Annotated in this window: 118 protein-coding genes (1 of these 118 running past the window's edge); 82 read left to right on the top strand and 36 right to left on the bottom strand. The window is 40.4% G+C overall.

What is annotated here, in order from left to right; translation table 11 throughout:
• The 7 genes from mutL to IW510_RS11795 form a co-directional block, all read left to right on the top strand.
• Nucleotides 1-1530: the 3' portion of a DNA mismatch repair endonuclease MutL gene (gene mutL / locus IW510_RS11825; protein WP_202059860.1), read on the top strand. 645 nt of this gene lie to the left of the window's left edge; 1530 of the gene's 2175 nt are visible here — the last part of the coding sequence; its start codon lies beyond the left edge, outside the window; the stop codon is at nucleotides 1528-1530.
• A 21-nt stretch (nucleotides 1531-1551) separates the two neighbouring features.
• Complete coding sequence (locus IW510_RS11820; protein ID WP_202059858.1) at nucleotides 1552-2115, top strand: Maf family protein; 564 nt, start codon at nucleotides 1552-1554, stop codon at nucleotides 2113-2115.
• Between the two features lie 12 nt (nucleotides 2116-2127).
• A complete protein-coding gene (locus IW510_RS11815; protein ID WP_202059856.1) occupies nucleotides 2128-2619 on the top strand; it encodes an acyl-CoA thioesterase in 492 nt (163 codons plus the stop codon).
• A 193-nt stretch (nucleotides 2620-2812) separates the two neighbouring features.
• Nucleotides 2813-3247 carry a peptide-methionine (R)-S-oxide reductase MsrB gene (gene msrB, locus IW510_RS11810; protein ID WP_202059854.1) on the top strand — a complete coding sequence of 145 codons (435 nt, stop codon included), beginning with the start codon at nucleotides 2813-2815 and terminating at the stop codon, nucleotides 3245-3247.
• Nucleotides 3248-3420: 173 nt separating this feature from the next.
• Nucleotides 3421-3837: an SMI1/KNR4 family protein gene (locus IW510_RS11805; RefSeq protein ID WP_202059852.1), complete on the top strand. Its 417-nt coding sequence runs from the start codon at nucleotides 3421-3423 to the stop codon at nucleotides 3835-3837.
• Nucleotides 3838-3870: 33 nt separating this feature from the next.
• Nucleotides 3871-4335 (top strand): GNAT family N-acetyltransferase, encoded by a 465-nt coding sequence (locus tag IW510_RS11800; protein ID WP_202059850.1) that lies wholly within the window; start codon nucleotides 3871-3873, stop codon nucleotides 4333-4335.
• Between the two features lie 345 nt (nucleotides 4336-4680).
• Nucleotides 4681-6420 (top strand): carboxylesterase family protein, encoded by a 1740-nt coding sequence (locus tag IW510_RS11795; protein ID WP_202059848.1) that lies wholly within the window; start codon nucleotides 4681-4683, stop codon nucleotides 6418-6420.
• A gap of 95 nt (nucleotides 6421-6515) precedes the next feature.
• Here IW510_RS11795 and IW510_RS11790 read toward each other — a convergent pair whose 3' ends face one another.
• From IW510_RS11790 to IW510_RS11780, 3 genes are read right to left on the bottom strand one after another with little or no spacing between them, the layout of a single operon-like run.
• Nucleotides 6516-8072, bottom strand: a complete 1557-nt coding sequence (locus IW510_RS11790; RefSeq protein WP_202059847.1) for a response regulator transcription factor — start codon at nucleotides 8070-8072, stop codon at nucleotides 6516-6518.
• A 3-nt stretch (nucleotides 8073-8075) separates the two neighbouring features.
• On the bottom strand, nucleotides 8076-9506 hold the full coding sequence (locus IW510_RS11785; protein ID WP_202059845.1) for a sensor histidine kinase: 1431 nt from the start codon (nucleotides 9504-9506) through the stop codon (nucleotides 8076-8078).
• 15 nt (nucleotides 9507-9521) lie between these two features.
• Nucleotides 9522-10487: an ABC transporter substrate-binding protein gene (locus IW510_RS11780; protein ID WP_202059843.1), complete on the bottom strand. Its 966-nt coding sequence runs from the start codon at nucleotides 10485-10487 to the stop codon at nucleotides 9522-9524.
• Between the two features lie 399 nt (nucleotides 10488-10886).
• On the opposite strand from IW510_RS11780, the gene chvE reads away from it, so the two are divergent.
• From chvE to IW510_RS11715, 13 genes are all read left to right on the top strand, one after another.
• Nucleotides 10887-11927, top strand: coding sequence for a multiple monosaccharide ABC transporter substrate-binding protein (gene chvE / locus IW510_RS11775; protein ID WP_442896420.1), 1041 nt, complete (start codon nucleotides 10887-10889; stop codon nucleotides 11925-11927).
• Nucleotides 11928-12039: 112 nt separating this feature from the next.
• Nucleotides 12040-13572 (top strand): multiple monosaccharide ABC transporter ATP-binding protein, encoded by a 1533-nt coding sequence (gene mmsA / locus IW510_RS11770; RefSeq protein WP_202059839.1) that lies wholly within the window; start codon nucleotides 12040-12042, stop codon nucleotides 13570-13572.
• A 1-nt stretch (nucleotide 13573) separates the two neighbouring features.
• Nucleotides 13574-14776 (top strand): multiple monosaccharide ABC transporter permease, encoded by a 1203-nt coding sequence (mmsB, locus tag IW510_RS11765; protein WP_202059837.1) that lies wholly within the window; start codon nucleotides 13574-13576, stop codon nucleotides 14774-14776.
• Nucleotides 14777-14799: 23 nt separating this feature from the next.
• Nucleotides 14800-15138, top strand: a complete 339-nt coding sequence (locus tag IW510_RS11760; RefSeq protein ID WP_202059835.1) for a PTS sugar transporter subunit IIB — start codon at nucleotides 14800-14802, stop codon at nucleotides 15136-15138.
• Between the two features lie 460 nt (nucleotides 15139-15598).
• Nucleotides 15599-17281: a peptide ABC transporter substrate-binding protein gene (locus IW510_RS11755; RefSeq protein ID WP_202059833.1), complete on the top strand. Its 1683-nt coding sequence runs from the start codon at nucleotides 15599-15601 to the stop codon at nucleotides 17279-17281.
• Between the two features lie 436 nt (nucleotides 17282-17717).
• Complete coding sequence (locus IW510_RS11750; RefSeq protein ID WP_202059831.1) at nucleotides 17718-18251, top strand: CPBP family intramembrane glutamic endopeptidase; 534 nt, start codon at nucleotides 17718-17720, stop codon at nucleotides 18249-18251.
• A 306-nt stretch (nucleotides 18252-18557) separates the two neighbouring features.
• Nucleotides 18558-19163: a Holliday junction branch migration protein RuvA gene (ruvA, locus tag IW510_RS11745; RefSeq protein WP_202059829.1), complete on the top strand. Its 606-nt coding sequence runs from the start codon at nucleotides 18558-18560 to the stop codon at nucleotides 19161-19163.
• A gap of 16 nt (nucleotides 19164-19179) precedes the next feature.
• Nucleotides 19180-20193 (top strand): Holliday junction branch migration DNA helicase RuvB, encoded by a 1014-nt coding sequence (gene ruvB, locus IW510_RS11740; protein ID WP_202059827.1) that lies wholly within the window; start codon nucleotides 19180-19182, stop codon nucleotides 20191-20193.
• 208 nt (nucleotides 20194-20401) lie between these two features.
• Complete coding sequence (locus tag IW510_RS11735; RefSeq protein WP_202059825.1) at nucleotides 20402-21316, top strand: helix-turn-helix domain-containing protein; 915 nt, start codon at nucleotides 20402-20404, stop codon at nucleotides 21314-21316.
• Nucleotides 21317-21779: 463 nt separating this feature from the next.
• The gene (locus tag IW510_RS11730) at nucleotides 21780-21986 is read left to right on the top strand and encodes a hypothetical protein (RefSeq protein ID WP_202059823.1); all 207 of its coding nucleotides are present in this window, start codon (nucleotides 21780-21782) and stop codon (nucleotides 21984-21986) included.
• A gap of 361 nt (nucleotides 21987-22347) precedes the next feature.
• Nucleotides 22348-22929: a TetR/AcrR family transcriptional regulator gene (locus IW510_RS11725; RefSeq protein ID WP_202059821.1), complete on the top strand. Its 582-nt coding sequence runs from the start codon at nucleotides 22348-22350 to the stop codon at nucleotides 22927-22929.
• An 89-nt stretch (nucleotides 22930-23018) separates the two neighbouring features.
• Nucleotides 23019-24719 (top strand): oleate hydratase, encoded by a 1701-nt coding sequence (locus tag IW510_RS11720; RefSeq protein WP_236674717.1) that lies wholly within the window; start codon nucleotides 23019-23021, stop codon nucleotides 24717-24719.
• Between the two features lie 237 nt (nucleotides 24720-24956).
• The gene (locus IW510_RS11715; protein ID WP_202059819.1) at nucleotides 24957-25751 is read left to right on the top strand and encodes a MurR/RpiR family transcriptional regulator; all 795 of its coding nucleotides are present in this window, start codon (nucleotides 24957-24959) and stop codon (nucleotides 25749-25751) included.
• A 40-nt stretch (nucleotides 25752-25791) separates the two neighbouring features.
• Here IW510_RS11715 and chbG read toward each other — a convergent pair whose 3' ends face one another.
• Nucleotides 25792-26556, bottom strand: a complete 765-nt coding sequence (chbG, locus tag IW510_RS11710) for a chitin disaccharide deacetylase (RefSeq protein ID WP_202059817.1) — start codon at nucleotides 26554-26556, stop codon at nucleotides 25792-25794.
• Nucleotides 26557-26778: 222 nt separating this feature from the next.
• On the opposite strand from chbG, the gene IW510_RS11705 reads away from it, so the two are divergent.
• The 4 genes from IW510_RS11705 to IW510_RS11690 all read left to right on the top strand — a co-directional run bounded on the left by IW510_RS11705 (nucleotide 26779) and on the right by IW510_RS11690 (nucleotide 30571).
• Nucleotides 26779-28197 (top strand): PTS sugar transporter subunit IIC, encoded by a 1419-nt coding sequence (locus IW510_RS11705; protein ID WP_236674716.1) that lies wholly within the window; start codon nucleotides 26779-26781, stop codon nucleotides 28195-28197.
• Nucleotides 28198-28245: 48 nt separating this feature from the next.
• Entirely contained in the window at nucleotides 28246-29592 is a 1347-nt protein-coding gene (locus IW510_RS11700; RefSeq protein ID WP_202059815.1) for a 6-phospho-beta-glucosidase, read from the top strand.
• 161 nt (nucleotides 29593-29753) lie between these two features.
• Nucleotides 29754-30218 carry a low molecular weight protein-tyrosine-phosphatase gene (locus tag IW510_RS11695; protein WP_202059813.1) on the top strand — a complete coding sequence of 155 codons (465 nt, stop codon included), beginning with the start codon at nucleotides 29754-29756 and terminating at the stop codon, nucleotides 30216-30218.
• 131 nt (nucleotides 30219-30349) lie between these two features.
• The gene (locus tag IW510_RS11690) at nucleotides 30350-30571 is read left to right on the top strand and encodes a hypothetical protein (protein ID WP_202059811.1); all 222 of its coding nucleotides are present in this window, start codon (nucleotides 30350-30352) and stop codon (nucleotides 30569-30571) included.
• Nucleotides 30572-30637: 66 nt separating this feature from the next.
• On the opposite strand, the gene IW510_RS11685 is transcribed toward IW510_RS11690, so the two are convergent.
• Entirely contained in the window at nucleotides 30638-31381 is a 744-nt protein-coding gene (locus IW510_RS11685) for a class A sortase (RefSeq protein WP_202059809.1), read from the bottom strand.
• Nucleotides 31382-31609: 228 nt separating this feature from the next.
• Here IW510_RS11685 and IW510_RS11680 point away from each other — a divergent pair, with 228 nt between their 5' ends.
• Nucleotides 31610-32392 carry a hypothetical protein gene (locus IW510_RS11680; RefSeq protein ID WP_202059807.1) on the top strand — a complete coding sequence of 261 codons (783 nt, stop codon included), beginning with the start codon at nucleotides 31610-31612 and terminating at the stop codon, nucleotides 32390-32392.
• 23 nt (nucleotides 32393-32415) lie between these two features.
• Here IW510_RS11680 and IW510_RS11675 read toward each other — a convergent pair whose 3' ends face one another.
• Entirely contained in the window at nucleotides 32416-32805 is a 390-nt protein-coding gene (locus IW510_RS11675; RefSeq protein ID WP_202059805.1) for a DUF1622 domain-containing protein, read from the bottom strand.
• 88 nt (nucleotides 32806-32893) lie between these two features.
• Entirely contained in the window at nucleotides 32894-33277 is a 384-nt protein-coding gene (locus tag IW510_RS11670; protein WP_202059803.1) for an ACT domain-containing protein, read from the bottom strand.
• Between the two features lie 446 nt (nucleotides 33278-33723).
• Between IW510_RS11670 and thiT the strand changes: the two genes are divergently transcribed.
• On the top strand, nucleotides 33724-34332 hold the full coding sequence (gene thiT, locus IW510_RS11665; RefSeq protein WP_202059801.1) for an energy-coupled thiamine transporter ThiT: 609 nt from the start codon (nucleotides 33724-33726) through the stop codon (nucleotides 34330-34332).
• 116 nt (nucleotides 34333-34448) lie between these two features.
• Here thiT and IW510_RS11660 read toward each other — a convergent pair whose 3' ends face one another.
• A complete protein-coding gene (locus IW510_RS11660) occupies nucleotides 34449-35213 on the bottom strand; it encodes a CAMP factor family pore-forming toxin (RefSeq protein ID WP_202059799.1) in 765 nt (254 codons plus the stop codon).
• Nucleotides 35214-35731: 518 nt separating this feature from the next.
• The gene (locus tag IW510_RS11655; protein ID WP_202059797.1) at nucleotides 35732-36097 is read right to left on the bottom strand and encodes a hypothetical protein; all 366 of its coding nucleotides are present in this window, start codon (nucleotides 36095-36097) and stop codon (nucleotides 35732-35734) included.
• A gap of 232 nt (nucleotides 36098-36329) precedes the next feature.
• Here IW510_RS11655 and IW510_RS11650 point away from each other — a divergent pair, with 232 nt between their 5' ends.
• The 6 genes from IW510_RS11650 (at nucleotide 36330) to IW510_RS11625 (ending at nucleotide 42207) form a co-directional block, all read left to right on the top strand.
• Nucleotides 36330-37058, top strand: coding sequence for a C39 family peptidase (locus tag IW510_RS11650; RefSeq protein ID WP_202059979.1), 729 nt, complete (start codon nucleotides 36330-36332; stop codon nucleotides 37056-37058).
• A gap of 260 nt (nucleotides 37059-37318) precedes the next feature.
• Nucleotides 37319-37885, top strand: a complete 567-nt coding sequence (locus tag IW510_RS11645; RefSeq protein WP_202059795.1) for a DNA-3-methyladenine glycosylase I — start codon at nucleotides 37319-37321, stop codon at nucleotides 37883-37885.
• Nucleotides 37886-38220: 335 nt separating this feature from the next.
• Nucleotides 38221-39051, top strand: a complete 831-nt coding sequence (locus IW510_RS11640) for a class I SAM-dependent methyltransferase (RefSeq protein ID WP_202059793.1) — start codon at nucleotides 38221-38223, stop codon at nucleotides 39049-39051.
• 251 nt (nucleotides 39052-39302) lie between these two features.
• On the top strand, nucleotides 39303-39863 hold the full coding sequence (locus IW510_RS11635) for a helix-turn-helix transcriptional regulator (protein ID WP_202059791.1): 561 nt from the start codon (nucleotides 39303-39305) through the stop codon (nucleotides 39861-39863).
• A gap of 149 nt (nucleotides 39864-40012) precedes the next feature.
• Nucleotides 40013-40633, top strand: a complete 621-nt coding sequence (locus IW510_RS11630) for a GyrI-like domain-containing protein (RefSeq protein WP_202059790.1) — start codon at nucleotides 40013-40015, stop codon at nucleotides 40631-40633.
• Nucleotides 40634-41289: 656 nt separating this feature from the next.
• Nucleotides 41290-42207 (top strand): helix-turn-helix domain-containing protein, encoded by a 918-nt coding sequence (locus tag IW510_RS11625; protein ID WP_202059788.1) that lies wholly within the window; start codon nucleotides 41290-41292, stop codon nucleotides 42205-42207.
• A gap of 374 nt (nucleotides 42208-42581) precedes the next feature.
• Here IW510_RS11625 and IW510_RS11620 read toward each other — a convergent pair whose 3' ends face one another.
• Together IW510_RS11620 and IW510_RS11615 are read right to left on the bottom strand one after the other, a co-directional pair.
• Nucleotides 42582-43616: a sensor histidine kinase gene (locus tag IW510_RS11620; protein ID WP_202059786.1), complete on the bottom strand. Its 1035-nt coding sequence runs from the start codon at nucleotides 43614-43616 to the stop codon at nucleotides 42582-42584.
• Complete coding sequence (locus IW510_RS11615) at nucleotides 43603-44283, bottom strand: response regulator transcription factor (protein ID WP_202059784.1); 681 nt, start codon at nucleotides 44281-44283, stop codon at nucleotides 43603-43605. The genes IW510_RS11620 and IW510_RS11615 overlap by 14 nt, the downstream gene beginning before the upstream one ends.
• Before the next feature lie 319 nt (nucleotides 44284-44602).
• Between IW510_RS11615 and IW510_RS11610 the strand changes: the two genes are divergently transcribed.
• Nucleotides 44603-46948, top strand: a complete 2346-nt coding sequence (locus IW510_RS11610; RefSeq protein WP_202059782.1) for an ABC transporter ATP-binding protein/permease — start codon at nucleotides 44603-44605, stop codon at nucleotides 46946-46948.
• Between the two features lie 117 nt (nucleotides 46949-47065).
• Here the strand turns inward: IW510_RS11610 and IW510_RS11605 are convergent, their stop codons facing one another.
• The gene (locus IW510_RS11605; protein WP_202059780.1) at nucleotides 47066-48448 is read right to left on the bottom strand and encodes an MATE family efflux transporter; all 1383 of its coding nucleotides are present in this window, start codon (nucleotides 48446-48448) and stop codon (nucleotides 47066-47068) included.
• Nucleotides 48449-48859: 411 nt separating this feature from the next.
• Between IW510_RS11605 and IW510_RS11600 the strand changes: the two genes are divergently transcribed.
• On the top strand, nucleotides 48860-49216 hold the full coding sequence (locus IW510_RS11600) for a PTS glucitol/sorbitol transporter subunit IIA (RefSeq protein ID WP_202059778.1): 357 nt from the start codon (nucleotides 48860-48862) through the stop codon (nucleotides 49214-49216).
• A 74-nt stretch (nucleotides 49217-49290) separates the two neighbouring features.
• Here IW510_RS11600 and IW510_RS11595 read toward each other — a convergent pair whose 3' ends face one another.
• The gene (locus tag IW510_RS11595; RefSeq protein WP_202059776.1) at nucleotides 49291-49764 is read right to left on the bottom strand and encodes a GNAT family N-acetyltransferase; all 474 of its coding nucleotides are present in this window, start codon (nucleotides 49762-49764) and stop codon (nucleotides 49291-49293) included.
• 439 nt (nucleotides 49765-50203) lie between these two features.
• Between IW510_RS11595 and IW510_RS11590 the strand changes: the two genes are divergently transcribed.
• A complete protein-coding gene (locus tag IW510_RS11590; protein ID WP_202059774.1) occupies nucleotides 50204-50920 on the top strand; it encodes a DNA alkylation repair protein in 717 nt (238 codons plus the stop codon).
• Nucleotides 50921-50968: 48 nt separating this feature from the next.
• Here the strand turns inward: IW510_RS11590 and IW510_RS11585 are convergent, their stop codons facing one another.
• The 3 genes from IW510_RS11585 to IW510_RS11575 form a co-directional block, all read right to left on the bottom strand.
• A complete protein-coding gene (locus tag IW510_RS11585) occupies nucleotides 50969-51442 on the bottom strand; it encodes a GyrI-like domain-containing protein (RefSeq protein ID WP_202059772.1) in 474 nt (157 codons plus the stop codon).
• Between the two features lie 149 nt (nucleotides 51443-51591).
• Complete coding sequence (locus IW510_RS11580) at nucleotides 51592-52467, bottom strand: helix-turn-helix transcriptional regulator (RefSeq protein ID WP_202059770.1); 876 nt, start codon at nucleotides 52465-52467, stop codon at nucleotides 51592-51594.
• A gap of 81 nt (nucleotides 52468-52548) precedes the next feature.
• Nucleotides 52549-53133: a DUF4291 domain-containing protein gene (locus IW510_RS11575; RefSeq protein ID WP_202059768.1), complete on the bottom strand. Its 585-nt coding sequence runs from the start codon at nucleotides 53131-53133 to the stop codon at nucleotides 52549-52551.
• 158 nt (nucleotides 53134-53291) lie between these two features.
• Here IW510_RS11575 and IW510_RS11570 point away from each other — a divergent pair, with 158 nt between their 5' ends.
• The 3 genes from IW510_RS11570 (at nucleotide 53292) to IW510_RS11560 (ending at nucleotide 55420) form a co-directional block, all read left to right on the top strand.
• Nucleotides 53292-53840 carry a sigma-70 family RNA polymerase sigma factor gene (locus tag IW510_RS11570; protein ID WP_202059766.1) on the top strand — a complete coding sequence of 183 codons (549 nt, stop codon included), beginning with the start codon at nucleotides 53292-53294 and terminating at the stop codon, nucleotides 53838-53840.
• Nucleotides 53824-54699, top strand: coding sequence for a hypothetical protein (locus tag IW510_RS11565; protein ID WP_202059764.1), 876 nt, complete (start codon nucleotides 53824-53826; stop codon nucleotides 54697-54699). The genes IW510_RS11570 and IW510_RS11565 overlap by 17 nt, the downstream gene beginning before the upstream one ends.
• Before the next feature lie 85 nt (nucleotides 54700-54784).
• Complete coding sequence (locus IW510_RS11560) at nucleotides 54785-55420, top strand: hypothetical protein (protein ID WP_202059762.1); 636 nt, start codon at nucleotides 54785-54787, stop codon at nucleotides 55418-55420.
• Nucleotides 55421-55895: 475 nt separating this feature from the next.
• Here the strand turns inward: IW510_RS11560 and IW510_RS11555 are convergent, their stop codons facing one another.
• The 3 genes from IW510_RS11555 to IW510_RS11545 form a co-directional block, all read right to left on the bottom strand.
• The gene (locus IW510_RS11555) at nucleotides 55896-56732 is read right to left on the bottom strand and encodes a MerR family transcriptional regulator (RefSeq protein ID WP_202059760.1); all 837 of its coding nucleotides are present in this window, start codon (nucleotides 56730-56732) and stop codon (nucleotides 55896-55898) included.
• 87 nt (nucleotides 56733-56819) lie between these two features.
• The gene (locus tag IW510_RS11550) at nucleotides 56820-57560 is read right to left on the bottom strand and encodes an ABC transporter permease (protein ID WP_202059758.1); all 741 of its coding nucleotides are present in this window, start codon (nucleotides 57558-57560) and stop codon (nucleotides 56820-56822) included.
• Nucleotides 57553-58275 (bottom strand): ABC transporter ATP-binding protein, encoded by a 723-nt coding sequence (locus tag IW510_RS11545; protein ID WP_330932652.1) that lies wholly within the window; start codon nucleotides 58273-58275, stop codon nucleotides 57553-57555. Before IW510_RS11545 ends, IW510_RS11550 begins: the two co-directional genes overlap by 8 nt.
• A gap of 244 nt (nucleotides 58276-58519) precedes the next feature.
• Here IW510_RS11545 and IW510_RS11540 point away from each other — a divergent pair, with 244 nt between their 5' ends.
• On the top strand, nucleotides 58520-58921 hold the full coding sequence (locus tag IW510_RS11540) for a hypothetical protein (RefSeq protein ID WP_202059756.1): 402 nt from the start codon (nucleotides 58520-58522) through the stop codon (nucleotides 58919-58921).
• A gap of 53 nt (nucleotides 58922-58974) precedes the next feature.
• On the opposite strand, the gene IW510_RS11535 is transcribed toward IW510_RS11540, so the two are convergent.
• Nucleotides 58975-59733: a MurR/RpiR family transcriptional regulator gene (locus tag IW510_RS11535; protein WP_202059754.1), complete on the bottom strand. Its 759-nt coding sequence runs from the start codon at nucleotides 59731-59733 to the stop codon at nucleotides 58975-58977.
• Between the two features lie 209 nt (nucleotides 59734-59942).
• Between IW510_RS11535 and pfkB the strand changes: the two genes are divergently transcribed.
• The 6 genes from pfkB (at nucleotide 59943) to IW510_RS11505 (ending at nucleotide 65565) form a co-directional block, all read left to right on the top strand.
• On the top strand, nucleotides 59943-60878 hold the full coding sequence (gene pfkB, locus IW510_RS11530; RefSeq protein WP_202059752.1) for a 1-phosphofructokinase: 936 nt from the start codon (nucleotides 59943-59945) through the stop codon (nucleotides 60876-60878).
• 114 nt (nucleotides 60879-60992) lie between these two features.
• A complete protein-coding gene (locus IW510_RS11525) occupies nucleotides 60993-62396 on the top strand; it encodes a PTS fructose transporter subunit IIC (RefSeq protein WP_202059750.1) in 1404 nt (467 codons plus the stop codon).
• Between the two features lie 133 nt (nucleotides 62397-62529).
• On the top strand, nucleotides 62530-62985 hold the full coding sequence (locus IW510_RS11520; protein WP_202059748.1) for a PTS sugar transporter subunit IIA: 456 nt from the start codon (nucleotides 62530-62532) through the stop codon (nucleotides 62983-62985).
• Nucleotides 62986-62988: 3 nt separating this feature from the next.
• On the top strand, nucleotides 62989-63975 hold the full coding sequence (gene lacD / locus IW510_RS11515; RefSeq protein ID WP_202059746.1) for a tagatose-bisphosphate aldolase: 987 nt from the start codon (nucleotides 62989-62991) through the stop codon (nucleotides 63973-63975).
• Nucleotides 63976-64167: 192 nt separating this feature from the next.
• Nucleotides 64168-64788, top strand: a complete 621-nt coding sequence (locus tag IW510_RS11510) for a helix-turn-helix domain-containing protein (RefSeq protein ID WP_202059744.1) — start codon at nucleotides 64168-64170, stop codon at nucleotides 64786-64788.
• A 192-nt stretch (nucleotides 64789-64980) separates the two neighbouring features.
• The gene (locus IW510_RS11505) at nucleotides 64981-65565 is read left to right on the top strand and encodes an undecaprenyl-diphosphatase (RefSeq protein ID WP_202059742.1); all 585 of its coding nucleotides are present in this window, start codon (nucleotides 64981-64983) and stop codon (nucleotides 65563-65565) included.
• A gap of 223 nt (nucleotides 65566-65788) precedes the next feature.
• Here the strand turns inward: IW510_RS11505 and IW510_RS11500 are convergent, their stop codons facing one another.
• Nucleotides 65789-66181 carry a VOC family protein gene (locus IW510_RS11500; RefSeq protein ID WP_202059740.1) on the bottom strand — a complete coding sequence of 131 codons (393 nt, stop codon included), beginning with the start codon at nucleotides 66179-66181 and terminating at the stop codon, nucleotides 65789-65791.
• A 54-nt stretch (nucleotides 66182-66235) separates the two neighbouring features.
• Entirely contained in the window at nucleotides 66236-66664 is a 429-nt protein-coding gene (locus IW510_RS11495) for a MarR family winged helix-turn-helix transcriptional regulator (RefSeq protein ID WP_202059738.1), read from the bottom strand.
• Nucleotides 66665-66806: 142 nt separating this feature from the next.
• On the opposite strand from IW510_RS11495, the gene IW510_RS11490 reads away from it, so the two are divergent.
• Together IW510_RS11490 and IW510_RS11485 are read left to right on the top strand one after the other, a co-directional pair.
• Nucleotides 66807-67106 (top strand): DUF2316 family protein, encoded by a 300-nt coding sequence (locus tag IW510_RS11490; RefSeq protein WP_202059736.1) that lies wholly within the window; start codon nucleotides 66807-66809, stop codon nucleotides 67104-67106.
• Nucleotides 67107-67193: 87 nt separating this feature from the next.
• Nucleotides 67194-68066: an arginase family protein gene (locus IW510_RS11485; protein WP_202059734.1), complete on the top strand. Its 873-nt coding sequence runs from the start codon at nucleotides 67194-67196 to the stop codon at nucleotides 68064-68066.
• A 178-nt stretch (nucleotides 68067-68244) separates the two neighbouring features.
• Here the strand turns inward: IW510_RS11485 and IW510_RS11480 are convergent, their stop codons facing one another.
• Entirely contained in the window at nucleotides 68245-68733 is a 489-nt protein-coding gene (locus tag IW510_RS11480) for a prolyl-tRNA synthetase associated domain-containing protein (protein ID WP_202059732.1), read from the bottom strand.
• A 656-nt stretch (nucleotides 68734-69389) separates the two neighbouring features.
• Between IW510_RS11480 and IW510_RS11475 the strand changes: the two genes are divergently transcribed.
• Together IW510_RS11475 and IW510_RS11470 are read left to right on the top strand one after the other, a co-directional pair.
• On the top strand, nucleotides 69390-69938 hold the full coding sequence (locus tag IW510_RS11475; protein ID WP_236674715.1) for a helix-turn-helix domain-containing protein: 549 nt from the start codon (nucleotides 69390-69392) through the stop codon (nucleotides 69936-69938).
• A 208-nt stretch (nucleotides 69939-70146) separates the two neighbouring features.
• A complete protein-coding gene (locus IW510_RS11470; RefSeq protein ID WP_202059730.1) occupies nucleotides 70147-71115 on the top strand; it encodes a helix-turn-helix domain-containing protein in 969 nt (322 codons plus the stop codon).
• A gap of 82 nt (nucleotides 71116-71197) precedes the next feature.
• Here the strand turns inward: IW510_RS11470 and IW510_RS11465 are convergent, their stop codons facing one another.
• Both IW510_RS11465 and IW510_RS11460 read right to left on the bottom strand, forming a co-directional pair.
• Nucleotides 71198-72178: a helix-turn-helix domain-containing protein gene (locus tag IW510_RS11465; RefSeq protein WP_236674714.1), complete on the bottom strand. Its 981-nt coding sequence runs from the start codon at nucleotides 72176-72178 to the stop codon at nucleotides 71198-71200.
• 498 nt (nucleotides 72179-72676) lie between these two features.
• Complete coding sequence (locus IW510_RS11460; RefSeq protein WP_202059728.1) at nucleotides 72677-73111, bottom strand: flavodoxin domain-containing protein; 435 nt, start codon at nucleotides 73109-73111, stop codon at nucleotides 72677-72679.
• Nucleotides 73112-73225: 114 nt separating this feature from the next.
• Here IW510_RS11460 and IW510_RS11455 point away from each other — a divergent pair, with 114 nt between their 5' ends.
• Complete coding sequence (locus IW510_RS11455; protein WP_202059726.1) at nucleotides 73226-73693, top strand: MarR family winged helix-turn-helix transcriptional regulator; 468 nt, start codon at nucleotides 73226-73228, stop codon at nucleotides 73691-73693.
• A gap of 86 nt (nucleotides 73694-73779) precedes the next feature.
• Here the strand turns inward: IW510_RS11455 and IW510_RS11450 are convergent, their stop codons facing one another.
• Nucleotides 73780-74994, bottom strand: a complete 1215-nt coding sequence (locus IW510_RS11450) for a nucleotide disphospho-sugar-binding domain-containing protein (RefSeq protein WP_202059724.1) — start codon at nucleotides 74992-74994, stop codon at nucleotides 73780-73782.
• Nucleotides 74995-75180: 186 nt separating this feature from the next.
• Between IW510_RS11450 and IW510_RS11445 the strand changes: the two genes are divergently transcribed.
• The 5 genes from IW510_RS11445 (at nucleotide 75181) to IW510_RS11425 (ending at nucleotide 78312) form a co-directional block, all read left to right on the top strand.
• Nucleotides 75181-76032, top strand: coding sequence for a hypothetical protein (locus tag IW510_RS11445; RefSeq protein WP_202059722.1), 852 nt, complete (start codon nucleotides 75181-75183; stop codon nucleotides 76030-76032).
• 364 nt (nucleotides 76033-76396) lie between these two features.
• A complete protein-coding gene (locus IW510_RS11440; protein ID WP_236674713.1) occupies nucleotides 76397-76678 on the top strand; it encodes a hypothetical protein in 282 nt (93 codons plus the stop codon).
• A 239-nt stretch (nucleotides 76679-76917) separates the two neighbouring features.
• Complete coding sequence (locus IW510_RS11435) at nucleotides 76918-77172, top strand: hypothetical protein (protein ID WP_202059720.1); 255 nt, start codon at nucleotides 76918-76920, stop codon at nucleotides 77170-77172.
• Nucleotides 77157-77561, top strand: a complete 405-nt coding sequence (locus IW510_RS11430) for a hypothetical protein (RefSeq protein ID WP_202059718.1) — start codon at nucleotides 77157-77159, stop codon at nucleotides 77559-77561. Before IW510_RS11435 ends, IW510_RS11430 begins: the two co-directional genes overlap by 16 nt.
• Entirely contained in the window at nucleotides 77548-78312 is a 765-nt protein-coding gene (locus tag IW510_RS11425; protein WP_202059716.1) for a class I SAM-dependent methyltransferase, read from the top strand. The genes IW510_RS11430 and IW510_RS11425 overlap by 14 nt, the downstream gene beginning before the upstream one ends.
• Before the next feature lie 401 nt (nucleotides 78313-78713).
• On the opposite strand, the gene IW510_RS11420 is transcribed toward IW510_RS11425, so the two are convergent.
• The 3 genes from IW510_RS11420 to IW510_RS11410 form a co-directional block, all read right to left on the bottom strand.
• Nucleotides 78714-80036 (bottom strand): tyrosine-type recombinase/integrase, encoded by a 1323-nt coding sequence (locus IW510_RS11420; protein ID WP_202059969.1) that lies wholly within the window; start codon nucleotides 80034-80036, stop codon nucleotides 78714-78716.
• Nucleotides 80026-80250, bottom strand: coding sequence for a DUF3173 domain-containing protein (locus IW510_RS11415; protein ID WP_202059714.1), 225 nt, complete (start codon nucleotides 80248-80250; stop codon nucleotides 80026-80028). Before IW510_RS11415 ends, IW510_RS11420 begins: the two co-directional genes overlap by 11 nt.
• A 211-nt stretch (nucleotides 80251-80461) precedes the next feature.
• Nucleotides 80462-81061, bottom strand: coding sequence for a helix-turn-helix domain-containing protein (locus IW510_RS11410; RefSeq protein ID WP_202059712.1), 600 nt, complete (start codon nucleotides 81059-81061; stop codon nucleotides 80462-80464).
• An 875-nt stretch (nucleotides 81062-81936) separates the two neighbouring features.
• Between IW510_RS11410 and IW510_RS11405 the strand changes: the two genes are divergently transcribed.
• Entirely contained in the window at nucleotides 81937-82665 is a 729-nt protein-coding gene (locus IW510_RS11405) for a hypothetical protein (protein ID WP_202059710.1), read from the top strand.
• Between the two features lie 23 nt (nucleotides 82666-82688).
• Here the strand turns inward: IW510_RS11405 and IW510_RS11400 are convergent, their stop codons facing one another.
• Entirely contained in the window at nucleotides 82689-83021 is a 333-nt protein-coding gene (locus tag IW510_RS11400; protein ID WP_202059707.1) for a helix-turn-helix domain-containing protein, read from the bottom strand.
• Between the two features lie 129 nt (nucleotides 83022-83150).
• On the opposite strand from IW510_RS11400, the gene IW510_RS11395 reads away from it, so the two are divergent.
• The 4 genes from IW510_RS11395 to IW510_RS11380 all read left to right on the top strand — a co-directional run bounded on the left by IW510_RS11395 (nucleotide 83151) and on the right by IW510_RS11380 (nucleotide 85499).
• A complete protein-coding gene (locus tag IW510_RS11395) occupies nucleotides 83151-83360 on the top strand; it encodes a helix-turn-helix transcriptional regulator (protein ID WP_202059705.1) in 210 nt (69 codons plus the stop codon).
• Nucleotides 83361-83366: 6 nt separating this feature from the next.
• On the top strand, nucleotides 83367-83891 hold the full coding sequence (locus IW510_RS11390) for a hypothetical protein (RefSeq protein ID WP_202059703.1): 525 nt from the start codon (nucleotides 83367-83369) through the stop codon (nucleotides 83889-83891).
• A 313-nt stretch (nucleotides 83892-84204) separates the two neighbouring features.
• Nucleotides 84205-84723 carry a hypothetical protein gene (locus IW510_RS11385; protein ID WP_202059701.1) on the top strand — a complete coding sequence of 173 codons (519 nt, stop codon included), beginning with the start codon at nucleotides 84205-84207 and terminating at the stop codon, nucleotides 84721-84723.
• Nucleotides 84720-85499 carry a hypothetical protein gene (locus IW510_RS11380; RefSeq protein WP_236674712.1) on the top strand — a complete coding sequence of 260 codons (780 nt, stop codon included), beginning with the start codon at nucleotides 84720-84722 and terminating at the stop codon, nucleotides 85497-85499. The genes IW510_RS11385 and IW510_RS11380 overlap by 4 nt, the downstream gene beginning before the upstream one ends.
• 208 nt (nucleotides 85500-85707) lie before the next feature.
• Here IW510_RS11380 and IW510_RS11375 read toward each other — a convergent pair whose 3' ends face one another.
• The 3 genes from IW510_RS11375 to coaA form a co-directional block, all read right to left on the bottom strand.
• The gene (locus IW510_RS11375) at nucleotides 85708-87306 is read right to left on the bottom strand and encodes an SIR2 family protein (RefSeq protein WP_236674711.1); all 1599 of its coding nucleotides are present in this window, start codon (nucleotides 87304-87306) and stop codon (nucleotides 85708-85710) included.
• Nucleotides 87307-87687: 381 nt separating this feature from the next.
• Nucleotides 87688-89244, bottom strand: a complete 1557-nt coding sequence (gene guaA / locus IW510_RS11370; RefSeq protein ID WP_202059699.1) for a glutamine-hydrolyzing GMP synthase — start codon at nucleotides 89242-89244, stop codon at nucleotides 87688-87690.
• 209 nt (nucleotides 89245-89453) lie between these two features.
• Complete coding sequence (gene coaA / locus IW510_RS11365; protein ID WP_202059697.1) at nucleotides 89454-90377, bottom strand: type I pantothenate kinase; 924 nt, start codon at nucleotides 90375-90377, stop codon at nucleotides 89454-89456.
• A gap of 258 nt (nucleotides 90378-90635) precedes the next feature.
• On the opposite strand from coaA, the gene IW510_RS11360 reads away from it, so the two are divergent.
• From IW510_RS11360 to IW510_RS11320, 9 genes are all read left to right on the top strand, one after another.
• A complete protein-coding gene (locus tag IW510_RS11360; RefSeq protein WP_202059695.1) occupies nucleotides 90636-91214 on the top strand; it encodes an SGNH/GDSL hydrolase family protein in 579 nt (192 codons plus the stop codon).
• A 77-nt stretch (nucleotides 91215-91291) separates the two neighbouring features.
• Nucleotides 91292-91897, top strand: a complete 606-nt coding sequence (locus tag IW510_RS11355; protein ID WP_202059693.1) for a class I SAM-dependent methyltransferase — start codon at nucleotides 91292-91294, stop codon at nucleotides 91895-91897.
• A 310-nt stretch (nucleotides 91898-92207) separates the two neighbouring features.
• Nucleotides 92208-92513 carry a TIGR04197 family type VII secretion effector gene (locus IW510_RS11350; RefSeq protein ID WP_202059691.1) on the top strand — a complete coding sequence of 102 codons (306 nt, stop codon included), beginning with the start codon at nucleotides 92208-92210 and terminating at the stop codon, nucleotides 92511-92513.
• A complete protein-coding gene (locus IW510_RS11345) occupies nucleotides 92513-92890 on the top strand; it encodes a DUF3958 family protein (RefSeq protein ID WP_202059689.1) in 378 nt (125 codons plus the stop codon). The genes IW510_RS11350 and IW510_RS11345 overlap by 1 nt, the downstream gene beginning before the upstream one ends.
• Nucleotides 92880-93626, top strand: coding sequence for a hypothetical protein (locus tag IW510_RS11340; protein WP_202059687.1), 747 nt, complete (start codon nucleotides 92880-92882; stop codon nucleotides 93624-93626). Before IW510_RS11345 ends, IW510_RS11340 begins: the two co-directional genes overlap by 11 nt.
• A 36-nt stretch (nucleotides 93627-93662) precedes the next feature.
• Nucleotides 93663-94277: a hypothetical protein gene (locus IW510_RS11335; protein WP_202059685.1), complete on the top strand. Its 615-nt coding sequence runs from the start codon at nucleotides 93663-93665 to the stop codon at nucleotides 94275-94277.
• 15 nt (nucleotides 94278-94292) lie between these two features.
• Nucleotides 94293-94658, top strand: coding sequence for a hypothetical protein (locus IW510_RS11330; protein ID WP_202059683.1), 366 nt, complete (start codon nucleotides 94293-94295; stop codon nucleotides 94656-94658).
• Nucleotides 94659-94678: 20 nt separating this feature from the next.
• The gene (locus IW510_RS11325) at nucleotides 94679-95047 is read left to right on the top strand and encodes a hypothetical protein (protein WP_202059681.1); all 369 of its coding nucleotides are present in this window, start codon (nucleotides 94679-94681) and stop codon (nucleotides 95045-95047) included.
• Nucleotides 95048-95100: 53 nt separating this feature from the next.
• The gene (locus tag IW510_RS11320; RefSeq protein ID WP_202059679.1) at nucleotides 95101-95463 is read left to right on the top strand and encodes a hypothetical protein; all 363 of its coding nucleotides are present in this window, start codon (nucleotides 95101-95103) and stop codon (nucleotides 95461-95463) included.
• A gap of 109 nt (nucleotides 95464-95572) precedes the next feature.
• Here the strand turns inward: IW510_RS11320 and IW510_RS11315 are convergent, their stop codons facing one another.
• Nucleotides 95573-96304 carry a TraX family protein gene (locus tag IW510_RS11315; protein ID WP_202059677.1) on the bottom strand — a complete coding sequence of 244 codons (732 nt, stop codon included), beginning with the start codon at nucleotides 96302-96304 and terminating at the stop codon, nucleotides 95573-95575.
• A 658-nt stretch (nucleotides 96305-96962) separates the two neighbouring features.
• Between IW510_RS11315 and IW510_RS11310 the strand changes: the two genes are divergently transcribed.
• Nucleotides 96963-99398 (top strand): glycoside hydrolase family 3 protein, encoded by a 2436-nt coding sequence (locus tag IW510_RS11310; protein ID WP_202059675.1) that lies wholly within the window; start codon nucleotides 96963-96965, stop codon nucleotides 99396-99398.
• Between the two features lie 199 nt (nucleotides 99399-99597).
• On the opposite strand, the gene IW510_RS11305 is transcribed toward IW510_RS11310, so the two are convergent.
• The gene (locus IW510_RS11305; protein WP_236674710.1) at nucleotides 99598-100473 is read right to left on the bottom strand and encodes a PhzF family phenazine biosynthesis protein; all 876 of its coding nucleotides are present in this window, start codon (nucleotides 100471-100473) and stop codon (nucleotides 99598-99600) included.
• Nucleotides 100470-101507: an adenosine deaminase gene (gene add, locus IW510_RS11300; RefSeq protein WP_330932651.1), complete on the bottom strand. Its 1038-nt coding sequence runs from the start codon at nucleotides 101505-101507 to the stop codon at nucleotides 100470-100472. The genes IW510_RS11305 and add overlap by 4 nt, the downstream gene beginning before the upstream one ends.
• Before the next feature lie 157 nt (nucleotides 101508-101664).
• On the opposite strand from add, the gene IW510_RS11295 reads away from it, so the two are divergent.
• The 12 genes from IW510_RS11295 to IW510_RS11240 all read left to right on the top strand — a co-directional run.
• A complete protein-coding gene (locus IW510_RS11295; protein WP_202059671.1) occupies nucleotides 101665-102678 on the top strand; it encodes a LacI family DNA-binding transcriptional regulator in 1014 nt (337 codons plus the stop codon).
• 135 nt (nucleotides 102679-102813) lie between these two features.
• Nucleotides 102814-104115 (top strand): pyrimidine-nucleoside phosphorylase, encoded by a 1302-nt coding sequence (locus IW510_RS11290; protein WP_202059669.1) that lies wholly within the window; start codon nucleotides 102814-102816, stop codon nucleotides 104113-104115.
• Nucleotides 104116-104323: 208 nt separating this feature from the next.
• Nucleotides 104324-104986: a deoxyribose-phosphate aldolase gene (gene deoC / locus IW510_RS11285; RefSeq protein ID WP_086349867.1), complete on the top strand. Its 663-nt coding sequence runs from the start codon at nucleotides 104324-104326 to the stop codon at nucleotides 104984-104986.
• A gap of 97 nt (nucleotides 104987-105083) precedes the next feature.
• The gene (locus IW510_RS11280; protein ID WP_202059667.1) at nucleotides 105084-105479 is read left to right on the top strand and encodes a cytidine deaminase; all 396 of its coding nucleotides are present in this window, start codon (nucleotides 105084-105086) and stop codon (nucleotides 105477-105479) included.
• Nucleotides 105480-105885: 406 nt separating this feature from the next.
• Nucleotides 105886-106992 carry a BMP family lipoprotein gene (locus IW510_RS11275; RefSeq protein WP_202059665.1) on the top strand — a complete coding sequence of 369 codons (1107 nt, stop codon included), beginning with the start codon at nucleotides 105886-105888 and terminating at the stop codon, nucleotides 106990-106992.
• Nucleotides 106993-107601: 609 nt separating this feature from the next.
• Nucleotides 107602-109170 (top strand): ABC transporter ATP-binding protein, encoded by a 1569-nt coding sequence (locus IW510_RS11270; protein ID WP_202059663.1) that lies wholly within the window; start codon nucleotides 107602-107604, stop codon nucleotides 109168-109170.
• Nucleotides 109163-110299, top strand: coding sequence for an ABC transporter permease (locus tag IW510_RS11265; protein ID WP_236674709.1), 1137 nt, complete (start codon nucleotides 109163-109165; stop codon nucleotides 110297-110299). The genes IW510_RS11270 and IW510_RS11265 overlap by 8 nt, the downstream gene beginning before the upstream one ends.
• Nucleotides 110299-111261, top strand: coding sequence for an ABC transporter permease (locus IW510_RS11260; RefSeq protein ID WP_202059659.1), 963 nt, complete (start codon nucleotides 110299-110301; stop codon nucleotides 111259-111261). The genes IW510_RS11265 and IW510_RS11260 overlap by 1 nt, the downstream gene beginning before the upstream one ends.
• A 681-nt stretch (nucleotides 111262-111942) precedes the next feature.
• Nucleotides 111943-113109: a phosphopentomutase gene (deoB, locus tag IW510_RS11255; RefSeq protein WP_202059657.1), complete on the top strand. Its 1167-nt coding sequence runs from the start codon at nucleotides 111943-111945 to the stop codon at nucleotides 113107-113109.
• Nucleotides 113110-113119: 10 nt separating this feature from the next.
• Nucleotides 113120-113938, top strand: a complete 819-nt coding sequence (locus tag IW510_RS11250; protein ID WP_202059655.1) for a purine-nucleoside phosphorylase — start codon at nucleotides 113120-113122, stop codon at nucleotides 113936-113938.
• Nucleotides 113939-113973: 35 nt separating this feature from the next.
• A complete protein-coding gene (deoD, locus tag IW510_RS11245; RefSeq protein ID WP_202059653.1) occupies nucleotides 113974-114681 on the top strand; it encodes a purine-nucleoside phosphorylase in 708 nt (235 codons plus the stop codon).
• 377 nt (nucleotides 114682-115058) lie between these two features.
• Nucleotides 115059-115343 (top strand): TIGR04197 family type VII secretion effector (locus IW510_RS11240; RefSeq protein WP_202059651.1); only part of this gene is annotated, 285 nt, incomplete at its 3' end.

The following is a 115343-nucleotide window of genomic DNA, read 5'->3' as shown; positions in this document are numbered from 1 at the left end:
AGTACAGCTAAAAAAATGTTGGAAATCAAGACGAATGACCTTGATTTTGAGGTCAACGGGTATGTGTCGCTTCCGGAAGTAACACGTGCCAGCCGCAACTACTTATCAACAATTATCAACGGACGGTACATCAAGAATTTTATGTTGAACAAAGCGATTATTAATGGCTACGGCTCAAAATTGATGGTTGGTCGTTTTCCAATTGCTGTTATCGAGGTAACGATGGACCCGCTTTTGGTGGATGTCAATGTTCATCCGACCAAGCAGGAGGTACGTCTAAGTAAAGAAAAAGAATTGATGACACTGATTACACAGGCTATCGAGGCAGCTTTGAGCCAAGAACAACTGATTCCGAATGCCGCAGCAAATCTGCAGTTCAAGAAAAAAGTGGAAAAACAGCCGGCTGTTGAGCAGATGGAAATTCCATTGGCTGAGGAAACAACACATGCACCAACTGTGTCGGAAGGTGTTCGGAAGCCGGGAAGCTTGAGCTATGATTCTGAAAGTGGACGATTCTTTGTTGAAGGACAATCAGAACAGTTAATGGCTTCGCCTGAGACTTCTGCTGAACCAACCCGATTTCCTCCACAGGAGCTGGTAGAGGAAACGGTGACTGAGGAATACACAACAGCGTCGCCGTCTGGAAATGAGGCGGAGGAGCCTTCAACTGAAGGCGGAACGAATCAGGATGTACTTCATGAAGATGCATCTGAGCGCGGTGTGTCTTCTGAAGACAGACAAGAGACGCAGCAAAGGGAAGCAGAAATGCCAAGTGAGGTGGATCAATCGCCAATTGAGCAGCAGTTCTCCTCGGTTAACCCATTCTCTTCTCAGGAAGAGGAAGCACGTAATCATCCTGATTTTGATATGTCCAGTAAAGATACGGTGAAGGAATTAAATCGGACAGTAGAACGCTTGGAGCATGAGAAGAAGCCGGAGCGTTTTCCCGTATTGGAGTATTTTGGTCAGATGCATGGTACGTATCTTTTTGCGCAAAGCAAGGAAGGCTTGTACATCATCGATCAGCATGCGGCACAGGAGCGGATTAAGTACGAATATTTCCGTGAGAAAATCGGTGAGGTCTCGAATGATTTGCAGGAACTGCTGGTGCCCATCGTACTGGACTACCCAAACAGTGATGTCATCAAAATCAATGAACAGAAAGAACAACTGGAAAGTGTCGGTATCTATCTGGAGGATTTTGGTCAGAACAGTTTTATTGTCAGGGCCCATCCAACGTGGTATCCAGGTGGCGAAGAGGAAGAAATTATTCGTGGGATGATAGATATGCTGCTGGTCACAGGACAGGTCAGCGTGAAGAAATTCCGTGAAGCGACAGCAATTATGATGAGCTGCAAACGCTCCATCAAAGCCAATCATTACCTGAACGAACAGCAGGCCAGAATTCTATTGAACGATTTGGCCGAATGTGCGAATCCGTTCAATTGTCCCCATGGACGTCCGGTATTGATTCACTTTACTAATTCAGATATGGAAAAAATGTTCAAGCGAATCCAAGATCCGCATTGAGTAGCAGAAAGGTTGTCAGGAATGGGTATTGTACTAGCTTCCCAATCGCCGCGCAGGCAGGAGCTTTTAAAGCGAATTGTTCCATCATTTCAGATTCAGGTTGCAGATATTAATGAGGAAGTACAAGAAGGAATCCATCCAACAGAATATGTTCATAATATGGCAATGGAAAAAGCAGCCAGTGTTTTTGAACAGTTTTCGGAGGATCAGGTGATTGGTTGTGATACGATTGTTGTCTACGAAGGCGAAATTATCGGCAAGCCGACTTCACGGGAGCATGCCTTTCAAATTTTGAAGAAGCTGAGCGGGCAGACCCATACTGTGTATACAGCAGTCGCAGTTATGGAGGAAGGTCGGACCGTTACAACGGTTGTTCCGGCAGAGGTTGAATTCTACGAGCTGTCAGATGATGAGATTGAAGCATATTTGGATACTGATGAATACAAAGATAAGGCCGGAGCTTACGGGATTCAGGAACAAGGTGCACTTTTGGTTAAGGGAATCAAAGGAGACTACTATTCCATTATGGGGCTGCCGATTGCAACCTTAGCTCGGATGCTTAAGCATGACTATGAACAATTATAGAGGTGACAGAGAATGAAATGCTCGGAAACAAGATCTGTACAAACACATATTATTACATTCCCGTATTTAAATTTTCATGAAACATTGTTTGGCGGACAGTTGATGGCTTGGCTGGATGAAACAGCAGGTATTTCTGCTATCCGTTTATCCAGAGTACCGATTGTCACAGCTTCTGTCGATCAGCTGGATTTCCTGGCTCCTTTGAAAGCCGGTCATTCGGTCTGTATAGAAACGTTTATTTCAGGTACTGGTCACCGCTCAATGGAGGTTTTTGCTAAGGTTATTGGTGAAGATTTGGTTTCCGGCGAACGTTATCTGGCAGGGACCAGCTTTATGACCTTTGTTGTTCCTAAAGGGAATGAACTGCCAACAGTCGAACCCGTTACGGAAGAAGAGCGATTCATCTGCGGCGGTTATGAAGGACGGAAGGCAGCCAGACAGCAAAAACGTTCCGAAAGTCTGGATTTTGCCGCGCACATTGATTTAGATACCCCTTGGAAATAGCTGTTGGGTAAAAAGCAGTAAGAAGATAGAAAGAGAGTGTGGGACAGACGATAGTTGGTTCCCGCTCTTTTTGCTACGCTAAAACAGAGTAAGGGATGTTCCGAAAGCTGTCTCCTGTTTTATACAAGACGTCTCACTTTTTCTTTTAATGAGGGCGTGCTACTATAAAATAAATACAGGGGAGTGATTCGCTATGAAACCATCTGAAGATGAACTTAGGAAGAGCTTGACGGATACAGAATATGCAGTGACACAGGAAAATGCGACCGAGCGGCCTTTTAGCGGTAAGTATGATGATTTTTACAAGGATGGCATCTATGTTGATGTCGTCAGTGGAAAACCGTTGTTCAGCTCGAAGGATAAATACGATGCTGGGTGTGGCTGGCCGGCGTTTACACGACCAATTGAAAAACGAGTCGTCAAAGAAAAAGCTGACTTTTCTCATGGCATGCATCGTGTAGAGATTCGCAGTGAGGAAGCTGATTCTCATCTGGGTCACGTATTTACTGACGGACCTCAGGATGCTGGGGGACTTCGATATTGTATCAACTCAGCGGCGCTAAAATTTATTCCTGTTGAAGAGCTTGAAAAAGAAGGCTACGGGGAATATAAAAGCTTATTTGTTTAATAGAGGAAGCTGTAATTGTCATTCGATTTAGGAATGTCAATTATAGCTTTTTTGTATTTTTAGCGGGTGTTAGAGAAAGTCAGCGAATGTTTGCGCAGTGTTCACAGCGTTGTAAACTTGTTATACTATCACTAATAGAATGACGACAAAAGGATTTGGCTGGAGGGAAAACAATGGACAATGAGCTGGCACGATTTGCTGAAATGAGTATGACCAGGAAAAGGGGAGTAACCGCGGCGAATATACAGGAAACGGAGCAATTACTCACTGTAACGCTTGATGAACAGTATAAAACACTGTTTCAACTAGTTAATGCACCGGAATATGGTGAATGGTGTTTTTACCCAATTAAGGACGAACGAAATTTGAGAAAAACCATGGATGATGTGGTGAGAAATACGAAGCTGAAAAGAGCAGAAGGACTCCCGGCAGAGTTTGTTGCCATAGCAGAAAATGGGACCGGAAATTTTCTTTGTATGAAGAGCGGTGAGTCAGCAATTTATCATAGTGACCACGAGGAAGAGTGTCCGTTGAAGGTTTTTCAAGACTTAAAGGCGTTTATCCATCAGGCAGAAACTTTTGAGACATGAGAAGAACAAGGCAGCAGAATAGGAGGGTAGCTGATGATACGGAAAATTGACAATAATCACATGGAACTGACAGAGGCGTTGCAATTGGTTTGGCGTACTTTTTTAGCATTTGAGGCCTCAGAGTATTCTGTGGAGGGAATTCAAGAGTTCAAAGAATTTATCGCATTCGCCAATATCAGTGAGAAGCTGGGGAATGAAGACTTAGTCATTTGGGGCTATTATGAAAAGGAAGAGCTTGTCGGCGTGATTGCCGTTCGAGAGACGAACCATATTTCACTACTTTTTGTTGAAAAGGAGCACCACCATAAAGGGATTGCTCGAGCACTGTATGCAACAGCTGTTGATTATTGCTGCAAGCAGCATCACAATAAACGGATAACAGTCAATTCATCCACTTATGCAGTCGAGGTATATAAAAAGCTGGGATTTTCTGCTGCTGGAAATGAAGAAACAGTGAATGGTATCCGCTTCACACCGATGGAGCATTTCTTGTCATAAGGCCGTACAAGTGTAAAACGCTGAAAAATAGGAGTTAGAGCAACAGTGCTTAGTGGGAATTTTGCCAAAGGCTGGGTTTAACTAATCAACAATTTGGAAGAGCAGAAAAGGTCTTTTAGTCATTTTTTTTAGATGGGAAAGCCCTTTTCTGTATTTTTTGTATGGAAATTAAATGCAAAATAAATACATTCGTTATTGAATACGCTTTATATTTAGTATATACTATAGAAAATTGAATAATCACTTTATGGAATGTAACCATTTGGGCATAACCTAAGTACCTCTTGACATGTATTTTCAAGGGGGACTTAGGTTTTTATATTTATTATAAGGAGGAAAAGAAGTGTGAAGAAACTGAAAAAAATGAAGTGGGCAGTGGCTTTGGCAGTAACCGTAGTAATTATTAGTGGGTGTAATCAGCAACAGAAGGCTGGAACTGATTCTTCGGGATCAACCGTTGCAAGCACCCAAAAGGATACAGCCGCAGTTGTTCGGGAAACTGCTTTTGGTAAGGTAAAGGGAACCGAGGAGGAGAAAGCACTGATTTGGATGGGGGTCCCATACGGTGGAGATACATCCGGAGAGAACCGCTGGAAGGCGCCGACTGATCCGGAGCCTTGGACGGATGAACTGGATACAACAGAGGCTGGCAGTGTGGCTTTACAGGCTGGAGCTGATGGTGTCGTTGGTTCAGAGGATGCGTTGAATTTGGATATTTATCGCCCAAATAATGACAAAGAAGACTTGCCTGTTTTGGTATATGTGCATGGTGGAAATAACCAAACAGGGCATGCTCAAGAAATATCTGGCAGATCCTTTGTGGCTGCACACGATGCATTGGTTGTATCGGTCAATTATCGATTAGGCGCACTGGGCTTTAATCCGCTGCCGGCATTGAAAACCGGTAGTGAGGAAGAAAATTCAGGGAACTACACAATGCTTGATTTAGCGAAGTCTCTGGATTGGATTCGTGAGAATATCAGCAGCTTTGGCGGAGACAGTAAAAATGTGACGGTTGCCGGATTTTCGGCTGGTGGACGAGATGTGATGGCCATGTTGGTTTCTCCGATTTTTGAAGGGAAATTCGATCAGGCAGTTTCCTTCAGTGGTGGCATGACGATTACTGATGAAGAGAAGAGTCAGACAGTTTTTGCAGAAGCGATTGCACCATTGGTTGTAGAGGATGGTGTAAAAGAGACAGAGGCGGATGCCAAAAAATGGTTGTTAACAACAGATGAAGAGGTTAAAGACTATCTGTATGCGCTAGAGGGTGATCGCCTAGTCAGCTTGATGGGCAATGCCGGTATTCGGATGGGTGTATTCCCGCATTTGTATAATGATGGTACGGTACTTCCAAAAGAAGGCTTTGATACAACCAGCTATAATTCTGTTCCGTTATTAATGCTGACAGGTGAGCAGGAATTTTCTCTATTTGGGCGCTTTGATCCTTATTTTGGTGAATATGTGACAGATGGCTCGATTGATACAGACAAGGAGATTTCCAGCCAATATGATTTTGTAAATAAATATGGCGGGCAGCTGTATAGCTTGTTCAATTTAGAGGATTCTGCACAAAAAATGAACACTAATTATAAGGCTCCAATTTATGGCATGGAAATTTTATTCGGGGAAAACCCAGATGCTGTCAGTGAAGAGATGGCGAAGCTGGGCTCCTTCCATGGTGTGTTCGTTCCATTACTTGATACAGACAGTCAAAACTATGCTGGCTTGGTTACGGATTCCTATGAGTCTGATGGAGCGAAGGAACTGAGTGTGATGTTCCAGAACTATCTATTTGCCTTTATCAGCAATGGTGATCCAAATGAGTCTGAGCTGCCAAAATGGACGGAATGGAAGCCGGATGCTGAGGAAAATCTGTTATTCCTTGACGCAGATAAAGAAACAGCGACTGCGGAGATGGGGAAAAAGACGTTTGATTATGAGCAAGTATTGGACGCAATGAAGAAAGATACATCGATTACCGAGGAGCAGAAAAAGACCTTGCTGTCTAAGGTAATGAATGGGCGTTGGTTCAGCTATGAATTGGACAAGGCCAATGGCAACCTTTCTGCTTTTGATAAATAAAGAGGCGGGTTGCTCAGTTATTAAGTAAAAACAAATGAGACAGGAGAGTTGGGTTACAACTCTCCTGTCTCGTTTTCATTCATAGGTACCTGTAATCAATGTGTCTGGCGGTATTCCTTTGGTGAGATGCCTTGTTTCTTTTTAAAGAGGAAGCTAAAATAATTAGGGTCGTTATAGCCGATTTCAAAAGCGATTTCGGACAGCTTTTGATTCGTTTCTTTAAGTAGATTCTTCGCCAGACCTACTCGCTGATCGGTCAGGTACTCAATAAAGGTTTTGCTCATAGATTGAGAAAAAATCGTACTAAAGTGTGCCGGACTTAAAGAGAGCTCCTCTGCGACCATGTTCAATGAAATATCGGGGTCTGTATAATTGTTATTGATAAATGCAATGGCATGATGGATGACGCTTTGATATTTTGCCATGGACGGGTGGATATTGACCTCAATCAAGTAATGAATCATACTTCGCAGGAGCTCTTCGTAGTTTTGACTGTCAGAGGAGACACTCATCAAATCGGTCAAAGAATCCTGAGAAGGAAATGCAATAGCAGCTGTTTGCTGTTTCTTTTTAACTAAGCCATTCAGCTCAGTCAGAATAAAGAAGCGAATCATTCGTGTTCGTTCAAAGTTTCCTTGCTCCTGCATCAGTTTTTGAATAAAATCCTCAATGTTCTCCTGTGTTAGAGAAGAAATTTCTTTAGCCAAATCCATTTTAAATGGATGGGTTGGCGACAGCTCCCCCTCCTTCATATCATCTTCATAGCTGATGATTTTTTCTGTTCGAAAATAGCCGTAGGTTCCCAGCATCTCTCTGCATTTTTCAAATGAATCAGGAATTTCACTCAGACGATCAACGATGGGCCCAATTGCCACCGCTAAATCGTCCTGTGAGTTTTGCTCCAGCTCGTGAATTAGAGTATGCGCAATTTGATAGCTCTTTTCCAATACATGTTCCCTTTGGTTATCAAAAATCAGAAACTTGATGAAGCGTGATGAAACACTGGAGAATAGAAGAGTTTCATCTTCGCCAAAAAGAAAATTCAGGTATTCGCCAAAGTGAGTGTAATCGTCAAAGTCACTATTAAACTGGTTTGTGGCTAAAAGGACCGTGAACTTTTTGCCGATAATCGATCGTTGGAAGCTTTCCGCCTCTTTGATGGCCGCCGAAATGGGTAATTCGCCTTTAAATAAACCATTCAGAAAATGATTCTTTTTAACCTCGGAAAACAGGATATCGGAGCTTGCTTTAGGATCAGCGACCTGTTTCTGTTGATCCAGCAGCTTCACCACCTTGGCGATGGTATTTTCCAGCTCGCTGTTTTTGAAGGGCTTTAGCAAGTATTCATCGGCTTGTACCTGAATTGCTCCTTTGGCATATTCAAAGTCATCAAACCCGCTGATAAAAATGATTCGTGTCCAGGGCAGCAGCTTCCGTGCCTCCTTTGCAAAGGTCAGCCCATCCATGAACGGCATTTTGATATCTGTCAAAATAATATCCGGTTGTAAATCTAAGATGGAAGCTAAAGCCATCTCACCATCACCGGCTTCTCCACTAAAAGCAATGGGGTATTTTTCACTAAGCTGCAGGAGCTGTTTTCGCAGACTATCTCGAATTAAATGTTCGTCCTCCACAATAAAAACCTTGTACATCTTTTACCCCTCCTGTCGTTTTGGCACAGTTACCCGAATCGTCGTTCCTTTTCGGTAGTGACTTTCAAGACGAATTCCCGCTTGACTGCCGTAGTACAATAACAATCTTTTGTTAACGTTGTATAGGCCGTATCCGGTGCTGAAGTCAGAGTCCACACCTTTTGCCAGCTCTTCTTGAATCTCTTCCAGTTGTTCCGGCTGAATGCCAATACCATTATCGGCAACAGTAAAAATCAAGTTGCTTTCTTCTTCCTCTAAAGTAACTTGAATCAGACCGACGCGGCGGTTGAACTTCACCCCATGGTAAACGGCATTTTCCACTAATGGCTGTAGAATCATTTTCAATATCTGATAATTACGTAAGGAATCAGGCACATCAATTTGAAATTGCAACATTTCTCCATAGCGAATCTGCAAAATAACCAAATAGTCTTGAATATGCTTAATCTCCGTGTCTACGCTAATCCAGTCCTTCCCTTTACTTAAAGAAATACGGAAGAAATCAGATAATGCAAACGTCATCTCTTTTGCCTTTTCGTATTGCTCCTGCTCAATCAGTGAAACAATCGCATCTAAGCTATTATAAACGAAGTGCGGAGTAATTTGCGCTTGCAGGACACGCACCTCACTTTGAGCGAGATGGTATTGCTTCAACGCATTCTCCTCCAGCAACTGGGTTAAGTCGTCGGCCATCTTATTGAGGCTTTCTGTCAGAGAGGATAGCTCCGGTGTTTGCGGAAGTGCCAGACGGTAGCCCAAATGCCCTTTTGCCAGCTCATTTGACATGTGAATCAAATTGTTGAGGGGCTCTTGAATTCGCTCATTTAGAAAGCGGCGATTTTTGCGAACGAAGTAGATGATGCCCACAACAATCATTAGCTCGACAACACTGAGAATCATCAGAGACTGAATCATTTCCGTATTTTTTTGACTGGCTAGATTTATTTCGATACGGACAAACTCCTGTAAAATATCTGAAAGCAGCTGAGTGACAGATTCGACTTGCACCATCACTTCCTTGTTCTTTTCATAAGAATTTTCCTTTGAAAGATTGGTGAGAATGTCTTCCTGATAGCTTTCAAGAGAGTCAATAATTCGCAGAGCTACATCTAAAATACTGCGTTCTCCTTTGGTATTAATGTTCTCCTGAATATGAAAAATATCTTCCCGCAGCTCATCAACGATACTGTTTTTTGAATATTGTTTTAAAGGTATTTGTCCGGTGACAACATCCCACATCTCTTCTAAAACAGTATCATCAACCTTGGCAGCAATAGCATTTGCCTCCTGAATGTTTGCGACTGTTCGTTGGTAAATAAACAGCTGTCTGGAATAGAGAAGGATACTGATGAGCAGTGGAATAATTGCTAAAGCAAACATCAGCTTGTTTGCCTGAGAGAAAATCTGTTGGATACTGGGCGCCTTTTTCTTCATATAGCTTCTCCTCCTCTAGTAGTTTCTGGTGGGAATCGTATCCAGATTTGATTCAGAGAACACCGTTTCCGGCATATAGATTTCGTGGGAAAGCTCCTTACCGTCAAAATAGCGATTGATTGCATTGGCTACGTACCAGCCGGCATTTGGATTGCACTCGACCACGCAATTGACAACACCTGCCCGCAGCTGTCGAATCATATCCTCTTGAGCATCAATCGTGACGATAACAAGGTCCTTTCCAGGAATAATATCGGTCTCTTCAAGAGCCTCCAAGGCACCGTGAGTCATTTCATCGTTATGACTATAAAGGACATCAATCCTATTGATATCCTGCGTTTTGATGTATTCTTCCATCTGCTCCTTGCCCTTCATTCGGACATAATCACCGGAGAGTGTGTCCACAACCTTCATGCGAGGATCACGGGAAATCGTTTCTTGAAAGCCCTCGGTTCGCAAGGTCGTTGGGGAAGTCTCTGTTAATCCTGCCAGTTCCAAAATATTAATTTCTTCTTTTGGACTGTCGGAAAAATAGTTGGTCACATATAATCCGCCGCGATTTCCTTCTGCTTTGAAGCTGGGACCAATATGTGTGATGTACAGACTCTGGTCACTGACATTGATATGTCGATCGACGACAATCACAGGAATTTCCGCCTGTTTAGCCTCCTTCAATATCATTTCCCAGCCATCCTCTTGTAGAGGCGTGAAAACAATCAAGTCCACCTTGTAGGCAATAAAGGTGCGGATATCCTGAATTTGACGTTCCTGACTCATATAGCCATTACGGTACAGCACTTGGTTTTCTTTTTCCAATTCATTTTTGATAGAGTCGGTATGCCTTTTTCGCCACTTGCTTTCTGTACCTGATTGGGAAAAGCCGATGACCAGACTTTTCTCTTCTTCAACATCCTCAGCAGTAGTAGTGCAGGCACTTAAAAGTAATAACAATGGAAAAAGGAGCAGCAATATTTTTTTCATCTTCCTCACTCTTTCTATTCTATAGGTACTATTCGCGAATGGAGTAATCCTTGTTTTTCCGTTGCTTGTATGAATTGTACTTTTTTATGTATGAAATCCTTTTCAGAACTGCGGTAAAGCGTTTTCTTATCTTCATTCTACCAAATTATTACCCATTTAAGGTGCTCTACTACTGGAAACGAAAAAAAATCAAGAGAATCAAAAAAATTCCCAGAAAAAAGTATTTGTGCAATGACGAGCAAAAAGAATTCCCAGAAAAGATGAAAAACATTTAATGTAAGCGGTATCTTTAAGAGCTATACTTCTGAGTGTAAAGCAATTATAAAATCTGGAGGGATAAAGATGAAAATTGGATTTAAGAAAGCCGCAGCGTTGGGTGCATTATTATTGGTTGGAAGTATGACCTTGGCTGCCTGCGGAGGCTCTGGTTCCGGTGGAGGTAGTGGCGATAAAGGCTATGTAGGGATTGCCATGCCGACAAAATCAGCGGAGCGATGGATTGCTGATGGAAATAACATGGTTGATGAGCTGGAAAAGCTTGGCTATAAGACAGACCTTCAATATGGGGAAGACAAGGTAGAAAACCAAGTGGCTCAGATTGAAAACATGATTACGAAGGGTGTAGACACTCTGGTTATTGCTTCAATTGACGGTTCAGCATTAACCGATGTGCTGGAAAAAGCAAATAAGGAAGACATCAAGGTTATTGCCTATGACCGCTTGCTGATGAACTCAGAGTATGTAGACTATTATGCAACCTTTGATAATTTTGGCGTTGGGGTTTTGCAGGCTTCTTACATTGAAGACAAACTAGGATTGAAGGATGGAGAAGGCCCTTATAACATTGAGCTGTTTGGCGGTTCTCCAGATGACAATAATGCTCTGATTAATTTCAATGGTGTCATGTCTGTTTTCCAACCTTATTTAGACAGTGAACAATTGAAGGTTCCTTCCGGTCAAACCAGCTTCAACCAAATTGCTACGTTACGTTGGGACGGTTCGACTGCTCAGGCACGGATGGATAATCTATTGAGTGCGAATTATACAGATAAAACATTGGATGCTGTACTTTCTCCATATGATCCAATCAGCTTAGGAATCATTTCTTCTCTTAAAGGCGTAGGCTATGGTTCTGCAGATAAACCATTACCAGTAATTACCGGACAAGATGCAACAGTTGCCGGAGTGAAATCTATTATTGCCGGTGAACAGACACAAACGATTTTTAAAGACACACGTATCCTTGCGAAAAATACGATTGAAATGATTGAAGCCATCAGTAAAGACGAGGAAGTTCCTGTCAATGATACTGAGACATATGACAACGGTGTGAAGGTCGTTCCAACTTATCTGGCAAATCCAGTGTCTGTTGATAGTGATAACTATAAAGAAGAGTTAATCGATACGGACTACTACAAAGAATCAGACTTGAAAGAATAAAGGACGTGATGGGGCTTCTCCGCGTGGCGAAAAAAGCCTGAAACACGGGGAAGTCTCAGAACACTATTGCGTCATTTTATCGTAACTGAAGTCAAAAGAAAGGATGGGCAAGATGGCAGATCATATTCTGGAAATGAAGAACATCATTAAAGAATTTTCCGGTGTACGTGCCCTTGATAATGTTAATCTCAGTATCGAGCGTGGAGAAATCCATGCCTTGTGCGGAGAAAACGGCGCGGGAAAGTCAACACTGATGAATGTTCTCAGCGGCTTGTATCCGTATGGCAGTTATGAAGGTGAAATCATCTACGACGGAGAGCTGTGTAAGTTTAAAGATTTACGTGACAGTGAAAATAAAGGTATTGTTATTATTCATCAGGAGTTAGCACTAAGTCCCTATTTATCAATAAAAGAAAACATCTTTTTAGGCAATGAGCAAGCCAAACACGGCGTTATTGACTGGGATATGACAGAGAAAAAGACAGATAATTTGCTAAAAACAGTTGGTCTGAAAATTGATCCGAACACGTTGGTTTCACAAATTGGTGTCGGACATCAGCAGCTGGTTGAAATCGCTAAAGCCTTTTCTAAATCAGTCCGTTTACTAATTTTAGACGAGCCGACTGCAGCCTTGAATGAAGAGGAAAGTGCCAATCTGTTAGAGCTTATCAAAGAGTTCAAGGTACAGGGAATCACATCAATCATTATTTCCCATAAGCTGAATGAGATTGTGACGGTGGCTGATCGGATCACTATTTTGCGTGATGGACAAACAATCGAAACACTTGAAAATGAAGACATCAATGAGGAACGAATCATCAAAGGCATGGTTGGCCGTGATTTGACGAATCGTTATCCGGAACGTCATCCTAACATTGGGGATGTCTATTTTGAAGTAAAGGACTGGACTGTTCACCATCCAATCGATGGCAGCCGAACCATGAATAATAATATCAACGTATCTATTCGACGTGGCGAAATCATTGGTATAGCCGGTTTGATGGGTGCGGGACGTACGGAATTTGCCATGAGTGTTTTCGGTCATTCCTACGGCAGTAATATCAGCGGTAAAGTTTATAAAGAAGGCAAAGAGATATCGGTGAAGGATGTACCAACCGCCATTCGAAATGGTCTGGCATACGTATCAGAAGACAGAAAGGCATTAGGCTTGAACCTGTTGATGGATATTTGTGAAAATACAACGATTGCCAGCCTTGGGAAAATCAGTCGTACCGGAGTGATCGATAAGGAAAGGGAAGTACTGGCAGCTGAAGAATACCGCAAGAAAATGCGGACCAAAACCAGCTCTGTCTTTCAAAATGTCGGTAGTCTGAGCGGTGGGAACCAACAGAAGGTCGTGCTGGCAAAGTGGTTGATGACGGAGCCTGACATTCTATTTTTAGATGAACCGACAAGAGGAATTGATGTAGGAGCGAAATATGAAATCTACACAATCATTGAAGAAATGGCAGCCTCCGGAAAAAGCATTTGTATCATTTCTTCCGAGCTTCCGGAAATTCTCGGAATGTGCGACCGTATCTATACAATGAATGAGGGGCGCATAACAGGTGAAGTGATGCGCGCAGATGCCAATCAGGAAGTGTTGATGAACTTAATGACCATGGAAGAAGAGGGTGTGAGTTAACATGGAAAATACAGATAAATTAGAAAAAGAGAAAAAAGGCTTTAACTTAAAAGATAGGGCAATGGACATCTTCAGCCGTTACAGCATGGTGATTATTTTAGTGGCGCTGCTGATTGCTTTTCAGGTGATGACAGATGGTATTTTTTGGCGACCGTTAAATATTACCAATCTGGTGTTGCAGAATAGTCATATTTTGGTATTGTCGGCAGGTATGCTATTGGTTGTTTTACTGGGGCATGTGGATTTGTCAGTCGGGTCAGTTATGGCATTTGTCGGCGCAATTGCCGGTATGCTGATGGTTAATAACGGGATTAGTCCTTGGCTGGCTGTTCCACTTTGTATCGGTATCGGTGCGTTGATTGGTGCATGGCAGGGTTTTTGGGTGGCTTATGTTGGGATACCAGCGTTTATTGTTACCTTGGCAGGGCTATTGATGTTCCGCGGATTGACTCAGGTTGTGTTAGGCGGACAGTCTTTAGCGCCATTCCCTAGCGCGTTCCAAAAGATTTCAACAGGCTATTTGCCGGATATTGCCGGTGGGGAGCATCTTCATTTCCTTTCGATGATTATTGGTGTCATTATTGCCGCAGTCCTGATTCTAGGGCAATGGCGAACAAGAGAACGTCGGAAGAAAAATCTGTTTGAAGTAGAATCGATGAACGCCTTTTTCATCAAAGCAATCTTTACCGGTCTTATCGTGATCGGTGTAACATATATTTTTGCTGCATATCAAGGGTATCCGATTATTTTAATCATCCTGGGTGTTATTGTTTCTGTGTATGGATTTTTAACCAATAAAACAGTTGCCGGACGACAAATTTACGCAACTGGAGGAAATAAGAAGGCGGCAGAGCTGTCCGGTATCAAGACGAAAAAAATTACCTTCTGGGTATTCGTTAATATGGGTGCGATGGCAGCTTTAGCAGGTTTGATTCTGGCTGCTCGTCTGAATGCAGCAACACCACAGGCCGGTACATCAATGGAGCTGGATGCTATGGCGGCGGTTTACTTCGGTGGTGCATCGACTTCTGGCGGGATTGGTACAATCATGGGTGCCATTGTCGGTGGTTTAGTGATGGGTGTGCTGAATAATGGGATGTCTATCTTGGGTGTCGGTGTTGACTGGCAACAGGCAATCAAGGGTCTGATTTTACTGTTGGCTGTCGTGTTGGATATCTATAATAAGAAGAAAAAAATCTCTTAAGAGTAAGAGAAAGGATAGAAGTTATGACTAGTGAAAAGGAGCAAAAGACGATTTTACTGATTTGTACAGCTGGAATTACGACAGGTCTCTTAGTGAGAAATGTTCAGCAGGCAGCGGATGAACAGGGTGTAGACGTTCATGTGTATTCTGCACCGGCCATTGTCGCTGAACAGATTATCCAAACACAAGCTGTCGATGCGTTGCTGATTGGTCCGCAATCGAAATACGAAGTGAATCGCTTGAAGGATTTTCTGAACTATAAAGCTGTTCCATACAAGCTGATTTCAAAAGAGGACTATGAAATATTAGACGGTGAGGCGGTTTTGAAGGAAAGCCTACTTTTGCTGAAGGAAGGGCAATGAGCTAACTGCTTACTCTTTTTTAAGCAAAATATTGAACTTGTCTCTGAACGGAATAATGAGAAAAATAGTCAATTATTGCCAATTTTGACAAGAAAATTAGTGGTCAAGGAACAGAACAGCGAAGGGTATTAGAGAGTGCGGTTTGCCCTCAACCAATCTCTCTGACAAAATAAAATGGATAGAAGCTGCAGCAGTGGCTTTTATCCATTTTATTTTTTTATCCTCAAACATAATAAAAAAACAAACTGAAAACAACTTGTAACACACGTCGATAGTGCGTTTTAATAATTATTTAATCACAAGTATAAAAAATATGAACAGCTATTTTCGCTAAGAAAAACAAAACTTTTTTCTACTCTTGAGAAAAAATGATTGCACTGGTTTCCTTTTTTTAGTATTATAAGAATATTCTAAAAATTAAAAAACGGTAAGAAAAATATGATGTATTGGAGAGAGAAAGATGAAAAGGAATAGTGTGAAGAAATTTACCAGTATTGTTTTGCTGTCTACACTAACGTTAGCAGCATGCGGATCGACTGGCGGAAGCTCAGATTCAACAGATACAAGCGGTGGTTCAGGCTCAAATAATGCTTCTGGGGAGCAGTTATTTAGAGTAGTTGTTCAGCAGGAGATGCCGAGTGCTGATTTATCATTAGCGACAGATACAATCAGTTTTTCAGCATTGAACAATGTGTATGAAGGTCTATATCGTTTAGATGAAAACAGCAAGCCGCAACCAGCTGGCGCTGCAGAAATGGCAGAAGTCAGTGACGACAACTTAACGTATACGATCAAGCTGCGTGAAGATGCAAAATGGTCGAATGGTGACCCAGTCGTTGCAGATGATTATGTCTATGCATGGCAACGTACCGCAAACCCTGAAACAGCGGCAGAGTACGCGTATCTATTTGAATTAGTGAAAAATGGCGCAGCTGTCAGTGCTGGGGAAAAAGAGGTTTCTGAATTAGGGATCAAAGCGGTCAGCGATTATGAGTTGGAAGTTACTTTAGAAAAACCAACCCCTTATTTTGATTACTTACTGGCATTCCCATCCTTCTTCCCACAAAAACAATCTGTGGTAGAAGAGCACGGCAAAGAATATGCTACATCAAGTGATAACGCTATCTATAACGGACCATTCACATTAACAGAATTCGATGGACCGGGAACAGATACAAAATGGTCTTATACTAAGAACGATGAGTATTGGGATAAGGATACAGTGAAGCTGGATAAAATCAGCGTAGATGTTGTAAAAGAAGCACCAACATCATTGAACCTATTCCAAGACGGACAAGCGGATGACGTGATTCTAAACGGCGAGCTTGCACAGCAAATGGCGAATGATCCTGAGTTTGTCAGCCAAAAAGATGGTCGTACTGTTTATATGGAGTTGAACCAACGTGAGGAAGATTCTCCATACCATAATGAAAACCTGCGTAAAGCAATCTCTTATGCAATCGACAGAGATGCTTTAGTGAACAGTATCTTAGGCGATGGCTCAATCGTTTCACAAGGCTTGGTACCTTCAGAGCTGTCATTCTCGCCAGAGGATAACAAAGACTTTTCGGAAGAGAACAAGAGCGTTCTTTCTCACGATGCTGATAAAGCCAAAGAATATTGGGAAAAAGCGAAGAAAGAATTAGGCATCGAAACCTTTGATATGGATATCGTACATGATGATACAGACTCAACGAAGAAATTGACAGAGTACATCCAAGGTGCCTTGAATGACACATTAGATGGCATCAATGTAACAGTGACACCAGTACCGTTTTCTGTACGTTTGGACAGAGGGAATAGCGGAAACTTTGAAGCAATCATGGGCGGTTGGGGCGCAGACTATGCGGATCCAAGCAGCTTCCTTGATTTATTTGTAACAGGCAACTCTTACAACAGAGGTCGTTATTCTAATAAGGAATATGACAAACTTGTAGCAGATTCTAATACGACACACGCAGCTGATCCAGACGCACGTTGGGCTGATATGGTTGCTGCTGAAAAAGTATTGATGGATGACATGGGTGTAATCCCTATGTACCAAAAATCAGAAGCGCATATGCGCAGTTCAAAAGTCAAAGGTGTAGTTGCTCATGCGGCCGGTGCACAATATGACTACAAATGGACGTATATTGAAGAATAATTGAACAAATGATTTGTCTGAAGAGATAACACAACAGGCTGTCGAATGTTTCAGTTGATTAGCAGAACAGGCAAACGAGAATACCGGAGGCATCAGCGCAATAGCAGATGTTTCCGGTTCTTTGTTTTTACTACTCTAAACGAATTTAGAGTTGACAATTTAAGCATAATGTTTCCATAAAAATCTTTAACACAAGAATGATGTGGATTGACATCGCTTTTTTATACTTGGTTTCTTTGATAAAATAAAAAGGAAAGTAGTTTACCATAAACAATTAAAATGAAGCAAGAAAGGTACATGGTAAAAGAGAATGTCAGTTAAATTGAAAAATGTATGCTTGCCTATTATAGTCACAATAATCAACTTGTTCTTTTCATTTATTCTATATACATATTTGAATAACAATAATTGGCTAATTAGTAGAAATGATATAGCAATGGATAATTTGATCTGGCGATTGCTAACAGATTTTCTAGGTAACTTCTTGATTATTTTCCTATTGCTACTACCTGTAATCTTAAAAAAATGGTCGTTAGAAGAATTTGGACTAACGAAAAAAAGCTCAGTTGCTGTTATTGTTTTGAGTATAGTCTATTCTATTTTATTTATTTACAATAATGATTTCACACTTGAAGGATATTACACTTTTTTCTATTTTTTAGTATTTGTGGCATTTTCAGAAGAATTTCTCTACCGAGGTTATTTATTCAACAAGATAGACCAAGAATATGGATTTTGGATAAGTGTAATAATCAGTGGACTATTTTTTGGTATTGGGCACGCAATGTTACCTACCATTATGCAGGGAGAAAGTCTATCATTTTTTATTACTCAAGCGATGAGCAATATTCTTGGACAAGGAATATTCAGTTCTTTACTTTTTTCCTTAGCGTTCAAAAAAAGTAGCAACCTCCTAGTCCCTGTTCTAATCCATGCAATTCTTGACTATGCCGGCATAGTATTTAGTTAATTTTTCTTAGGGAGAATCAATTCTTCTTGTTTTAATATTGATAAGTCACATTGAGTTACGTTTGACGAGTTTGTATGAAGTCACAGATAAATTTCTCCTGATAGTTATGATTGGTCAATACCATTATAATAGGAGATGTGTCTGTGACTTTTTGATAGTGTATTCTAAATATAAATTCTAGATTATTAAGAAAACAGATGTTCGTACATTTGAAGCTATTGATTTGCCTTGCTTTGTGATAAACTAAAGACAATTCAGAAACGGAAAAGGCAGTTTTTTATTTAGTAAAAGCAAAGAGGAGACGACATGTACGAGTATATTATTGGAACAATTACATATATCAGCCCTTACTATATTGTTTTAGAGACAAATGGCATCGGATATCAAATATCAGTGGGGAATCCCTACCGTTACTCAGGAAAGACAGAGGAAGTCAAGGTCTATCTGCATCAGGTGATTCGTGAAGATGCCCATACATTCTACGGTTTTGGTGATTTGGAAGAAAAGCAGCTGTTCTTGAAGCTAATCAGTGTTTCCGGTATTGGTCCGAAAAGTGCTTTGGCAATCATGGCGTCAGAGGATCATGGCGGGTTGATTCATGCGATTGAAAGTGAAGACGCTGCGTATCTGACGAAGTTCCCGGGAGTCGGAAAGAAAACGGCTCAGCAAATGGTTCTTGATTTAAAAGGGAAGCTAGGCGACTTGGAGCGTTCAAAGGCAGCTGTTGAAGCGATGGCACAGGCGGTTCCTTCAAATGCCAATCATGCATTGACTGAAGCATTAGAGGCGTTGGGCGCATTAGGCTACAGCGAAAAAGAAATCAAGAAGGTCACGCCAAAATTGGAAGAGCTGGAACAAGCTCAGACGGATGAATATTTACGAACAGCCTTGAAGCTGATGATGAAACGCTAAAGGAGGGAACAGATAGATGAATCATGAAGAAGAACGCTTGCTCTCCGCAGAAGGGAATGAGCAGGAGGAAATTCTGGAGGTCTCTCTACGCCCTAGATTATTGAAGCAGTACATTGGTCAGCACAAAGTAAAGCAAGAGCTGAGTATTTATATCGAAGCTGCAAAACGAAGACAGGAGTCCTTGGATCATACCTTGCTTTATGGACCTCCCGGACTAGGGAAAACAACGATGGCAATGGTTATTGCCAATGAAATGGCTGTAAACATCCGTACTACCAGCGGTCCGGCAATTGAGCGGCCAGGTGATTTAGTGGCAATTCTAAATGAATTGGAACCGGGGGATGTCCTGTTCATCGATGAAGTACATCGTTTGCCTCGTGTAGTGGAGGAAATGCTGTATTCGGCTATGGAGGACTTTTTTGTTGATATTATGGTTGGACAAGGCACAACAGCTCACCCTGTTCATTTTCCATTGCCGCCGTTTACTTTGATTGGTGCAACGACTAGAGCAGGAATGCTTTCAGCTCCCTTAAGGGACCGCTTCGGTATCGTTTCTCATATGGAATATTACGAAGACCAGGATTTGAAGGAAATCGTTCTGCGCTCTGCGGATATCTTTCAGACAGAAATTGTTGAAGAGGGCGCCTTTGAAATTGCTCGACGTTCTCGCGGAACACCGCGGATTGCCAACCGCTTATTGAAACGGGTGAGAGATTTTGCCCAAGTTCAATCAGACGGAGTCATCAACAAGCCGGTTGCCGACCAAGCACTCACGCTATTACAGGTGGACAATCAAGGTCTTGATTACGTCGATCAAAAGCTGCTGCGCACCTTAATTGAACTCTATGGCGGTGGCCCGGTTGGCTTAAGCACCTTATCTGTCAATATTGGTGAAGAGACTGAGACCGTGGAGGATATGTACGAACCTTATCTGATCCAGAGAGGGTTTATTAAGCGAACACCTCGTGGTCGGATTGCGACAGCCCGAGCCTATGAACATTTTGACTATCCCTATTTCGATCAAGAATAAATCTATCAAATATTTTAAAAAACACATGTTTTTTAATTGAAAAATAGCGGGTTTATTATAAATCAGTTAAGTATACTTTTAAATTTGATGATGGCTACATGGCGTTTGCGTAAAAATTGATATTTTATGCATAATTTGTCGTGTAGCTGTTGATTATTGTTTGTGAATCGGGCTACAATAAAGAAAAAGGGAACAGGGGAGGATAGCTATGGACATAAAGGTTGAGCTAGGAAAGAAAATCCGCTTGCTTAGAGAAAAGAAGGGTCTGACACGAGAAGATTTTTGTGATGACGAACTAGAACTGACTGTAAGACAGTTGACAAGAATTGAAGCCGGACAATCACTCCCTACATTACCCAAGCTGACATTTATTTCTCAACGTCTGGCTGTACCAATCCATCATTTGATAGATGAAGAATATTATGAATTGCCGAAGAGATATTTGCAGTTGAAGCAAAGGCTTTATAAACTATATACATATCGAGAAGAGGACAGAATCGCAAAGAAAGAGCAGACGTTTGATGAAATCTATGAAAATTACTATGGTAGTTTACCGGAAGAGGAACAGTTATCAATAGATGTTCAACAAGCTTGTATGGATGTGCATTTAGCAGAAAATGCTGATTTTGGTGAAGGGATTCTTAGTGATTACTTTTCACAAATTTTACAGAAAAAGGAGTACTCTATCAATGATTTGCTGATTATTGAGTTATATTTTCACTGCATACACTTCAGAGGATATGATGAGAAAATTTTTCTGGTTTTATTTAATAAGGTCATTGAACAGGTAGATTATTCTGTAGATGTTGAAATGTTCCTGCTAATTAAAGTATTATTGGCAGCGGGTAGTGTTTTTATGGAGTACGATAATTACAGCAAGTTAATTGATATTGTAAAAGTTATTAATTTAATTATGCAGACAAGCCAAGATTTCCAAAAGAAGCCTGCAATAGACATTTTTGAAGCCAAGTATTGGTTATTCTCTCAAGGGGATACTGAAAAAGCTGAACAGAAATATGTAGATGGAGCGCAGTGTGCTAAGCTATTTGGTGATATTGCTTTAAGTGAGAAAATCCTTAAAGAATGGGAACTTGATTTAAAAGTATTCAATGAAAAACAATAGGATAAAAGTAAAGCAGCTGTGATCTACTAAATCACAGCTGCTTTACTTTTATAATTGAATAAATGCTATTTTTAAATAGTACATTTTTGAAAATTCTACATGACTACTTGGATTAACCATGGTTGCCTATTTGGCAAGCTGAAAAGATACGTTAAGTATCTTTTTGCTACTAACCATTTCTATCCTAACATCGTGTATAAGAAAGAGTATTCTATAGAAATGTGTTTTTCTATTTGAGCAGAGAGTAATAACTAAATAATGTTTGCGCTATTTTTGATAAAAAGTATTTCTTTTTTTACAGGACATTTATGTCCTGTTGAGAACGATAATAATTATCTATACTTAACTCAACAAATGAGAAAAGAAACAAGTGGGAGGAAGTATAGATGCGTGTTCTATTTAGTTTATTAGTTTTAATTAAACTCGGCTCTCATTGGGTCATCGGATAAAAGGAGGACGTAGGTTGGAGAAGGTAGAATATTCTATAGAAACCCAGCAGATAACCATTCAAAACCTTGTCATCCATAATGAAGAAGAAAATGAAAAATTGTTGAAGGTCGTTTTAAATGGTGAGCTGTTCAAGATCATCATGTTAAAAAAATGGGAAAAGAAAATCCTTTCCTTAAGTAGTGATATCGTTGATAAAATTGAAATATCCGAGATTGTCTGACAATCAAAGGTGATTCGATTTTTCTCATAAACAACTTATTTTGAAAGGGGAGATGGTGTTAGTTGTGGTTGGATGCCTCTTTTCTTATCGGTGAATAATTTTAAAGTGCTATTTGTCGATAATAAAAGAGTTAGGGCAATGATAGATTGTTCTTAATTGGGTCTGGTTAAATAATAGAGGGGAAGAGGGCACCTTTAGCTAGGGTGTCCTTTTTTCTGTTCTCAAATGCTAGATACAGCTTCCCAAATTACTGCTTGCTTCCAGCCTGTATCAGAATATCACTCTCATAGCGACTGTAGTATAATAGAAAAAACAAGAATGATATAATCTAATACAAATCTCTGGCAGAGGAGGAAATAGAATGGGTGGATCATCAGCAACGAAACGAACCATTGCAGATGCCTTAATCAGATTGAGCAAGGCGAAGCCGTTCGATAAAATCAGTGTGCAGGATGTTACCAAGGAAGCGGGGTTGAATCGGCAGACATTCTACTATCATTTCTCAGATAAATACGACTTGCTGCGTTGGTTCTATCAGCAGGATGCTTTCAGCTATTTGAGTGCAGAGGATGTTAAAATCGATAATTGGGAAGAACAAGCCTTGAAAATGTTGAAGGCGATTATAAAAGAAAAAGACTTTTACTATAATACGGTGGTTGCCTGCCCGGATATTTTGCAAAAGGATTTTTCAGCTGTGACAAAAAAATTATTGTTTGGTCTATTCGAGCAAATGGATGCAGAAAACGAATTACTGCCGGAGGATAAAGAGTTTTATGCCCGATTTTTATCCTATGGCTGTAGCGGGGTTCTATTGAATTGGATTCTGGAAGGCTATCAGGAAACACCGCTTACTATTGCGACACAGCTGTTTCGACTGGCAAAGGACATCGAATTTTTTTCTTATCGTATCTATCAGCAAGATGTAAATGATTCTTTTCTGTGATTGTTTTAATTTTCTAAAAGAAAAAAATTAAAGACTTTTATAACGAAATATTGTAATATATACCTATCTTATTGATGGGATGGTGTATTATGAAAAGAAGAAGCACAGCGTTAGCAATCATTGGTGCATTAGGCACGATGTATCTTGCTAAAAAGATGCGAGCGGAGCAGGCAGAGAGAGGCGCAGTGACGGAGCAGCCTTTTCAAGAAAGAAAGAATCATTCGTCGAAGGATAAGCATATTTATTTGATTGGCGGCGGAATTGGCATGCTTGCGGCAGCGGCTTACCTGATTCGTGATGCACATATTGAGGGCAAAAATATCCATGTTATTGAAGGTCGTCATATCCTTGGCGGAAGTAATGATGGTACGGGCTCGAATGAGCAAGGATTTGTTGTGCGAGGCGGACGCATGTTGAATGAAGAGACCTTTGAGAACTTATGGGAGCTTTTTGGAAGTATTCCATCACTCAGATGGCCGAACCATAGTGTGACAGAGGAAATTTTGAATTTTGACAATCTGCATCCAACGCATTCACAGGCTCGTTTGGTGACTAAAAATCAGGAAATTGTTGATACTTACACGATGGGCTTCAGTAGTGAAGACCGTTTGGCGATGTCAAAGCTTTTGACGATGCCGGAGGAAAAGCTGGATGGACTGCGAATTAACGATTGGTTCGGCCCGGCTTTCTTTGAAACAAACTTTTGGTATATGTGGCAAACTACATTTGCCTTTCAGAAATGGAGCAGTTTATTTGAGCTTCGCCGCTATATGAATCGTATGATCTTGGAGTTTTCTCGAATCAATACACTGGAGGGTGTGACAAGAACACCGCTAAACCAGTATGAAAGCTTGATATTGCCATTGAAAAATTACCTAGACGAGCATGGTGTAGACTTCACCTTGAACATGGATGTGGTGGACTTGAGCTTTAAACCAGGATCGAAGATTACGGTCACTGACTTGATTTTGAGTGATGGAACAAATGTCGCAATCGGCAAGCAGGATATAGTCATGATGACCAATGGTACAATGACAGACTGTTCAACAGAAGGAAGCTGGGGACGCCCTGCTCCGAAGACGACAGAAGAACCACGCTCGGCACGTTTATGGCGAAACATTGCGGCGAAAAAATCAGGCTTGGGGAATCCGGAACCTTTCTTTGGAAATGAGTCGGAGACGAATTGGCAGAGCTTTACTATAACTTGCAGAGGTAACAGCTTGCTAAAAAGAATGGAAGCTTTTTCGGGTAATATTCCCGGATCGGGTGCGTTGATGACCTTGAAGGACTCCAGCTGGTTAATGAGTACGGTTGTTGCTGCACAGCCGCATTTTGGGAAACAAGCTGCGAATACGACGGTTTTCTGGGGCTACGGTATCTTTACCGATAAAATCGGCGACTATGTCAATAAGACCATGCGGGAATGTACCGGTGAAGAGATTCTATATGAATGGGTTTCTCAGATGGGCTGGCAGGAAGATTGGGATGAAATCGAAAAGGATATCATCAATGTCATTCCAGTATATATGCCCTATATTGATGCCCAGTTCCAGCCGAGAAAAATGTCTGACCGTCCTAAGGTTGTGCCGGCAAATAGTACGAACTTTGCGATGATTAGTCAATTTGTCGAGATACCAAAGGACATGGTATTTACCGAAGAATATTCGATTCGGGCAGCACGGATAGCGGTGTACAAGCTGTTTGATGTTAACAAGCGTGTGATTCCGGTAACACCGTATAACCGGGACCCTAAAGTTCTGGCAAAAGCCATGCATACAATGTTCCGATAGCTGGCGGCTGAAACAGATAGCGACAAAATGACTTGCAGGTGCAACCTCTGCAGGTCATTTTTTATAAGAAAATTTTTGGGGGAGAGAGAAAAATCGTTTAAATGCGGATAGGTTCTTGACAGAGGCTGTACAGATGATAAGGTAATAGTGAGGAGAGAGCGTAAGAAAAGAATGTAGATAGATAATCAGGTCGACAGGACGGCTCGTTATACAACCACGTATTAAGGAGGATGGCAAATGTTTAACATGGTGATTATTTTATTGGCAACACTGAACAGCGAGCCTGTGGGAACGAACGACTACCGAATTTCCCGATTCATCTTAAGTAATCTTAAGGAAATGCATGGCTACAACATTTCTCAACTGGCACAAGCTTGTTTTGTCTCTAATTCCAGTGTGTCACGTTTTTGTCGGAAAATAGGCTTCCGTGATTTCACTGAGTTGAAGCATCAGTTTTTCCAATGGACAGATATTGGCAGTAAAAAGTTTGCCTATCCCGGCTGTAGAACAGAAGCGTTGAAGGATACATATATTGATGGAATCATTGAGAATCTGCTGCTTCTAAAGAAAAGCATACAGGCACAGGAACTGCATCAGCTGGCAAAGGATATCTTGTCTTTTCCTAAGGTTGCAGCGTTCGGTTCCCTGCATTCCCAAAGTGTTGTTTTGAATTTGCAGACAGACCTTTTGACTAGCGGCATTGTTATGGATACTCGGACACGATTTCAGGAGCAGCTGGAATATATTGAAGAGGCAGATAGCGAGACCTTGATTCTGCTGTTTTCAAGAGGCGGCAGTCATTTGAAGCGCTTTTTGATTCATGATCTGCAGCTAAGCAAAAACAATCGTCCAAAAATTGTTATGGTTACGGCGAATCGTGGATTTAAAACGAATAAATACATCGATCAGTTTATTTATTATGATGAAATGGAAGGATTTACCGCTTATCCTTATGCATTCGAAGCCATCAAAGGAATTTTAGCGTTAGAGGCGTACACACAAACACAAAAGAACAACGAAGAAACATCTTAAGGAGCGCTGCTCTTCTTAAGATGTTTCTTTTATTAAATAGTTAAAGCTGCTGAAAATTGATTACATTAATACCGCGTTGCTGAATCAATTGGCGTGTTCTGGAGGCTTGTAAGGTTTCAGCTTCCACTGATCGCTGAATATTGTAGCTGCTGTGTTCCATAATCCACTGATCCAAATAGGCAGGGTGGCACATCATCTCATAAGACTTTCCTTCTTCCAAGTTCAGCTCAGCAAAAAAGTTAGGCGTAATCGTTGTTCCATAAAAGCTGTTCAAAAATTGATCGGCATAGCGCAGTCCTTTGAGAAGCGGCAATGCTTGTTGAATCTGCTGCTCTGACCATTTCCTTGGATGGAAACGAATGGCCAGCTGAAACTCTCTTGCTAAGCGAAGATAAATAGGGAAAATATTGACCATCATATGGATATGATGATGTGAATCAATATGGCTGGGGGTCAAACCAATAGCAATCACCTTTTCAATTTGAGCCCGCCATTCTGTATACACCTCTTCTGGATTGACATCAATATGATTGGCTTCAAGATTATACCGATTGAATTGATTTGTACTATCAAGAAGTGTGGAAATCATATGACAATCAGAGAGCGGTGCTCCCAGATCCAGAGAAAGGTGGACGCCAATATCCAGTGTGGGATGCTTTTTTGCTAACGAACACGCGTGATTGAAGGCTGCCCCTGTACTGAGAAGCGTTGTTGAGGCAACTACGCCATTTATGAAGCAATCAATAATGCCATAATTTTGACCGTGGCTGAGACCAAAGTCATCCGCGTTGATTATTAATTTCATTTTCCTGCTCCTTTCATAATCAGTTAGTTACACTATAGGTGCTTTTACATGCAGAGAAAGGCGATTTTTATTATTTGGAAAAAATTTCCAAATCGTGGAAATTTTGATTTTGACAACGTTGGAAGCGCTATACTCTGGGTAGCGGAAAAGAAAAAAAGGACTGCAAATACTTGCCCTATATCCTGTATTTGTTCATGTCAGAAAAATGAAGGAGATGAAAATATGAGTTTCATGGATACGTTTAATCAGTTGGCCGAGAAGAGCTTGTTACCAATAGCCAATAAGCTGGCCGCACAACGTCATTTAACCGCCTTAAGAAATGGAATGGTGTCTTCGATTCCATTGTCGATTTTAGGAGGAGTGAGTCTAATCATTGCGACACCACCGTTTAATCCGGAACAAATGACACAGAAAAATATATTTACCGGATTTTTATCGGCTTGGTATGATTGGGCACAGGCAAATGCCTACGCACTAAAGCTGCCGTTTATGATGAGCATGGGTTTAATGGGGTTGTTTATTGCCTTTTCTATCGCTCACAATCTGGCGGAACAGTATGACATGCCTCCATTGGATGCTTCGATTGTTTCTACAGTAACTTTCTTATTGGTAACTTCTCCGGCGTTTTCGGGAGTACCCTTAGATAAGCTGGCTGAGAACATGGCAGCAGAGGAGTTTGGACAACTGGGAATCTTGAGTTTGCCGATGCAATATCTGGATGCCAAGGGGATATTTACCGCTATTATTGTCAGTATCGTTTGTGTTGAAATCATGCGAATTTTAAAGGAAAAAAATATTCGTTTCAAGCTGCCGGATGGTGTTCCACCAGCAATTGCTGCTTCGTTTGATGCGATTTTACCCCTGTTTCTATGTACTGGTCTTTTCTATGGGACGAGCTTAATTATTCAAAACCTGACAGGTGGCGACTTGATCCCTGCTCTGATTATGAAGCTTTTAGCACCGGCTATGACAGGGTTGGATTCATTGGCTGGGATTTGCTTGATTACATTTTTGGCACAGCTGTTCTGGTTCTTCGGGCTTCACGGCGCCAGTATCACACAGTTCGTTCGTCTACCATTTATGAGCGCCTATATCATTGCAAATGCGACGGCTTTTTCAAATGGTGAAACGCTGCAGCATTATTTTACACAGCCATTCTGGTCTTATATCATCGCCATTGGTGGCGGCGGCTCAACCATGGCTTTAGCGATTCTCATGCTGAGAGCTCGCTCTGCCCAAATGAGACAGCTAGGGAAGCTATCGATTATCCCATCTCTATTTAATATCAATGAACCATTAATTTTTGGGACGCCGCTTGTGTTAAATCCAATCATGATGCTGCCGTTCATCTTTGTACCGGTCATCAATGCCATTGCGGGTTATACCTTTATGTATTTTGGCTGGATTGGTAAAGGTGTTGTGGAAACACCTTGGACGACTCCGGCTCCGATTGGTGCAGCACTGGGAACCATGGATATCCGTGCAGGATTTTTTGTCCTAGGATTGATTGTTGTGAACTTGGCTATCTACTATCCATTCTTCAGAGTATTGGATCAACAGACAGTTAAAGCAGAAAAACAAGAAGAGCTGGCTCAAGCACAGAACATAATAACAGAATTGCCGCAGGAGCAGCAAGCGTAATTAGATTAAATTAAATAAGAAGAATTAAAATAGAAGGAGCGAGACGGAATGTCTAAAGATGCATTGAAAATTGTAACAATTGGTGGCGGCTCAAGCTATACACCTGAAATTATTGAAGGCTTTATCCAGAAAAAGCTGGATGGTTTACTTCCAATTAAAGAGATTTATTTAGTTGATATCGAAGAAGGAAAGGAAAAGCTGGAAATTGTTGGTGGGTTAGCGAAGCGAATGGTGGAGAAAGCCGGAGCGGATATTGATATACATCTGACCTTGGATCGGCGAGCTGCACTTGAGAACGCTGATTTTGTGACAACACAGTTTCGAGTAGGCTTGCTTCCGGCACGAATCCGAGATGAAAAAATTCCTTTGAAGTATGACTTAATCGGACAGGAGACGAATGGAGCAGGCGGAGCCATGAAGGCTTTGCGGACGATTCCGGTCATTCTGGATATCTGTAAGGATATGGAGGAATTATGTCCGGAGGCATGGTTGATTAATTTCACCAATCCTTCAGGAATTATCACAGAGACAGTATTGAAGCATTCCACGATTAAGGTTGTCGGTCTGTGCAACATTCCGATTGGTATCGTCAATAAAATCGCGAAGCTATACGAAACAGAGGCTGCAAATGTTTCTGTTGAGTTCTCCGGTTTGAACCATTTTGTTTTCGGGAAGAACATTTATGTAAATGGTAAAGAGGTTACGAAAGAAGTCATAGAAAAAATCAAGGACGGCACAGAGATATCTGCGAAAAATATTCCGAACTTTTCTTTCCCGGATGATATTCTTGATGCCGTGGGAATGATTCCGGCAGGGTACTTAAAGTATTATTACACAAGAGAAACAATGCTGGCTGACTGCAAACGAGCAGCGGCAGAAGAAGGAACACGGGGAGAAGTGGTTACACAGACTGAAAAGGAACTGTTTGAACTATACAAAGACCAGGAATTGGCAGTGAAGCCGAAACAGCTTGAAGAACGTGGCGGTGCACATTATAGTGAAGCAGCAGTCAATCTAATTGATTCCATTTATAATGGTGATGGGAAAATTCATTACGTGAATGTTCGAAATAATGGTACACTTCCGGAATTGCCGGATAATACGGCCATTGAATGCAACTGTGTAGTGACTTATCGCGGTGCGCTGCCAATCACTGTCGGACAGCTGGAAACTAGCGTTCGTGGTCAAATTTCGTTAATGAAGGCCTATGAAGAGCTGGTCATCGAGGCCGGTGTGACAGGCGATTATCTAGCGGCTCTGAAAGCATTAACCATCAATCCGCTGGTAAATGACAGTGATAAAGCCGGAGCGGTATTGAAGGATATGTTATGGGCAAACCAAGACTACCTACCGCAGTTTAGCCAATGGTTTGAAGAAAATCAGCCGACGGCATAAAAACTTTAGAGCTAAGTAATTAGTAATCGATAGAGAAAAAATGCGAAGCAACTAGCTGTTTCGCATTTTTTGTTCACTAAAGAGAATTGCACTAATTATTGGGTTTTACAAGTAGGGAGAGAATCTGCTATGCTGATAGAAAAAGGACAGGAGAGACAAGAATGAGAAAAATGCTTTTTGTATGTCTAGGAAATATCTGCCGCTCGCCAATGGCTGAAGCTGTGATGCGTGAGAAAATCAGTCAAGCTGGATTATCAGAGGCGTTCATCGTTGCGTCCGCTGCAACCAGTCGCTGGGAAGAAGGGAATCCACCGCATCGTGGCACACGAAATCTATTGAAGGCGCACCAAATTTCTGTTGATGGCATGTATTCTACACCAATTACAAAGCAGGATTTCTATACCTATGACTATATTATTGGGATGGATCACGCGAATGTTGGTGACTTAGAGCGAATAGCGCCGACAGATTGGACGGGAAATATTCATTTGTTTATGTCGGTTGTCGAAGGACAGGAAGATAAGGCAGTGCCTGATCCATATTATACAGGTGACTTTGACGAGACGTATGAAATGGTAAATCAAGGAACAGATGCTTGGCTTGAGGTTTTGCGAGCATCGCTCTAAAAAATCAGACTTTTTTCCTCTGGAATCTCAGACTAAAGAATGATGTGGAATAGAAAGAAACTCCTTACAATAAAAGAGTAGGTTTTCGTAGAAGAGAAAACAGAAATTGATGAGTATGGAGGGTAGAAAAAATGCAGCCATTTAGATCCATCGTGTTTGAATTGACACTTTATTACATGTTACTTTCAGTAGGATTGCCTCTGGTTTATGCAGTGACCTATCATTTGCCGGCAGCCGGAATTTTTTCGTTGGATTGGTTAGGTGCCTGTATTATCATTTACCCTATCGTGTTACTGTTTTCGGCATTACGTTATAGTTATCAGAGAGTAAGAAGAGGTCATCAAAGACAGTGATTGATAAATAAAGGGGAGCAGTAAACGGCTATTTCAGCTGTCTACTGCTCCCTTATCTGTATGTCGTTACGCTGTTCGTTGTTCCATTTGGAAGGCGTTAAGCATATCATCATTTGCGTCTTCAATCGGTGTCACGGTTTCCAGCTCTCCTTGGACAGCAATTCGAGTGATTGCCTGAATATCTCCACAGGTAATCAAAGTAATCATTTTTTTGTCTTCGACATCTTCAATCAGCTCTACACGACTAGGATCGACTTTTTCCTTATAAGTAATTTTGTACGTATAGATATTGGTCAAATCAGTGATATAGATTAATTTGCCAATCTCTACGTATTCCAATGGAGAAAATAATGAGACACCATCCAAGGTACGATGGCTGGCTAAGGCATAGTTTCGTTTCCCCATCTCCTGATCTTCCTTCATTGTTCCAGCTCCGGTTAACAAAGCTACATTGGACAGTCCTTTGAATATAGGCAGATTAATTTCTACACTGGGAATAGCAATAGCTCCAACCACAGGAAGGTCTTTATTTTCAAATTGTGCTCTTAATACGGCTTCTGTACTGATGGATTCGACAGAATCAAAATCAAAGGTGGTATCGGCCCCTAGATTTTTTGCCACGTCGTCTTTGGTAAAAGATTCAACGTTGTATGCTTTTCCGTTAAACTGGATGAGCCAGTTTCTAATTTGTGTATTGAAGATTAATGCTAAACCGACAACAAGCAATAAGAACAACAAAATGTTGATTAGCCAATTTGTCTTCTTTTTCTTTTTACGAGGCTTTGGCCGCGTATCTTTTCTTGAACTCATGCGTCACACTCCTATTTTTTTACTAGTTTATCACAAATCGCTAGGAAACTATAGATTTTTATCTGAATCTTAAACAAAAAAGGTACAGAAAAAAAACTGGAAATTGGTCTAAATATGACTGAATGATCAAATTTTGTAATTGAATTTTAAACAAAAAGAAATAAGCATTTTTGCACTAAATAATGTAAAATGGAAGAAGTAGAAATCTGTAAAAGAGGTGATCAGTAAATGTTGGATTTGATTTATGTACATGTGGATATTACAAGTAATGCTGTTTTATCCAAAGGGATTACGCATACGGACTTTGTTCAATCAGTTGTGCACAAGCCTAAAAACCTTCTTTTGCTGAATCCTTATACAGAGGATGGAGAATATGAGCGCCATAGCGGACTGAAAATTATTCGTGGGGAAGATAGCGTCAATCAGAACTTCTCCAGTATCAATCGCAGAAGAAAAAATGAAGAGATTAAATGGATGGACTTTTCAGATATGGCGATGCTAAAGGAACTGACACCATTAGAAATTTCCGAGCTGTTATATTTTGGCCATACCAAAACCAGCCTGCATTCTCCATTTTTCTATAAATTACAAAACAACTTTGTCTTTTTTGAATTTGCAGACCAAATGACAAGAGTCTATTATCGCTATATTGATGAGTTTTATCGTATATTAGCAGATAAGATTTCAGCGGTCGTTTTGGAACTGCTAAATGATAAGAAAAGCTTTTTCCGAAGAAACATTTCGATAGATAAAATGAGCGGTGAGCTGTTGAAAGAAATGAAGCCTATTTTACAGGAAGGGGTCGTTTTCAGCTTTGATAATGTGGAGGAACGCGGCAAAGAATTAAGAATCCCTATTCATATGATTGAGGACTCTTTATGGAAAACGAAGAATACGGCTTATAAAGAGGACCCGGTGATTGCCTCACTGGTTTACAACTCAGCAAAACGTACTTGGCATTTTGAAGAGACAGAAGAGCCTTTGGGTATTCAATTTCCCAAGCACGCCTAAAATAAAAAGATGAGGAGAGCCGCTTAGCGATTCTCCTCATCTTTTTTCAGTTCTCTTTCAGCATCCTCTATTTCACGATGAAGGAAGTAAGAGATAACCGTACGAATCACAACGAGTGCTGCCAGCTTTGAAATATCTTGGAAAGTCGGCTTGATGATTGACTCCATGATATCCGCTGCAATTAAGATTTCCAAACTCAACAAGATATAGCTGCCAAGAAAGTTTTTGATTAGGTTGTTGCTTCGGACGGTTACAAGTTTTTTGTCCTTGGACAAGCTTGCTTTGAAGAATTCGTAAGCAGCAAGAACAACGCCCCAAAGCAGAATAATGATTGACAGGATATTCAAGCCAAGGATTAATAGATCAAAGACCGGAATCAGTCCGTTCAATATCGTTTCAGCTAAATGGTTCATAAAAATCACTTCCTATTGTTTTCACCTTCACGATGACTGTTGCTCCTATCGTATTGGTTGATGTTGTTTATTTTTAGAGGCTTTGCCCTTATTCAAATACGTGACCAGCTTGGGTCAGTACTTGAACTGTCTTTTCTTTTTCTACAGTTTTAATTAATAGGTAATCGGTATTGTAGGTGGATAGAGCAAAAATCGAAATGCCGTTCTCGGCCAACGGATTCGCCAGCTGTGTCAATATGCCGACAAGTGAGAAGTCCAGCTCGCCAACGATTTGGATAATGAACCACCCAGCATCTACAGCAGTAGCTGTTGTTAAATCAATCGTATCTGTAGGGACAATTACAGAGCATTCTTCCTCTGTATAGGTGATGCTTTTGAATGATTTCAACTGCGAGAATTCCTTTGGCACAGCTGTTTCAGTTGGGAATTTTATCACAGAATAGTCAAGAGTATCATGGATTTTTAAGTTCATAGTAAATCTCCTTTTTCATCATTTTGAGGGACTGCAGCATAGCAAGTAAAACAGTGGTATCGTCGAACGGATAGCATGTGTTGTTCCATAATGCTTTTCTCTTGCCGATGCAGCCAGTAAGAATAGAAGGTTACATGCTTCACTTGGAAATACCAAGCAGCCTTTCTGTGTCCTCTTTTCTCAAGTCTATCACAGATAGAATTTATTTTGAACAGGAAGCAGAAGCATTTACAGTGCATTTTCTTTATGCTACACTATTCCTGTCTTTAAAAGACTTAAAAATTGAATAGAACACCATCACATAGGGGAGCTTTGCTGCTGAGAATGAGGTCACTCTAAACCCTTGAACCTGTTACGTTAATGCGTGCGTAGGAAGTTGTGATGGAGTAGATAGATATTACTCCTCCTTTGTTGAATGGTTCGTTCTAATTTAAGGAGGATTTTTTATGTCAAAAAAAATGGATTTACGTGTATGGATTGAAGGAACAATCATCGCAGCAATGGCCATGGGGCTATCGTTTATTCCGCTGGAGTCAGCGAATGCAGCCTTTGATTTGTCACTGGGCTTAATTCCTTTGGTGCTGTTTTCGTTTCGTCGAGGAGCAATTCCGGGGATTGCCGCTGGTTTCATTTGGGGCTTGCTTAGTATTGTACTAGGTTCTGCAATGAAGAACTTCATCTCAGTTCCACAAATCATTTTTGAATATCCCTTTGCCTTTGCTTTTGGAGGGTTAGGCGGATTATTCTCAGGGAAAATTCAGCAGGCGATTTCTTCTGAGCACTCTGGAAAAGCGAGTCGTTACATTATTTTCGGAAGCTTGACAGCCGCACTTTCTCGTTGGTTCTGGCATTATTGGGCAGGCGTATTCGTCTGGGGAGCCTATGCACCGGAAGGAATGAGTCCTTATTGGTATTCCTTCATTTTCAACGGCGGTAGTGCTGTTGCGAATGCCGTGATGGTCAGTGCTGTTTTGGTGCTTGTTGTGAAGATTTCACCAAAGCTGTTTTTACCGAAAGACGGGCACTATATCACCGGTCAGGCTCAAAATAAGTAGTTTATTCTATAAAACACCTGTACAGTCAATTCTTTCATTGAATGACTGTACAGGTGTTTTCTCTATTTTAATGCTCTTCTATCGGGTCTGATAATCGCAGCATAGGTGTTAAGGATTTATTTTGCTTGGCTGATGGCGAATGCAAGTGCTTCTTCTAAGCTCTTTATGGCATTGTTTACATCACCGACTGTGGTTCTGATACCCAGCTGAACCCCAACTGCTTTTGTGATTACCTTGTTCAAGTCGTTATATACAGCAAATGGTACTTTTCCAAGAACTTTTTTATCCCGTTCAAAACGTGTGTGCCAGATGGCATCGCTAAGCTTTTGTTTTACAATAGCAGTTGCTTTAGCATTTAAATCTAAATCGGGATAATTGATTACTGTAGCAATCACTTTTTGCAATGAAGCGATTTGGTTTTTGATTTCTTGTGTGCTTGCGAATGGATCCGCAACTTTTATAATTGCGTGGGCAATTTCTACACCCAACTCACGGTGCGCCTGCTCCACCTTGTTGTCCAGTTGTTCTATAGAAAAGGCAATCGCGTTACCGATTTCTACAATAAGCTCTAGACGTGCCCCAATACTGTCTAAATCATAGATAGTCACTGGATTAAAACGAGCGCTTTTCTCCGGTAAACTTACATCATGCTCGATATTGTCAAGTACTGGAAGTAATTGATCAATCACATCTTCATAAGATGTTCCTGCTACTTTATCCTTTAACTCATCCAGCTTTTCTTTCTCTTGTTGAACAGTTTCTGCATCACTTTGAGTGACTACTTGGTTCTCTTCTGCGAATACCGGCTGACTTGCTGAGTAAGCGATACCCGTTCCTAATACTACTAATGCCAATGCGTTTACTAATTTCATCTTTTTCATGTTTATACCTCCAGGTTTTGACCGAATTTAATCTTGAGTGACATACGACAAGGTGTGCATTTTTGCTTGTTAAAAATACATGGTGAAAAATTTTTTTAAAGGTATCAATACTATTAAAATAGCTTTTTTACATCTGATAGCGCTATCATTTTGTGGGATAATTGCTTTGATTCTGCGGATAACTACCTCGATATTTAGAGTGATAGGCAGTTGTTTGCAACATGTACACTAACTGTACTTCGCTTGCGACAACAGCTTCCTGAACAACGGATACTTAGGCCTAGAGCAACGGCTGCTTTAAAGCAGGAAGCAATCTACATCGTTTACTTAGTTAGTAGATGTGTTATAGAATTTTTCCTCCTTTCTTATTACATAGTAAGTATACCATTTAATTATTAATAAGTAAACGCTTTCATTTAAATGAATTTCTTCACATATACCAATTTTTATTTTGAGTGAAAAAAAAGAATCTCCGACGGCTGTAGCACGGAAATTCTCTTGTTATTTATGATAGTCGATTATTTGATATGTCGTTTGTCAGCGATGGAGAGCATGCTCATTTTTTTGATTTGCTCAACAGGGATCATTTTAATTTGTTGGGCATCATTTTGTGTTCTTAGCATGATTGTATCAACAATATTTTTGGAAACAATCCATCCGGAAACTGTCTCAAATTTTTGGTTAGGGGAAGTCCCTTTTAGCTGAAGAACAACTAACGCCTTTTGTGCAGCGGCTACCTGTAACTCCTTTAATAGCTCTTCCCTATCTTTGGATTGATTCTTTTTATCTTTACTGTCCTCTAAAAAAGACGAGAAGAAGTTGTGGGAAGATTGAGTAATAAGCTTAGAAATACTTTTCATTGTTGATTTATGACCTTTATCCATTCTTCTACCTCCAATTGTGTAAAGATAATTTATTTGAGTATTTACTACAGTTATCCCTATTTTAACTAAATATTGTTAAAATTTCAAGAAAATATGTTCCCATTTCTAAGTATATTTAGAGTTGCAATTTTTCAGCGATTGAGTAAGATTAAAAGAGAGACATTTATTGATGAAATTACAGACCATTTATTCTATAGAAGAGAGAGTGAAACTATTGGGACAAAATCAGAGGATGAACCCTAAAAAATTAATTATTGGCTTATTGGCAGCCGCTGCTTTAGTGGGCGCCTTACTAGGTAAAGTTGCACCTATGGATGCTGGTTTTTCCAGTTTGTTCAAAGAAAAAGAACCAGTGAAGCAAGAGACAAAAACAACGGAGTCTTCAACACCGCCGGAACCGGAAGTACAGCTGAGCTATGTTGATCAGATTAATCAAGATATTCAACAGGATAAGTTTGCCGGTCGTATTAAGGTACCGCTGATTCTCCAGACAGATGAGCGCTGGAAAGCGACGCCGTATGGAACCGGAGAAAACAATACCATTGAGAAAAACGGCTGTGCGATTGTGTCGCTGGCAATGATTGCTTCCTATCTTGATGGTGCTGAGGTCTTACCGCAGGCAATACTTGACTGGGCGCAGAACAATTACTTTGTTGAAGGTCAAGGAACCAACTGGACCATATTCAATGACTTTGCTGTAGCGAAGGGCTATTTATTTGAAGAGCTGACAGACATTACTACAGTTGAAAGTCAATTAAGCCAAGGACATCCGGTGATTATTTCGGTTCAGCCGGGGAAATTCACTGAAACAGGCCATATCATGGTTCTGACAGGTGTCAGTGATGGGAAATTCTGGTTGAATGATCCAAACGATTCAGAAGAAAAAGGGCATTCGAAAACACTTTATACAGCCGAAGAGCTGACCAGTGAAGCAATGAACTATTGGGCAATCTATAAATAATAGAATAGATAAACAACTGTGCTGAAACTGTTTTTCAGTGAGAACCGGATTTTTCATTTCTTAGTTTTTCGTCGTTCAGCGAATGATAAAAAATGGCAGATTGTTTATTTCATTTCAGGAAGGGCTGTAGATACAAGATACAGTTCTTCTTTCGCTTTACTATAAGGCGGCCTTTTCTGCTGAAAAAAATAAATGGCAGTGTTCGGTTTACGAACATCCGTTCCTATGGTATTCTTACTAAAAAGCATAAGGAGATTATTATGGAAAGAACGCGATGTGAGTGGGCAAACAGTAATGAACTGGACCAGATTTACCATGATGAAGAATGGGGAGTTCCGGTTCATGATGATCGTAAACTATTTGAGTTTTTGACATTGGAAAGTATGCAGGCCGGATTGAGCTGGTCAACCATCTTGAAGAAGCGAGAAACGCTGACAGAAGCATATGATCAATTTGATTATCAAGTGATTGCTGCCTATACGGATGAAAAAAAGGCAGAGCTTTTACAGAATCCGGGAGTCATTAGAAATCGTCTAAAGGTGGCAGCTGCTGTGACTAATGCCAATCGATTTATGGCTATTCAACAGGAGTTTGGCAGTTTTGATGCGTATATCTGGTCATTCGTTGACGGAAAACCGATTGTGAATCAATGGTCGACAATGGCTGAGGTTCCGGCGTCCACTGAGCTGTCAGATAAAATTAGTAAGGATTTGAAAAAGAGAGGCTTTAAGTTTCTGGGAACGACAACCGTTTATGCCTTCATGCAGGCGATGGGCTTGGTCGACGATCATTTACCGCATTGCTTTAGGCGGACTGCTCAAAAGTAGTTTTTTTTCTGATGAAAATATGGTATTCTGAAAGCCAATACAATAAGACAAGGACGGTGGGCCCTCCGAATCCTTTTGATCCTGTGGTAGTCAGCCGGATGGAAGGAATTGGAAGCGAGTAGATAAAATCAATTAGAAGAAGTACAGCAGCATTCCAAAGGGAGTGTTTATTTAGGTGTACTTCGATTGATTTTGTTTACTCTTATCACTCCGTTATTTTACGAAGCCATAGAGTAAATCACTCTATGGCTTTTTTTGTATCTCAAAATGGAAAAGCTTTATAGGAGAACGTGATTTACCGGGCTTTCCGTCCTGTCTGATAGGAGGAAGTACAAATGAACAACGAAATTAGCAAGTACCGATTACCGAAGATTTATGAGAAGGGGACAGATAATATCTGGACAGACCCGTATATTTCAAGTCGGCTTTTGGAAGCACATCTCAATCCGGAGTTTGAAGGGGCCAGTAGAAAGAAACCATTCATTGATGCATCTGCGTTGTGGATAGAACAACAGTTTCCGATGGTAAGCTTCTCGAAAGTAATTGATTACGGTTGTGGCCCCGGGCTTTACGCAGAACGTATGGCAGAGAAGGAGTATGACGTAACAGGAATAGATTTTTCAAAGCGTTCAATCAAGCAAGGAAAAGCCTCAGCAGCAAAGAAAAGTCTGCCAATCACCTATATTTGTGGAAATTATCTAACGTGGCAGCCGCAAGCGACCTATGATTTAGCATTATTAATCTATTGTGATTATGGTGCCCTTTCTAAGGAGGAGCGCAAAGCATTATTGACGAACATCTATGCCTCCTTAAATAGTGGCGGACAGCTGCTTATGGATAATTTTACAACAAAGCAATTAGAAGATTTCAAGGAAGAAACTTCTTGGCAGGTTCATGAGGAAAGTGATTTCTGGTCAGAAGGAATGCACGTCGTCTTTAATCGTTCGAAAAAGTATTTTCAGCATACTGTACTGGAGCAGGCCATTGTTCAAAAGGCCGATACGATGCAAGTGTATAATATCTGGAAATACTTCTCGACAAGGGATACTCTGACGGAGGAACTGGAAGAAGCCGGGTTTACTGTTCAAGCGTACTATCAAGATGTGGCGGGAAGAAAGTATGATGCATCCGCTGAAACAATTGCGATTGTTGCGAAAAAGGAGTAGAGAAGCTTATTTTAAAATTATAAAATAACGGGTTTCTGCTTGGGAAAGAGTAATGATTTTGCTTGTGCCCATCATAGCGTATCGTACGGGATTTTTTAGAAAAAAATGAAAGATTTTCACCGTTTAATCGAAAAGGTTGATACAATAAGGATGTCAAAAAGTTTTATCAGTGTTTTTTATCAGTTGTCAAAGAGTTTTGGTAGAATGGCACACTACTCTCAGCTATTCTAAGGGTGTCGAAAGGAGATTTTATGAAAATCAGTGAGCAATTAAAAAAACATCGAAAAATAAAACAGCTCTCTCAGGAAGGACTGGCGGAAGTCGTCCATGTATCGAGACAGACGGTGTCGAACTGGGAAACCGGAAGAAGCTATCCTGATTTGCAGAGTTTGCTGCTGCTGAGTGATTATTTTGAAGTCTCTCTCGACGAATTAGTGAGAGGAGATGTTCCAATGATGAAAAAGACAGTAGAAATCAGAAAAATGAATGTTTTAGCAGGGATCATGATTGGAGGCTTTGTTCTAATGATTGCAACATTGCCGTTGGTTCGAAGCTTTGGCTGGTTGGGAGCCATTGCACCCGCGTTAAGCTGGGCAATTGCAATGGTTGCTGCTCTGGCAGTAGAAAGAATGAAGAAAAAATACAATGTCCAAACCTACACAGAAATATTGAACTTTATGAAGGACGAGGAAATGACGCCGGCAGAAAAAGCAGCTGAAAAGAAGAAACTAAAGCAGCAACGCATCTTGTATCCAATTGGTGCAGCAGTGCTGACGGCGGTATTGGCGTATATTGTGTTGACGTTATTCTAAGAAAAAATCATCAAAATCGATTGTGATTTTGATGATTTTTTTGTCTCTGGAATTTTTCAGATAATCTGTTGACTCGTACCTTAACGTCATGGTTTATAATAGACGGGAAGAGATAGTTACTCGAGAGAAAGCATCTAGGAGGAGAACACATGAAACACGAATGGCGTAAAAAGGAAAAGGCACTCTATTTACCGAAGCAGGAGCCATCAGAATTAGTTGTACCAAAGCAAAAATTCTATACAATTTCCGGTAAGGGAAATCCGAATGATGAGACGTTCGGGGAGCATATTGCTGTATTATATGCCGTGTCCTATGGTATCCGCATGATGCCAAAAAATGGACTGACACCTGAGGGATATATGGAATATACGGTGTATCCGCTGGAAGGAATTTGGACATTGGATAAAGAGGATGTTCGTGGAGATGGCAGCTTCAGTAAAGATGATTTGATTTACAAAATTATGATTCGACAACCGGAGTTTGTGACAGAGGAACTGGCGCTGATGAATAAAGAACAGGTGAGCAAAAAGAAACCACATCCACAAAATGTAAATGTACAGTTTGAAGAGCTGGAGGACGGACAATGTGTTCAGATGCTGCATCTAGGGTCGTATGACGACGAGCCGGCCAGCTTTGAACAAATGGATCAATTCTGCAAAGAAAAAGGCCTCACTCGTCGTACTCTGGCACATAAAGAAATTTATCTAACGGATGCGAGAAAAACAGAAAAAGAAAAAATGAAAACTGTGCTGCGGTATTTTGTTGAGTAAGATTTGATATAAAAGCGTATTTGGTTATTAGACACCCGCTTGAAAAGGCGGGTGTCTTTTTGACTACAAAGAGATTATAGAATTTTTATGGCTGTGAGTTCAGTGATACGAAGGATTAGGAAGGAAATCATCAGGAGGTTGTCTAGCTTCACAGAGCAACTTCTTCGGCAATAAGATAACTTGTCTTCGATGATAAAGGACATTGCCAGTTCTACTTGTGTAGGAACTGCTAGTAGAATGGTATGCGAAGCGAGTTTGAGAGTAACTGCTCTGCTTGAAGAAGCAGTTACTCCATTAAAAGGAGCTAGCCAGTTGGAGTTAAGTTCCTATATTGCTTAGAAGTTCCCGCTCTGTTCCGCTTTTTTGTTTGTCTAGCTTCACGAGTCAGCTTCTCTCAACAATAAGCCAAAACGTATCTCATGGTAAAGAACATTGCCAGTTCTACTTGTGTAGGAACTGTTAGTAGAATGGGATGCGAAGCGAGGCTGCTAGTAACTGCGTCACTTAAAAGAGCAGTTACACCAGAAAAAGGAGCTAGCCAATTAGGTATCTGGCTTTGTCCTATTATTCGGAAGCTGGACAAGTTCGTTCAGCTTTTCTTACTATGCTATACTTATCGAATAAAAGGATGTATTTTTACTGAAAGGAAGAGCAGGATGTTGGATCGTAAAAAGATGTTGGGAAGCAAGATAAAGAAGTTGCGGGAAGAGAAAAAACTTTCAAGAGGTGAGCTGTGCGGTGGTGAGGAAGAGCTGACGGTTCGGCAATTGGCACGAATCGAAGCCGGCGAATCACTGCCAACCTTGCCAAAGATTGAGTATATCGCTGAACAACTTTCTGTGTCAGTAGCAGCGTTGGTTGATAGGAAATATGTAGAGCTGCCGAAAAGGTATTTGCAGTTGAAAAAAAGATTATGTAATTTTTTTACATATAAGGATAAGGAAAGAATTGCTCGAAAAGAGGATTTGTTCAATGAGATATATGAAAACTATTATGATGATTTGCCTGAGGAAGAACAATTGACAATAGATGTACAGCGGACGTCAACAGATGTTGCATTAACAGATAATGTAGCATTTGGTAATGGAATTCTGGGTGAATATTTCTCCCAAGTTTTAAAAAGAAAGGAATACTCTGTTAATGATTTATTGATTATTGAACTCTATTTTCTTTATATCCATTATAAAGACTACAATGAAAAAACATTTATGAGATTGTTTCAGAACTTATGTAATCAAGCGGATTATGCCGTAGATATAGAACAATTTCAATTACTTAGGACAGTGATGGTAGCGGTTGGTGTTTTTATGGAAAATAATAACTATGACAAAATTATTGACGCTGTAACAATTGCTAATGGAATCATGAAGATAAATCAGGATTTTTCAAAAAAACCGGCAATTGATATGTACGAAGGTAAGTACTGGCTTTTCTCACAGAGAAATATTGAAACAGCAAAACAAAAGTATTTAGATGGTGCACAATGTGCCAAGTTGTTTGACGACGAAATGCTAAGCGAGAAAATAATGGCTGAATGGAATCTCGATTTACAGGAGTTTCAACGCCGAGAGTAACACAAAGAACGCACGGTATCTACCTCACCCATAAGAGATACCGTGCGTTCGACCCTTTTATCTATGTGTTGCCTGTTTACTTTTCTACTCGTTTTTTTATTTAATGAATCTTTCTATTATTCAACCTTTGTCAACAACGCTTTTACTTATTCATTTACTGCTTCTTTCTTTTTTTAATCTGACTTATGCAACACCCTTTCTCACACTTCTTTGTTCTTTTGAATGGATGAGCTCATTATAGTGAATTGAAATAAGAATGTAAATGACATGGATGTCATAGGTAGTAGTAGACTGCGAAAAAAATTGCTGTTGTTTGCACAGCTGCTAAAAAAATAATGGAAGAGATATCCAATTAGATATCTCTTCCATTATTTTTATTGAGGCAGAATCACAACAAAGCTTGAACCGCTGCCCATTTTTGATTTTACTGTAATTTTACCGTTATGGAGATTGACGATGCGTTTGGCGATTGGCAGGCCGAGACCGTTACCTTGACCTTGGTGAGAGCTGTCGCCCTGATAAAACTTATTGAAGACATGTTGTCGCACCTTATCAGACATACCAATACCGTTGTCTTTGATATTCACCTTGACCTCGTTGCCAATCTTATAGCAATTGACTTCGATTGTTCCGCCTGATTCAGTATAGTGAATGGCATTGCCAAGAATGTTCAGCCAGACCTGCATGAATAAATCGGAGTCTGCTGTAATGGTAATCGGCTGGAGATTCAATTCGATAACTAAGTTCTTTGTTTCCCAGTTTTTTTGAAGTAAAATCAGTGCGTGGCGGAGCTGTTCATCTACTGAGTAGGGTTCCTTTTTTAAAGTGATTCCTTCTTGATTTTCAACCTTGGACAGCAAAAGAACATTTGAAGCCAGTGAGCTCAGACGCTCCGTTTCCTCCGCGATGATCTTAAGGTAGTGGTTGCGGTCTTCTTCCGAAATATTCGGATTTTGCAGCTGCTTAGCAAAGCCGTTGATTGATACCAACGGTGTTTTCATCTCATGGGAAAAATCATTGATGAAGCTTTGATGTACCAGCTCGACATTACTCAATTCCTTAGACATCAAGTTGAAGTTTTGAACCAAGTCCTCTAAATCATTATTCATTCCAGTTGATTGGATTTGCACGTCGAAGTTGCCGCTCGCTATTTGTCGTGTTCCCTCGACGACTTCATTAAGGGGACGCAAAATCCGTTTGCTGAAAACAGCCGCAATGACTGTTCCGACCACTGTACAGGAAAGTAGTGTGATGATTAGGCGAATCACCGGATAGCCCTTCAGCGAGTTGATGATACCAAGATGCATCAGTACTAGTAGGAAAATACCGGCAACGATGGAGGCAACAAGCAAGATGACTGCAATGATAAGGGAAAAATGAACATACATAGAGCGTCTATTTCGTCTCATTGGCGACTCCTTTGTACCCCAACCCGCGAATCGTGATGATAGAAAAATCATCGGATTCAGGAAACTTCTTTCTCAACCTCTTAATATGAACATCCACGGTTCGTTCATCGGTCAATGAATCGATACCCCAGATATCATTCAAAAGCTGTTCGCGGGTAAAGATTTTATTTTGAAAGGACAATAATTTATAAAGTAATAAAAATTCTTTTTTTGGCAGTTCTGTATAGCTCTTTCCTTGAGAAACAGAAAGGCTGTTAAGGTCAAGAGTTGTTTCGCCAATAATCAGTCGGCCTTCCAGATTGATTTGTGCTCTGCGCAGTAAAGCTTTTATTCTAAGTAGGAATTCATCAAAATCAATTGGCTTTACCAGGTAATCATCGACGCCTGTCAAAAAGCCGTTTTTCTTATCTTCCGCTGTTTCTTTGGCCGTGACCATAATAATCGGCAGTTGTAGATTATCGTTTCGAATAGTACGAACAACCTGATAACCGTCCAGCTTTGGCATCATAATATCTACAATCAACAGATCAATGGCTTGTTCCTCCAAGGTAATCAATGCCGCTTCACCGTTATCAACTTCAAGGACATGATATCCTTCTTGCTTCAGCAAGCTTGCCATGAGGGTACGGATATTTTGATCGTCTTCGGCAACAAGAACTGTAATCATAGCTTACCTCCGTTCTTTTCCAGATTTCTATCTATCCTTCATTAACATACCTCAGAAACTGAAAAATATCTATCCTTTTTGTTCAATCATGTATTGTTAAGTTTTCCTTAAGAAAGAAATGAAAACGCTTTTTATTCAAGTGGAATACATTTGTTCATATTGAGTACATATTCGAGTGATAGCCTGATTGGTGTAGAAATACCCTATGTATTTATAATTTTCCCTACTAGTGGTGTAGAGAAAGTATAGAATGGGCGGTGCTTATTAGGTGTACGAATGACTATAAGCAACCGAAGGATGAGATGGAGGAGAGTGCAGTATGCTTCAGGTAAAAAACATAAAAAAGAGCTATACAACTGGAGAGTTTACACAGGTTGCATTAGACGGAGTTAGCATCAATTTTCGTGAAAATGAATTTGTTGCGATTCTAGGTCAAAGTGGTTCAGGGAAAACAACCTTATTGAATATTATTGGCGGCTTGGATCAATACGATAGTGGCGATTTGGTTATCAACGGAAAGTCAACGAAGAATTTCAAGCAAGGGGAATGGGATGCCTACCGTAACAACAGCGTCGGCTTCATTTTTCAAAGCTACAATCTAATTACTCATTTAAGCATTTTAGATAATGTTGAGATGGGGATGACCTTAAGTGGGGTCTCTGCCGCTGAAAAGAAAACGCGTGCGTTAGAGGTACTGGAAAAGGTTGGCTTGAAGGAACATACTCATAAAAAGCCAAACCAGTTATCCGGTGGACAGATGCAGCGGGTCGCAATCGCCCGTGCATTGGCAAATGATCCGGATATTATTTTGGCAGATGAGCCAACCGGTGCGCTAGATACAGAAACTAGTACACAAATTATGGATTTGATTAAAGAAATCGCCGACGATAAGCTGGTAATCATGGTTACACATAACCCTGAGCTGGCAGGAGAGTACGCGGATCGAATTATTAATTTCCGTGACGGACATGTGGTGGACGATTCAAACCCGTATGAAGAATACGAGCAAGATCATAATTATCAATTGAAAAAAACGAGTATGAGTTTTTGGACAGCATTGAAGCTGTCTGGAAAAAATATCGCGACGAAAAAATGGCGAACAGGTTTGACAGCCTTTGCGGCGAGTATCGGGATTATTGGAATTGCCTTGATTTTGAGCTTGTCTAATGGTTTTCAAAAACAAATTGATTCTTTCCAAAACGATGCCTTATCAGAATATCCAATTACGATTTCCAAGCAGGCGATGAATATGGATGAGGAATCGCTGCAGGAAATGCAAAGTAATTCCGGTAACAGTAAGGATGAATACAAAGATACGGATAAAGTAACGCTTTATAATCCGGAAGAATCAAGTATCATGCATACGAATAAAATCTCGGAAGATTACATTGACTACTTGAATAAGATGGATAAAGACCTGGCAAGCAGTATTGGGTACACACGTGTTGTCGGTATGAATCTACTTAGAGAAACAGACGGTAAAGCAGAGCTGGTCAACTTCAGCTCAGATGCTTCGACAAGCGGTGGCGGTATGGGCGCTCTATCAAGCATGAGTAGTGCAGGGCTGTCTTCTTATCCTGTGACGACGAATGGCTCAATCGATGAGTACTTGAAAAAGAATTATGACGTGATGGCTGGAAGCTATCCTGAAAGTACCGATGACATTGTGCTTGTGTTGGATAGTAAAAACCGTGTGGATGAAAGTATCCTGAAAAACATGGGATTTGATATCACAGACAAAGACAGTATTGATTTTGATGATATTGTTGGAACTGAGTTGAAGCTGGTAGATAATGACAATTACTATGAAAAAACAGATTTCGGCAACTTTGTTCCTAAGAGCAACTATGATGACATGTATAAAAATGCGGCAAAAACATTGAAAATCAGCGGAATTATCCGTCAGAAGGAAGATACACAGGTGGCTGTATTAAGCAGCGGGATTGCCTATAGCGACAAGCTGGTGGAAGAAATCATTGATTTAGAGAAAGAATCTGAAATCGTTAAAGCGCAAAAAGATTCTGATACCAACGTGATGACAATGGAAAAATTGGATGAAACAACGAAGCAATCAACATTGGCTTATATGGGTGGCGATAGTATGCCGCAAATGGTGTTTATCTATCCAACGAATTTTGAAGCAAAAGATGAAATTGTTAAATATTTGGATAAATACAATGACGGCAAAGATAACGAAGACAAGATTGTCTACACAGACTTGGCTCAAACAATGACAGACATGACTGGCGGAATTATGGATGGAATCACGATTGTGTTAATTGCGTTTGCCTCTATCTCATTAGTAGTATCGTTAATCATGGTAGGGATTATTACCTATATTTCTGTACTGGAAAGAACCAAAGAAATTGGTGTTCTGCGTGCACTTGGTGCTCGTAAAAAGGATATCACTCGAGTGTTTAATGCTGAAACATTGATTATCGGGTTGTGCTCAGGTTTGTTGGGTATCGGTATTGCATACCTGCTGACAATTCCAACCAATATCGTATTGGAAGGAATGACAGGCTTAACCAATGTTGCACAGCTGAACCCGTTACATGCCTTACTGCTGATTACAATCAGTGTCGTATTGACATTATTAGGTGGTGCATTACCAGCTAAATGGGCAGCGAAGAAAGACCCAGTTGAAGCACTGCGTACAGAATAAGCTTGCTCCTGCTTTTTAAACAGGAAATAAGTAGGGAAAAGCAAAAAATATTCTCATTGAAAAAGCACCTCATCTCAGCTAATCTGGCTGAAGTGAGGTGCTTTTGAGTTGTTCATTTTATAGGCTGACTTTTATTGGTTTCTGTTCCGCAAGCTCTGGTGATAATCCAGCTTCCAGCTGTTTCAAACGTTTGATTGCTTTGAAATAGGAGAAGACCAGCACGACAGTTGAGCCAATCCAGGCAAGTGGAGAAGCGGCAGCAGCTCCGACGTACCCAAACAGGGCGGTTAAAAGAATTGCTGCGAAGGAACGCATTACCAGCTCCATAATACCTGCGAGCGTAGGGATTACTGTTTGTCCCAAACCTTGAAGGGTATAGCGGACAACGAGCAAAATGGCTAATACCCAATATAAGCTGCCGTTAATGTTGAAGTACAGCTGTGATAAATGAATGACCTGTGTTTCGCTGGCACTGACAAAGAGAGTGACCAACTGACGACCGAAGAAAATGACGATACCTCCGGCAAAAAAGCTGAAAATGATACTTAAACCAAGGGCACTCTTCACGCCCTCAAGAATTCTGCCATATTTTTTTGCACCATAGTTTTGAGCAGTAAAAGTGGCCATCGTGATACCGAAGGACATCATCGGCTGAATGGCAAACTGATCGATTTTTCCGGCGGCTGCCTGAGCTGCTACGGCATCAGTTCCTAGGCTGTTCAGTGCACCTTGTAAGACAATCGCACCGATGGCAATGATTGATGTCTGGAAGCCCATTGGTAATGCTGCATTCAGATGGTCACGAATTTCTCGTTTATCTAGTGTGAAATCCTTTTTCCGCACCTGCAGATTGGGAATTCTTCGTCGAATGTAGATGACACACAAGAGGCTGGCAACGACTTGGGCAGTAACGGTTGCTACACCGGCACCGGCAACTCCCATGTTAAAGTTGATAATCAGAACTAAATCCAGTACTACGTTGATAACACTAGCGATTATCAAAAAGACTAATGGTGTTCGGCTATCTCCCAGGGCCCGAATCATATTGGATAACAGATTGAAGGCCATCGCGGCAAAAATCCCAACCAGAATAATTGAAATAAAGGTTTGAGCATCTGCCAAAATTTCTTTTGGTGTTTGCATCAGCAAGAGTAACGGATGAACAAAAATCAGACTGAGGACAGTCAGAACCAAAGTAACAACGGCACTAATGAAAATGCTGACAGCAAAGCTTCTCTTCACACCTTGATAGTCCTTGGCGCCAAAACGCTGTGCGGTGATAATCGATAAGCCGGAGGTCAAGCCTTGGGCAAACCCGATGATTAAGAACGTGATGCTGCCCGTAGCACCAACTGCAGCTAAGGCATTTTTCCCTAGTGTTTGACCGACAATAATCATATCTGCCATATTATAAAACTGTTGAAAAATATTTCCAATTAACAATGGAATTGTGAACAAAAAAATCAGCTTCAACGGTTTACCACTCGTTAATTCTCTCATATGTAAGAATCCTCCAATTATTATTTCCCGAGTTGTTTTTCTAATACTTTAGCTTATGATACTCAATCTGATGGAAATGTCTAGTTGTTTTTCGAAAAATGTTAATTTTTTAATGGAATTTTCGGTTGCAGATAAGAATAACCTCCGAATGGAGTCGGTTCGAGTGAATTCGATTGTTCCAGCGAGTGATATGTTCGCGAAAATTATTCAAATCAGATAATTGTAGGGACGGACCTATGCTGTAAAACAGAAGCTGCAGCTTTTAAGAGCTGCTTCGTTTTTGCGTTGACTTTGTTCGTTGAGAAAGCGATTTCTATATGAGACGATTGTCTGATATAATTTAGAATATAACAAAAATAGGTTGTTAGAGTCATCTTATTATTCTAAACACGGAAAGCAGGGGGCGATAGCATGTATAAAACGACAGTTATAGAGATTGGTGAACTAGTATCTTCGTTTGCGGAGGAGCATCTGGTTATCTTATTTGGACCTGAGGCGACCTCAGAATTACGGGCAATCAGTGTCATTCATCAGGCAGATAAGTTTGAGAAAAATATATGGATGGTCGGAGGGAAGCTTCGCTTTGGAACACAGGAGTACGAAATCATCAAGATAGGTGAAACAGCGAATAAGAATTTTGATGAGCAGGGGCATGTGTCTATCTATTTTGAGGATGAAGAGAAGGATGTGCTGCCGGGTGCCATTATTGTTCAGCCGAAGATGTTTCCGAACATAGCAATTGGCGATAAGATTGAGGTAACGAGCTAAGAGAACTGTTAAAAGAATCAATGAAGGATAGCACCGGAGCTTGTTTCGCTTCTTCCGGTGCTATCCTGTATTCGTTAGTCGCTCAAATGCAAGCGATAGATTTTTTCATGATACTCATCTATATGGGTGAAAATAAAGCCCAGCTTTTCCAACAGCTTGATTGAAGCGATATTTTCCGGTTCGACCCCGGCATAGATAGCTGTGTGTCCTGCTTCTTTTAGATGAGCAGCCATAGCTTGGACAACTTCTGCGGCAAACCCTTGACGAGCAAAGTTCGGAGCAATCGTGTAACCAATCCAAAGGCCATCGTCCTCTTCTTTTAGGTAAATATCTCCAATGACCTGTGATGAATCCAGTAGTAAAATGGCGAATTGTGCTCCATTTTGAAGGATAGGCTCTACCAATAGCAGTTTGCGATAGTCCTCTGCAGTCAAACCTTTGAAGCCTTGGTATTTCATCCATTCCAAATTATTTCGGTAGCTGATGAACCTGTCCAAATCCTTTTCTTCAAACGGACGAATAAGACAGCGGGAGGTGTGTACATACATGATTATTTCTCCTTTTTTATTACTAGCTTGATTTTACAACAGTTTTGACATCACGTATATCCTCTTCTTCTGCTCACTGTTAGAAAAGTTTTTTTTAGAACCATCTAAATAAAAGCAGACACCAACAGACTGCGAGTGCTGTGGCATAGAGCAGATAGCTTTCTTTTTTTGCAAGAAAGATTCAGCAATCCAAAAAGCGGGAGTAATGCTGAAGAAATATGTATTTTGATGAGGAACTATATAGGGAATGAAAGGGCCTAAAGACAACAGAGAAGCTATTTTTCCGACTGATTTATTGGTTCTTGTCAATTGGAATCGGCAAAAAGAAATACCTGCAGTAGGTTTGTTTCATCTGCCTTTTATAGTACAGTAGAGAAAAGCGGATAATTTAAGGAGCGGTTAAAGCTATTGCTAAATGGATGAAAGAAGGAATGAGCGTATGAAAATAGAGGAAGTACTGGCTTTTTTAGAGGAGCATTCTTCTGAAAAATATAAGAAAAATGTGGTGAAGCTTGGGATACCGGAAACAGAAACAATAGGAGTTGCTACAGCGGATTTAAGAAAGCTGGCAAAGAAAATGCCCAAGGAAAAAGTATTTATCCAAGCATTGTGGAGTACGGGCTATCACGAGTGTAAAATATTGGCTGTGCTGGCGATGCGACCGGAGGATTTTTCAGGGCAGGAGCTAACAGACTTTATGGAGGACATCCATTCATGGGATCTCTGCGATTTATTTTGTAAATCGGTCTTGATTGAACAAGCAGACTATGAAGCTCGAATAAAAAATTGGGTAAAAGAGGAGCGTCTGTATTACAAGCGTGCTGCGTTTACGTTAATTGCGAGCACTTCAACGCACGCGGCGTTGACCGATGAAGAAATCAGCAGTCATTTAGAATTGATAAAAGAGAATAGTGCCGACGACCGACTGCTTGTAAAAAAGGCTGTTTCGTGGGCGCTGCGTGAGCTTGGGAAGACCAATGAAGAAGCAAAGGAAAAGAGCATTGCGACAGCAACATGGCTGACAAATCAGGAATCAAAGGCGCAGCAATGGATTGGAAAAGACGCCTTAAAGGAGCTCTTACTACTGGTAAAAGTTAGCGGACGCAGCCGCTTAATCTCTTCCAAGTCAAAAATGGGGCAAGAGCTGCAAAAGTAATAATAAAAAACTGTTTCTTCCTAAAAGCCATAGGAAGAAACAGTTTTTTTAGTGATAAGGCAGTTCAATAATTGTTTCCTGTTTTGACAGCTCAATTTCTTCATCACTTAGGTAATATTCATAGCCAAGATTCATGAAGGTGCCGCCAATTGCTTGAATTTCTGCAAGCAGCTGATGATACACTGAGACCATGCCTTCATCATAATTACCAACATATAAAATGGATACAGCTTTATATGAAGGCAGGACATAGGCCCTAATTGAATCCTTTTCCGGAATCAGTTTATCCACAGGAAAGCCAATTTCCATCTCAATTTTTGTTTCATCCAGTTTTCCAGTATTGTCAATATGCTTAAATGAAACAAATGGATTGCTGAGGATGTTCGCGCCTTGCTCGGAAATGTACTTTCCGATTTCCATAAAGGTTGGTCCGATGATTTTTGGTAATTCGGTTACGTTTAGACCTGTATGTGTAATGGAAATAATATTCTGTTCTGGTTTTATGATTTTTTCTATTGTCATGTTCAAGCTCCTTTCAAAGTGAGAACGATTCAGCGATGCTTGTACAGCGGTGAATCGGGATACAGTGGGGCATTAAATAATTACCTAGCTAGATAAACAATGCATTGTTTTCTATAGCTTATCATGAGAAAGTGTCGAAACATGTCATATTATAAATTATTTTCCAAAAAGTGTTTCGCGTGAGCACAAATAGTTTCCTTAACCCATTCCGGCTCGATGATTCGAACATTTTTTCCAAACGGTAAAAGGAAGCTGTATAAATCATCGATTTGAGAGAACTCAAAGGTGATAGCATAGCTGTTATCTGAATTGACAGTCGCCTTTTCATGAAAAAAGCGATCATAAAGATTATAGGCAATCCGTTTGCTGAATTGCAGTGTGACTTTAAACGTATCAAATAGAGGATCAATCGTCTCAGGATAAACAGGATGAAAGCTTTCTTCTAACAGCTGAACTGTTTTGATACGCTCTATTGGAAAAAGCTGGTACCGTTGTTCCTCTGAAAGGTAGGCCAGCAGAAACCATGACTGTCCTCTAAAAATGATTTTCAGTGGTTCTACAGTTTTCAGCATCGTCTGACCATGCTTGCTGTAAAAGATAAAGGTAATTTTTTTGGTTAAGAAAATGGATTTTCTAAGTATCGTAAAGGTTTCGTCATTATTTGATAGAGAAGCTGGTAAGCTGATTTCAAGCCAGTCTTTCAGCTCAAAAACAGACTCAAATTTGTGCAGTAGCTTATCTGTTTCAAGAATGCCTAATGATTTCAAAAGATTGAGAGCCAGAAAAAGATCCTCCTGCTGAGTATCATTGAGCAGCGCCTGATCCAAAGTGAAGGAATCGTCTAAGAAGATGCCGCCATTTTTCCCCTTGATAGAATAGACAGGGATACCGGATAGGCTTAGTGTATCGATATCTCGATAAATCGTTCGAGGAGAAACGCTAAAACGCTCTGCCAGTTCTTTGGCCGTGGTTTTTTTACGGTATAAAAGAATCAATACAGTTTCTAGCAATCGATTAATCTGCATGTTGTCACCTCGCTCTTTTGTATAGTGCTGAACAGCCTGCCCTTGGAAGTGAAAAATTGAACGTAGTCTCAGCTAGACCCTCTATTTCGTGATTCCCAGTATTTTCTTTTCAGTAACGGTAAGAGGAAATTCCGTCTCGGTTGGTAAACTGGTTTTTTCTATCTCGCCTAGGTCTAAAAGTCTCTTCGTTTCGTGAACATCCTCCGTGATATCTGTGATATTTTTCGTCCACTCATGGACATAGCGGGGAACCATCTCTCCACGTATACCAAGCTGAATCGCTTTTCTGTCCATCGGCTGCAAATAGATATCTTTGTCAGGGTCCCATTGGCAGCGAACCTGTGCCAGCTTGCCTTTTTCCTGCCAATTTTCTTTTGTTTGATACAGCTCTTGATTGTAGGTGGATAAAACAACTCCATGAAGAATCTCACGAAAGCCTTCAATCGATAAATCAATCGCAAGAATACGCTCTTGTCCTTCTTTTGTTGCCCAACCGGAGCGATACATCATCCATAGAAAAGAAGGCTTAATCCAAGTCATTCGTTCCATTTTAAAACGAGAACCGAAATGGCCCAGTCTGACCGCCTCCTCAGCGATGGAGGGATTGTATGCCTGATAGACACGAATTGTTTGTGCATCGTAGGATGCGAGTATTTTTTTCTCCATAATTTTCTCCTGTAAAAAAGTTGTTAGTATTATTGTATAGTAGACAATGTAGAATGAGAAGACCTGTTTGATTAGTCATCTGTTACAGATGGAAAAAGTTGAAATTATTGAAACCAATTGATGCGTTTTGCGCACTATTAAGGTAAAGAGGTGAAAAAATGGGGGACTTCAAATCCGAAGAAGAAGTGTTAGTAAAAAAAGCAATCAAAGGAGATATAGAAGCATTAGGTCTTGTGTTAGAAAGAAATCAAGAATATATCTATAAAATGGCATACATTTATACAGGGAATCAGCAGGATGCGCTCGATATCTTGCAGGAGGCGGCAGCGCAGTCTGTTAATGCCATTCGGAAGCTGAAGGAGCCTAAATACTTTTTAACATGGTTTTGTAAAATCATGGTTCGTCAAACAGGGAAGCTATTCAAAAGTCGAACCTATGAAGTGTTGGTTGAAGAAAATTCGGAGTGGATTGATCAAGCGAATCTTTTGCTGCAGGATGGTACATCAATTGATTTGTTGAGGGCGGTCATGAGCTTGGAGGATAAATACCGATTGGTTTTGCAGCTCTATTATTATCAGGATTTTTCTGTCAGAGAAATTAGTCGATTACTAGAGTTGAAGGAAGGAACGGTCAAAACAAATTTGAAGCGGGGACGAGAACGGCTTCGCGTGATACTGGGAGATGATTACTATGACCAATCAAAATAAAGATGTATTGCAGCAGGCTATTGATCAAATCAGTGTTCCGGAAAACGAGGTTCGTCGAGCATTAACGGCAGGGCTCAAAGCCGCACCTGTGACCAAGAAAAAGCGACGGGGCTTGTGGCTGGAGCTTGGGGTTGGATTAGCAGCAGCTGCCAGTATCCTTATACTGATACATTACAATACTGTATTAAGCCCTGCTGAAAGAACCGAACCAACTAGCGCAAAGCCGACAATTTCGTCAATAGAGGGGATACCTGAAGTCAGCGAGAAAGAGCTGCATGCAAATAATTGGCGCACGGCTGAAGGTACCTATTATGGTTTTTCAGACAATCAAGTCTTTGTAAAGGAAACCAATAGGGAAGGCGCATTCTATGACTATAGATTGACAGGGGAGTCTTTACAGTTATTCGATTCTGCAGGAGAGCTTCGCTATTCATATAGTGTATCAAAGGTGGATGAGTCGCTTGTCCTGCAATCAGAAGAAAACAAAGCGGATGAAATTGTGCTGCAGCCGATTGTTGTGAAGCACTATACAGAAGCTGACATCGCAAGCTTGGAGCCAGCAGTAAATCCGGAGCTGACGAGACATGAATGGGTGTTGGAGAGTGGTACGTCCGATTGGAACGTTAATATTTTTGTGTTTGATGGAACAACGCTTAGAAATGCCACAGAGGATTTAGGCGCTGCAACACCTGGCTTCTACACGATGCAAGGCAACGAAATTCAAATCAGCTACAATGCAATGGGTGGTATCTCTGCCAGCTACTACATGTATTGGGATGGCGAAACACTTGTATTCTGGCCATCTGATGAAAACGACCATAAAGAGGAGCGCCAAATGATTTTTGAACCAAACAGATAAAAGCTGAAACCATTTCCGGTGTTTCCGCCACTATTCTTATGAAGCGGTTAGTTATTGCTGCTGACAAATCGATAGGAGAGTGACAATGATGAAACGAGCATTAGGGAAATGGGTAATAGTAAGTGTCGGCGTAGTATCTTTAGGTGGAGCCATTCTTTTGTACACCACGAACCAGCCAGCTGATGCAGGGCAGGAAACCACAGCGGGAGCAAAGCTGAATAAGGTAGCAGACAAGCCATTCGCTTTACCAAAGGAAACACAAGTGAGCAGTGTTGAAGAAGCTCAGTCAGAAGAGGCTGTTGTTGATGAGACGGTCGCTGTACGTCTTATCGATATCGAGCATGGCGCACAGGTTACTAAAAAGGATTTAATGAAGTATAAGTGGATGGCAGTAGATACTTACTTGGAGGAATTGGGAGAAGACCTTAGCTCTGTCGAATTTTCCACGATTCACACATTCACGGAAACAGAACGAAAATTGGAGACAGTCAATACAAGAACAGGTGAATCCTTGGAACCGACAGCTAAGCCGGCGACATCAAGTGTATATACCTTTGATGGAAATATATTTCACGAGGAATTTCATCTGACGAACCAAACCTTGCAGGCCACCTATCAGCTGAGCTGGCAGGGAAACAGAATTTTATTCAACCCCTATGACGAATACGACCATAAGGAAGAGCGGCAAACAGTCTTTCAGCCCGTTGAAATTGTAAAATAAGGCGTTTGTATAAAGAGAAAAATACGCGAAGCTACCCTTTGTTTGGAGGGAGGCTTCACGTATTTTTGTTCACTATAAAATTTTTATGACTGTGAATCCAGCGATATCAAGGGAATCCTGAGGACGTTGTCTAGCTTCACAGAGCAACTTCTTCGGCAATAAGATAACTTGTCTTCGATGATAAAGAGTATCATCGAGTCAAGTTCCTATATTGCTTAGAAGTTCCCGCTCTGTTCAGCTTTTCTATTTGTCTAGCTTCACGAGTCAGCTCACTTGACGATAAGATAAACTGCCTTCAGTGGTAAAGAGCACTGCGAGTTCTACTTGTGTAGGAACTGCTAGTAGAATGGGATGCAAAGCGATGCTGCAAGTAACTGATTCACTTAAAGAGGCAGTTACTTCATTAAGAGGAGCTAGCCAATTAGTAGTTGTTTTGTCTTATTGTTCGGAAGCTGGACAAGCTCGTTCAGCTTTTCTAATCGTTTTTTTGAACCGGGAATTGAATCTCTGTCAGCCATTCTGCTTCAGTTTCTTTATTCCAGAGTCCATCAATATAATGCTCTCGTGGAGGACCGCTGATGTCATAGCCGTTGACCTCAATAAAACGAACCGCAGCCGCATAGGCTTTAGGAAATCCTTCATAAGGACCTTGATGAAGCACGCAGACGGCTGTTTCCACTTTGGGAAACTCCTTGAAGGTAATTGTTTCACTGTCTTCTTTTCTTTCTACGACGGCTTCACAGATTTCGGCATTGATATCTTCTTCCCGATATTCCCCATCATGATAGATATTGAAGCAGTAACCAGGATCAATACATTCGCAGCCTAAGCGCTCCATCTCCGCTCCCATAGCGGGCATATGTGTAAATAAAGCGCCGTAATTCGGCAACTGAAGCTGCATAGAGGCGACAGTTACTTCCGGTAATTCCTTAATCACCGGATGATAGGCCGTTTCCTCATCCTTTGTCTGTACGTAGCCTTCCAGCAGCGATAACATAGCTGTTCGATCGGCAATTTCCTTCAGCAGCTGCTGTTTTTTCCTTCTTAACAAGTTTTCTTCATTTGTACCGTTTTGTACCTGTTTGATTTCCTCCAAAGAGCAGCCGATTTCTCGTAAAGCAAGTAATTGATGGAGGACAGGCAGCTGGCTGTAGCTGTAATAACGGTAGCCGTTTTCGGGATCAATAAACTGCGGCTTCAGCAAACCGACATCATCATAGTGACGCAGGGCTTTGATTGTTACATGATTCATTCGTGAAAACAGACCAATACGGTAGAGCTTTTCTTCTTCTTTCTTACAGTCAATAGTCATAACAGGTCTCCTATCTTACGCTTATTTTTGATGGAAAAGTCAGTCACGCCGTTGCTTCATTTGCAGACGTGACATGACAGTGTTGGACTATTCCCAGCGAAACAGCTTGATTGCCAGTGAGCCGCAAATCAAGGCGATTGTAACCATCAGCACAACAATCATCAGTGGATTCCCAATCGGCTCATTTAAGGTGATAGATTTCAATAATTTGATTCCCTGAGTGAGCGGCAGAACACTTGCGATAGTTTGAAAGGACTTGGGAAACAGCTCAAACGGAATGACTGCTCCGGATAGGAACAGCATCGGGAAATAAACAAAGGTACAAACCAGATTAGCGATTTTCAATGTCGGACAAAGACTGGCAATCAACATGCCGATGCTGTACATGGAGAGCATCACTAAAAAGTATGCGCCAATCAGAACCAGCCAGCTGCCGGTCATTTGGTAACCTAGGAAAACAGTGGCAGCAATAATGATTGTTACTGCTGAGGCAACAGCTGTCAGCATACCGACGAAAAATTGAACAGTCAGAATTAAGGTCGGGCTGGCAGGTGTGACACAGTAATGCTTCAATATCTTTTTATCGCGATAATCGCAAATTGTCAATGGTATGCCCATAAATGCTGTGGCACATATGCCGACAGCAAGCAAGGAGCTGAAGCTGCTGTCTAAAAAAGTATAATTGCCGTGAGCGACTTGCTGATTGCCGGCGATAAAAGAAATGAGGATTAAAATCCCCAAGGGCATACCGATACCAAACAGTACGCCATCCAGCGAGCGCAAGCCCAATTTCCCTTCAATTTTGACCAGTGTTAAAAATTTATGCATAGCTTACTCCCTCCATATGATGCAGATAAGCATCCTCTAAATTCGCAGTACCACTTTGTTGAATCAGCTCCGAAACGGTACCCTCGATGACCTTCTTTCCTTTATTAATCAAATAGAGATAATCACACAAGGCTTCGGCTTCCTCCATGTAGTGAGTAGTTAGAAAAATTGTGATACCGGAAGCTTTCAGTTGTTTGAGGATTGCCCAGACGTCTCTTCTGGCTTCTGTATCCAATCCCGTAGTCAGCTCGTCCAGAAAGATGATTTCAGGGTCCGGAATTAGTGCCAGAATAATCGACAGCTTTTGCTTTTCTCCTCCTGACAGCTTTTCGACGGGCTGCTTTTCGTATTGAGAGAGATGGAACATGTCCAGTAATTCTCGATAATCTCTCGGTTGGTCATATAAAACGGAGATTTCCTCACACAGCTCTGAGACCTTGATGTTGTTTTGGTAACTGGAGGCCTGCAGCTGGACACCAATTTTTTGAAACAGTGTTTTGCGGTTTTTCCCCGGCGTTTCCCCCAGCAGCTGCACCTCTCCGTTATTGAACTTCTTGATACCTAGGATGCACTCAATAGTCGTCGTTTTTCCTGCACCATTAGAGCCTAACAAACCAAAGACCTGACCTTTTTTTACAGAAAATGACAGCTGATCGACAATGGTTCGCCCTCCAATTTCCTTCACCAGCTCTTTGACAATAATATGATTTTCCACAATCATTCCTCCTCTCATTAAGAGCATATATCCTCCCCTAACAGGAGGGTCAAGGAGAGTTATAAACTTTTTTAAGAAAAAGGAAGGAAAAAATTAATATTTCGGTCGTAAACTGTTGACTTAAACCTGACTCTAACCTATACACTGTGTTTGTACGGATGATGGGCGTCGGCATAACCGAAGCGCCGTTTCCAGTTCCTGCTATTGATGGTAAAAGGTTTGGATATACAAGGAGGTAAAAGAAATGAACAAAAAAACAAGAGTACTGCTAGTCGAAGATGAAAAACGAGCAGGCTTTGACATAGTAAGAGTCCTGCATGAGAAATTGAAAGGGTTAATGGCAGAAGACGGGGATGTTGAGCTGATGATTGCGTCGTATACGGAGATGAAGCAGCGATTTATCTCAGCGGATATCGTCTTGATTGGTTATCCGAATCGCTCGCTGATTCCACGAATGGCTTATTTGTATGGCAACACAACCTATGTGGATTTGATTGATTTACGAGCCTATAGTATCTTGGATGCGGAGGCCGTCAGAAAGCAAATCATAGCAATTAAGAAGCTGGATCAGGAAACGTTTATGGCGCATCACCAAGCCAAATGGAGTATCCTTTGTTCCTTTAAAAAAGAAAAGAATCGCGTCTGAAGCTAGAGAAAAGAACCGCCTGTTTGAATACACCATTCATACAGGCGGTTCTTTTAGTGCATGGGCTTGTTTTGACTGCGTATTGCATAGGCATCTAATAGGATTCTGGCAATGACAGAGAGCGGCAGCCTAGAACGAACTTCATAGTCGGGGAAGTAAGAGCCTTCCGATTTGAAGCCGATACATGCTAATTCGGAAAGGCTGACCAGTTGGCTTGTTCGATTGGCAGAGATGGTGAGGGTACTAATTTCCTGGTCGTAGCAATTTTGTGCAGCAACAACTAATTCCGGTGTCTCACCGTTTAGAGAAACAAAAATAACAAAGTCATCATCTGCCAGCTTTTTACTGATGCTGGTGATAATATTTGGGTCCGTATGCATCTGAGAGTACTTTCCTGCTAACTGGAATTTTACCATCATTTCCTCAGCAATCAGCTCAGAGAAACCGCGGGCGAAGATGACGATGCGTTTGGCAGAGTAGCATTTTTGAACAGCATCCTCGATGACCCCGCTGTCAATCATATTAATGGAGCGAATAACCTCCTGCTCGTTTTTTAAAATGGCTTTTTTGATTTCATTATCGACCTTTTCAACAACAGAGTAGTTAATCATCGTGTTTGCCTGATCCTTCAAGGAATGTTTAAAAGAAGTGAAGCCCTCATAGCCCTTTTTCTTCATCGTTCTGACAATTGTAGCTGTAGAGACATTGGCTTCTTCACTTAGCTTGACGATGGAATAGGAGGGGATATGCTCGATGTGTTCCTGAATAAACTGCCAAAGGTACTTTTCTGTATCACTTAATTGGGCACTCATAGTTTTTCTCCTTTTACAATTTTCATAGGACAAAATCACTTTGCCCCAGCGTTTTAAAACATTGGACATGCTTCAGCCTTCTAAAACGTATTGTACCCTCTTTTTTTATTTTGTAAAAGTTTTCATCAAGGCTACCTGTTTTAGAAAACATTTTCCATGTTTTCTGTAGCATAATAAAGCCAAGAAAGAGCAAGGAAGAGGGGGAGACGATGGCAGCGATTTATACCTGCACGATGAATCTGGCGATTGATTTGTTTATTGAAACGGATGCGTTGGAGCCGGATGTTGTGAATCGAAGTATTGATGATGATATTCAAGCGAATGGAAAAGGGGTCAACGTATCACTGATTCTAAAGCAGTTGAATCAAAGCAGTACAGCACTTGGCTTTAGCGCCGGTTTTACAGGCGCATACATTGATCAGTTTTTGATAGAAAAGGGAATTCAAACGGATTTTGTAGAGGTAGAGGGGATGACACGAATCAATGTTTTTACGCAGGTGAATCATCCTAAGAGCGAATATAAGCTTGTAAACAAAGGGCCGAATATTTCGAAAGAAGAAGTAAATCATTTATTGGAACAGATAAAAAAAATTCCTTCCGGGAGTTATCTGTGTATTTCCGGCAGCTTGCCGCAAGGGGTAGAGCCAACAGTTTTTGAGAAAATTGGCCGAGTAACTGCCCAAAACGGGGTTCACTTGATTATCGATACGAGCTATCGACAGGTACTGGATTGCTTACCATATCAGCCATTTCTACTGAAGCCGAATGAAGATGAGCTGGCAGAATGGTTTGGTAAAGAGGTACTGACCTTTGAAGAATGTGTTTTTTACGGGAAAAAGCTTATTGAGAAAGGGGCTCGACATGTGCTTGTATCACTTGGCGACGCAGGTGGACTGTATATTACAGAGGGAGCAGTATTTCATGGAAATGCCCCGACAGGGAAAGTGGTAAATACAGCCTGTGCCGGAGATACACTGTTAGGCTGCTTTATCGGAAATTATTTGAAGGGTATATCTCCGGAAGAAAATTTGACTTATAGCCTTGCAGCAGCCAGCTCGACTGCTTTTCAAAAGGGACTGACAGATTTGTCTGATGTGGAAGCGTTGAGCCAACAGATTCATATTCGAAAGCTTCCTATGGATTAGGAGAATTTGCTGAAAAGGTGAGTGAGAGTGACTGACAGGTTTTTACTTATAGAAATTGTTGTAGAGGAAGCTCGCAGAGTAAGGGAATATAAAAGCAAGAAGGAGGAAAAAGTAATGAGTAGTTATCAAATCGTTGCGGCAACAGGGTGTCCGACAGGAATTGCCCATACCTACATGGCGCAGGAGGCATTAGAACAGGCGGCAAAAAGAAAAGGCGTGACAATTAAAGTTGAGACTCATGGGCAGGTCGGCATAGAAAATGCCTTGACCAAAGAGGAAATCGCAGCGGCAGATGCTGTAATCATTGCAGCAGATAAGGATGTACAGGCAGAGCGGTTTGCTGGGAAAAGAGTCATTGAGGTGTCCGTCAGTAAGGGAATCAAAGAGCCGGATCATTTAATCGACGAAGCTTTAGCCGGCAAAGAAACCATTAAGCAAGGAACTGCTGAACAGGAGCAAGTCAAGGAGAGCGTTGAAGCAAAGAGTTCTTCCGGAATCGGTCATAGTATTTATAAAAATCTGATGAATGGTGTTTCTCATATGCTGCCATTTGTTGTCAGCGGGGGAGTACTAGTCGCGATTTCTTTCTTGTTCGGTATCTATTCTGCTGATCCGAGTAGTAGTCAGTATAATGAGTTTGCGGCACAGTTGAAGGACATTGGCGGATTGGCCATGGGAATGATGGTGCCAATTTTGTCAGCCTTTATCGCAGAAGGGATTGCGAAACGTCCCGGTCTGGTGGTCGGCTTTGTCGGAGGTTTAGTTGCTTCCAACGGCGGAACAGGCTTTCTTGGTGGTATTGTTTCCGGATTTCTGGCAGGGTATGTCATTCTTGGACTGATGAAGGTATTTAGTTCTTTACCGAAATCTCTTGATGGACTAAAAGCAATTTTTCTTTATCCTGTGCTAGGTGTTTTTATCACTGGAATGATTATGACACTTGTTTCGGAACCAATGTCTTCGATTAATCAAGGCATGATGGATTTTCTGGCAGGCTTCCAGAATTCCAGTCCATTAATATTGGGTGTCATCGTCGGTTGTATGTGTGCCTTTGATATGGGAGGTCCCATCAATAAGGCAGCTTATGTTACAGGAACAGCATTACTTGCAGAAGGGAATACGAGTTTTATGGCCGGTGTTTCTGCGGCATGTATTGCTCCCCCGCTGATTACCGGAGTAGCTGTTATTCTCTTTGGCAAGTATTTTGATACCAATGACCGCAATGCAGGGTTAGTGAATATCATTTTAGGCAGTACACATATTACAGAGGGAGCAATTCCTTTTGCTGCAAAGGACCCGATTCGTGTTTTACCGACAATGATGCTGGGCTCTTCAATCGCCGCTGTATTGACGTATATGTTCAAGGTGCAGGTACCCGCGCCTCATGGAGGTTTTCTGGTTCTGCCTGTAGTGACTCATGGCTTGTTATGGGTAATCGCCATTTTAATTGGTTCAATTGTCGGCGGTGTGCTTTTAGGTCTAATTCAAAAACGCAGAGTGGAAAAGGCGGCAGCCTAGAAATAAGCAGTTTGATGCAAGGAAACAGAGTAGTGTGAGTTGTTAGTGTCTATCCTGCCATTTAGTCGTCAATAATCGCTGCCGTAATTGTAGGAGGACACTTCTCTATTCACCAGCTAGTAGGAGGAATACGATGGAAATGATTACTGAAAATCATATTTTTTTAAATCAAAGCTATGCTGATAAAAAAGACGTTTTTCGTTTTTTAGCTGACCAGGCGGTAGTGTTAGGTATTGCTGCTTCAGCACAGCCGGTTTATGAAGCGTTGGAGTTGAGGGAGTCGGAAGGAACGACCGGAATGATGGATGGTTTTGCGATTCCCCATGCCAAAAGCACAGCAATTACTGAACCTAGTGTGATGATTGTCAGCTTTACCAGCGGGGTAGAATGGGACAGCTTGGATGGTCAACCTATCCGTTATGCGATTGCGTTGTTCATACCGGACGGAGAGGCAGGTACGACACATCTGCAGCTGCTGTCAAAAATTGCTCGTATGCTGATGAAGCAGGATTTTAAGGAACAATTTGCAGCAGCACAAACACCAAAAGCTTTGAAGGACCTATTAACTAATTATTTGGATGGAGAGTAGAAGATGAGAAAAATCAGTCAGGAAAAATATAAGAAAATGCAGAATACCGCTAATGAACAAGGAGTAATTGGTGCATTAGCCATTGATCAGCGAGGTGCCCTAAAAAAAATGTTTCAGGCAGCTGGTAAATCTGCGGAACAAAAGGATATCGAAGCATTCAAACAGTTGGTTTCGCAAGAGCTGACACCTTATGCAACTTCTATTTTATTAGACCCTGAATATGGTTTGCCGGCAGCAGCAGCACGTGCAAAGACAAGCGGTCTATTGCTAGCATATGAAAAAACAGGCTACGATACAACTGTTCCGGGACGTCTGCCTGACAGTCTGAATGTCTGGTCAGTGAAGCGGTTGAAGGAAGCCGGCGCAGATGCTTGTAAATTTTTGCTTTATTATGATGTGGATGAATCAGATGAAATCAATGATCAGAAGAAAGCCTACATGGAGCGCATCGGTTCGGAGTGTCTGGCAGAAGAGCTGCCATTTTTCCTTGAGTTGGTTTCTTACGATGTGGAAAATGCAGAAAGCAATAGCGAAGCATACGCAAAAGTAAAACCGCGAAAGGTCATTGACATGATGAAGGAATTTTCTAAGCCACGCTACAATGTAGATGTACTGAAAGTGGAAGTGCCAGTTAACATGAATTTTGTCGAGGGGTATGGGGAAAAGAGTTGTTATACAAGAGACGAAGCGCTAGCATACTTCAAAGAGCAGAGTGAGGCAACTGACTTGCCATTCATTTTCCTGAGTGCCGGCGTCAGCTCACAGCTGTTTCGTGAGACACTGCGTTTTGCTAAAGAGGCGGGTTCAACCTTTAATGGTGTCCTATGCGGAAGAGCAACTTGGGCGCAAGGTGTTGAGCCATATGCGGTATCAGGAGAAGCAGCAGCTGTTGCTTGGCTGCAGAGTGAAGGTAGAAAGAATATCGAAGAGCTGAACGAAGTGCTGGCAGAAACCGCTTCTTCTTGGTTTGACAAGCTGGAAAAGGAATAAGCATATAAGATGGTCTTCTATAATGGAGGTCATCTTTTTTTGAGAGTTTCTGTCATTGGGTTCTTCTAGTGGGGGAATGTTCATACCGGTTTGGGATGTTTAAGGAAAATGGCTGAGATGATTCAACCTTTACGGCACAATCCTGCAGATGATAGTATAGAACATAGGAAGTGTTGAGGAGGCAAGTCGGCAATGGAAGTGAATGAGAAGCTAAAGCAGCTGAGAAACGAAAAAGGCTGGACACAGGAGCAGCTGGCAGAGAAGTTATTTGTGTCGCGAACAGCGGTCTCCAAGTGGGAAAGCGGCAGAGGGTACCCGAATATCGAGTCTTTAAAAAGTATTTCTCGCCTTTATGGTGTGTCAATAGACGATTTACTGTCCAATGAGGAGCTGCTGATTGTTGCTGAGACAGAGACACAGGGAGATCGTTTATCGATGCTCAACCTAATGTATGCTTCCTTAGATATTCTACTCTTTTTAGGCATGTTCCTTCCTCTATATGGTCAAAATGGTCAAACAGTGGGGACGGTTATTCATATGGTTTCATTAGTCCAATATCAAAATCCCATGACAAGCAAGGGACTCATTTCTTTTAGTGTCTTCCTAATCATGGGCATACTGGGTTTACTGGAGCTGATAATCTATTTTCTGAAGAAACACTCATTTATGAAACAGGGGAAAATCGTATCACTGAGTATTCATGCGCTGGCAATTTTGTTATTTTCTCAAGCCCATATTCCTTACGCCACTGCGTACTTGTTTATGCTGTTTATAATAAAAATAGCCTTGCTGTTAAAAACCAACACCACTTAAAAGACTATATTAAAGCTCTTGACACGAAAAGTGTCAAGAGCTTTTTCTATTGTGACGATTGGTTTCTTGTTTAAGTAATTCTTTTCCCAGATACTGAAGCTGTAACAGAAATAGTTTTAGTTAATAGGAGGTGTTGTTATATTAAAGCGCCTGTTACAGTAATACAAGTGATGGAAAAGGAGCGATGGAAAAATGAATACTATCGATATTCAAGGATTTCGTATCATCAACAACAGTGCAGGGAGCTGGGAAATACTTGATTTGTTCGGAGCCTTTCTGGCAACATACTTTCCTGTGTTTTTGGCGTTGTTTCTGACGATGAAATGGTTTCAAAAAAGAGCAGATTCGTCGTATCGTGTCATGCTGCTGGTCTCAATCATTGCTTTTATCCTTTCGGAGCTTTTGGCTAAGCTGGTGGGGCAGTTCTATTCTCATGTCCAGCCATTCGCTGCATTACCTAATGTCCATCAGCTTATTGAAAAAGAAGCTGGGAACAGCTTTCCGAGCGATCATACCGTGCTGATTTTCAGTTTTATGATTGTTCTGTTTCTGCATACGAAAACCGCTAGTTGCTATCTCTATCTCTTAGCAGCGGTATTAGCAGGTGTATCAAGAATCTTTGTTGGCGTTCACTATCCCTCAGATGTTTTGGCGGGGGCTAGTATAGCGGTTGTTACAGGCAGTGTCTGTTATTACTTATTGAAGGATTCTGTTTCTCTAAGGAAAGTAGTCGCATATGCAGGTAGTGTAGAAGGGAAAATATTGAGGAGAAAATAGCGTGTGTTAAGTGGTTACGGAACGCGCCGGATACAAATCACTATCCGTAGCGATAACACAATACCAAAAGAGCCGAGCGAAAGGCGCTATCATCTATCTAAAGAAGAGTCTGTGACCTAACACAAGGATTCTTCTTTAGCTAGAAGCTCAATTAATGGCGAAATAGACACAAGCCTTCTTGAGGTTTCTGAAGGCATGAAGTTCAGCATTTCGACATAGATAATCAAATAGTCCTTTTACTTCGGAATTCGACAATGGTGCCTTCAGGAGCAGTTGCTTTGCAAAGGGCGCCGCCGGCAACATGGTAGATAATCTCTCCATTTTTTTTGAGGAAACTATCCTCAGATAAATGAGTATCTTGAATAAACTGCTCTAGGTCGGGTACCCACAAACAGAAGTGAGCAATACCGGTATAATTTTTATTCTCATGTGTGGCTAAAACATCTTTTCCGGTTTGCAGCTCGATAAAGAAATTTTCCAGTTGCAGCCAGGAATTATAGCTTCTGCCGTGAAAGTTTGGTGTTTCTTCAACAAGCGTGAAGCCAATCTGTTGATAGAAGGCTAACGATTTTCCATAATCGTTGGTTTGAATACAGATGTGATGGACAAATGACATGAAGCTTCTCTCCTTTCAATGTAATGTGAAGAAGTACTGGTCTGAACAAAACGATTATTTTATAAGCGGCTGATTGAGCTTTTTCATAAGCTGCATGGCATCAGCGAGTTCTGTTTCAGAAAGAAGGTCGGAAAGTGTCTGCTCCAATTCGCTGAATAGGGCTTGAATCTTTTCGACTACAACACTTCCTTTTTCAGTCAAATAAAGCTGTTTTTGCCGCTCGTTGTCATCAGGAATCTTCCGAAGAATGAGCTGCTTTTTTTCTAAGCTCTTCAATAGGTTTGTTATAGTAGCATCCTGTTTCCCTAAGTAGGCAGCCAGGCTTTTTTGAATGGTTCCGGGATTGGCAAAAATATAGTTCAAGGTACGTGCCTGCTGCACATTTAGGTCTATTTTTTTCAGTCTCATTTGGATATATTCCTGTTGTTTGTTGTGGATTGCGTAAATTTGTTCTGACAGGCTTTCTGTGGTGCTGAAATTCATGTAATCACCTCAACTCATATTCATTCTTTATTAAATAGTTTAATCTACAACATTTCAATTGACAACTAAAAATAGTTGGATTAATATGTGTTATAACAAATAGTTGTAATTACAACTGTCTATTTGAAAGGAGATTGACTTCATGTCTTTATCAAGAGAACAAAGAGAACAGACGATCAAAGAGTTTGAGAAAAATACTGCGATGACTGAGCTGACACGCGAACAGATTGCCTTAGATTTGGGGACAACTACAGAGAAGCTTGAGAGAATTATGCAGCTTGCCTCCGGTTCACTCGAGGAGCCTTGGATTGTACGGAACTATCTCATCGAAAAAATCAGCGATTTGGGAAAAGAACCTGTTCCGTTTTCAGCATTAAAGGGCGATCATCACATGTACTGGTTTTTGGATGCAGAGAAAATTGATCAGAAAAAAATAGATTGAAATCATCTGGACTTGACCGATATACTGTACATGTAGCTTGTTGAATAAAATAGTTATGGATAGAAGAAGTCAAGGAGGAGAGCGAAAATGAAAAAGAAGAAAACACTACGTTTGTTGTTGCCGCAATGGCAAGGAGGAGACAATCCAAACTATGTCTTTGGCTCGGAGCTGTTAGCCCATATTGTTCCACAAAGTACCGTATCAGAAACCGTTCGTATTTCTGTCAATCAGGACTTCGAAAAAGACCGTCCAATTGAGCAGGGAGTGAAAAATGAACGGGCGTTGATGAAGCAATTGGATGAAGCGATGGCTGTTTTGGAGAACAAAGCCCCCGATAAGGTTATCGTCTTAGGTGGCGATTGTGCTGTGTCACAGGCGCCTTTTGACTATTTGAATGGGAGATATGGCGGTAAGCTGGGAATTCTGTGGTTGGATGCCCATCCTGATGTGGCAACAACAGAGGAGACCTCGCATGGACATGAAATGGTATTAGGAAACTTATTAGGCGAAGGAGCGCCGGCTTTTGCTGAAAAAGTAAAGCACCCATTCCAACCCAATCAAGTCATGTTTGCCGGACTGAAATATGAGGAGCTGCGTTCGCGCGATCAGGCCGTTAACCGTTTGAATCTGCGCTATGTGACACCTCAGGATGTGAAGGACAGCAGTGAACCGATTCTGGCATGGATCAAGGAGAATGATATTCAGTATCTTGCTGTTCATTTTGATTTGGACGTCCTTTCACCGATTGATTTTCGTTCGACCTATTTTTCAGAGCCTTATTTGGAAGAGTTTGGTGCAGCGGTTGGTGAGCTTACGTTGAATCAAATTGTTCGTATTTTGACCGATGCGTCTGAACAGGCTGAAATCGTTGGTCTAAGTATCGCTGAGCATTTGCCTTGGGATGCGATGAACTTGAGACAGGCTTTAGCAAAGATTTCTATCTTTGATGATTCAGAGTAGCTTTGTTGTGACTTGACTTAGCCATGTATAAACAAAAAAAGTGTGAATAAAAATCAGCTCTGTAACAGAGGAACGAAAACACCGAAAGCAATCAACGTGCATGGGGCATAGTCGATTGCTTTCGGTGTTTTAATCTAAGGGAGTATCTTTTACAGGTGTGCTTCAACTGTATAGGACATCAATCAATGAGGGTATAAGTGTAGCCAAGTGCTTCAACAACGGCTAAGACATCCTGTGTATCAAGAAACAGCGTTTTTGTATTTATATTTGGATGGAAGCTCATGCGTGCTTCTGAAAGAACTTCTCGGGTGAAGTAGACTTGAACATCTCGATTCGTGTTGTTCAGCAAACCGAAGATGGATACCGCACCGGGGGTCAGCTTGAGCTTCTCCATGAGGGCGTCGGGTGAAGCCATTTTGATTCGACTTGTCTCAACAATTTCTTTAAAGGCATTCATATCAAGTTGTCTGGCATCATCCATAATCAATAAATAAAAAGCCGTCTTCTTTTTATTTGTCAGAAACATAGATTTTGTTCGGGCGCCTTCAATTCCTTCAATGAAACGATCCGCTTCTTCCGTTGTGAAGGCAGGCGGGTGCTCAATCAGTTCAAAAGGAATGCCCAAATCATTCAGAAATGCTTCTACTTTTTTGTCTGGTTCGTTCATCGATAACACTTCCTTTACAGTCGTTACTTGCTGATAAGCGTATGCGAGAGTAGAAAAAATCAAGGGTGCAGAAGTTGCACTCAGTGGTAATCCTCAAACTGTTGTACTATGAGTTCAGCACCAGCTTTCGGTAGAGAGTTAAGGGATCTCTCGTGCATGAGTCGCCACACTGTTTGGTCTTGTTTTTCCCAGTATAACAAATAGTTTATCTTAAGATAAAGTCTTTTCTGGTTTTCAAAACGCCTACAACAAAAAACAATATTGAAATCGCAAGCCCATCATCGTTGTTTTCGACAAGTACATACCAACCGTTACACATCGGTTGTATCAATGGCGGGTCAGTATATTGGCCGGATAAATAACCAATGACAGAGTGAAGCATCTGCAGAAGGGGTAGTCAAAAACGCTTAATTTTAACAAACTAGGGTACTTTGCACAGCAAATAGTAAAGCAGAACTGAAGTAAATAGAAGGTACTGTCTTGACGAATTGAAGCATGCTTCCTAAACTGAAATATAAGAGCGCATTGATTTAATCATGTTGCAACGCTGCGTTGCATGAAGGAAAATCAGGAGCAACGAAAAAGTGACAAGAAAAGCGGACAGTTGTAGTTGCTAAATACCCAAAAAAGATTATGGTTGAACTACGGAGGGAATTATGATGACAGATATTGGCGCCAATATCCAAAATTATCGAAAATTAAAGAGTATGACACAAAATGAGTTGGCTGAGAAAATACATGTTTCAAGACAAACGATTTCTAAATGGGAATTGAACAAAAGTACCCCGACCATTGATTATTTGATCCAGCTCAGCCAAGAACTTGAGGTTACTCTTGACCAATTGATTGTAAATCGAGAGCGGATACTAAAGGATACGGAGGAGACACAGATGAAAAAAGCGCTATTACTTGTTCAGAACTACACGCCGTCTAATGATACCGAATGGGGAAAAGAAGCACAGGATTATGGAACTAGAGATTTTCTTGCAAATTTATCTCAAAAATACCCGGATTTTTCTTGGCGGCCAGCTAGATTTAATGAGCTGGACGCAATCTTAGAGAAAGTACAGATTGATTTTATCGTTGTTGTTCCTGCTGTTGAAAGGTTGCTAGAACCGTTAAAAGAGAAATATTTCGGTGAAGTGCGTGTCCTTAAGCCAGATGAATATGGTCGGATGACGCTAAACCATATATTGAAGAAATGAAAGAAGTTTTTCTATAGTAAGTCAGCTCGTGGGATTTAAAACAAAGCAGGAAAAGTTGTACACACGTATCGGTTAAGTCTGAGGTAAAGAACGGCATAGCCAGCATCGAACAGCACCATATCAAAGAAACGCAAGTAGAATCAAGCGTCGTTTTTTTACTTCTTTTATACTGGATATAGGGTGGTTGAAATGAGGTGACAGAAGAAGGATGTACGAATGGCAGAAGCAGATTCAACAAATTGTTGATGAAATCGACAGATGTATCCAAAGGCATAATGATGAAGCGCTGACTTTGCGTTTTTTAGCTCGTAGGCTGGGGTATTCTGAGTTCTATACAACAAGAAAATTTAAAGAAATAACGGGGATGCAGCTAAGAGATTATCTGCGTCGCAGAAGATTAGCCTTTGCATTGAAGGACATTCGGGATAGTGAAAAAAGTATTTTGACTATTGCCTTTGATTATGGCTTTTCGTCACATGAAGCATTTACCCGATCTTTTAGACGAGCGTATGGCGTAAGTCCAAGTGAGTACAGAGAAAGACCGCGACCCGTCGTCCTTCGAACTAAAATTAACCCGTTTGACCGCTACTTTCTAGGATTGGGAGAGATTGGGATGATAAAATCGACAGAGGACATCAAAAGCTATTTTGTAACGATTCCTGCGCACAAGTTTCTACATGTGAAAAATGCTGAGAGCAATGGCTATTGGGATTTTTGGCAGAAGCAAAGTCTGATTGCCGGGCAAGATTGTGATACGATTTGCGGTTTGTTAGATAGTATTCAGGGAAAGCTGGATGATGAGGGCGGAAGCGAGGCCAACAGCGGCAGTGGTCATGTGATGGCGTATATCAATGATCCGCAGGGAAGACTTTGTGATTGGGGCTTTTCACGTACAGAGTGTTATGGTGTTCGTCTTTCTGATGAATACAGCGGTGAGGTTCCTGAACAAATGCTGCTAATTGATGTGCCGGAAGCAGAGTACATTGTGTTCGAGCATGGACCATTCGATTATGAACAGGAAAATCGAAGCGTCGAGGAGAAAATGGAAACGGCGATGGCAGCCTTTGATTTTACGAATACAGAGTACATTTTTGATGCTGCTCCAGATAGGATTACGTATTTTTATCATTACCCGGAACGATTTTGGAAATATGTTCGACCGGTGAAAAGAAAATAAGGGACGTTTGTCGGTAAGGTATTAAGTAAAGCCCCCCTGATTTTGATGAGTGGTATCAAAATCAGGGGGGCTTTCTATTTTCCTACACGCTGTCCTTCAGCTTAATGGGCACGTAGCGTTGCATTTGCTTGTAGCCAAGGCCCTTTTCGATGTCATTATTATACTGATTCTCTTCGTCTAGGAAGGGCATGTTGAACATGACGTCACGACTCGTATCAATCTCGAAGTTTGTCGTTTCAATCCATTTAGAAATTTTATCATGAACCTTTTGAATACTTTCGTCATCCTCATCGATACTGACAGCCATCGCATACAGCCCACCGGGGAAATCAATCAGCTCAAAGGAACCGACATCCTCTTTTGTTACACTGTCTTTCACAGAGCAGATCATCTCACCAGTATTCTCGCTTTTAGGTAATGCAAAATCCAGACAGTCAAAAAATATTGGTTGATACAGGTGGAAGTATTGCCATAGCTGGAACATATAGCCGCCGGGAGTGAATATTTCTTCCCATGTATGCTCACCGGATGTGACCGCTCTGAATGTGGGGACGCGAACCACCATAATATCCGGTACTTTTTTATCCAGCTTATCGGTTATTTCAATCAAACGATTGACGTTAGAAGGTTTTCCGATATAATCGATGTTTGTTACTTGGGTTTCGATTTCCTTTGCCTTATCATACAGCTGCTTGATATCGGAGTTATCTGTAAAGCTTACCTTCTCTATTTCTTTGATGAAGTCCAATACAATTTCTTTCAGTTCGTGTAAAAGTGAGACCTCTTCATCGATATTGTCGACCTTTTTGCCCAGAACCTCCAAAACCACCTCAGAACCGGATGCTTTAAAAATACGCTGAATATCCTTGATACTGATGTTTAATTTTCGCAGAATAAGTATTTGCTCCAGACGCCTCACCGCATTTTCATCGTATAAGCGATAAGAAACTTCCTCATTTCGAATACTGTTTAATAGTCCCATGTCCTCATAATATCTCAAGGTACGGGCTGTTACATCATACTTACTTGAAACATCTCTTATTTTAATTAAATCATTCATCATTTCATTGCTCCCTTCATTTGCGGTACATAAAAAGTATAAACGCTTCCCCAAAGGAAGAGTCAAGGTGTTTTCTTTATCTTTGTGGGTTATCGTTATTGTTCACTATAGCAGATTTATTTGCTTCCATAATTACTTTTAGCGAAGATTACAATCAACTTTTTTGAAAATATCCTCGATTTTTGAGCTTGTTCATCAGATAGATATTGTTGATAAAAGAATAGGTAGAATTAAGAGATAGCGACGTGGCTATTTTTAATAGGGCAGCTTTTAGGATGTGAAGATTTTTCATAAAGTAAGGTGTAAATGGTGGTAGGAATTAATGAGGGAAATAGTACGCATAAAAAAAAGAATCAATACTTGGAAAACCAAGCTGATTCTTTCTCTTTTACTCAAAGTTGTCGATAGTGGGCGCTTTCTAATCCTGTCATAAGGAATGAACGGCTCCTCGAATTTGCCTCAGTATTGTTTCTCGAGAGCTTGGCAGCTTCGATAAGATGATTACCCGGCCAATAATTTTGCGGCTGCTTTGATTTGTTCTACATGAATGCCCCTCAGCTCATCGCCGGCTTTTTTGGGAACCCATGATTCCTTATAGCCGCCAAAAGCCTCAACAAAAATCGCGTGCTCTCTTAAATCTTGTTTGAACACTTTGGTGGTAATCTCCTCAATTTTTTTCACTTTTTCATTACAAATAAAGTAGGCACATTTTTTTCCTAAAAGAAAATCATGCTGCTGTTTCAAAAAATCCCGCATGGGCTTGTAAATTGTATTATTTTTAACTCCTGCGCCAATCACAATCTGATCGTATTCCTCTAATGCTGGGATTACTTCTTCGATATTAAAAATATCGCAGTTTTCTATTTCTTCTTGAATGATAGTTGCACATAACTGACTTGCGCCATTATTGGTTGCATAAAGTACGATTGTTTTCATATTGCTCTCCTTTGAAAATGTAGTTGGAATTTGCTACAATATACACGATAAATATCTCTAAAAAAAAGTATCTCTATAAACGAGATAAAATAAGTGTAATCAAAGGAGAACCTCATGTCAAATGATAAACAACTGCTGGAGACATTTACTAAAGAGCTGCGAAAATTCGGTGTTAAGAATATATTGAATCAGCAGCAAATCGCCAATCAATTACATATCTCAAACTATGACTTTATTACGATTCAAATCTTGGAAGAAACAGGTCCCATTACAGCAGGAGAAATAGCCAAAAGAACAGGGATATCTACCGGCTCTGTGACGGCTTTGCTGGACCGATTGGAAAAGGAACACTATATTCGGCGAGAACGAGACCCTAACGACAGAAGAAAGGTTCTCATTGTTCCGCAATATGATGACAAACAGGATGTTCAAGAGCTGTACAATGATTTAAATCTTAGTATGCTCGGACTGTTCCAATCCTATGATTCATCTGAACAGGGTGCAATTATTGACTTCTTGGAAAAGGCCAGCGATATTTTAGAAAATAATCGTGAACAGAACAACTTACCGAAAATAAAGTAGGGATGATGATAAGCTGCTATCTTTCTGAAGATATGAATGTAGTCTGATAGTAGCGCTGTGCCTTTTTTGTCTTGGCTGTGTCAATCTCACGGCCTGGCAAGAACAGTCTTTGTTTCACAAATAATTCTCGCTGCTTTTTCAGCTCCGGCCTCTTTTGTTTCAATCAGTTTCTTTAAGTCGATGGCCTTCTCTAAAAACTGAGGATCATTGAGTAGGGAGTCAATATGTCGTGATAAGGTGTTCAAAGAAACCTCTTGTTTTTTCAACTGAATCGCATTGCCATAATTTTCGCAAAGCTGCAGGTTATAGCGCTGCTCCAATTGCAGGCCTAAGCCGATAAATGGTTTACCGGAAGCACACGCAGTTTGGACGGTTCCTTCACCACCGTGAATGATAGAAAAATCAACCAGCGCATTCATCTGTTCAGTAGGCAGCCAGTCAGAAATATAAACATTTTCTGCATAGTGTTCATTCCTGAATTCCGGTAGATAATGAGCAACAGGGCAAACGAACGTATACGGAAGCTGTGAAAAAATGGTTAAAAATTTTTCAATCAGCTTTCTGTTGGAGGAACTGCCCATCGAAAAGTAAACCAGCGTTTTTGCTTGCTTTCGCAGCTCATGAACCTTTTTGGGAAGCTCTCCGGAAAGGTTCGCATACATAAAGCCGATATATTGATAATCATTCGGCAAAGAATCAATTCCGGTAAGCTCTGGAAATGAAGTAATCAAATTATAATCACCATCAAACAGATCCAGTGATTTCTCGAAAATTTTCACGCCATACTTTTTTTCTACATGTGTAAATATCGCTGGAACATAACGGAAGTTCAAGGCCAGTCTCCGTAAGCTTTTACTGAAGGGAAATCCTGCAAACAAATCACCCTGTTCGATTTGCGGTCTGGAGTAAGCAAAAGGCTTGATGTAAAACAAAGGCATCTGACAGATTCTTGCTGAAAGAAAAATACTCATAGAGGTTCCGGTAACCACTTTTACCACGTTGTTCGCTTGAATAAACGTGATTTCATTGTGGACGCGTTCCTCCATCAGCTTTTTTGAATAAGGGTTTTTCAGTGTTTTGAACTGATCGAACCGCAGCATGGCAGCTGCCATTTCTTCGGTAGTTTCAGGTGCAAGCATTGTCAGCTCAAAGTCTGCTTCCTCAATCAAGCCGGCAAACTTTTTTGAATAGGCAATAAATAGGCAGCGAGCGCCTCGTGCCCGTACAGCCTTTGCCGTCTCAATCATTCGTGTCGTTTCTGCTAAATTTATCGTTTCTGGTGCAAAAAGAATCGTCTCCATAGATTTTGGTTCTCCTTTTTAGTCTGTCTATTTAGTGTAACCTATCTGGTTCTTATTTTCGTCCTTAATATAAAAATAATTTTGTCATAAGGTATGTAAATTACTTTTTAACTGCTAGAATTTTACTGAAAATATGGTAAAATAAATCATCCTCTAAGGGTGTATTTTTTTAAAAGGAGTGTTTATATGTATATTGTCTCAGAAAAAAATAGGAATCTAATTTATAAATTTTTATTTTGGGTATACATTGGATTAATTCTTTGTTCTCTGATTATATCAAGCTTAGGGACGTTATATAATTTAACCGTTTCTTCAATTACTGTCGTTTTTTCAGCGTCTATATTTCTATTTGGAGATGCTAAAAATGAAATAATAGATTCTTACTTATATTGTACAAAAAAAGTTTCGCTTGAAAGAGTTTCTTTGTATAAGAAACTTTTATCGGTTTTTGGGAATACGACATTAGTGATCTCTATTAGCAATATTCTGTTTAAGGTTGCCTATAAATCCTATTTCTCAGCACTTATTACAGCAGCAGGTATCATACTTATCCTTTCCGGAATAAAATGGTTTTTAAAAATATTAACCAATGTCTTAACAGTTTACTGCGATGAAGCATATTTTAATAAGAGTATAAATACTGATTCAGATAAGATTATTAAGACTATCTATATTGGTTATAAAAGTTGGATGGTGGATGAAGATAAACCAGTTTATGACGAAGAAGGAAATTTTGTTCGATTTCATCATCATCATTGGCATTACACCATTGAAGAAAAGATTAGTGAGAATAGAGACAGGTATTATTTAATTGCTATGCCTAAAGAAGGTGCAAGTCCTATAAACTTTACTTATGAAGATTATGACGAAATATATAAAGTAAATCCACATATGAAAAAAAATATTCCTATAATCGTTAAGGATGATACCGATTCTAGATTTTCAGCATATATGATTCCAAATGAATGGATGACTGAAAATAGTAACTCACTTTTTAAAACTATTAAGAAAAATTGGGATGTTGAAAAAATTTTTTGATTTGGTGATAGCCGTGTTATCAATTTGGAAATAGAGAATAATTATTTAACTGGGATTTCTATGAATAGTAAATTAGTATCAAATAGGTAATGGATTTGTAGACGAGTTTGGCTGTTCCTATGAAGAATGCTTTATTGCATATTATGACGAATCCTTCTCTGTAGAAGAATATGGTTCTCCGAGATTATTAGTAGAAAAGTATGGCGGTTTGGAAGAGTATGTAAATCTGCCCGATACAGTTGTTCAAATAATTGCGAATCATGAAGGTGAAAATTCTATTATTTATGAACTTTACGAGAGTTCAACAGCTGAGAAAAACTGTGATATGAGGCTATTAGTCGAGATTATGTGAAAGGAGGGCTATTTGCATGAATTATGGAAAGAAGTCATAGATTCTGCTTTAGTTTATGTGGTTATGAGAATTAACTGGGGTCATTTTTCTCGTGAAGAGAAAAATGAGAAAGATAATTTAAGGACTAGCCATCACAATACATTTTTTAGCAACTTAAAGTCATTTCATAAATTGAGAGAAAAAATGAAATTGAATGGGAACTGGCTGGAGAAGCTTGGATCATCAGAAGCAAGAAAATGTTGGGGCGATTTTGTAGGGGATGTTGTGTATTTTGAGAATATCAAAGCTAGATAGTTATTAATGCATAATTATATATAATTGATTAGTCCGATTGTTTAGAGGATAAAATTTTATTCAAGAATGAACTAAGTTTGAAATATGATATAATTCTTTATGTGATTTAATTTTTGCATAGATATTGGAAAGCCTACAATTACATTAGACGAGTAAAAATTGTGCTTATGAATAATTATGAAAGTATCTGATGTTACTTGTATTTCATTAAGTATTAAGGTTGTCAGAAGGAAGTGGAAGTGTTGAAGGGGAAAAAGTGGATACTTGAGGTTTTAAAACAGTCATGGTCTACAGTTTTAGAGTTAATCGGACTGATATTAGGGGGAATAGGATTATTTAGAACAGGATTAAATATATTAAATGTTCTATTTTTACTGATTGTATTGATTAGTATAGTAGTTGTTTTTTTTAAGATTTATGAAATTGGGAAATCTATTAATTTAAACGCATATCCAACTAAGGAAAAATCAATGATTTCATGTATAGTTGGTTAAAAGATAATGGGAAATCAGTTGTTTTTTCAAGGGACATGAGTTGGGCAAATGAGAGACAAATAAAAATTATATTAAAAGAAAAAGCTGAAAATAATGAATTAACAGTAATTTTATCGTCCCAAAATGATTTGTCGAAAGAATTAGAAGAATTGGGAGCAACAATAATCGAGTATGGATACTTGGATTTTATCCCAGAAACACGTTTTACTATTGTAGATTATGGCTCTTTTCGTTCAAAAGTGGCAATTGGCCAAAAAGATGAGATGGAAATTCATAGGATAAATAAATATAGCCAGTCAGATATTCCTATCTACTATTTAGCTAGTGATTTGATTAAGTTAGTAAAGAAAATGGAAAAGAACAGGAAGAAGACAATTGAAAAAAACTGATAAGAAGAGTAATAGCATATTGGCAAGTGAGTGGAATAATATAGCGAGTTTCAGGCATAAACAATTAATGGATAAAAAAGATTTAAGCTATCATTATGTGATAACTCCATCTATTTTAGGATTAGTAAAAACTGAACTGAACCATGAGACTAGTTATTCTGTTTTAGATGCTGGTTGCGGAACGGGGAATCTGTCTTACAAAATCTCAGAACAAAAAAAAATTGATGTTACGGGAATTGATATAAGTAGTGAAAGTATTGAAATTGCACAAAATGAATACAAAGGAGTAACAAATCTGAGTTTTAAGAATATTTCAATTGAGAAGTACGTTGAGTCCCCTCTCGTTTTAAAAAAGTATGATTTAGTAATCGCAAATATGACATTGATGGATGTTTCAAACTTGGACAATGTTTTGTACGCTATATCAAAGTTATTAAATGATAATGGAAAATTTATTTTTTCAATAACTCATCCAATATTTTGGTCTAAATATTGGAAGTACGATAAAATGGATTGGTTCAATTACAAAGATGAAATTTTTATAGAGGCGCCTTTTAGCATATCACTAAATAACTCTAATTATATTACTAGTCATGTTCATAGACCATTGGAAATGTATTTTGAGTATTTGAGTAAAAATAATTTGAAAGTTACGGATTTAATTGAACCAATGCCCAGTTCAGATGTTGAACAAAGATATCCAGAAAAATGGGAATATCCAAGGTTTATGTTGATGAAATGCAGTAAATAGTTTTGACCCTTTTCTTTCTGAGGAAGTTTGATTCTACATAACAAAAGAAGAAATGTTTTGTGTGTCGGCTCGCATGATCTCTTATTAAAAATGAAGTCATAGAATTCAAATTAATTGAATCTCAAGAAAACTATCAAGTATTGGTTATGTTTTAACTATTAATACTGAAAGATTTTGAACCTAATTCAAAAAGACAAGCAATCAAAACAGGTTTTAAGAAAAGTAGTGATACAGAAAAAATCCCTTGTCAGATTAATATTTGACAAGGGATTTTTGGTAGGGAACCATATCATTTTTAATGAAAATCAAGCATTTCATAAGTTGAAAAACGTTGATTTATCGGCATTCCCCATCCTTATTATGTTGGCTCTTTATTCCCACTCTATCAAAGCCGGGGGTAGCTAACCCGTTGATACGACTAGCCTTAAGTGACTTTTTCCATCGCTTGGTGGGGTATTTGGTGGGGAACAGTACTTTACTGCCTGTGTAACGGACTGATTTCCGGTAAATTGGACGTTAGTTTTTTCTGCGGTCTTAATAGTGACATTTCCCGACATCTCTTCTGCTATGCTCTTATCTGCGCCGCTCCACATATGAGCGTAGTGTTTTAATGTTATTTCAGGGGAGCTGTGCCCCATACGCTGTGAGAGGACTAATACAGAGACGTTAAACTCGTTGATTAGATAAGAAGCATGGCTATGGCGTAAGCCTTTCCCTTGTATTCTTTGTACGTTTGCAGTTTCAGCGTACCGTTTGATAATCCGGGCAAGAGTAGACTTAATCATCGGATTTCCGTCATAACTGAAAATGAAATCAGATTCACCGCCAAGTCCTATGGTAGCCTGTCGTTTCTTCCATTCGGAAAGGATAGAAACAGTATCATCGTCTAAGGCAATCATCCTTTTTCCGTCCTCGGTTTTAGTATAAGAATTTCGTTTCCAGTTACTCTTAGATTTCAGAACTAGCATGTGATGTATACGCATACGTTTCTTTTCGAAATCAATGTCATCCCACCAGAGTGCCATCCCTTCGTTTACTCGTACTCCGGTCATGTAGTACACCCATAACATAACAAAGTTTAAATGCTCATAGAAGTCACTTATATATATTTGAGCAATGACTGATTCAAATTCAGTCTTTGTCCAAAATGGGACGACAGCTTTTCCTTTTGGTATGGCTTTTACACGCTTTGAAATATTGTATTCTAGATACTGCATCTCTACCGCTTTGTCTAAGCTCTTGCGGAACATTCCAAATACTAAGCTAGCATAAGATTGTGAGTAACCTGTCCCGCCATCATCCTTGGATGTTAATAGATATGTGCGGTAGTTTTGAACATCTTCTACAGTAATTTGTCTGAGTGGCTTCGACCCGAAACGATCACGGATAGTATGAAGTGTTTTTTCTCGTACAGCATAGGTACTTTCCTCTACATCAGTCTTATAGAAAGGGATGTAGAGCTTATCCATAAACTCAGCATAGGTCATTTTATAATTAGCGTAGCTATTGACCTTGTGATATTCTCTCTTCACACGTACCAGTTCTTTATTAGCCTCAGAAGCTGTTTTAAAGATTTTACCGTTACCATCTGTACGTCCTTTTTTCCTTATGCGCTTACCTGTTATACGGTCTACGCCAAGCTCTGTTTGGTAAAAGTATTGTCCACTTTTTAAGTCTTTGAATACACCGGGGTATTTTGTTGTTTGCTGATTCTTACTTGTCATTTTCAATCACATCGCTCTCATCTTTAGTTAGATGGAGTGTAACGCCTATGATTGACTCAACAACGGGCTTCGGAACTCGTCCAAGCCGTTTGTTGTTGTAAAATGGGTATCCTTGTTGAACCATAATCGTTTTGGCTTGGCAAATTAAAGAACGAGCGGTGTGCTCTTTGTATCCAATCTGTACCAAGTCCTTTTTACAAATCGTGTCTACCATGTGTAAAATCATCCTCTTTTCATAATTCGAAAAGCATGAGATAATAAGTAAGTAGATTTCTCATCTACTCTGTGAGAGGGATTGTCATTATTTGCTGTTGGAGGCGTGATGACGGTCTCTTTTCTTTTGCTTTTCTGTATTTATTTGTGTTGCGTGTAATGCTCTTATTTGAATCAATCAGTGGTATACTGACCTCTAGATTCCCAGTTTGTTAAGATTTGAAATGATTCCGGACAATTGTTAATAAGGAATCTATTTCATCGTCTGTTAGATTTTGTTTCTCGATTGTTGATAATAGTTCTTTGATGTCCAACGGCAGATTTTCTGTGTGCTGGTTTCTCTCTAAAACATTATCTGCGATATTTAGAAACAGGTCTGTAATATGATGAGTTTCTGAGTAACTCCATTCGTTCTGTTTAGCTTTCTCAATAACTTTATCAATTATGGATTGCTTTGCGTCCGGAGTAGTTACTTCATACAGTTTAAAGAGTTCTTTTTTGTAACCAAGCTTCATATAGAAAGCCTTCATGTTTTCGTACGGCTTTGAACCAACTAAGAATAAAGAAGAGATATATTCATCTAAATTTCCATACAAAACCCACTCAACAGTTGTTTTTCCAAGTAAAGCTATAATTTTAAGCCTCTCCTTGTTAGGAAGGCTTTTTCCGTTCTCCCAATTATACACGGCTGCTTTACTAGTTCGGTCAGCAAGAAAACCGAAGTCTTCTAACGTATAATCACCACGAATTTCTCGAATACGTTTACCGACAGCTTTTAAATCATAAAGTTTTTCTCCAGTTAAATTGTTCAAATTTATCACCTCACCAACAGGATAACATAAAATATTTACTAAGTAAATAAAAAATAGAATAAATTCATTTATATTGTTATTTATCAATAGAGGTAAGATGTGATGTGTTTGATTATCATTATATTGTTAATTGTCAATAAATGTTTATTTTAAAAGGTTTTTTTCATTTTCGTGTTGCAATTAAGCATATGGTGATTTAATATATAATTGTATTTTATTGTTTTTTAAATCGGTTAATATTTGTGGTTGTGAGGTAAATAAATGGGAATGGTCGTAGCTAGATATGAATGAACTAGTAGGAGAGATTGTGTCCGGAGTTAGCAAGGTAATTGGAGGAATGACTAATTTGACTAACCAGTACGGAGAATATCTTACTACAGAAGAAACTAGAATTTTTCTAGATTGGAAATCAGTTAACGCAATTAGCTAAGTTACGTAAGAAGAGGCTGAAACGAGATACTATTGATGGTTTATGCTTATATAAGAAAACTGACATTGTTCAATTCTTGGATGAACATACATATTGATTATCAGACATACTCAGGTAATTATTTTTTATTTTCTGAGTAGCCTTTGTAAAAAGGCATAAGGGTAGCTTGAAGACCGTGGGGCTATTCACCCCACACCCGAACAACCTTTCAGCTTGACCGAGAAGGAGCGAAGCCCCTTCGAGGCTATCTTCTTTAAAAATTATTGTTTAAAACTAATTAAACTATATTCTCAAAAAGTATTTAAATTTAGTAAATGAACAAGAGAGGTAAATAGCTACTTAATTGTAACCTAATGCAGATACTATTCAGAGTTACTATTCGTAACCCTTCATAGTAATAGTGAATACAAAAACCAAAAAACGGACAAGAAAGAAGGAAAAAGATTTGCCAAAATTAAAAGAAAGAAGAAATCTTAATGACCAATTTGTTGATAAACTTTTGTGGAAAGCGAGACAGTCTAAGTTTTATCAGTATTCCTTTAAAAGGATTTACACGGTTGCTAGTGAAAAAGGGCGTTGGGATATGCGAAGAACTCAGAATGAGCTTGATTATCAGCTTTGTGAAGAGATGATGTTAGGGAAGCAAAAGTTTTTTGAACAAGGATACAGCATTTTCAATAATGGATATGAGCTATTCTTGCTTAATGATACGCCGGAGAGTCAGAAAGAAATGGACAATATTGTCTCAAACGCCCGGTCAAGAACTATGAAAGCTTATGTTCATGAAGAGGAGGGGAAGAAAGACAAAAATAAAAAAGAGATAGAGAAAAAGTTCGAAAAAAAATACAACTATCTATCCGAAGAAAATAAAACGGCAATAAAAAAAGGTCGAAAGTCTGGAATAAATAGGTATAAAAATCCTGTGACTTTTGTAAAACTAGGAGAAAATCAAAATTATTTGAAGGATAACACAGCAGATTGTCAAGCTGACATGGAGTTGAAAGAGCTCGTAATGAATGAACTTACTACAGAAGAAAAGAAATTTCTTGCTGATTTAATGGTATTAACCGAAGAAGAAATTGCGGTGAAAAGAAATATTCAGATTGATTCGGTGAAGAGAAAAGAGAGACGTTTAAGAGATAAAATGAAAATATTACTGAAAAATAGTGCCTAACACGAAACTGTGTTAGGTCTTTTTTATGGCTTAAAGGTTGTTCGTTCAACTTCCTGCTTTTTAAGTAATTTCATATATTCAATTGTTCGTTTGGCGTCCTCGGTAGTGAGAGAACGATACAGAGTAAGAAACTCTTCTTCTGATTCAACCGTATCTACATCCAAAAAATGGGATACAGGTGTTCCTAAAGCTTTTGAGAGGGCTGTAAGACTCTCTAAGCTAGGTTCAGTAACAGAGGTTTCCCATCGTGTAACAGCTTGCTGAGTTGAGTGGATTCTCTTAGCTAGTTGTTTCTGTGTCCACCCTAAAGCACGTCGTCTCTCTTTAATAGTTTTAGCATATTGCTTTTGTTTCATCTGATACACCTCTCCCTTGTTATGTTACAACAACTTGTTGTATTTGTATTGATAATAAACAATAGAAAACTATATAATGAGTTGAAATACATCAAGTTGTTGTTTATAATAATTTTGAGGAGTGAGCGGATGAAGAAGACTAGTAGGTTTAGTCAGTATAGAGAATCAAAAGGAATTTCTCAAATTGAATTAGCAAAGGAAATGGGTGTAACACAACAGTGTATCAGTTCGTGGCAAATCGGGAGGACTATTCCAAAACCTTATCAAATGAAGCTATTGTCCGGTATTTTAGAAGTACCGATGGATGAGCTTTTTTATGAAGAATTTAATAAGAGGTGAGTGTAGATGAAAAAGTACTTATTAGCCAGTACATTGTTAATAGTCTTATTACTATCTGGCTGTGGCAAGATGGACAATAAAGAGGTAATAAAATCTACAAATAATGAATCAAGTGAAAGTCGGACATTCTTAGAATCGACTCCGAATACTAGTGCAGTAGAATCATCATATCAAGCAATATCCGGAGAAGAGACTATAGAAACTACAACACCAGAGACAGCTAATCTGGGTACTATATACTATGAGAACCTAGACACAACCGACCCGATTCAAGCTAAAGCGAAGTACTTCGGATGCTACATTGAAGACGATGGAACAACAGTGAATTTTATTCCGATGATGTCGGCAACTATTCAGAATTTACAATTGTACATATCTGGAAATGGTAATGAAAACTATTATAATGAGTTTCTAAACGGAGCAACAGAAATCAGTTTATTAACTGGTAGAAAGCCTGTTAACCTCTTTAATGTAGGTGGAGGAGAGATCATTATCACTGCTGTAAATGGGATGGTAATTTACAGCATTTAATCACAGAAAGTAACCCTACCCCGTCGTTCCAGACCGTACTTACACACCTCTAGTAACTCGGGATAAGCTACTTGGGGTGTGTTTTTTTCGGGTTTTGAAATCCGACTATATTTATTTGCATCTGAAATGAAACAGAAATATCCTCCATAAGTGCTGATATAACGATGCTTCATCTGTTTCAGATATAGAAGGATTGTTAAGGAGTTATTTAAGGAATTACCGCTATTTTATCTACTAGCTAGTATTGCTTTTACCGAAAAAAGGTACCTGCAATTGTTTCACATACATATGAAACCGAAGGAGAGAAATAAAAATGAAAAAGTGTAATTTAAAATTAGGAGTATTCGTATTAGTAACAATATTTCTATTAGGATTATCTGGTTGTGGAAACAGTAGTAAAGATTTTTACGGTTATTGGTCTGGGGGAGAAGATGGGCTTCCGGTTACTTATGATATCAAGATTACCAAAGATGGTATTTTTGATTTAGGCGCAGACAACAAGATTTTTGAATACAACTATGTAATGAGAGAGGACACTAGTGAACCTACTATAGAAGTAACGAAAGAAGAGCTAGCTAAAGGGATACCAGAATTGAAGCAAACAACAGGTGAAACCTTTCTTCTTTTTAGACTTTCTGAAAACAAAGATAAATTACTTATGATATCAGCTCTAGACGGCAGTCCTTCCACATCTACACTTTATAAAACAACAAAAGGGGAAAGCCCATTGGGAAAGGCTGAAAAAAGTAGTAAAAACTGGTTATTTTTGTTAATTGGTTTAGCCGTAGCGGGCTATGTCGTAAAGCAACGTAAAACAGGTAAAAAAGCATGAAGAAATATTTGGTGATTCTTTCATTAGTCTTTCTAACTGCTTGCAAAAATCATAATGAGGACACTAGTAGTATTTCAACAAGTACTGTCGAGAGCCAGCAGACCTCCAATCCACCGGAGGCAAAAGTAGATAATCAGATAACAACAACTACACCAGATGAATTACTAGGAGATTGGAAGGTTAATAATAAAGGATTTGGAATAGAAGTACTAGAAGAAAAAGTAGTATTCTATATTGGTGATTCCCGTGCTGTGTCAGAGGATTATTATATAGACAACCCTACGTTGTTACACGCCTATTTTTCCTTTGAATATGCAGGTGTTAAATACGACCAAGTTTCCATTGAAAAAACGGGCTACAGTGAGTATTTTAGCAAGAGCGAAGGAATTATGACGATGTTTGCTAAAGACGGTCAGACGGCAAGCTACAATGTTAGGAGAGTATCTGGGGAAGATGATGAACCTGTCTCCGGACAAACAATAGATGAAAGAATTGATTCATTTATTGCAACTTATACAGCTATACCTCCGGATTGGTACCTTGAAAAAGAAGATGGAGGGATTACAATACATGCCACTTCTTATACAGCTTCGGACGAACAAGGAGCCTCTAGTATCCTTTCAAATCTTACAGGTATTAGTAATACTGTTACAGAGCAAGTCGGAGCAGATGTACCACTTCGTTTATTGGAACCCGGGCAAACAGACTTCTCAGTTATACTTATGGGTGGGCAAGTAATTCGACATAATGAGATATTTGGTGAAGCGATAAAATAACAGTAAATATAATTTTAACAAGAAATTTTTTTTAGGAAATTTGAGCTTTCGTATTGATAATTGAAGCAGAAACAAGTATAATTTTGTTGAAGAAGTGTTTGATTTATCTACTTTAGGTAGGTATTATCAAATACAAAAAAGTTTCCGCAATCAAGAAAGTTGATAATGATTTTTCCATTTTAGGTGGGCTAATCATTATCAACTTTCTTTAGTTTTTTAAGTCACCGTGGATTAACAGATCGTAGGCAAAAAATAATCTTCTGATTACACTTTTGAGGTTTTGTTGTTTGTTTTGACAAGCTTCATTAAACATGCTTAGTGCATCATTCAATATATATTCTGTTAAGTCTTCTTTGTCTAAATTACCTACATTATAGGTAATCAAATTAATTTTTGTACCCATGGAAAAAGTAGTGCTTAATATGTCTGTTATCGAGGTGAATTTCTGTTTACAATTTTTAGGCACGGATTCAGTAGTTTTTTCTAATGTTCCAAGCAAGTTAATCTTTTTACGAATTTTAACTCTACAATCTTCTGAAATTTCTAATTTGTTAATATCCTCATTTTTAACATAGCGAGCAAATGGAGTTCTCGTTCCGGAGTTTTCCTTTGCTATAAATTCCAAAGCTACTGTAGGCATGATACTGTGTTCCTCTCTTAAATAGTCCGTTATATAACTTACTAAATCTGGAAAAACATACATATATTTTCTGTTACCTAATGCTACAACTATAGGTTTACCGTCCTGTATTTGCTGTTCTAGACTTTCTAATTGAGTTGAAGAAACAAGAACGGCATCTAAGTTCCCGGAAGCTCCAGCAGTATCTACAATTTTTTTAATAATTTTCTGATACTTTCTGACTTCATAGGGGGTTAAACCTTCATCGATTTTACTTATTTTATGGAATATTTTAGAATAGTTATCTGTGCTAGCTAAGATGTAACCAATATCTAGTTGTTCATCTCTATTCATTTGTTCAATTACATCGTGTTCATTTTCCAAGTACTCGACAATGAAAATTCTATTAGATGATTTTCGGACATCCTCTTTAGGTAATTGAGAAGCAAAATCCTTTAAGAGCTTTCTAACATTTCTATCCGTTAGTGAATAACCTAAAAACATGATTGGAGCTTCTATCATATTAGAAAGAATTTTTGCGCTTATTAGTATAGAGTTTTTATCATACTGAGTGTAATCATCCTCATTGATTATTATAGACTTTGGGTCTTTTACATCTCCGTGTATTTTATACAATTCTGACCAGTCAATCGTTTTGTCAAAGAAACCATTTTGCCCCACATAGATTTTAGGGTAAATTCCCCTTTTTGATAAAAGCTTTTCGGTTAAAGTGTCATAATTAGTAGTGATTATGACTCTCGCTTTTGCAAGAAAATCTGTATAAGCTTCTAATTCGTCTTCAATACCATCTTTAAAATCCAGATGACTAAAACGGTCGGCTAAATCAAATTTAAAAGGAGAAATCTTTTGAGTGTACGCAGTATCAATATCTAGTCCATCAATTTTTATTTCTTCATTATAAAACATATCATCATATTTTTTTTCAATGTAAGATGCTACTGTAGTATTTGTGTAAAAATCTTTTTCATCTTCGCTGAGTCCCGGAATATCTATATTGCTTTTTACAGTTCTCAAATGGGAAAAGAAGTTCTCTTTTTCTCCTATTTTTTGCCAATATTCTTTTAACAACTCATTCCAAGATGGAAAATTTTTTAAATATCGTTTAGACATGCCGGAACCGATAAAAATTATGGGATAGTTGTTATCTTTTACTAAATCGTCTAACAATAAAATACACCTCCAACCAATAACATTATTTATACAAATTGAAAAACACTTTACTACTTAGAATTATAGCATAAACATTAGAATTGATTAAACGCTCAGTAGGTATTTTTGCTTCTGCTCTATTGATTTTAGTTGAAATTGGATGCTGTTAGCCTATTCATTTTCATTTATATATTATTGGACACAAAGACTGCATAGAACAAGGATGGGATAACGGTCAGGCTTCATTACCATTAGCAAGATAAACAAATGAACCCCACCAAGAAATTTCTTGGTGGGGTATTTGGTGGGGCACGATTTGTATTTAAGTGAAATTATACTAGTTTTACAACATCAAAACGTTGTTAAGTCAGCGTTAACACTCCATTTTAGTTTACTAGGCTATTCCCACTCCACCGTTGCTGGCGGCTTGCTTGTAATGTCGTACACGATGCGGTTGACGTGGTCGACTTCGTTTACGATGCGGACGCTGATTTTTTGCAGGACATCCCAGGGGATACGGGCAAAGTCAGCGGTCATGCCATCGATAGAAGTGACTGCGCGGATACCGATTGTGTAGTCATAGGTACGACCGTCACCCATAACACCGACACTGCGGATGCCTGGCAAGACAGTGAAGTATTGCCAGATGTCGCGGTCTAAGCCGGCGTTAGCAATTTCTTCTCTCAGAATCGCATCGGACTCACGAACGATTTCCAGTTTTTCTTCAGTGATTTCACCAAGAACACGGATACCAAGTCCCGGTCCAGGGAATGGCTGGCGCCAAACGATATTGTCAGGCATGCCAAGTTCTGTTCCTAGTGCACGAACTTCATCCTTAAATAATGTATTTAATGGTTCGATTAGCTCAAATTGCATATCTTCCGGTAATCCACCTACGTTGTGGTGAGATTTGATGGTTTGGGCAGTTTCTGTGCCGCTTTCGATAACGTCTGTATAAAGTGTTCCTTGGGCAAGAAAATCAATGCCGTCTAGCTTTGTTGCTTCATCATCAAAGACATAGACGAATTCATTTCCGATAATTTTACGTTTTTCTTCCGGATCGGACACACCGGCCAATTTATCAAGGAAACGTTTCTGTGCGTTGACACGAATGATGTTCAGACCGAATTTTCCGCCTAACATATCCATGACTTGATCGCCTTCACCTTTTCTCAATAAGCCGTGGTCTACAAAAATACATGTCAGTTGGTCGCCGATTGCTTTTTGCAACAGAACACCAACGACGCTTGAGTCAACCCCGCCAGAAAGACCTAGCAAGACTTTGCGGTCGCCGACTTTTTCGCGTACTTTGGCAATTTCCATATCAATGAAGTTTTCCATTGACCAGTTGCCGGAGCAGTTACAAACATCAAAGGCAAAGTGACGAAGCAAATCATTGCCGTACTCAGAATGGCGTACTTCTGGGTGGAACTGTACGCCGTAGAAATTGCGTGTAGTATCTTGAATCGAGGCGATTGGGCAGTCTTTACTTGTTGCGACAAGCTCAAAGCCTGTTGGCAGTTCTGTGACTAAATCACCATGACTCATCCAGACGGTTTGCGGAGAAGGCAGTCCATTGAATAGTGCTGCATCCTTAGCAGTAACTTCCAGTTCAGCTTTTCCATATTCACGGTTTTTCGCAGGTTCAACTTTGCCATCGAGACAATACGTCAACAGCTGCATGCCGTAACAGATACCTAAAATCGGGATACCTAATTCTAGGATTTCCGGATCAATACGGAACGCATTTTCGTCATAAACACTGTTGGGTCCTCCGGAAAGGATGATCCCTTTTGGTGCAATCTCTTTTACTTCTGCAGCGGTGATACGGTGGCTCAATAATTCTGAAAAGACGCCGAATTCGCGAATACGGCGAGTAATCAGCTGATTGTACTGGCTGCCGTAGTCTAATACGATGATTTTTTCAACATTTGTCATCTCGGACATGTTCGTCACATTTATTACCCCTATCTATTAGAATTTTATATAAAGAGAAGCTGAGATGTTCGCTGAAAGTAAAGGCAACAGACGAAGCTGTTTTTTTACCATAGTGAGACATTCAGAAATACTGCAGCGTTATTGGCTGCAGCTCTCTTTAAAAGCAAGGTTATGGCAGTTAAGAATTGGTTGCTATACAGCAATCTGTACCTATCTGCATGCGTAAATCAGTATTTCCTTAAGTAAATCTCATCGATAATGTGCTTTTCTGTTTTATGGAGTATGATATCAGCTCGCCCTCTTGTAGGCAAGATATATTCTTCTAAATTCTTCAAATTCACACTTTTCCATACGTTTTTTGCCATTTTGAAGGCTTCTTCACGGTCACCGATGGCATATTGATAATAATAGTTATCCGGATCTTGGAAGGCCGTATCAAGTAAGGCGCCGAAGCGGTCCAAATACCATTTCTCAATCAACTTTGGATCAGCGTCAACAAACACGGAAAAATCAAAGAAATCACTGACATAAATCTGCTGGTTCGCAGGCAGCTGCAGCGTATTGATCCCTTCAACAATTAAAATGTCCGGTTGATTGATAATTTCGTATTCGCCTTCAATAATGTCATAAACACTATGGGAATACATAGGGACACGGATTTCATCTTCGCCGTTTTTGACCCGATTCAGAAAACCAATCAGCTTTTCCATATCATAGCTTTCAGGGAAGCCTTTGCGGTTCATGATGCCGCGTTCTTCCAATACTTTGTTTGGGTATAAAAAGCCATCTGTCGTAATTAGCTGTACATTGCGGCGTTTGAAGATTCGTGACAAAATCGTTTGCAGGAGTCGAGCAGTAGTACTTTTCCCTACAGCAACACTTCCGGCAATTCCGATAATGAACGGCGGCACTGGAACGTATCTATGCAAAAATAGCCCTTTGCTTAATGTCAAAGATTCAAACTCTTTCATATGCAAATGGATCAGATGTGTCAGGGGGACGTAAATGTCTTCTACATCCTGCAATGATATCTGATCGTTAAAGCCTTTGATATTTTCCAATTCCTCTTCTGTCATCGGGGCTTCTCCATTTCGGTAGAATCCCAACCATTCCTCACGAGGAATGCGATAGTAGTTCATTTTTTCGTCCATTTGATCCTCCGCCAACAGTGACATGTTTTTCTTTGCTTATTTTAACACAAACAGCGGTAATTCTACACAGTAATTCATGAAAGAAATGTTTGTTTGGGAAAAAGTTTTTCTCAGTGGTATCATAAAGTCAGAAGTGAAACAGAAAGTAGACAATGGCTTGTGGAAATCCGTTATTGATGAGCGCCAAAGAATCGTCAGGAGATGAAAGCTGCAGAGGTTATTGTTACTTGTTTTATAGCGAGAGAAAAGAGGGCTAGTATGACAAAATTAGTGTTATTTGGAGACAGTATTACAGCAGGCTATCTAGGTGAGGCCGTTTCACCGGTGCTGACAAACTTAGTTAAGGACGACCTTTCTGCACAAAATTATACAGATATCACGATTGTGAATGCCGGCATTCCGGGAGATACTACAGCAGGCGGGCTGCGCAGACTGAAAAAGGATGTACTGGTTGAAAATCCTGATTATGTGACCATCTTCTTTGGCGCAAATGATTGTTCTGAAAGCTACCCAATCGATGCACACTCTTATCAGGAAAATCTATCTCAAATGATTGAACAGATTGGCGCGAAAAAAGTGATTTTGTTTACTCCGCCATTTATAGATACTGCCAGACAACCTAGTCGTCAGACTGAAGAGGTTCAGCGCTTTGTGGCAGCAGCGAAAGCGGTCGGTGAAAAATATGGGGTGCCGACAGTGGACATGTATCATGTGTTGGGTGTTTATCCAGGCGTAGATGAATTTTTACAGGAAGATGGCTTACATTTTTCTGAGTACGGGTATGAATTTTTAGCTGCCTTGATTGTTCGGGAGATAAAAGGTAAACTGATGGCGTAGCTGCCAAAAGCAGTTAGAATGAATGGTTGGACCGACAGAAACCATAAGTATCCAATCTTGAGTAAAGGAACGAGAAAATGACAAATCATTATTATACTGAAAATCCTGATACAGCGCATGATATCGAACAGTGGTCTTTTGAACTGGTTGGGAAAAATTTTCATTTTACAACGGACAGCGGTGTGTTTTCCCGAAATGGCGTGGATTATGGTTCGCGTGTCTTGATTGATGCCTTTGACTGGCAGCATCTGCCGGAGGGAAGAATTCTCGATGTCGGCTGCGGCTATGGGCCAATTGGTCTTTCGCTGGCGTATACTTCAGGAAGAACGGTTGAGATGATTGATGTGAACCAACGGGCAGTTGCGCTGGCTGAGGGCAATGCGAAAAAGAATCAAATTGAGAATATTGATATTCATCCATCAAATATCTATGAAACACTTCATGAGACGCACTATGCAGCCATCGTCAGCAATCCGCCAATTCGTGCCGGAAAAAAGGTTGTTCATGAAATCCTGATTGAAGCGGAGCCCCTATTAGTTGTTGGCGGTACATTGACCGTTGTCATTCAAAAGAAACAAGGGGCACCAAGCGCTCAGAAGCGAATGAAAGAAGTCTTCGGTAATGTTGAAATCGTTACAAAGGATAAAGGCTACTATATTTTGAGAAGCGTGAAGGAAGCCTAGCTGAATAAAGGACACCCCAAAAAACGGAGTCGGTAGCGACTCCGTTTTTTGTTTAGAGAGTATTTTATAGAGTGGGACACTAACGCGTAAGCTGTTGGTGTTTTTTTATCTTTGCGATTAAGGATAGCCTAGGTAGCTAAATGGGAGATTCTTTTTCTTGCATGATAGAGGAACGTGTTATTGACTCTAATATCCACTTGATAGCAATGGTTATGTAATTTACACTATAAAAAAGGAATGTATCTATTCTGGCGTGAATATAAGTCTGTAAGTAGAGAATAATACCTGAATAAAAAGGAGTTGATAACATATGAGTGGATTAGATGTAAATATAACTGTTGCTGGTGCCGCATCACAGAAATTTAGTCAAGCAGCGAGTGCTTTGAATAGTGTTTCCGCGCCGGCAGCGAATGTCGAACGGACAACTATTTCCGGTCAAAGCAATGCGCAAAGTACGATGCAACGCATGGGAACAGTCGGCTCGCAGCTATCTGATGCCTTGACCAGAGATGGGAATAATATCCATTCTGTTGCAGAAGAATTTGCGGCCATCGATCAGCAGTTGGGAAAGGGCTTCGATGGACTGACCATCCTCTCAGGACCAGGTAAAGGCTGATGAAAATGATAGAAAGCGAAGAACAAATCAATCGCAAGCGTTCGGAGGTTGCAGACAATCAGGCTGTCAATCGAAAAAAACAATGGCGTTTAGAAGAATTGGAACAGGATTGTCAGCCTTTATCACTACAGCATGAAGCCTTTCTTGCGAACGTTCTCCAATCGATGAAAAATGAAGAAATAAAGCACTATTTTTCAGCTGTAGAGGATGAAGTCAGAGAGATACATAGACATAATTTTTATGAACTGGAACGAAATATAGAAGAACTTCGGCAGGAAGAAAAGCAATTAATCGGTTATGAAGAAGAACTGTTGTGGGAAAGAAAAGAACGTGTGATGAACAAAGAGGATGAGAAGGAGTTTATGGATGGGGCTTAGTTTTTTTGTTGGAGAGATGCAGGCGCAGGCAAGTGAAGCGATGAAGCTGGGAAATGAATACATTCAGCATGCCGGTACTTTGAAGGATAGTGTGAATCATTTTCTGAACGCACCGTTGTCCAGTAAAACCTATGATTCTGCTAGAAACTATTTTATGGCAGTGTATCCGCCACTTGCGAATGCCCTGATTTTGGCAGGTGAATCGTTGAGTCAGGCGCATGCGGACTTTCCTTCTAAATTTCAGGAAATCGTTGGCGGTGGTGATATCGAAGAAGACCGTTTGTTGGAACAAATTCAGCAAGGGAAAGACCTGTTGGATTCTTACAGAGAAGTGTTGAATAAATTAGAGGAACCCAATCATCGCTTAGAACACGCATACATGAGAACACAGGAATCAATCAGAAAGCTGGAGGAAAAGCTGGAAGACCTCTATTTGTTTGACAGCATTTCTCCTGCTATTTTCGCGGATGTAGAAGCCAATATTGATAATCTGGAAGCAGCAATTTCGGCTGTGAGTAAAAGCGGAGCCTGGAATCCAGCTTCAGGAACATTTGACATATCGAGACTGGATATGACCTGGGCGAGACCAATCAATGAGGCGTGGAAGAAGCGTCAGGAGAAAGAAGAGGCCCTTTTGCTGACTCAAGCTTTAAGCAATGGAAATGTAAACTACGATGTGGAAGTCACGGTTGATGAATTTGGCAATCCTAGTTATTTTGTTTATAAAAATGGGTAGCTTGACGCCAAATTAACTGCTGAATTAACTGGCTTGATGGCAGAATTTCGATTATCGGAATATCAAAAATTTCAAGATAGCCCAGTAGGGAAATTGTATACCTTTGCGACCAGTGCGATGTTTATTGTTGATGGAACCAAGTTCGTTGTTAATGGCTTGGTGAATTTAGGAAATGGGTTGGCAATTGGCTATGGTGTGAATGCAGCCACAGGAGAAGCGACTCAATTACTCGTGCGAGCGGACGGTGCAGTGATATCCGAAGCATTAGCGACTGTCTCAGTTGGGGTTTCTGAAATATTGACAGGTGTCTCAATCAGTGCAGTAAACTGGGGACAGACCCCAAGCGACGGCAGCCCGAAAATCGTGTCGAAGATTGATGAAGATACAGGATTGAAAAGGGAAGCAGAAAAGATGGGGAAAGATCAAGAGGTACAAAGGGAAGCAGATCGCTTAGTTGAGCAGTTAGCAAAAGGAAATGTAAATCCTGGGAAAGGAAATAAGAACTTATTTAAGGATGTATGTTACCTTAGAGGAGCGAATGGTGCACGTGTATTTTTCCGAAAAGTTGATGGAGTGATTGAAATATTGGGGAAATCACACAAAGGGAATGAAGACAAGGTTATAAAACTTTTGATGGACTTGTATAAATAAGGGAAGAGGTGCAACTTGAAAATAAAAGCAATTAGGTATCCAACAACACTAGATAAAATTGAGGATATCACCAATGATAATGTTGATGTTTTTGTAGATTTAGAAGATGGCTCTACATACACTATTGTTGTATCGACGATAAAAAATGTAGAAATGTATATGAAAGAAGCAGGGTATTCTGAGCCCGGTTGGGTTCAACAATTAATTATTGTAGAAGAGTTAGAGGAAAACTTAATCAGAAAAGCTATAGAAGCGTATGCGAAAGCTAGAAATGGTTTGTATTTGAAAGTTTCATACCTGACAACTATGTTTGAAATGGAGGAATTAGACCAGGTGCTCGAACGGTTAGATAGGCTTTATAATAGTGATGATGAAGAATAACTGAAGGGCAAGATTCAGAAATGAAAATAAAAGCAATAAGATACCCAACAACCTTAGATAAAATTGAAGATATCACTAATGACAACATTGATGTGTTTGTAGAGCTAGAGGATGGTTTTACTTATGTGCTTGTTATTGCAACAATTAAGAATATCAAAGAAATGATGGAAGATGGTTATTTAGAAGAAGGCCCGCCTTTCATCATCGTGGATGAATTAAGAGAAGATACGATTCGAAAGGCTATTGAAGCCCATGCCAAAGAGGACGCTTATTATTTGAAAATGAATTTTCTATATATGGAATTTACCTCTGATGAGTTGCAGATTAAAATTGATGAGATACGTAAAGTGAATGAAGAGATAGAAAATTCTAGTAGTGAAAATAAGTAATAAAAAAATTTAAAATCTGTTGGTAGCTTATATAGGAATGAGGAAATCAGAAAATGAATGTAATGAACATTGAATACCCGACCACTTTAGATAAAATCGCCGATATAACCGATGATAATATCGATATCTTTGTCACATTGGATGATGGAAATCAGTACACACTAGTTGTATCGACACTGAAGAATATCGGTACATTGATGAATGAAAAAGGATATTCTGAACCAGGCTGGGCGCAACAGTTGATTATCGTAGAGGAATTAAATGAAGAGCTTATAAAGATTGCTGTGGAAGCATTTGCTGCGGAAGCGGATGGTCTATTTTTAAAAGTTTCGTTCCTCGCAACTATGTTTGAAATGGAGGAATTAGACCAGGTGCTCGAACGACTAGACAGGCAATACAATAGCGAAGAAGAATAGCACAAAAAATACATCGATTAACAGCAATCACCTTTTACGAAAAAAAAACAGAAGCCGGTTCACTTAGAATGAAGCAGCTTCTGTTTTCTATTTTTGTCCAACAGTTTTTTTACCCATTCATAATCATTAGCTTAGACACGATGGCAATCACCCATAGATGCAGGGGATAAAACAGGTAAAAGGCATATTTTGAAAAAGCGGTACTCTTTCCTTTCTCTCCGTTATAGAGATGCAGAAAAGGAATGACGGAGATAAAGGCGAAGTCTGAGTTCATCCCCAGCATCAGCAGTGTATTCGACCAATCCCCCATCCATTGAAAGCTGGTAAACAGAAGTAAGAGCGAAAACAACAGGTAACAGGCATCACGTAGCAATACCTTTTTATACGTAAAATAGGTAATTAGAATAAATGGCAGGATGACCGTACCGCCTTCGGTGAACATAGCTCCACCGATAAGTAGGGCTGTTGTGACGACCGCACCACCTAGCTTGAACGCTAAAACAGGCACTTCCTTTGTCCAATTAACGACGATTAGCATGAGCAATCCTACCGTTAAGGTGAGAAAGATATTGTTGTGAGCCTGTATTGCTGGATTATTTATCCAAAGGTTCAATAGACTATTGCCGACCGCCATAATCGCAGCAGCGCTAGCGAGTCGCGATAAATACTTGGTTCGGTTTCTTGTATGGAAGAAGCCTTCAACAATCATATAAGCAAAAAAGACGCCGACACATCGGGTGATGATATGAAAAATGATCGATGTAGTATCTGAGACGAAGAAGGAAATATGATCGAGGACCATCAAGCCCATCATAAAAAATTTCAGTTGGTTTGCATTCAAAAAAGCACATCTTTTTCTTTGGTTTGTTATTGAAATATATTATTTTCTATCTAATTGAAGTGGCTTTTTGCTTCTGGTACTCGTAAAAGCCTATAGGAAAAGCAACCTAGACACTCATACCTACTAACTTATCATGGGGCGCAAAACTGCACCATAGAACGGTCTAACAGCAAACGAACAAAATTGAAAGGTGAATAAAGCTAACGCGTTTGATGATTGTACAGCGCTTGATAGGATGTTTCAGTACGTGTTGTTTAAATCAGAGAAGAAAGCGACTTTTTCTTATATATCTACTTATCTGGCAACCATTTTTCTCTGGGAAACGCAAAAAGAAAGCGTTGACATTTTCGGACCTATCTTCTACAATGAAATGGAATAGAACAGAATATTTTCCAATTGGATAGTGATTGTTTACAAGCAAGCTAAACCTGTGTGGATCAAAAAACATGCCTTCCGGCGTGCTCCTTTTTGATTCATTCAGGTCTTTTTTTATGGCTGGATAGGATTGTTCCTAAAGGTGTCGGCTGCTTGGGTATTGGTTGTACTTACTGGAGGAATGCACCAACAGAAGGGGATCGGAAAGGAGGACTATTTCTGGTATGTTTTCTTTCAGGTTTATTAAATAGGATTTGAAAACGAAAAAGAGCGGAGGAATATTGTGAAAAAAGCAGGGAAATTCATTACTTTATTATCGTTGGGCGTACTACTGACAGCCTGTAATCAGGAAGAGAAATTGAAGGATGCTTCTCCGGAAAAATATACGACAGAAGAAAAAACGGAAGGAAACGTGACGTATATCCAGGTTGAAAATCCGAATGGCGGAGCTGTTTTAGGCTATTTAAAAGATGGTGGTGTCAGCCTGTTAGAGGTGGAGGAAGACAACTACACGTACGCTTTCAAGGATATGAATGGTAATGGCAAGCTGGATGACTGGGAGGATTGGCGTAAGGATATAGACACGCGCGCGAAATCTCTGGCTCAAGAGTTGACAAAAGAAGAGATTGCCGGACTCATGCTGTTCAGCAGCCACGAAAGAGAACCGGAAAAAGGACTGACAGACGATCAGAAGGCCTATTTGAAGGACGATAATCTGCGAAATGTTTTGAATGCCGGAGGGAATGATGTAGAAGCTGCGGTGAACTGGAACAATGAGATGCAGGCCTATGTAGAGGAATTGAGTACAGGGGAAGGCAAGAAATTTATTCCTGTCAACTTTAGTTCAGATCCTCGAAGTACTGCCGGCTCAGATGCGGCATATAATGCAGAAGGGGAGGATATCTCTCGCTGGCCATCGAATTTAGGTTTGGCAGCAACCTTTGACACCGATACTATGCTGAAGTTTGCCAAGGCAGCATCGGAAGAATACCGAGCAATGGGGATTGCTACAGCCTTAGGTCCGCAAATTGAGTTAGCTACTGATCCGCGTTGGCTGCGAGCAGATGGAACTTTTGGGGAAGATACCGCATTAGCGACAGATATGGCAAAAGCTTATGTAGATGGTTCGCAGTCTTCTTATGATGCGGATGGCAAGGATATTGGCTGGGGAGCAGACTCAATCAATGCGATGGTGAAGCATTTTCCGGGAGACGGTATGGGCGAGGGTGGTCGTGAATCACATATGAACAGCGGAAAATATGCGGTGTACCCTGGTGATAATTTTGAAGAGCATTTGAAACCATTTATTGATGGGGCACTGAATTTGGATGGTGAAACGAAAGAAGCAGCATCTGTGATGAGCTCTTACTCAGTGGCTATTGATAAGGATGGCAATCCGCTGTTTGGTGTAAATAAGGGCTCTGCCTATGATAAGGATAAAATTGATATTCTGCGTAAGGACAACGGGTACGAAGGAATCATTTGTACCGACTGGACGGTAACCTCAGCTATTGATGATCCCGATAATGTACTGGGGATTGGAACGGCTTGGGGCGTAGAGGATGAAACCGTGGCGCAGCGTCATTATGAAGTGCTGTTGACGGGCGTGGATATGTTTGGCGGGAATAATGCCATCCAGCCGGTTCTCGATGCCTATGACATCTGGGATGAGGCCTACGAAAAAGGCGATGTAGATGTTTCTGCTGAGGAACGTTTCCAACAATCAGGCGCTCGTTTAGTGAAAATGATGATGCTTCCGGGAATCTTTGAAAATCCATATCTGTCACTTGAAGATTCTACTGAAATCGTCGGCAGTAAAGAGAAAAATGAAGACGGCTACCAAGCGCAGCTGGATTCAATTGTGATGCTGAAAAACAGTGAAGAGACAATCAAAGAAGCCGACGTTGAGAAGGATTATAAAGACAAAGTTGTTTATATTCCAAGCTCTATTCATCATGAGTTTAAGACAGTATTTGCGGACGCAAAAGATACGGCTGATCCAACCATGAGTGTGGACATTGCAGAAGGCTACTTTAAAGAAGTTTTGACAGATACGCCGATTGAGAAGGATGGAAAAGTGACTGGTTTTGAAGCACCGGATTTGAAAGATGTAGATATGATTGTCGTAGGTATGGGTAGTCCTGACAATGGTAGTCCATTCAGCAGCGCCGGTTTGAAGGATGATACCTTCTATCCGCTTAGCCTGCAATATGGAACGTATAAAGCAGATGGTGATAATGTCAGAAAAACATCAATTAGTGGAGATATTCTGGCAGACGGCAAGAAAGAAAACCGCAGCTACTACGGAGAAACGGCAATCATCAGTAACAGCTATGATTTGGAAGCCTTCAAAAATGCGAAAAAACAAAGTGAAGCCATCGAGAAAGAAACAGGAAAGAAAGTACCGGTGGTTGTTGTCTTGAAAGCCAAGAATCCGGTTGTTGTCAGTGAGTTTGAAAAGGATGCAGATGCCATCGTTACAGGATTCTCTGTCAGTGATCAGGCGTACTTTGATATCCTTTTAGGCAAACAAGAGCCAAAAGGCTTGTTGCCAATGCAGTTCCCGGCAGATATGGCAACGGTAGAGAAGCAGCAGGAAGATGTAGCTCACGACATGGAATCGTATAAAGATTCCGAAGGAAATACCTATGATTTCGGTTATGGTCTGAACTACGAAGGACAAATTTCAGATGAGCGTACGGAAAAATATGTAAAATAATTAGTTGATAAAAGCAACGATTGATTCTTTGGTTAGAGAAAACCTTGTACAATTTTTATTCTCCTACTTTGAATTAGAGTGGGAGAAATGACAGATTAAGTCACAATTTTCAGTTTAGTATTTAATCGTCTAATCTGTAGTTGATTCGTTTAAAGCAGCAATCAATGCCATGTTCGAAGGCGTCGATTGCTGCTTTTTTCTATACCTCCAATTCCCGCTCAAGGTAATCAGATGCCGTCCCTCCAACATAAATACCGTGGATAAGACCTTTTTTCTGAGACAGCTTGGCAATAATTTCTGAAGGTGCCCCCCTTGAGTAGCCTTGTTCAAAAATGAAGACCTCTTCATTCATCTCTTCTTCTTTCCTCAGATAGTGCGCCAGATAGCAAGCCAACGCCGCATTTGATGTTCCGGTAGCACTTTCCTCAGGAATATCGAATAGTGGTGCAAAATTTCGACATTGAGCTGTCGCCTGCGGCTGAGATGTTTCTAATGAAAAGACGTGATAGCCAGTTACGTGATGTTTTTTACTAAGCTGTGTAATTTGTTCAAAATCCGGTGTTACTTGCGACAATGTTTCCAGACTTTTGACTGGAATAAGAATATCCTTCAAGCCTGTTGAGACGATTTGGATTGGCAGTTCTTCGTGGAGGTCATCTATAGCAAGGTTTAAGGAAGCCGCAATTTTCTCAGCAGGCAGGATATCCAGATAGTGTGGCGATGTCTGTTGTAGAAAAATTTGTTGATTTTCAGTAATTTCTATAGATAAAATCCCGGCCTTCGTCTCTATTGTATACCAACCGATGGCTGCTTCTTCTAATTGAAGTAAGGCGGAAAATAATGCCACAGTAGCGTGTCCGCAAATCGGCACTTCTTCAACAGGAGTAAAATAGCGTATCTGCCAGTCTGCTTTATCAGAAGGGAGTAAAAAAGCTGTTTCTGAAAATCCTAATATTTTTGCGGCAGCTTGCATGTGATTTTCTGAAAGCTGTTCAGTATCTAAGACCACTCCCGCAGGATTCCCTCCACCATAGTCTTTAGTAAAGGCATTTAACACATAGCTTTTTATTTTCAATGTCCTATCTCCTTTTCGTTCAATTTTCCGTATTGCTCATCCAACTGTTGGTGCAAGACAGCCTTTTCTTCCTCAGAGATGAACGCACCGTCTACAGCATAATGATTCAGCTGTGCCATTTCCTCATAGGTTAATTGATACCAGTCAGACAGCTTCATATATTCCTCCACTAGATTAGTAGCGGAAACCGTTCGATTATCTGTGTTGATACATACCTTAATGTTTTCGTCTAAAAATCGACGGAAAGGGTAATCGGCTAATGAATCGACGGTTTTCGTTTGGAAATTACTAGTAGGACACATTTCCAATAGCACATTCTTTTCACGCATCAGCTCAAAATATTCAGGTGTATCCTTCAAAGCGATGCCGTGACCAATCCGTGTTGCGCCCATAGTCACAGAATCCGCGACGTTCTTCCCGCAGCCGCATTCTCCAGCATGTAGAGTCAACGGGATGTCTAACTGATTCGCCAAGGCCAGCGTTTCCTGAAAATCCTTTGGTGGATAGGCGGCTTCGTCTCCAGCTAAATCAAAGGCAACAATGCCCTTTTTCTGAAAATCTTTTGCAAGCTGAACAACCTCTTCGATTTTTTCACGTTCATCGTGGCGCATCCCGCAAAGCAAGGCATTACTCTTTACACCATACTGTACTTCACCGGCGTTCAAGCCTTTGAGAACGGCGGTGACTACTTGAACCAATGTCAGGCCATCCTCCAAATGTTGCGTTGGTGCAAACCGCAATTCTATGTAAGAGATGCCATCTCGAGCGGCCTGCTCAATCACATCCAAAGCAGCCATTTCTAATGCTTCTTCTGTCTGAAGATAGGATAAAATAACGTCAAAGCAGGTTAAATAGTCTTTTAAATTTTGGCAGTTTTCCGGAGCTGTAACCAATTTTCGTAATTGTTCGGTATCTTCTGAAAGACCGAGTTTTGTCTTCTTGGAAATTTTCAGTAAAGTTTCAACACTTACAGACCCGTCTAAATGGCAATGCAACTCGATTTTCGGCAATTTGGATACAATTTCTCTCTTCACTATTTCGACCTTCCTTTTCATTATAAAATTTTCATTTATCTGTTTTTTTCCGAACATTTCTGCTATCATGTGATTGTTCAATAAGAATTTCGAAAAAAAGTATTTCGAAGAATGTACCATGTCATACACATCATGTCAATGGGAGAGGGGGACAGGGATGAAGCTGACGATTAGAGAGATAGCCAATATGGCTGGTGTCTCGGTAACAACGGTTTCTCAGATCCTCAACAATAAAGGCAGCCGCTTCAGTGAGGCAACAAAGAAAAAGGTACTGGAAATCGTTGAAGAGCATCAATACAAACCGGATTTTTTTGCTTCAAATATTATTACGAGGCATTCAAAAACGATTGGAATGATAGTTCCCGATGTTACAGATTTTTTCTTTTCGAAAGTGGTTGAGGGTGTGGAAACCTATCTGAACTCGCTGGGCTATATGATTCTATTATGTAACTCGAAGCATAGTGAAGAAAAAGAAACCAAGTATGTGACTGAGCTGCTTCATCGATCGGTGGATGGGATTATATTGGCGACGCCCAATGTCCTGCCGCAGGAGCATGTATTGAAACGACAGCGCCAATCTGATTTTCCGGTGGTATTGATTGATAGAGGGATTAACACCAGAGCAGAGGGGCAGCTGCTGGTAGAGGAGTTTGAAGGTGCTTCACAGGCAGTAGAATATTTGATTGCCAACGGTCATCGGCACATCGGTATGCTGAAGGAAACCCATGGCTATTACCAATTAACTGAACGTCTTGCAGCTTACAGAGCGGTGCTGAAAAAACATCAACTGCCTGTAAACGAGGACTATATTCAAAGTGGTGAGTTGACTTTGAAGGGCGGCTATCGCGCAGCGAAGGAAGTATTGAAAAACAAAGAAGTCACGGCGATTTTTTGTGGGAATGACGAGATGGCAATCGGGGCTTACCAAGCAATTTATGAAAAAAATTTACGCATTCCGGAAGACATTTCTGTTATCGGTTTTGATGGTCTGGAGATTTCTGAATATTTGGCACCAAGCCTGACAACCGTGTATCAACCGGCCTTTGACATTGGCTATTATGCGGCGAAGTTTTTAGTGGAAGCCATTCATGGAGATGTGAAAAAAATTCCTAATAAAACTTTTGAAACAACGTTCGTCGAACGGAACAGCACAAGAATGATTGACATTTAAGGAAAAAAATAGTAATGTTCGTTTTATAAGCGCTTTCTTTTTCTTGGAGAAGGGTTAGTAAACTGGTTTACCAAATGTTTTAAGACGACCTTTTTTAGTGTATAATACAACATTGGGAATTCGGAGGAAATTGGAATGAGAATGGTAGATTTGATTGAGAAAAAACGTGACGGCGGCAGCCTGAGCAAAGCAGAAATCCAGTTCATCATTGATGGATATACAAAGGGCGATATTCCTGATTATCAGCTTAGTGCTTTTTTGATGACTGTTTTTTATCAGGATATGACGGATGAAGAGATTACGGACATGACTCTGGCGATGGCTGAATCAGGTGAAATGATTGATCTTTCCGGAATTCAGGGAATCAAAGTCGACAAGCATTCTACTGGCGGTGTCGGTGATACAACAACTTTAATTTTAGCTCCCCTAGTAGCCAGTGTTGGTGTCAGCGTGGCGAAAATGTCAGGCAGAGGCTTAGGCTATACAGGAGGCACGATTGATAAGCTGGAGGCTATTCCGGGATTTCAGGTAGAGCTGCCGGATGAGCGATTTATCCAACTTGTAAATGAAAGTCATGTCGCTGTGATTGGACAATCCGGTGATTTAGCACCAGCCGATAAAAAATTATATGCGTTGAGAGATGTAACGGCAACAGTGAATTCAATTCCGTTGATTGCCAGCTCAATTATGAGTAAGAAAATTGCTGCCGGTGCAGATGCCATTGTTTTGGATGTAACCACAGGCGAAGGCGCCTTCATGAAAAATATTGAAAAAGCTCGACGCTTGGCTGAAACCATGGTGCGAATCGGGAAGTTGGCAAATAGAAACACGATGGCTGTAATTTCAGATATGTCACAGCCGTTAGGTGAAGCAATCGGTAACAGCTTGGAGATTGTAGAGGCAATCGAAACCCTGCAAGGTAAGGGACCTGAGGATCTAGTTGAAATGTGCTATGCACTTGGCAGTCAGATGGTTGTTCTGGCTGAGAAGGCAGCAACGTTGGAAGAAGCTCGCGCTATGCTTGAAGAAGCACTGGCATCAGGAAAAGCTTTGGAGAAATTCAGAGAAATGATTCGTAACCAAGGCGGTGACGATACAATTGTTGATGATCCTGCTCGTTTGTTGACTGCAAAGTATCAAATTGAGCTTCCTGCGAAGAGCACAGGGATTGTACAAAAAATTGTTGCCAATGAGATTGGGATTGCTGCCATGCTTTTAGGCGCCGGTCGTGCAACAAAAGAGGATGCCATCAATTATGCAGTGGGTATCAAGCTTCATAAGAAGGTTGGTATGCCTGTTGAAGAGGGAGAATCCTTACTGACAATCTACGCGGATTCAAATGAGATTAACGAAGTAAAAGAATTGATTTATAAAAATATTGAAATCGGTGATTCAGGCGAGGAACCTGTTCTAATTCATGATATAATTACCTTATAATGTAAAGAGGTATAAATCGTCGTCTGAAGCTTGGTTATAGGTAGTTTTTTAACAGATTTAGACAAATAAAATGGAAAAACGGACAAAGAGGAAGTTTGTTCTTTCTTCTGATGCTCTTTTTGCTGGTTGCACGAAAGGTGTGCACGGTGAATTGGGTGGAGGAAGACCTCGAATGAGTTTCTTCAATCGACAGGAAAGGATGTTAAACGTGGAATTAAACCGAATGATCGACCACACAATACTAAAAGCAAATGCATCTGAGGAAGATGTGTTGAAAATTATCGAGGAAGCAAAAAAATATGAGTTTTTCTCTGTTTGCGTGAATCCTTATTGGGTAGCTTTGGCACATGAAAAATTGGCAGGTACAAAGGTTTCAACTTGTACTGTAATCGGCTTTCCTTTAGGAGCAAACACTTCTGAAGTTAAAGCATACGAAACAAAAGACGCCATTGCCAACGGCGCAGATGAAGTAGATATGGTATTAAATGTCGGTGCGATGAAATCGAAGCAATACAAAAAAGTATTGAAAGACATTCAAGCAGTGGTTCAAGCGGCTGACGGAAAAGCGTTAGTAAAAGTTATTATCGAAACAGCCTTGCTGACAGATGAAGAAAAAATCAAAGCGTGTGAAATGGCTAAAGAAGCCGGCGCAGATTTTGTTAAGACATCTACTGGATTCTCTACTGGAGGAGCAACAGTTGAAGATGTTAAATTAATGAGAAGTACTGTTGGTCCTGATATGGGTGTGAAAGCATCCGGCGGTATCCACAACAAAGAAGAAGCACAGGCAATGGTTGATGCCGGAGCAACAAGAATCGGTACCAGCGCAGGTGTGGCTATTATGGACGGCGAAACAGGAACTGGGTACTAATAGATAGCATCTGTTAAAGACATGACGTCTTTGATTTTTGTACTAACAGCTTTAACAGTATTTATAATAGAATAAACAATAGAAGAGTGGGAAGAAAATGACTGCAAAAACAGAGTGGGTCGATGTTGCAAGAGAGGCCTTAAACAAGGCATATGTGCCGTACTCAGAATTTCCTGTTGGCGCCTGTCTTGTCGCGGAAGATGGACAGATGTATCAGGGAATTAATATCGAAAATGCTTCCTATGGATTGACAAACTGTGCAGAGCGGACGGCCATATTTAAGGCTGTTTCTGAAGGGCAGCGTAATTTTCAACACCTAGTTGTTGCAGGTCACACACCACGCCCAATTTCTCCTTGTGGTGCATGTCGTCAGGTCATTGCAGAATTTTGTGAACCGGATATGCCTGTGACGCTTGTCGGTGATGATGGGGTAACGCTGGAGACAACCGTTGCCAAGCTGTTACCATATGCTTTCTCAGAGGATGATATGTAGGCGCGTTTTCATTATGGTAGAAGGAATCGGCTGACAAGGAGATGCATTGCCAGTTCTACTCGTGTAGGAACTACTAGTAGAATGGTATGCGAAGCGAGAATGAGAGTAACTGATTCACTTAAAGAAGCAGTTACACCAGCAACAGGAGCTAGCCAATTGGGTGCCAGTTTTTTATATCGTGCATGAGCTGAACAAGCTCGTTCAGCTTTTCAATGTCTAGCTTCACGAGTCAGCATGCTCAACAATAAGTGAAAATGAATCCCTGATGAAGAGCATCATGTATTCATTTTACTCTTATTGCTAGCAAGCTAAACGACTCGTTCAGCTTTTCAATATTTCATTTGTTTCATTCAGTCATCTGGCTGTTGAAAATATAAAACTATTTTATTTAGGGGGCTTTACAGAAATGAAAAAAGCGAAATTATTTGGTTTAGGCGTAGTTGCAGCTGGACTGACAGTTGCTCTGGCAGCGTGTGGCGGAGGCAACAGCGATACTACTGATTCAACAGGCGGAGGTTCAAGCTCCGGAGATGCAGCACACAGTGCAGTAATCGTAACAGATATCGGCGGTGTAGACGACAAGTCATTTAACCAATCAGCATGGGAAGGCCTTCAAGAATGGGGCAAAGAACATGACCTGCCAAAAGGTGCCGACGGATATGACTACATCCAGTCAAATGATGCTTCTGAGTACGTAACAAACATCGATACAGCCGTTTCAAACGGATTCAAAACTGTCTTCGGTATTGGTTACTTGCTAGCGGATTCTATCAGTGCAGCAGCAGATCAAAACCCAGATACTCAATTTGTAATTATTGATAGTGTAATCGAAGACAAGGACAATGTTGTTTCAGCAACGTTTAAAGACAACGAAGCTTCTTACCTTGCTGGTGTAGCAGCAGCGAACACTACGAAAACTGACAAAGTTGGTTTTATCGGTGGTGAAGAAGGTGTCGTAATCGACCGTTTTGAAGCTGGTTTCCGCCAAGGTGTGGCAGATGCAGCAGAAGAATTAGGTAAAACAATCACAGTTGATGTGAAATATGCAGCATCATTCGGAGACCCTGCAAAAGGTAAATCTCTTGCTGCAGCAATGTATCAAGGCGGAGTAGACATCATCTTCCACGCTTCAGGCGGTACAGGTGCTGGTGTCTTCCAAGAAGCAAAAGATTTGAACGAATCTGGTGACCAAGACAAAGTTTGGGTTATCGGTGTAGACAGAGACCAAGACGAAGATGGCGCTTATACAACTAAAGATGGTAAAGAAGACAATCTTACTTTGACTTCTACACTTAAAGGTGTGGGTGCAGCTGTAAAAGATATCTCTGATTTGGCTCTTGAAGACAAATTCCCTGGTGGCGAACATAAAGTATACGGCTTGAAAGATGGCGGTGTTGATTTGACTGCTGGTTACCTTTCAGACGATGCTCAAAAAGCGGTTGATACTGCGAAAGAAAAAGTAATCGCAGAAGAAATCGAAGTACCTGAAACACCGGAAGATGTAAAAGACTAATCAATTGTTGAACGAAGAAATAAGGTCGTGACAGCATTGCTGTCATCGTTCCTTATCTGGTTACAGCAGGTAGGCTGGGGCTTTCGAGCTCCAGCGGCACCTGACTGTACCTTAAGCGTTCCGGTTTCTAAGAAAGCAGAGTAGATAAACCAGTTTACTAGACATGTCTGGAAAGCATTTATCGTTACGGTTTTCAGACGTGGCTTAATGCTAGTCTGTTTTCTTAAAAGTCAAACAATCGAAACTGTCTTTTCAAAGCAGGACCATTTTAAAACCGTTAGAGAAATAATGGATTTGGAGTAAGCACTTATTTTTATGATTTATTCTGGACATTGCTCGGGAGCTGGGTAAGCTCGTTCAGCTTTTCTATCTGTTCAGCTTTTCCTTAATACTCCAATTTTTTTCTTGAACGTTTTTTGATGTGTCTGTAATTGAATGACAGAAGAAGAGGGAGACGTCCCTGTGACTTTTTCTAACTGTGTAGCTTCATGTCATTACTATCTTCTGGAAAGTATTGGAAAAACAGCTGTTACAGATGTTTTATGTCAGGCAAAGGTTTGGAAATGGTACTTGTCGCAAGTGAAAATAATGTTAGGATGTGAAAAAAACGTGGCTCAAGAAAAATATGTGATTGAGATGCGCAATATTACGAAACAATTCGGCACGTTCAAGGCGAATGATAACATCAACCTGAAAGTGAAGCCGGGAGAAATTCATGCACTTTTAGGTGAAAATGGTGCCGGAAAATCAACACTGATGAATGTGTTGTCCGGACTTTTGGAGCCAACCTCAGGAGAAATCTACATAGACGGAAATAAAGTGGATATCAATGGACCAACTGCTGCGAACCGCTTGGGTATTGGGATGGTCCATCAGCATTTCATGTTAGTGGACGCATTCACCGTAACAGAGAATATCATCTTAGGGAATGAGCCTTCTAAAGGCGGCGTCTTGGACCGTAAAAAAGCGATAGAGGAAATTCAGGAAGTATCTAAGCGCTACGGAATGGATGTAAACCCGCAAGCTTATATTCGAGATGTTTCTGTCGGCATGCAGCAAAGAGTGGAAATTTTAAAAACTCTTTACCGCGGCGCAAATATTCTGATTTTTGATGAGCCAACAGCGGTGTTGACACCTCAGGAAATCGATGAGCTGATTATCATCATGCAAGGGCTTGTTAAAGAAGGGAAATCGATTATTTTAATCACCCACAAGCTAGATGAAATCAAAAAAGTAGCAGACCGATGTACAGTTATTCGTCGTGGACAAAGTATTGGAACAGTGGACATCAAGGATGTTTCCTCTCAACAATTGGCAGACATGATGGTTGGGCGTTCTGTATCCTTCAAAACTGAGAAGACACCGGCGAAGCCAACAGAAACGGTGTTGTCTATCAAAGACCTTGTTGTAAAAGAGAGTCGTGGTTTAGAAGCAGTCAAAGGGCTGAGCCTGGATGTTCGAGCAGGTGAAGTTGTGGGGATTGCAGGGATTGATGGTAATGGTCAGTCTGAATTGATTCAAGCGTTGACTGGATTACGAAAAGTTGAAAGCGGATCGATTGAGTTGAACGGTAAATCAATCGTGAATCAAAAGCCGCGTCAAATCACAGAAGCTGGTGTTGGGCATGTACCTGAAGACCGTCATAAATACGGATTGGTCTTAGAAATGACACTAGCCGAAAATATTGCTTTGCAAACATATTATAAAGAGCCATTGAGTAAAACAGGCGTGTTAAATTACAACAAGATTAATGAATATGCACGCAAGCTGATTGAAGAATACGATGTGCGAACAACGAATGAGCTTGTTCCCGCAAAAGCATTATCCGGAGGGAATCAGCAAAAGGCAATCATTGCCAGAGAGATTGATCGTAACCCGGATCTGTTGATTGTTTCGCAGCCGACACGTGGCTTGGACGTTGGTGCAATTGAGTACATTCATAAACGTCTGATTGAACAAAGAAATCAAAACAAGGCGGTACTGGTTGTCAGTTTTGAATTGGATGAAATCATGAATGTATCAGATAGAATCGCCGTTGTACATGCAGGTAAAATTGTTGGTATCGTTGATCCAAAAGAAACGAGTGAAAATGAACTGGGCTTGCTGATGGCAGGTTATTCATTGGAAGAAGCCCGCAAAGAGTTAAACAGTGTGAAGGCAGGTGAGTCTGTTGAATAACAAGTCGGAAAAATTAAGAAATATCATGGTGCCGGTACTTTCGGTTTTGATGGGATTTATTCTGGGAGCAATCATCATGTTGATTTTCGGGTATTCTCCTATTAAGGGCTACTCTGCCATGTTTACAACAGTATTTGGTCAGGGACCTAAGAATATCGGAGAAATTTTTGTAACAGCCGGACCATTGATTTTTACAGCGTTAGGCTTTTCTGTAGCGAATTCAGCCGGATTTTTCAATATCGGGCTTTCAGGCCAGGCACTTTGCGGCTGGGTAGCGAGTATTTGGGTGGCTCTTTCCATGCCGGATACTTCTCGTTTTATCGTTTTACCATTAGCAGTAATCGCCGGAGCATTAGCCGGAGCCGTTGCTGCAGCAATCCCCGGTTTTTTGCGGGCATACTTCGGTACCAGTGAAGTAATTGTAACGATTATGATGAACTATATCCTGCTTTATGCAAGTACACATATCGTGAATAATGTGATGTCACCGGATGTTATGAGCAACAAAGGGGTAACCAAAATGGTTGGTGCCAATGGAACACTAAGAAGTGAGTTTTTAACACAGCTGACAAATGGTTCACGGATGAACCTTGGGATTTTCTTAGCACTGATTTTCTTGGTGCTTGTCTGGTTCATGATGAAAAAGACAACTGTCGGATATGAAATTCGTTCAGTTGGTTTGAATCCTTTCGCTTCTGAATATGCCGGAATGAGTAGTAAACGTACCATCATTTTGTCTATGATTATTTCAGGAACTCTTGCCGGTTTAGGCGGTGTGGTTCAAGGGTTAGGAACATTCCAAAACTTCTTTGTTCAAGGTTCTTCATTGAGTATCGGGTTCGACGGAATGGCCGTTTCCCTTCTAGGAGCAGGCAGCTCGGCTGGGATTCTTCTGGCGGCTGTATTGTTTAGTGTTCTTAAGCTTGGTGGACAAGGGATGCCGCTTCGAGCAGGTGTGCCTACCGAATTAGTAGATGTTGTTATCGCATCAATCATTTTCTTCGTCGGAATCAGCTATTTGATTCGTTTCTTAATGGCAAAGACTTCCGGCAGTAAAAAAGAAGTTGCGGTAGTTCAGGAAATAGAAGCGTCGGGCAATGACAAGAGTCAAGAAGGAGGGAAAATCTAATGGATGCAGCATTAGTGTCAACGATTCAAACGATTATCAATCAAACATTATTTTATTCCACTCCTTTGATTTTAACGGCATTGGGCGGAACGTTTTCAGAACGAAGCGGTATTGTTAACGTAGGTCTGGAAGGAATTATGGTTATGGGCGCGTTCAGTTCAATCGTCTTTAACCTGACTTTTGGCGCAACATTGGGCAGCTGGACACCGTGGATTGCATTGATTGTCGGTGGTATTGTCGGAATGATTTTCTCTCTGCTGCATGCAGTTGCGACAGTCAATTTGCGAGCAGACCACATTATTAGTGGTACAGTAATCAACCTAATGGCACCGGCATTAGCAATCTTTCTGGTAAAAGTTATGTATGGCAAGGGCCAAACAGATAGCATTGAAAAATCTTTTGGTTACTTCTCTTTCCCAGTATTAAGAGATATTCCAATTATTGGTGATTTGTTCTTTAAACGGACGTTCCTACCAGCTTATTTTGCAGTAGCAATTGCAATTATTGCCTGGTTTGTGATTTTCAAAACTCGCTTTGGTTTGCGTCTGCGTTCTGTCGGTGAAAATCCTCAGGCAGCAGATACACTGGGAATTAATGTATACTTGATGCGTTACTCCGGTGTGATGTTATCTGGTTTCCTTGGCGGGATGGGTGGAGCAGTCTTTGCTCAATCTATTGCCGGTCGTTTCGCAGCAACAACGATTGCGGGACAAGGGTTTATCGCCATGGCTGCAATGATCTTTGGTAAATGGAATCCGCTTGGAGCAATGGGCGCAGCCTTGTTCTTCGGTTTTGCTCAGAACTTGAGTATTGCCGGCTCAAGCATCCCGCTAATCTCTAAAATACCGGATGTTTACTTACAGTCAGCACCATACGTACTGACAATTGTTGTACTGGTACTTTTCTTAGGAAAAGCCTCCGGACCAAAAGCAAATGGTCAAAACTATATCAAGTCTAAATAAAAGATTGTAAGCAAAGGGCGGGACTATGGGAACATTTCTTTAGTCTTGCCTTTTTTTGCGGAAATGAGTAGAGTGAAACCAAGAGGTTGTTTCTAATGTGTTCAGCTTCAAGAATTAAGGAGAGATTCTTGAAAATTGCTCTGTAGATTTTCAGAGAATGTTGACTTAATTCCGAAGAAGCTACATTAGAAACACCGTTTAAACCAAGAGGCTATCGTCATTGCGGTAAGCTCTCGAAATGCCAGTTCGACTTACCTAAATTAAAGCTAGTCGAATGGTATGCGAACGAAAAAAACTAATTTTCTGAAAGGAAAATTAGTTACTAAAAAGATGAGTAGCTAATAAGAAAGTATTCTGGGAAATCGTTCTGCAGATTTCATCAGAATACAGGCTTATTTCTGAGAGAGTTGCGATGAAAGATACCGTTTATCAAGAGGTTATCGTCATTGCGGTAAGCTCTCGACATGTCAGTTCGACTTATTCAGCTTTAGTTAGTCGTCTCGGTCACACAACTTTTTCTCATTTTCACATAAAGCAATCAAAGATTTATTGAAAAAAACAGTTTAACTGTTTTTCATCGAGAGCGGACATTGCTTTTATCTTTAAGCCATAGTTTCTGAAGTAACCGCAAACCACTCTCGTATAAAGCACTGAACAAAACTTGAAGAAAGAAGGATGGTTATGTTTAAACGTGTACATTTAGTAGTAATGGATTCTGTTGGTATTGGTGAAGCACCGGATGCTGATAAATTTGGCGATGTGGGTAGTGATACATTAGGACATATTGCAAAAGAAGCTGGCTTGACGATTCCTCACTTGGAAAACTTAGGGCTGGGAACAATTGCCCCCCTTCACAACGTAGAAGCAAAAGCAGACCATTTAGGTTATGCGACAAAGCTGGAAGAAGTATCTGTTGGTAAAGATACAATGACTGGTCACTGGGAAATTATGGGTTTGAATATTCAAAAGCCTTTCCGTGTATTTCCTGATGGATTTCCAGAAGAACTGTTGAAACAAATCGAAGAATTTTCCGGAAGAAAAATTGTTTGTAATAAACCCTATAGTGGGACAGCTGTTATCGATGATTACGGCGAGCATCAAATGAAAACCGGAGATTTGATTGTTTACACCTCTGCCGATCCAGTGCTGCAAATTGCTGCACATGAAGAAATCATTCCTTTAGAAGAGCTATACCGTATTTGTCAGTATGTTCGTGACATTACGAAGGATGAACCTTATATGATTGGTCGTATCATTGCACGTCCATATCTTGGTGAGCCAGGCAACTTTACACGAACAAGCAACCGCCATGACTATGCACTGGACCCATTCGGGCACACGGTTCTTGATTCTCTAAAAGGGGGCGGTAAAGATGTGATTGCAGTAGGGAAAATCAATGATATCTTTAACGGTCAGGGAATCACTGAGGCTATCCGCACAAAGAGCAATATGGATGGTGTCGATCAGCTGTTGAACGTCATGAAAAAAGATTTTACCGGCTTGAGCTTCACTAATCTGGTTGACTTTGATGCACTGTTTGGTCATCGTCGGGATGTTGCAGGCTATGCTCGTGCCATTGAGGAATTCGATTTGCGGATGCCGGAATTGTTGGATGCGATGCAAGAAGACGATTTATTGATGATTACTGCAGACCACGGAAATGATCCGACCTTCCCAGGTACTGACCATACAAGAGAATATGTTCCATTACTGGTATACAGCAAGAGCATGAAGGGCCAAGGTAAATTGGCTCAAGGTCATTATGCAGATATCTCAGCTACGATTGCTGAAAATTTCAATGTAGCGAAAACTGAGAACGGCACAAGTTTTTTGAAAGACTTGAAATAGGAGGAAAACAATGACGAAGCTGAAAGAGCAATTACAGGAAACAACTGCATTTTTGAAAGAAAAAGGGATTGGAGACATTGACTTTGGCTTGATTCTAGGTTCAGGTTTAGGTGAACTGGCGGATGAAATCGAGAATCCGATTGCTGTGCCTTTCTCAGATGTACCTCATTTCTCTGTTTCAACGGTTGTCGGTCATGCGGGACAATTGGTTTATGGGACGCTTTCCGGTAAAAAGGTACTGGCAATGCAAGGACGTTTCCACTATTACGAAGGGCACTCTATGCAAGTTGTGACGTATCCGGTTCGCATGATGGCGGCTATGGGCATTCATTCAATTGTCGTGACGAATGCAGCTGGGGGTGTCAATGAAAGCTTTGAACCAGGGAACTTGATGCTGATTACAGATCATATCAACTTTACAGGGGACAACCCATTGATCGGCGAAAATGAAGACGAGATGGGCCCGCGTTTCCCAGATATGAGTCAGGCTTATACGAAAGACTATCAAGAAACTGCCAGAAAAGTGGCTCAGGCTCAAGGCATGTCATTACAAGAGGGTGTTTACATGGGCTTTTCCGGTCCAACATATGAAACACCTGCTGAAATCCATATGGCACGTACCATGGGAGCAGATGCTGTGGGCATGTCAACGGTGGCAGAGGTTATTGTAGCGGCACATAGTGGTCTGAAGGTGCTTGGTATCTCTTGTATTACAAACTTAGCTGCCGGTATGCAAAGCAGCTTGAATCATGAGGAAGTTGTTGAAACAACACAACGTGTGAAGGAGCAGTTTAAACAACTGATTAAGAGCACGTTGGAAGAGTTATAATTTCGTCTGAAAAATAAGAAAAAGGGGCAAAACAAATGAGTGTTCATATTGAAGCGAAACAAGGTGAAATTGCTGATAAAATTTTATTACCAGGTGATCCGTTGCGGGCAAAATATATTGCTGAGACATTTTTAGAAAATCCTGTTTGTTACAATCAGGTTCGTGGAATGCTAGGATACACTGGCACGTACAAAGGCGAACGAGTATCTGTTCAGGGAACAGGGATGGGAATGCCTTCTGCAACAATTTACGCCCATGAACTAATTAACTCTTATGATGTGAAAAAACTGATTCGTGTCGGAACCTGTGGCGCATTGTCAACAGATGTTCATGTACGTGACTTAATCATTGCACAAGGCGCAGCAACAAGCTCGTCCATGATTGCGAAGAACTTCCAACAGTTCCATTTTCCACCAATCGGGGACTTTGACTTGTTGCTGAAAGCATACAAGCTTTCAACAGAGAAGGGCTTTACGACTCACGTTGGGAATGTTCTTTCTGAGGATTCCTTCTATAAAGATGATACAACAGAAACAATGAAGCTGGCTGAGCTTGGTGTTTTAGGCGTGGAGATGGAAGCAGCAGCTCTGTACTACTTAGGTGCGAAATTCCACGTTCAGGCTTTGGCTATCTGCACAGTCAGTGACCATATTATCACGGGTGAAGAAACAACCGCTGAAGAAAGACAAACGACCTTTAATGAAATGATTGAGGTTGGTTTAGAAACGGCGATAGCGGAATAAAGTAAGACGGCTTAATAGAAGAGGTTGGGACAGAAGCGATTAGCTTCAAGCAATAAGCCGGAATTTACGAAAATTGTATTACAAATTTTTGCTAAATTTCGGTTTATTGTCGAAGAAGTTGCTTCTGATTCCACCGTTTATCCAGATTTTAAGAGACTGAGCTAAAACTCAACGAGTTTTGGCTCAGTCTCTTTGTCGTCATAAGCAGAAAAAATTGCTCTATTTACGCTTTATTTTTTGTTTGTTGAAACTCAGAATTTAAAAGGAGAAGTACATATATCTGTGTTATTTTTATTCAAATAGAACTATTTTTATTTTTTATTGTCTTGTTTTCTTTGTTTATTTTATCTAAAATAAAACAAAAGGAGGAGAAAAATATGAATGGGGTATCAGTTAAGTTAGGTGTGGCAGCTTCAGTCTCTCAGAAGATGAGTCAGGCAGCCAGCGCTTTAGCCGGTGTTGCAACAACTGGGAGTACAGCGAGCCGAACAACAGTTAGTGGTAATAACAATGCCCAACAAACGATCCAACGAATCACTCAGTCCGGGCAGCGAATTTCCAATGCATTAACCAGAGATGGGAACACTATTCATTCGGTGGCAAAGGAGTTTTCGGTTATCGATCAGAAAATCGGGCAAGGATTTGATGGGTTCAGTGATTTG

This window comes from Enterococcus sp. BWR-S5 (assembly GCF_016745255.1).
In the GTDB taxonomy this organism is placed as follows: Bacteria; Bacillota; Bacilli; order Lactobacillales; family Enterococcaceae; genus Enterococcus_L.
The sequence above is the reverse complement of the archived record's forward strand: the minus strand, read 5'-3'. Positions and strand labels throughout refer to the sequence as shown.

Bases quoted from the DNA above. Each gene is read 5' to 3' on its own strand.
- IW510_RS11820 (WP_202059858.1), top strand. From the start codon at position 1,552: ATGGGTATTGTACTAGCTTCCCAATCGCCGCGCAGGCAGGAGCTTTTA.
- IW510_RS11815 (WP_202059856.1), top strand. From the start codon at position 2,128: ATGAAATGCTCGGAAACAAGATCTGTACAAACACATATTATTACATTC.
- msrB (WP_202059854.1), top strand. From the start codon at position 2,813: ATGAAACCATCTGAAGATGAACTTAGGAAGAGCTTGACGGATACAGAA.
- IW510_RS11805 (WP_202059852.1), top strand. From the start codon at position 3,421: ATGGACAATGAGCTGGCACGATTTGCTGAAATGAGTATGACCAGGAAA.
- IW510_RS11800 (WP_202059850.1), top strand. From the start codon at position 3,871: ATGATACGGAAAATTGACAATAATCACATGGAACTGACAGAGGCGTTG.
- IW510_RS11790 (WP_202059847.1), bottom strand. From the start codon at position 8,072: ATGTACAAGGTTTTTATTGTGGAGGACGAACATTTAATTCGAGATAGT.
- IW510_RS11785 (WP_202059845.1), bottom strand. From the start codon at position 9,506: ATGAAGAAAAAGGCGCCCAGTATCCAACAGATTTTCTCTCAGGCAAAC.
- IW510_RS11780 (WP_202059843.1), bottom strand. From the start codon at position 10,487: ATGAAAAAAATATTGCTGCTCCTTTTTCCATTGTTATTACTTTTAAGT.
- chvE (WP_442896420.1), top strand. From the start codon at position 10,887: ATGACCTTGGCTGCCTGCGGAGGCTCTGGTTCCGGTGGAGGTAGTGGC.
- mmsA (WP_202059839.1), top strand. From the start codon at position 12,040: ATGGCAGATCATATTCTGGAAATGAAGAACATCATTAAAGAATTTTCC.
- mmsB (WP_202059837.1), top strand. From the start codon at position 13,574: ATGGAAAATACAGATAAATTAGAAAAAGAGAAAAAAGGCTTTAACTTA.
- IW510_RS11760 (WP_202059835.1), top strand. From the start codon at position 14,800: ATGACTAGTGAAAAGGAGCAAAAGACGATTTTACTGATTTGTACAGCT.
- IW510_RS11755 (WP_202059833.1), top strand. From the start codon at position 15,599: ATGAAAAGGAATAGTGTGAAGAAATTTACCAGTATTGTTTTGCTGTCT.
- IW510_RS11750 (WP_202059831.1), top strand. From the start codon at position 17,718: ATGGATAATTTGATCTGGCGATTGCTAACAGATTTTCTAGGTAACTTC.
- ruvA (WP_202059829.1), top strand. From the start codon at position 18,558: ATGTACGAGTATATTATTGGAACAATTACATATATCAGCCCTTACTAT.
- ruvB (WP_202059827.1), top strand. From the start codon at position 19,180: ATGAATCATGAAGAAGAACGCTTGCTCTCCGCAGAAGGGAATGAGCAG.
- IW510_RS11735 (WP_202059825.1), top strand. From the start codon at position 20,402: ATGGACATAAAGGTTGAGCTAGGAAAGAAAATCCGCTTGCTTAGAGAA.
- IW510_RS11725 (WP_202059821.1), top strand. From the start codon at position 22,348: ATGGGTGGATCATCAGCAACGAAACGAACCATTGCAGATGCCTTAATC.
- IW510_RS11720 (WP_236674717.1), top strand. From the start codon at position 23,019: ATGAAAAGAAGAAGCACAGCGTTAGCAATCATTGGTGCATTAGGCACG.
- IW510_RS11715 (WP_202059819.1), top strand. From the start codon at position 24,957: ATGTTTAACATGGTGATTATTTTATTGGCAACACTGAACAGCGAGCCT.
- chbG (WP_202059817.1), bottom strand. From the start codon at position 26,556: ATGAAATTAATAATCAACGCGGATGACTTTGGTCTCAGCCACGGTCAA.
- IW510_RS11705 (WP_236674716.1), top strand. From the start codon at position 26,779: ATGAGTTTCATGGATACGTTTAATCAGTTGGCCGAGAAGAGCTTGTTA.
- IW510_RS11700 (WP_202059815.1), top strand. From the start codon at position 28,246: ATGTCTAAAGATGCATTGAAAATTGTAACAATTGGTGGCGGCTCAAGC.
- IW510_RS11695 (WP_202059813.1), top strand. From the start codon at position 29,754: ATGAGAAAAATGCTTTTTGTATGTCTAGGAAATATCTGCCGCTCGCCA.
- IW510_RS11690 (WP_202059811.1), top strand. From the start codon at position 30,350: ATGCAGCCATTTAGATCCATCGTGTTTGAATTGACACTTTATTACATG.
- IW510_RS11685 (WP_202059809.1), bottom strand. From the start codon at position 31,381: ATGAGTTCAAGAAAAGATACGCGGCCAAAGCCTCGTAAAAAGAAAAAG.
- IW510_RS11680 (WP_202059807.1), top strand. From the start codon at position 31,610: ATGTTGGATTTGATTTATGTACATGTGGATATTACAAGTAATGCTGTT.
- IW510_RS11675 (WP_202059805.1), bottom strand. From the start codon at position 32,805: ATGAACCATTTAGCTGAAACGATATTGAACGGACTGATTCCGGTCTTT.
- IW510_RS11670 (WP_202059803.1), bottom strand. From the start codon at position 33,277: ATGAACTTAAAAATCCATGATACTCTTGACTATTCTGTGATAAAATTC.
- thiT (WP_202059801.1), top strand. From the start codon at position 33,724: ATGTCAAAAAAAATGGATTTACGTGTATGGATTGAAGGAACAATCATC.
- IW510_RS11660 (WP_202059799.1), bottom strand. From the start codon at position 35,213: ATGAAAAAGATGAAATTAGTAAACGCATTGGCATTAGTAGTATTAGGA.
- IW510_RS11655 (WP_202059797.1), bottom strand. From the start codon at position 36,097: ATGGATAAAGGTCATAAATCAACAATGAAAAGTATTTCTAAGCTTATT.
- IW510_RS11650 (WP_202059979.1), top strand. From the start codon at position 36,330: ATGAACCCTAAAAAATTAATTATTGGCTTATTGGCAGCCGCTGCTTTA.
- IW510_RS11645 (WP_202059795.1), top strand. From the start codon at position 37,319: ATGGAAAGAACGCGATGTGAGTGGGCAAACAGTAATGAACTGGACCAG.
- IW510_RS11640 (WP_202059793.1), top strand. From the start codon at position 38,221: ATGAACAACGAAATTAGCAAGTACCGATTACCGAAGATTTATGAGAAG.
- IW510_RS11635 (WP_202059791.1), top strand. From the start codon at position 39,303: ATGAAAATCAGTGAGCAATTAAAAAAACATCGAAAAATAAAACAGCTC.
- IW510_RS11630 (WP_202059790.1), top strand. From the start codon at position 40,013: ATGAAACACGAATGGCGTAAAAAGGAAAAGGCACTCTATTTACCGAAG.
- IW510_RS11625 (WP_202059788.1), top strand. From the start codon at position 41,290: ATGTTGGATCGTAAAAAGATGTTGGGAAGCAAGATAAAGAAGTTGCGG.
- IW510_RS11620 (WP_202059786.1), bottom strand. From the start codon at position 43,616: ATGAGACGAAATAGACGCTCTATGTATGTTCATTTTTCCCTTATCATT.
- IW510_RS11615 (WP_202059784.1), bottom strand. From the start codon at position 44,283: ATGATTACAGTTCTTGTTGCCGAAGACGATCAAAATATCCGTACCCTC.
- IW510_RS11610 (WP_202059782.1), top strand. From the start codon at position 44,603: ATGCTTCAGGTAAAAAACATAAAAAAGAGCTATACAACTGGAGAGTTT.
- IW510_RS11605 (WP_202059780.1), bottom strand. From the start codon at position 48,448: ATGAGAGAATTAACGAGTGGTAAACCGTTGAAGCTGATTTTTTTGTTC.
- IW510_RS11600 (WP_202059778.1), top strand. From the start codon at position 48,860: ATGTATAAAACGACAGTTATAGAGATTGGTGAACTAGTATCTTCGTTT.
- IW510_RS11595 (WP_202059776.1), bottom strand. From the start codon at position 49,764: ATGTATGTACACACCTCCCGCTGTCTTATTCGTCCGTTTGAAGAAAAG.
- IW510_RS11590 (WP_202059774.1), top strand. From the start codon at position 50,204: ATGAAAATAGAGGAAGTACTGGCTTTTTTAGAGGAGCATTCTTCTGAA.
- IW510_RS11585 (WP_202059772.1), bottom strand. From the start codon at position 51,442: ATGACAATAGAAAAAATCATAAAACCAGAACAGAATATTATTTCCATT.
- IW510_RS11580 (WP_202059770.1), bottom strand. From the start codon at position 52,467: ATGCAGATTAATCGATTGCTAGAAACTGTATTGATTCTTTTATACCGT.
- IW510_RS11575 (WP_202059768.1), bottom strand. From the start codon at position 53,133: ATGGAGAAAAAAATACTCGCATCCTACGATGCACAAACAATTCGTGTC.
- IW510_RS11570 (WP_202059766.1), top strand. From the start codon at position 53,292: ATGGGGGACTTCAAATCCGAAGAAGAAGTGTTAGTAAAAAAAGCAATC.
- IW510_RS11565 (WP_202059764.1), top strand. From the start codon at position 53,824: ATGACCAATCAAAATAAAGATGTATTGCAGCAGGCTATTGATCAAATC.
- IW510_RS11560 (WP_202059762.1), top strand. From the start codon at position 54,785: ATGATGAAACGAGCATTAGGGAAATGGGTAATAGTAAGTGTCGGCGTA.
- IW510_RS11555 (WP_202059760.1), bottom strand. From the start codon at position 56,732: ATGACTATTGACTGTAAGAAAGAAGAAGAAAAGCTCTACCGTATTGGT.
- IW510_RS11550 (WP_202059758.1), bottom strand. From the start codon at position 57,560: ATGCATAAATTTTTAACACTGGTCAAAATTGAAGGGAAATTGGGCTTG.
- IW510_RS11540 (WP_202059756.1), top strand. From the start codon at position 58,520: ATGAACAAAAAAACAAGAGTACTGCTAGTCGAAGATGAAAAACGAGCA.
- IW510_RS11535 (WP_202059754.1), bottom strand. From the start codon at position 59,733: ATGAGTGCCCAATTAAGTGATACAGAAAAGTACCTTTGGCAGTTTATT.
- pfkB (WP_202059752.1), top strand. From the start codon at position 59,943: ATGGCAGCGATTTATACCTGCACGATGAATCTGGCGATTGATTTGTTT.
- IW510_RS11525 (WP_202059750.1), top strand. From the start codon at position 60,993: ATGAGTAGTTATCAAATCGTTGCGGCAACAGGGTGTCCGACAGGAATT.
- IW510_RS11520 (WP_202059748.1), top strand. From the start codon at position 62,530: ATGGAAATGATTACTGAAAATCATATTTTTTTAAATCAAAGCTATGCT.
- lacD (WP_202059746.1), top strand. From the start codon at position 62,989: ATGAGAAAAATCAGTCAGGAAAAATATAAGAAAATGCAGAATACCGCT.
- IW510_RS11510 (WP_202059744.1), top strand. From the start codon at position 64,168: ATGGAAGTGAATGAGAAGCTAAAGCAGCTGAGAAACGAAAAAGGCTGG.
- IW510_RS11505 (WP_202059742.1), top strand. From the start codon at position 64,981: ATGAATACTATCGATATTCAAGGATTTCGTATCATCAACAACAGTGCA.
- IW510_RS11500 (WP_202059740.1), bottom strand. From the start codon at position 66,181: ATGTCATTTGTCCATCACATCTGTATTCAAACCAACGATTATGGAAAA.
- IW510_RS11495 (WP_202059738.1), bottom strand. From the start codon at position 66,664: ATGAATTTCAGCACCACAGAAAGCCTGTCAGAACAAATTTACGCAATC.
- IW510_RS11490 (WP_202059736.1), top strand. From the start codon at position 66,807: ATGTCTTTATCAAGAGAACAAAGAGAACAGACGATCAAAGAGTTTGAG.
- IW510_RS11485 (WP_202059734.1), top strand. From the start codon at position 67,194: ATGAAAAAGAAGAAAACACTACGTTTGTTGTTGCCGCAATGGCAAGGA.
- IW510_RS11480 (WP_202059732.1), bottom strand. From the start codon at position 68,733: ATGAACGAACCAGACAAAAAAGTAGAAGCATTTCTGAATGATTTGGGC.
- IW510_RS11475 (WP_236674715.1), top strand. From the start codon at position 69,390: ATGATGACAGATATTGGCGCCAATATCCAAAATTATCGAAAATTAAAG.
- IW510_RS11470 (WP_202059730.1), top strand. From the start codon at position 70,147: ATGTACGAATGGCAGAAGCAGATTCAACAAATTGTTGATGAAATCGAC.
- IW510_RS11465 (WP_236674714.1), bottom strand. From the start codon at position 72,178: ATGATGAATGATTTAATTAAAATAAGAGATGTTTCAAGTAAGTATGAT.
- IW510_RS11460 (WP_202059728.1), bottom strand. From the start codon at position 73,111: ATGAAAACAATCGTACTTTATGCAACCAATAATGGCGCAAGTCAGTTA.
- IW510_RS11455 (WP_202059726.1), top strand. From the start codon at position 73,226: ATGTCAAATGATAAACAACTGCTGGAGACATTTACTAAAGAGCTGCGA.
- IW510_RS11450 (WP_202059724.1), bottom strand. From the start codon at position 74,994: ATGGAGACGATTCTTTTTGCACCAGAAACGATAAATTTAGCAGAAACG.
- IW510_RS11445 (WP_202059722.1), top strand. From the start codon at position 75,181: ATGTATATTGTCTCAGAAAAAAATAGGAATCTAATTTATAAATTTTTA.
- IW510_RS11430 (WP_202059718.1), top strand. From the start codon at position 77,157: ATGTATAGTTGGTTAAAAGATAATGGGAAATCAGTTGTTTTTTCAAGG.
- IW510_RS11420 (WP_202059969.1), bottom strand. From the start codon at position 80,036: ATGACAAGTAAGAATCAGCAAACAACAAAATACCCCGGTGTATTCAAA.
- IW510_RS11415 (WP_202059714.1), bottom strand. From the start codon at position 80,250: ATGGTAGACACGATTTGTAAAAAGGACTTGGTACAGATTGGATACAAA.
- IW510_RS11400 (WP_202059707.1), bottom strand. From the start codon at position 83,021: ATGAAACAAAAGCAATATGCTAAAACTATTAAAGAGAGACGACGTGCT.
- IW510_RS11395 (WP_202059705.1), top strand. From the start codon at position 83,151: ATGAAGAAGACTAGTAGGTTTAGTCAGTATAGAGAATCAAAAGGAATT.
- IW510_RS11390 (WP_202059703.1), top strand. From the start codon at position 83,367: ATGAAAAAGTACTTATTAGCCAGTACATTGTTAATAGTCTTATTACTA.
- IW510_RS11385 (WP_202059701.1), top strand. From the start codon at position 84,205: ATGAAAAAGTGTAATTTAAAATTAGGAGTATTCGTATTAGTAACAATA.
- IW510_RS11380 (WP_236674712.1), top strand. From the start codon at position 84,720: ATGAAGAAATATTTGGTGATTCTTTCATTAGTCTTTCTAACTGCTTGC.
- coaA (WP_202059697.1), bottom strand. From the start codon at position 90,377: ATGGACGAAAAAATGAACTACTATCGCATTCCTCGTGAGGAATGGTTG.
- IW510_RS11360 (WP_202059695.1), top strand. From the start codon at position 90,636: ATGACAAAATTAGTGTTATTTGGAGACAGTATTACAGCAGGCTATCTA.
- IW510_RS11355 (WP_202059693.1), top strand. From the start codon at position 91,292: ATGACAAATCATTATTATACTGAAAATCCTGATACAGCGCATGATATC.
- IW510_RS11350 (WP_202059691.1), top strand. From the start codon at position 92,208: ATGAGTGGATTAGATGTAAATATAACTGTTGCTGGTGCCGCATCACAG.
- IW510_RS11345 (WP_202059689.1), top strand. From the start codon at position 92,513: ATGAAAATGATAGAAAGCGAAGAACAAATCAATCGCAAGCGTTCGGAG.
- IW510_RS11340 (WP_202059687.1), top strand. From the start codon at position 92,880: ATGGGGCTTAGTTTTTTTGTTGGAGAGATGCAGGCGCAGGCAAGTGAA.
- IW510_RS11335 (WP_202059685.1), top strand. From the start codon at position 93,663: ATGGCAGAATTTCGATTATCGGAATATCAAAAATTTCAAGATAGCCCA.
- IW510_RS11325 (WP_202059681.1), top strand. From the start codon at position 94,679: ATGAAAATAAAAGCAATAAGATACCCAACAACCTTAGATAAAATTGAA.
- IW510_RS11320 (WP_202059679.1), top strand. From the start codon at position 95,101: ATGAATGTAATGAACATTGAATACCCGACCACTTTAGATAAAATCGCC.
- IW510_RS11295 (WP_202059671.1), top strand. From the start codon at position 101,665: ATGAAGCTGACGATTAGAGAGATAGCCAATATGGCTGGTGTCTCGGTA.
- IW510_RS11290 (WP_202059669.1), top strand. From the start codon at position 102,814: ATGAGAATGGTAGATTTGATTGAGAAAAAACGTGACGGCGGCAGCCTG.
- IW510_RS11280 (WP_202059667.1), top strand. From the start codon at position 105,084: ATGACTGCAAAAACAGAGTGGGTCGATGTTGCAAGAGAGGCCTTAAAC.
- IW510_RS11275 (WP_202059665.1), top strand. From the start codon at position 105,886: ATGAAAAAAGCGAAATTATTTGGTTTAGGCGTAGTTGCAGCTGGACTG.
- IW510_RS11260 (WP_202059659.1), top strand. From the start codon at position 110,299: ATGGATGCAGCATTAGTGTCAACGATTCAAACGATTATCAATCAAACA.
- deoB (WP_202059657.1), top strand. From the start codon at position 111,943: ATGTTTAAACGTGTACATTTAGTAGTAATGGATTCTGTTGGTATTGGT.
- IW510_RS11250 (WP_202059655.1), top strand. From the start codon at position 113,120: ATGACGAAGCTGAAAGAGCAATTACAGGAAACAACTGCATTTTTGAAA.
- deoD (WP_202059653.1), top strand. From the start codon at position 113,974: ATGAGTGTTCATATTGAAGCGAAACAAGGTGAAATTGCTGATAAAATT.